The following is a 115,343-nucleotide window of genomic DNA, read 5'->3' as shown; positions in this document are numbered from 1 at the left end:
GCTTTTACATAGTGATTATGCCCAGCCGATGAACATCGGTAATCCTGATGAAATAACCATCAGGCAGTTTGGTGAGGAAATCATCAAGCTAACAGGCACCGATCAAAAACTTATTAGCCTGCCATTACCAACAGATGATCCAAAACAGCGCCGTCCGGATATTACCAAGGCAAAGGCTATATTGGGCTGGGAACCAAAGGTTTCCAGGAGCGAGGGCTTAAAGATCACATTGGATTACTTTAAATCATTACCTGCAACAGAAATAAACCACAAGGATTTTACGTACTATAATAAATAGCAACCTTATTCCTGTTAAAGGAATAGCTTTAATACATGCACCATAAATGAAGATATTAGTAACAGGCGGCCTGGGTTTTATAGGCTCCCACACCGTTGTTGAATTAGTAAATGCAGGTTATGAACCTGTTATTGTTGACGATCTTTCCAACTCTGACCCTAAGATTTTAGATCAGCTGGCCAAAATCATTGGCTACAAACCGGTTTTTCACAAACTCGATCTTTGTGATGAGGCCAGTGTAAAGGCTTTGACTATTGCCGAGCCTGATGTTGCAGGTATCATTCATTTCGCTGCTTTTAAAGCGGTAGGCGAATCGGTGCAAAAACCGCTCAAATACTATCGTAATAATTTTTATTCACTCATCAATTTATTGGAAGCATATTATGGCAAGCCATTAAATTTTGTGTTTTCATCAAGCTGTACCGTTTACGGGCAGCCAGAGCATTTGCCGGTAAATGAAGAAGCCCCTGTGCAACCGGCCCAATCGCCTTATGGCAACACAAAGCAAATTGCCGAGGAAATACTGAAAGACATGATTGCGTCTGGTACAAGCAGCTATAAAGTTGTATCACTAAGGTATTTTAACCCCGTGGGCGCTCATGAAACTGCGCTTATAGGCGAGTTGCCAATTGGCGTACCTCAAAACCTGGTACCATTTATCACGCAAACGGCCATTGGCAAACGCCAAAAACTAACTGTTTTTGGTAATGATTACGATACCCCCGATGGCAGCTGTGTACGCGACTATATCCACGTGGTTGACTTAGCTAAAGCTCACGTGGCGGCGCTAAGGTTGTTGGAGAAAAAAGAAGATCAAAGCTACGATGTATTTAATATAGGTACAGGCCAGGGCAATACCGTGTTGGGTGTTATAAAGGCTTTTGAGCGCGCTACCGGTGTAAAAGTAAATTACGAAGTTGGCCCCCGCCGTGCCGGCGATGTGGAGAAGGTTTGGGGTGATGTAACCAAATCTGCCAATAAATTAGGCTGGAAGACAGAGTTGGGGATTGAAACCATGATGTCATCTGCCTGGGAATGGGAAAAATACATATCTCAAAATCCGTTATAAATTAAAATTCAACTAATGCAAAAGATCATTATTACGGGTGGAGCCGGTTTTATAGGCTCGCATGTGGTGCGCCGGTTTGTTAAAACCTACCCAAACTATACCATTATTAATTTAGATAAATTAACATACGCGGGTAACCTCGAAAACTTAAGAGATATTGAGAATGAACCTAACTACAGATTTGTAAAGGGGGATATTGTTGATCTTGAATTTATAAATAATCTTTTCGAAACAGAAAAGCCAGATGCCGTGATTCACCTTGCGGCAGAATCGCATGTGGATAGATCGATTACCAATCCGCTGGAGTTTGTGATGACCAATGTAGTAGGAACCGTTAACCTGCTGAATGTTGCCCGCGAAAGCTGGAAAGGACGCTACGATCAAACCCGTTTTTACCATGTATCAACAGATGAGGTTTATGGCACATTGGGCGAAGATGGAATGTTTACAGAGGAAACAGCATATGATCCGCATTCGCCATACTCAGCATCAAAGGCCAGTTCTGATCATTTTGTGAGGGCTTACCAGGATACTTACGGGCTCAATACGGTGATATCAAATTGCTCAAATAACTACGGGTCTTTTCATTTTCCGGAGAAGCTGATTCCGCTGGCCATCAACAATATCAAACAAAGCAAGCCAGTTCCTGTTTATGGAAAGGGCGAGAACATTCGCGATTGGCTTTGGGTAGAGGACCATGCAAGGGCGATAGATGTAATTTTTCATCAGGCAAAAGCCGGAGAAACATATAACATAGGCGGCCACAATGAATGGAAAAATATCGACCTGATCAACTTACTGTGTACTATCCTGGATAATAAACTGGGCAGGGAAGCGGGTGATTCTGCAAAACTAATTACCTATGTAACAGACAGGGCCGGACATGATATGCGTTATGCCATTGATTCATCAAAATTGAAGAATGACCTGGGCTGGGTTCCAACAATAACTTTTGAAGAGGGATTGGAAAAAACCGTAGATTGGTACCTCGCCAATGAGGAGTGGCTGCAAAATGTTACATCAGGTAACTACCAGCAATATTATAAAGGGCAGTATACTAACCGGTAACTATGTTTGGGTTATTTAAAAAGAAAAAAGAGAGAAAAGAAGTAGATTTCAATTATGATTCTATCATGGTTGATATGCATTCACATGTTTTGCCCGGAATAGACGATGGCGCAAAAACACCACAGGATTCCGTTATACTTATCCGTAAGATGATGGATCTGGGTATAAAAAAGATTATTGCCACCCCCCACGTGATGATCGATTTTTACAGGAACACGCCGGAAACAATTGCAAGTTCCCTTGAAAGCTTGAAAGCGGAGTTGAAAAAGGAAAACATAGATATACCTATTGAAACAGCTGCAGAGCATTATTTTGATGAAACATTTGAACAGCGTGTCGCTGATGGTAAATTAATGACCATGGGCGATAATTATGTGCTGTTTGAGTTTTCTTTTATCAACCAGCCACCTAATGTTATACCTGTTCTGCAAAAAATGAATGATATGGGTTATAAACCCATCTTAGCCCATCCGGAAAGGTATCCATATATGGATCTTGAGCAATACAAAAACATACAGGGCTGGGGATGCAGCATGCAATTGAATACCATATCATTAACAGGCTACTATGGAAAAGAGGTAAAAAAACTGGCCGAAATGCTTATCGATAATAATATGATCGATTTCATATCAAGTGATATGCACCATGAAAAACACGCCTCCGCATTAAAAGATGCCCTGCGCTGCTCATACGCAGAAAAGCTTCTGTTTGATACTCCGTTGAAGAATAAACTTCTTTTTTAGGAGCAAGGACTTTTGGAGTAAGGAACAAGGATTTTTGAAAGACAGGATGTTCGGACAAACGATTTAAATGAAAAGGCACCCAACTGAGGTGCCTTTTTTATTTTTAATGCTTCATCCAAAAGATCCTTACTCCTTGTTCCTTTATTCCAAAGTCCGATAGTCTTTTGTCTGAACGTCCAAAAATCCTTGTTCCTTGCTCCAAATGTCCTTCATCCAAAAATCTTCCAAACACTTGCAATTGCAAAAGATAATATATACTATTGTGTTATATTGACACAATGTTGTTATTTGCTGTTAATAAACAAGTTATAGCCAATTATTACACACCAATTTTTTAACCTTTAATCATGAAGATAAGCTACAGATTTAATGTTGCTATTGTAATTATGTGGGCTACCGGAAGTTTAATCTCCACGGTGCAGGCTCAAAGTGAAAAACAGCCGCTGCAATTGCGCGCAAATAATGTTAAGCAGATAGTGGCTGCGATGACATTGGAAGAAAAATCAAAACTTGTTGTAGGCATGGGCTTTAAAATGCCGGGTATGCCACCGCCGGTTAAAGGGAAAAAGCCGGAAGCCATAGATATTGGAGGCTTCAAATTGCCTCCATCTGATCCTGATGCCTATAATATTCCTGAAAAAGTTCCGGGTGCTGCCGGTCGTACCCATGCCATCCCTCGTTTGGGCATCCCATCAATGACGGTATCTGATGGCCCTGCAGGCTTACGTATAGAGCCCATCCGCGATGGCGACAAATCAAAAACATACTATGCAACCGCCTTTCCTGTTGCAACTCTGCTAGCCAGCAGCTGGGACACCGAACTGGTAAATAAAGTGGGTGTAGCTTTCGGTAACGAGGTGCGCGAATACGGAGTGGATATTTTATTGGCTCCGGGTTTAAACATTCACCGTAACCCATTGGGTGGCCGTAATTTTGAATATTATTCAGAAGATCCACTGGTTGCCGGTAACATGACCGCGGCCATTGTGCGCGGAATACAATCAAACGGCGTAGGTACATCTATAAAACACTATGCCGCCAATAACCAGGAAACTAATCGCAACTCCATCAACACTATTGTAAGTGAAAGAGCCATGCGCGAGTTGTATTTGAAAGGCTTCGAGATCGCTGTAAAAAAATCACAACCGTGGACGGTAATGTCGTCATACAATAAACTTAACGGCACTTTTACTTCACAAAGGCATGATCTGCTTACAACCGTGTTAAAAAAGGAATGGGGCTTTAAAGGTTTTGTAATGACGGATTGGTTTGGTGGCGTTGATGCCGTAGCACAAATGAAGGCGGGAAATGACCTGATTATGCCGGGAAGTCCCAGCCAATCTGACGACATTGTGGCCGCGGTTAAGAAAGGTACTTTAAATATCGCGCAACTGAATGCCAACGTGGAGCGGATGCTGAATGTGATTGTTAAATCGCCGTCGTTTACAAAATATAAATACTCTGACGCGCCGGATTTGGCCGGACATGCCAAGGTAGCCCGCGAGGCTGCTGCCCAGGGTATGGTATTATTGAAAAATGACGACCATGCTTTACCTATCCTTTCCGCAAAAAGGGTAGCGGTATTTGGTAATACCTCCTATGATATTATTGCCGGCGGTACAGGTAGCGGCGATGTAAACAAGGCGTATACTATTTCTTTAATGCAGGGTTTAAGCAATGCCGGTTTTAAACTACAGGAAACCTTGTCAAAAAACTACGGCACTTACCTGGCTGATATGAAATTAAAACAGCCTAAGCCTAAAAACTTCTTTGATCACCCCGCTCCTATCCCCGAAATGGATGTGAAAGGAATAGTAGGAGATGAAGCAAATGGTGCTGATATAGCTTTGATAACCCTTGGCCGGAATGCCGGTGAAGGTGCCGACAGAAAACTGGAAGGCGATTACTATTTAAATGATGCTGAAAAGGGATTAATTAAAGAAGTTGCAGCAGCATTTCATGCAAAGGGTAAAAAAGTAGTTGTAGTATTAAATATTGGTGGTGTTATTGAAGTTGCCAGCTGGCGCGATGAGGTAGATGGCATATTGCTGGCATGGCAACCCGGGCTTGAAGCTGGTAATGCTATCGCTGATGTTTTGAGCGGTACGGTTAATCCATCTGGTAAATTGGCTACAACTTTCCCAATGGAGTACAAGGATGTTCCATCGGCCAATAATTTCCCAGGAACGCCTATGCCTAAGCCGGAGTCTGTTACTTATGAGGAAGGAATTTATGTAGGTTATCGTTATTACGATGCTGCTAAAATTAAACCGGCTTATGAATTTGGATATGGCTTATCATACACTAAATTTAAATTCAGCGACCTGAAATTAAGTTCAACCGATTTTGTGACGAGCGTTACCGCTACCATCACCGTTAAAAACACAGGTGATATTGCAGGTAAAGAAGTGGTACAGCTTTACATCGGCGCACCTAAAAAGGATCTGGATAAACCAGAGCAGGAGTTAAAGGCATTTGCCAAAACCCGTTTACTGGCTGCCGGCGAATCGCAAACCATGACCTTTATTATCAAGGCTGCTGATCTTGCTTCTTTTTATACCGACAGGGAGGCCTGGATTGCAGACAAGGGTAAATATGAGGTAAAACTTGGTTCATCATCAAGAGAGATTGAAGAAAAAGAATCTTTTAAACTGGCTAAGGATATCACCGTTGAAAAGGTTAACAAGGCGTTGACGCCGCAGGTTGCTATTAAAGAATTGAAGATGAAATAACACAGTGTTATTGCGAAATGATAAACTTCGTAAGTCTGGGATTCTGCAAATGAGGTTTTGAAAGGTTTGTCATCCTGAACGCAGTGAAGGATCTATTTGCAGACTTTACAGGGCGAAGAAGCATAGCGAATAATAGATCCTTCACTGCGTTCAGGATGACAAAAAGAAATTTTGCATATTCGGGATTGCTTCGTGCCTTGCAAACACAATATTTTTAACACACAATAACTATCTAAACTATGCCATTGCAACGAAGCGTTGCAATGGCTTTTATAGGTACAAGGCAATTATAAATACTAACCAACTAATATAATTTTCATGGCTAATCAACTAAAATTTATTGCGCTGCTATCGCTGCTGCCCGCAACTGCTGCTATGGCTCAAACCAAATGGACCGAAAAAAAATCGGGAGATGTTGTTTTTGTGACCAATTCAGGGGGGCAGCAATTGGGTTATGCAACCACATCTGGTGTTAAAATATTAACTGTTGATGGCCTGGCTTTTAAGGATCTGAACAAGAATGGTAAGCTGGATAAATATGAAGACTGGCGTTTACCGGTTGATGTAAGGGCAAAAGATCTGGCATCAAAAATGAGTGTTGATCAAATAGCGGGTTTAATGCTGTATAGCAAACATCAGCCTATTCCGGCCGCTCCGGCTGGGCCGTTTGCAGGGACCTATGGTGGAAAGAAATTTGCCGAAAGTGGTGCTAATCCATATGATCTTTCCGATCAGCAGAAAGAGTTTTTGGCAAAAGATAATGTAAGGCATGTTTTGATCACTTCGGTACAAAGCCCGGAGATTGCCGCGCAATGGAATAATAAAGCGCAGGCTTTTGTAGAAGGCCTGGGTTTGGGTATCCCAAACAATAACAGCTCCGACCCTCGTCATGGCACGGTTGCTACTGCGGAGTATAATGCTGGCGCTGGCGGCGCTATCTCTATGTGGCCTGGTTCATTAGGTTTCGCGGCAACATTTGACCCCAAAATTGTAGAGAACTTTGGCCATGTAGCCGCATTGGAATACCGGGCCCTTGGTATTGCAACGGCCCTATCACCACAGGTTGATATAGCCACCGAGCCACGCTGGGCGCGGGTAAGCGGTACTTTTGGCGAAGACCCGCAATTGTCTGCAGATATGGCACGCGGCTATATTGACGGTTTCCAGACCTCCACGGGCGACAAAGAAATTAATGGCGGCTGGGGTTATGGCAGTGTAAATGCCATGGTGAAACACTGGCCTGGCGGTGGCGCAGGCGAAGGCGGCAGGGATGCCCATTATGGTTATGGCAAGTATGCAGTATATCCAGGTAATAACTTTAAGCAACATTTAATCCCTTTTACCGAAGGTGCTTTTAAGTTGAATGGAAAAACGGGAATGGCTGCTTCGGTTATGCCTTATTATACCATATCATTTAACCAGGATACCAAAAACAAGGAGAATGTTGCCAACAATTACAACTCCTATATCATCAATGATCTGCTGCGCAAAAAATACAAGTTTGATGGTGTAGTTTGTACCGACTGGCTGGTTACCGGAGATGAAACCGCTGTTGATGTTTTCCTATCCGGAAAGTCATGGGGTGTTGAGGGGCTTTCTGTGGCACAACGGCACTATAAAATTTTGATGGCAGGTGTTGATCAGTTCGGTGGAAATAACGTGGTAGCGCCGGTTATAGCGGCTTACCAGATGGGCGTAAAAGAACATGGTGAGGCTTTTATGCGCGCCAGGTTTGAGCTATCGGCCGTGCGTTTGCTGCGTAATATATTGAGGACCGGCTTGTTTGAAAACCCCTACCTGGATACCGAAGCTTCTAAAAACGTTGTAGGTAATCCGGAATTTATGAATGCGGGATACGAGGCTCAGCTTAAATCAATCGTAATGCTGAAGAACAAGGGCAATATATTACCCTTACAAAAGGGAAAAACGGTTTATGTACCTAAAAAATTCACACCAGCCGGACGTAATTTTTTAGGAATGGAAACACCAGAAAAACTGGAATACCCCGTGAACATGGAAACCGTAAAAAAATACTTTACCGTTACCGAAAACCCAGATGAGGCCGATTATGCGTTAGTATTCATCAACAGCCCTAACAGCGGCGGCGGCTACAATAGCCAGGATGCCAAAAGTGGCGGAACGGGTTATGTGCCTATTAGTTTGCAATATGGTGAGTATACTGCTAATGACGCGCGTGCCACAAGCATTGCCGGGGGCGATCCGTTGGAGAAATTTACCAACCGTACTTATAAAGGCAAATCATCTACAGCCATAAATATTACCGATCTTGGAATGGTTAATGACACCTATTCAAAAATGAAAGGCAAGCCGGTTATTGTTTCGGTAAACATGGCCAACCCGATGGTGTTTTCGGAATTTGAGAAAAACGCGAATGCTATTGTAGTTGATTTTGGTGTACAGGGGCAGGCAACTTTAGATATCCTTACCGGTAAAAATGAGCCATCGGCATTATTACCAATGCAAATGCCTGCCGATATGAAAACTGTAGAGCAACAATTTGAAGATGTGCCACATGATATGAAATGTTATAGCGATGACCAGGGCCATGTTTATGATTTTGGCTATGGATTAAACTGGAAAGGTATCATAAATGATGCCCGCACTGTTAAGTATAAAACAAATATAAAGCCGTAATTTTAAAATGTTATAGCACTGTATAAATATTATCTATATGAAAATTTACTCTCTATTGATTTTGTCGATATTTATTTCTTGTTCATCATTGTATGCACAAGGGAATAGTCTGGATGTTGTAAAAACCAATGCCGGGCTAATATCGGGCAGTGTAAATGCGGATGGCAACGTTCATATATTTAAAGGAATCCCTTTTGCCGCGCCGCCTGTTGGTGATTTACGATGGAAAGAGCCACAGCCGGTGAAGCCCTGGGAAGGAATAAAAAAATGTAATGCATTTTCGGCCAGCCCGATGCAGGGAAAACCCAATGAGTTTGGTGTTTATACCCGCGAATTTTTAATTCCTTACGAACCCATTAGCGAAGATTGCCTGTACCTGAATGTTTGGACTAACGCCACGTCATCTGCAGAGAAAAAAGCGGTACTGGTTTATATATATGGTGGAGGTTTTGGATCAGGAGGAGCGGCAGTACCCATTTATGATGGCGAGGCAACAGCCAAAAAAGGGGTTGTTTTTGTTGTGATCAACTACCGGGTTGGCATCTTCGGTTTTTACTCGCATCCGGAATTGACGAAAGAATCGGGCCATAACGCGTCAGGTAATTATGGCTTGATGGATCAGCTGGCAGCTCTGAAATGGGTAAAGCAAAATATAAAAAACTTTGGCGGCGACCCCGATAATGTTACTATAGCGGGGCAATCTGCAGGATCAATGAGTGTGAACTGTTTGGTGGCATCGCCTTTGGGTAAAGGCTTGTTCCAAAAGGCTATTGCCGAAAGTGGAGCGAGTTTTATAGCAGGACCGTTTGGTGGCACAACATTGCAAAAAGCAGAAGATGACGGTGTTAAGGTAGCCAAATCATTAGGGGCTAATTCCATCGCCGAAATGCGAAGCAAACCTGCGGCCGAATTGGTTAATAAATCGCAGAGCAGGCCAATTATTGATGGCTATGTTTTGCCGGCTGCAATAGCTCAGATTTTTGCAGATAATAAAGAGAACCATGTTCCCCTGTTAACAGGGTGGAACGAGGACGACGCCTTTGTTGGTAAACTTAAAAACGCCGAAGATTATAAAAAAGAGGTAGCCGGTCAATATGGTGATAAAGCGCCTGTATTTTTGAAACACTTTCCCGCCGGTACAGATGCGGAAGCAGAAAGATCACAGATAAATATTAACCGCGATCAGATTTTTGGCATACAGAATTATACTTGGGCCAACGTACAAAGCACTAAGGGCAAAGCGAAAGTTTATCTTTACCGATTTACCCGTCGCCTGCCCGCTACAGCCGATTTTGTAAAATACGGCGCGTTCCATACCGGCGAAGTTGCTTATGCGTATAATAACCTTAAGTTTCTGAATCGCCCCTGGGAACCGGTCGACCAGGAGCTGGCCACTACGATATCAACTTACTGGGCAAACTTTGCAAAAACAGGCAATCCCAATGGAAAGGGATTGCCTGTTTGGCCTGCTTATAATACAAGCGATAACCAGGTGATGATATTGGGCGAAAAGCCGGCGGCTCAATCATTGCCCGATAAAGCAGCTTTGGATTTTATGGTTAATCAAATGAGCGGCAAATAATTATTTACCCCAATAGTAATTGATGCCAAAATCAAAACCTTTTATCCTGATCTCAGGAACCTGGCTGATATTTGGCAGGTTGGCCGGTAAAAAGTAGTTAATATTGATATCCCATTTGCGGCCAATATTGATACCTGCTTTTGGTGCAAGCTGGAACCATAAGTTAGTGGCCGATTGGTATTTATCTTCGGCGGTATAGCTTAATGTAGGTACATCATTCTTCACTGTAGTTTTGTTACTGGTTTCCGGGTAATGCGAATAATTGATATTTATACCAGCGCCCAGGTAAAACTTAAAGTTATCGGCATTATAAAAATTGTAAATGAGTTGTGGCCTTAATGAAACAGTTTGTTGATCGAGCTTTAAAACTTTGGTGCTAACAGCCGTTGGAGATGGGTCAACAACGGTGATCTCGCCTTTTGCCGCCGTAAAACTAAGCTCCGTTCTGAAAAGCAGGCTGCCAACATTTGGGTTAAATGGCGCATCAATACCAATGCTTATTTTAGGTAAATAAGATGTTTTAGTGCTTCGGGTAGTTCCGATGCCCGGCGTCGTAACATAATTGAAGTTGCTTATGTTGATGCCAACGCCGGCAAAAGGACGAACAGCTGGCTGAGTGCTTAATGCGGCGGTGCTTTTAGCCGGATCCTGGTTATTTAGTTCGGCAATAATTTTATCAAGCGCCTTCTGGGTATATTTTGCATGAACAATATTGTCGGTTACATCAAAGTTTTCGGGCCTGTATTTTTTTGCCAGTTCAATAAGCTGCATGCTATAGCCGTTTTTTGATTTCATTGTCGCCGTTTTAGGATCGTAGTAGGGCTGGTACGAGAGTTCCTGGGCTGGTTCCGTGCTTTTATTATCGATGATATAGTAACGTGTTTTTACTTCATCGGCCAGTGAGAACAGGGATACGTTATCGCCTTTGCGCAGTTGCTTTAAAAAAACATCCTCAATTACGGTAGTACTATCAATTTCGCTCTTCATGGTTTGCAGCTCTGTTCTTCCCATGCTTACAGATACATGGGCCGACTGGTATGCTTCAAATCCAGAAACCTCAAAAAAACGCAGGTTCGTGGGCTTAAAATTCTGAACCTTGTCATTAAGTGTGGGTTTAAAACCCACGCTCGACGGATTATAGATCCAGTCTTTATAGTTAATATATCCATTGATGGTTTCGCCTTTGGCAGTAATTATAAAACCAGCTTTGTAATTTGTTTGCGCAATGGCGGCGGTATAAAAAAAGAAGAAGGATAAGAAAAGGTAAAAATATTTCATTTGATAAGGGATAAGTTGTTTTACTATGCCAGTGAAAATACATTATTGTTGATTTTTTTTATAAAATATTTAATAATAGTTATTTATAGTTTCTGCCTGATTGTTTTTATCGCATTGCCGCGCGCCAACAAATGGTGTGCTATCCATTGGCTTTCAAGTTGTGCAATTTGTTTTTCTGCTTGCATTGCCATCAACTTTGCTTCCATCCTTTCCATACAGAGTTTTTTGTTTTGCAACTGCGACCGGCTATCCATTGCCAGTACCTGGATGCCGGTTGGGATATGTGTGCCCCGTACCGCGGTTTCTACTTTATTTACATTTTGCCCTCCCGGGCCAGATGCGCGCATGGTTTCAAATCTTACATCATTGGGATTAAAGGCAACCTTTTCGGCAACAGTAAATACACCGACGCCAACAAACCAGTTTTTACGCTTATGAAATTTACGGTAAGGGCTTTGCGCTATCCATTGTATGGTGCCGTTCCATTCTTTGATAAAAGCATCCAGATCATCGCCCTGCAATAACAAAGTTGATGATAGCAGGGTGCCATCCAGCTCGGCTTTTTTATTATCGATAAGGTTTAGGGTGATACCTGCAGGGAATGCCTGTTTCAGCATTAGCTCCTGTACTTTGGCAACTACCCGGCAACATTCCAGTGGGCCTTTGCCTGCTGTTATTTGTATAATTAGTTTTTTCATTTTTCTTTTATTCTTTATTCATGCGTACAATACGAGGCAAAAATTTGCCATGTATTTCAACCAGTTCTGCCTGGGCTTTCATTACCGTTTCAATATCCTTATAGGCAGAAGGATTTTCCTCAATGCTGCCATCTAGAAGGGTCACGCCGGCATCAGCCAGCATTTTTTTCATGGCTGATTTGGTGGTGCTTGCCTTTGCGTCCTGCCTGCTCATAGCCCGCCCTGCGCCATGCGACGCGGAGTTTAATGCATCTGTACTGCCTTTGCCCATTACCAAATAAGCGGGTGTTGCCATACTTCCTGGAATAATGCCTAATTCGCCAACATGCGCGGGTGTGGCTCCTTTGCGGTGGATGATTGCTTCGGTATCATCTGCAAGCTTGTCTTTCCATGCAAAATTGTGGTGGTTCTTTATCCTTACCAATGCTTTTAATCCCAATGCCTTTAGTAGGTTGATATGGATGCGATCATGACAGGCTTTGGCATAATCGCCGGCGAGGGTCATGCTAAGCCAGTACTCCTGCCCTGCTTCGGTATCCAGATCGAGCCAGGCCAAAGGCTGTGCTTCGCGGGGGAGCTTACAGGTATTCATCGCTACCTGGGTATAATAGCGTGCGATATTAGCGCCCAGGCCACGACTGCCCGAGTGCGACAATAAAGCCAGGTAAGTTTTAGCCGGTAAGCCCTTTGCGTTATGTTCCATCAGTTCTATCGTTCCAAATTCCACAAAATGGTTGCCCCCTCCCGATGTACCTAATTGCTGCACTGCTTTTCCGTGCAGTTTTTTAAGCAGATGAGTTTCGCCAAACAAGGGACTATCCAGCACCTCATGATCTTGCGGCACAGTTAGCTCCCCCTCCATGCCAAAATGTGTCCATTTGCCTAACGACTGTTTTATTTGATGTTCATATCGTTTGATGAATTTTTCATCTGCATCAATAATGGTTAAAGCCATGCTGCAGCCAATATCCATTCCTACGCCGTAAGGTATTACCGCATTGCGGGTAGCCAGTACACCACCAATAGGCAGACCATAGCCGCTATGCGCATCGGGCATTAAAGCACCCTGGATGCTTATGGGTAATGATAAGGCAAGTTGTATTTGTTTTTTGGCCGCTGCCTCAATTTCATCCACACCATAAATTTTTAGCGGTGTGGGTTCTCCCATTAGCTTAAATGTATTTCCATCCGGCGCGGGAACAGCCTTTATAAATGCCCCAGCTATTTTCTGCAGGTTAGTGTTGCTTATATATGTTGCCGGATTATTCCGCACATCCGTTAATAATGTGATGACATCAGCTTTATCGCTATGCTTATAGTATTTAGCTACAGTGTTGATGGCGAGGCTTTTCAGCCTGTCATCGGTGTAGCCTATTTTATCTAATTCTTTTGTTGTTAAAATGCCCATTTGGATGTCCATCGGACTTTACGTTTTAATCTTTTCTTTGATCTGTTGTGGTTTTCAATTCATCCGCGGTGCGGATATACCCTTTGTGGGATAGTTCAAAGCAGGCCAGGAAAAACTCAGGAACGAACAAGGTTGTGATCCGATCAAACGATCGATTCAAACAGTTTCAAAAAAACAATAGAAAACTTGTCCGCCTTAAAAAGGCAGTTGAACTAAAGGGATGTGTTGGAGATACTCTGTGTCATGATTCCTAATAATTAAAGGGTTAACAATTAAGGAATTGGTACAAAGATGGGAAATTTTTTAAAAGAAACAAGATTTGATTTAGAAACAGGCAGGGAATCGTTTTAAAATTGAAAACAGCGTCGTGCCGAATTTATTTCGGCATCCCACACGCAGGTAACCACAGGATAGGTTGGCAGTATACAAGTCGCAGACTTGGCAGGCATGAATATCCTGTGGGATGCCGAAATAAATTCGGCACGACGTCCGCTTTTTAAGATTAATGAAATGCCAGCGTGAATTTTAAAAGCGATGTCCCTGATTTAGAAACCGCCTATTTCTGCTGTTTTATTAAGTTTTCAAGGGCTTTTAAATGAAGCTTGAAAGCAGCGCGGCCGTTCTCAGAAGCAAGATATTTGGTATTTGGTTTGCGGCCAATAAAGCTTTTTTGCACCTGGATATATTCTTCTTTCTCCAATGCTTTTAAATGGGATGCCAGGTTGCCATCTGTAACATCAAGCAGATCTTTAAGCGAATTAAAATCATAGCTTTCATTGGCAACCAATACGCTCATGATTTGCAGGCGAATGCGGTTTTCAAAGGCTTTATCAAATTGTTCTAACGAGATCTTCACTTATTGAATTTAAAATGCATTATGGTACCATATATAATGTGGAGCAAACCAAAACCAACAGTCCAGAATATTAAACCATAGCCCGGCATTAATGCACACAGCAAACCTAATAAAATCTCCAATATCCCCAATCCCTTTACACCCGAATAAGTGTAATGGCTGCCAGCAACCAGCGCAAGTCCATAAAAAATAAGGGTCGCCGGGGCAACGATACCATAATACCCGCGGTAAATCAATATAAAAGTGAACAGGCCGCCGCTAATGAGCGGGATAGCCATATTGATGAGTAAGCGCTTGCTGCCCGTATTCCAAAATGGCTGCCCGTTCTTTTTGGCGTTCCTGGCAGATAACCAGATGCAGGTACCTATGGACAGTACTAATACAGCAAAGGCTACAATAACTAATTGTGAGACTACATCGATATCTTTAAGTAAAATGCCGTTGCTTTCATTGGTAAGTATTTCATAGCCGATGCCTGCCCCTATAAAGGCGTAAATGCCGGCCATTACTCCCGAAAGGCCACTAAGTGAAATAAATTTGGCTGAGCGTTCCATCAGGTTGCGGATGGAACTTAATTCGGCATGAATGTCTTGATCTTTCATTAAAAGCACTTTGTTTTTCAAAGTTACGTATATCTTTTATAATTGCAAAGGACTGGGAAAGTTTTTAATCACAACAGAGTGTAATTATATTTTCAGTATTTATTGAAAGTTTAAAATAAACTGTATATTTGTCTTGTAGTAACACAACAACAAACTCATATACAATGAAAACGCTTAAAAATCATGTGGTACTTTTTGATGCGGAATGCCCCATGTGCAGTATGTATACTAATGCCTTTGTTAAAACCGGCATGCTGGATAATAACGGTCGCGAAGCTTACCAAACCATACCCCAAAATATCTGCCCTGTTTATGATCGCCAGCGCGCTGTTAATGAAATAGCGTTGCTGGATATGAAAAGCGGTGAAGTTACCTACGGCATCAAAAGCCTTTTTAAAATCCTGGGTAATGCCTGGCCGCTGTTTACTCCCCTATTCGCTTTCAAACCTTTTGTTTGGTTCATGAGCAAGGTTTACGCTTTCATCTCTTACAACAGGCGGGTGATCATTCCGCCAACAAAGGAAGATGCCGCTTTTGCTTATCAGCCCACTTTTAAGGTGCACTATCGCATAGCATTCCTATTGTTTACCTGGTTTTGCACCGGGTTTATATTAACCAGGTATGCCCAATTATTAGTAGGAATGGTTCCTTTGGGTAATGCCTACCGGGAATACATCATCTGCGGCGGGCAAATAATTTTCCAGGCTTTGGTGATTAGCACCTATGCCAGGGAAAAAATCTGGACCTATCTTGGTAATATGATGACCATCTCTTTTGCAGGTAGTTTATTGCTGCTCATTCCCTTGGCCATAAGTCATTGGTTTACATTAGTCCCGTTTGTTTATACCTTGTGCTTTATGGGCATTGCCGGGCTGATGTTCCTGGAGCATATCCGCAGAACAAAACTGCTTGGCCTGGGTTGGGTAATGACCATTACCTGGGTAAGCTACCGCATTGTTTTATTAGTGTTGATCTTAAACTGAAATCATGAAATTATATAAAAAATTGTACTCGCCGGGGGGAACGGTTACCTGGGTACCGTGCTGGCGAAGTACTATAAAGACCTCGCCGATGAGGTGATCATTCTTGCCCGCAAACAAGTCCCCGCTATTGACAACATCCGCACAGTGGTTTGGGACGGCAAAACCGCAAACGGATGGACAGTACAGCTCACCCATGCCGATATGCTGATTAACTTATGTGGCAAAAACGTAAACTGCCGCTATACTAAAAAGAACAAAGCCGCTATCATTGCATCAAGGGTGGTGCCTACCAAATTATTGGGCGATGTGATCCATAAAATGACCGACCCGCCAAAGCTTTGGATCAACGTTACATCTGCCACCATTTACCGCCATGCCGAAGACCATCCGCAGGATGAGGCAACCGGCGAAATAGGCTATGGTTTCAGTATTGATGTTTGTAACCAATGGGAAAACGCATTTTATAAAAGCGAAACCCCGCACACCCGCAAAATTGCGCTGCGCATGGGCATAGTGCTCGGTCGCAGCGATAGCGTTTTCCCGCGCCTGCTTAACCTGGTAAAAATGGGTATGGGCGGTAAACAGGGCGATGGCAGGCAATACCTGGCATGGATACATGAGCATGACGTAGCCCGCAGTACCCAATACTTGTTAGATCATCCCGATATGGAGGGCATCTATAATTGTACCGCTCCGGAGGGAGAAAAGAATGCAGATTTTATGCGCATTATCCGCAAAGCTTACGGCATGCCCTTTGGTTTGCCTGCATCACAATGGCTACTTGAGATTGGCGCCCTGGTTATTGGTACCGAGCCGGAGCTGATATTGAAAAGCCGCTGGGTAAAACCTCAACGCTTACTGGATGCCGGTTTTGCTTTTGAGTACCCAAAGGCGGAGTATGCGATACATGATATTTTGAGTATAAAGGGGTGAAAGGCTTTTTTGTTGTCATCCTGAGTAATAGCGAAGGATATGTTCACGTACTGGTTAAAAAAACTTTTGTCATCCTGAACGATAGTGAAGGATCTGTTATTCGCCATGCTTTTTCGCCCTGTACAGTCTGCGAATAGATCCTTCGTGCCTCAGGATGACAAACCTTTAAAAATCTTTTAATCCATTCATTTATCTACCCCCGTTTTCTTACCCACTTCTTTCGTCATTTTTAAAGTGAGGAGCAGCAACAAGCCCAATGATACTACAATGGCTATCCATATAAACAGCGTATAATCCTTGCCTGCTTTGGCTTTTTCGGCCGGGGGCAAATTATTTTTAATAACCGCCTCATGGGCTACGGTTGGGATATTATCCTTAATACTATCAGCAAAAAATTTTAGATCGTACTCGGGGGCCTGGGCGGTTGAATCGCCGCCGAGCAGGTGGTAATTCTGCTTATTATCCAGGTAGCTGATAATGTACTCATCAGCCTGGTAGGCGTTAATGCCGCTGATGGTTAAAGGCTGGTTGTCGCCATTGCCAATCTGCAATAATAATTCTTTGGCCTTTGCAGAAAATAGCAGGTCGTTGTTTTTGGCGGAGTTTAGTTCAGCTTCAATTACGGCTTCTTTATAATTGCCGGTTACCTGGTAAATGGTAATATTGCGTTTAAAGTATTTGGGCGATGTGATGTTTAAATGCAGCTTATTTACCTGGTAATTATCATTTAACTTAATGGCGATAAAAGTAGTTTTGTTACTATCGGCACGGGTAAACTGAAGGCCGGGTATGGGGGAGTAAGCCAGTGTTTTGGCATATTCTGTATAGATGCCTGCCTGTAAAAACTTAATGGGTGCTTTCCTTTTATCATCAACCAAAATTTTCAAATAACGGTAGCTGCTGGCCGGGAAGGACAGCGATTGCATATAGGTACCCTCGCTGTTCTGCACCGCTTCCTGCAGGAGGATCTCCTCCTGTATGGCAAACCACTGTTTAAGGTCATCGCTGCCCATAAGGTTTACTTTGCGCTGTACAGCTGTATTCTGTAGCCTTATCCAAAGGCGGTCGAGCGGCAGGCCGGTTTTGTTTTCAACGGTATAGGTGGTCCCGGTATCTGTTGGGAGGCGGGCATCTATCGTACTAAAAACAACAAAACTTTTCTGATCTTTTTGCGGCAAACTACCGGCTTCTATAAAAGGTATAAAATTGCCTTTGGCATCGGCAATCCTGATGTCGGCCTTATCCGGCATGGCTTTCGCCACAAAAGCGGGTTGCAGGCTAATGCGGTAAAAGCCGGTAGTATCCACCTTTTGCAAGCTTGCTCTATATTTAAAATTCTTTTGTGCCGATGCCGATAGCATCAACCCGCAAAAAAGAGCGGTTAATGCTACGTTACGCTTCCTTGTTCTTAGCTTCATCATCAACAATAATTTTTTTAACCTTTTGGTACATGAACGATATAATAAGCAGCAAAACACCCAGGCAAAAGAAAGCCGCTATTTTACCCGCCTGCGGGATATCAACAATATCAAACAAAAATAATTTTAATAAGGTAAGCGAGAACAGGCTTAAGGATACAATACGCATGGTGCGCATTTTATAGTGCATCCCCAGCCACATCAGCGCGAAGGATAGTAACCCCCACAAAATAGGCAAGCCGGTTTTGATATAAACGGTTTCTATCTGCTCAATAGAATGCAATTTGCCGTAAAACAAAATGTTGCTGAGCAGGCATACCTCTAAACTTAAAAAGGTGACAACGCCCGCGCTCAATATCCAGGTGAACAGGGCTTTCATCCCATCATCAAGCGAGGTTTGGAATAGCCGGATGGTGCGGTAAAACAACAATGCTATGAAGGCGGCGCTTAGCCAATGGGCCGCAAAATGATTGGATGGTGGCTTGTTGGTGCTGAGCATACCCGTTAGCAGTTCAAAAAAATCGGGCATGAAGGTAAGGTAAACTGTGATACAGGTGAGTAGTATACCCATGCGGATGTAGTGATTGAACTTTAGGGCCGGTGCTTTTATTGATACCAGGTAATAGCCATACACAAATGCCGGGATATACAGCATCATGTATAAAATATTTAAAGTAGTATCCGGATAGCGGTTTAAAAACTGGTGATTGATCTCAAATAATCCGCTTAAAAATAGCAGCGCCAAACCGGCTATACTAAACAGCTGCTTATTGGTGCCCAGGCCATAAACTTCTTTTGATTCATCCCGCCCTACCAATACCGAAAGCAAGGATGAGCTTATAGCCGCGACAAAAGTGGTAATAAAGCCCTTGTTGGCAATAATGGTTAGAGTAATAGTATGATTGGCATACAACTGATACCAATCCATAAATAAACTCAGCAGCATGGCCACCCATAATATAAGCGAGGTAAGCTTCATGAGCTTAATGGACGAACGCAGGTACAGCCAGTAGAGCAACACAGTTTCAGTAGCCCAGAAAAGCGTAATGCTATTTCCGTGCAGCTGGATAGGTGCGGCCAGCGAAATAAAGGTTAAAGTGATACCTATAAGCAGGTACAAAATATTGGTATCCACCTTGCGGTTGCGGAACAGGATATATGATAATACGAGGTTCACCACTGCCAGACTCACACAAAATAAACCGCGGAACGCTTCGGCATGCATCATGGTAAGCAGGTATAAGCCCGCGGCAAAATACAGGGAGGTATTAATAAGCAATATGCTAAAATCAGAGCTGATGAACTTTTTGTTCTCTTTTACATTATTGGCCACATTAATGGCAAAGTAAAGCACATAAAATATGCTGGCGTAAATAAAGCCATAATGATAGGTTGGCGCAGTGAGCGTATACAGTACCCCAGCAAATACAATTACGGTAAACCCGAAGGATACAATATTAAGCACGCGCCACGCTTTGTAATAGGCAATTATTAAAAGGCCGGTGTTCAGTATCAGCAGGTAAATAAATAAAGCATCATAATTAGCCTTGCCTGTACTTACCATAAACGGACTCGCAAAACCGCCCACCAAAGCAATAACCGCAAGCTCCTGCCTGTCATACAACAAAGAAAGCAGCACCGCGAAAATGGTAATTACAATAAGGATAATAAACGATGTGGTTTGGCTAAACAGGTTAAACTGGTGAAAGGCCAGCGTTATGGTGAAATAAAATACCGCTAAACCACCGCCTGCTAATACCGAGCTGAAAGCTTTATAGCTGTTACGCAGCCAGTGAGCAATACCTATTAATATAGCACCGCAGGCAATACCAATGCCAACACGACCGGCAGGGCCAACCCAGCCGCTATCAATGGCGAATTTTACAAAATAACCTATGGCAAGCACCAGTATAGCGATGCCGATTTTATTGATGAGGTTTTCGCCGATGAATTTCTCCAAGTCCGGGTGACTTTCAAAAAATGACGGCGACGGCTCTTTTGCTTTTGGGGGATAAAGATCTGTGGTTTTAACCGGGCGGCGAATGGTTGATAAACTATCGCCAATAACTTCGGGCTGTTTTTCAACTTCGATTGGCTTAACGGTTTCCGGATGTGGTTTTATCTCTAACGGGGCCGGTGGTCGCGGCGGGGCAACGGGCTCTGCCGGCGGTTTTACCTGCGGAATTTCTTTTATAACAGGCTTGGGTGCTTCCTCGCGTTTAGGTGCTTCGTCTGCTGGTCGCGATACCCTTAAATGTTCTATCATGCGCTTTAACTCCAGTATTTGGAGCTCCAGTGCTTCAATATGACGGTTAACGCTGCCTTTGTTGTTTATCACTAATACAACAATCAGCAAACACAGAAATACGGTAAAAACATCCATAACATTATGTTTAGCAAAAACTAAAGATAGCGGATTTATGAAATAATAAGCATTTATTAATAATTATGGGGGCAAGCCACATCATTTTAACTTTAATTGTAATTTAGCGGATAAGCCGTTTTAACCAATAATAAACCCATCTTTTTAATGAAAGCAATTTTAAAGCTCATGCTGTTGATCGTATTTATATCAGCGGCATTTATTAGCTATGGCCAATCTCCCAATCCAAAACTTTTAAAGGGGCCATGGAAGGCGTTTTGGGTTACAGTACCCACAGAGTCGACAAAAGATTATGGTGTTTATTATTTCAGAAAGAATATCGATTTAAAAGACAAGCCCAATTCGTTCATCATTCATGTATCTGCCGATAACCGGTATAAACTATATGTTAACCAAACGCTGGTATCATTAGGGCCCGCCCGCGGCGATACCTATTACTGGAATTACGAAACTGTTGACCTTGCCCCCTACCTTAAAGCAGGCAACAACAATATATCCGCCGTGGTTTGGAACGATGGTGACTACCGCCCCGAAGCACAGATCTCCATCCAAACAGGCTTTATTATGCAGGGCGATACGGAAGCCGAAGCTTTGATCAATACGGATAAAAGCTGGAGGTGTATCCGTAACACAGCCTACAAGCCCATTGTGGGTGTGGGTTACGGTACTTACTATGTAGCCGGACCGGGTGAGCGGTTAGATATGAATTTGAGCATCGATAACTGGAACGCTGTTAAATTTGATGATAGCAGCTGGAAAAACGCTGTTAAGATTGATAATGGCAATCCTAAGGGAACGGTAAACGCTTTCGGCTGGATGTTGGTGCCATCATCCATACCGCCAATGGAATTAAAAACCCAGCGCATTGCGGTACTGCGTAAGGCTGAGGGTATAAAAGTTCCGCAAGCTTTCCCGGCAGCAAAAACGGCGCTAACCATCCCGGCTAATACAACCGCTACCCTATTGCTTGATCAAACTTTTTTAACCAATGCTTTTATATCACTTAACTTTAGCAAGGGCAAAAACGCAGGGATCGGTTTAAGTTATGCCGAAGCGCTGTTCACCAATTTGAAAGGCCCGCAAGGGCTTGTAAAAAGTAACCGGGATGATGTGGAGGGGAAAATATTCTCGGGCCGCAGGGATAGCATCGTTTCAAACGGCTCAGCCAATCAATCATTCAATAGCCTTACCTGGCGTACCTACCGCTACATACAGCTAAAAATTAAAACCGGGGATGAGCCTTTGGTTATTGACGATATTTATGGCACATTCACCGGCTACCCCTTTGAGTTAAATGCCAAACTGCAGGCCACGCCCGAAATGCAAAAGATGCTGGAAATTGGCTGGCGAACCGCCCGCCTCTGCGCCGGTGAAACTTATACAGATTGCCCCTATTATGAACAATTGCAATATGTGGGCGATAGCAGGATACAAGCCCTTGTATCGTTTTACAACAGTGGCGACGACCGCCTGGTACGCAATGCCATTAACCAGATGGATCACTCGCGTGTGGCCGAGGGTATAACCCTGAGCCGGCATCCGTCGTTCTCGCCTCAAATTATTTCAACATTTTCTTTATGGTATATAGGTATGTTGCATGATTACTGGATGTACCGGCCCGATAGCGCTTTTGTTAAAGATAAATTACAGGGTGTGCAGGATGTGCTGGCATTTTTTGGCAAATACCAACAGGCAGATGGCTCACTAAAGGACACCCCCTATTGGACATTTGCCGATTGGGTGAACAGTAAAGGATGGGATTTTGGCATGGCCCCCAAAAGCTTCAACGGAAGCTCGGCCCTGTTAGATCTGCAGTTGATGTGGGCATACCAGCAGGCGGCAGCAATGGAAGCCAAAATGGGTGTGCCTTTTTTTGCCGATATGTATGCCAATAAAGCGGCCCAGCTAAAAGCTACCATCCAAAAAAAGTATTGGATAGCCGATAAGCAGCTATATTCAGATACTGAGGATCAACAGTTGTTTTCACAGCACACCAATTCGCTGGCGGTGTTAACCGGAATGGTATCCGGGGATGATGAGATAGCGTTGAGTAAAAAACTCATGGCCGATAGTTCGCTTACCCAGTGCACCATCTACTTTAAATATTACCTGCACCAGGCTTTAATAAAAGGTGGCTTTGGCAATGATTATTTAAAATGGTTGGATATATGGCGCAAGAACATTAAAATGGGCCTCACTACCTGGGCCGAGATCTCTGACCTGGAACATAACCGATCAGACTGCCATGCCTGGGGAGCCAGCCCCAATATTGAATTTTACCGTACCATTTTAGGGATAGACAGCTACGCGCCCGGTTTCAGCAAAATAAAAATAGAGCCGCATTTGGGCGAGCTTAAAAATATCAGCGGAGAAATACCGCATCCAAATGGAAAAGTAATGGTAGAATATAAGCTTGAAAAGGGTAAATGGAATATAGAGATTACCCTGCCCCAAGGCACATCTGGAGTTTTTATATGGAAAGGCCAAAATTATGCGATTAATTCAGGTAAAAACAAGGTAATTGTATAAAAACCACTTAAAAAGCATGGTGTAAATCATATTTTATCGGGAAAGTCCTAACAAAAAGCGCATTTTGTATCATTTTTGCCATTTTTGAGTAAAAAAACTTTGGTTTTCTGTTTGAAAAGTAAAAAGCAACACTAACTTTACCCCTGTAATGTTGATTGCTTATTGTATTAGTTACACTTGCGCTAATTGAATATTTAACAATCTGATATTATTAAAAATGTGATATTTACGCGCTACAATTATTAAACCACCCTGCTCAGCCGCAGGTTTGCCAGCTCGCTAAAATCAATATTTATGAAAAAAACTACATCACAGGTAAAAATTCTTTCAATCGATATCGGTGGCTCACACATTAAAGCCACTATCTTAAATAAAAAGGGTGAGCTGAAAATGGATTATGATAAGGTCCCGACCCCAGCCCCGGCAAGTCCTGATAATTTGATCAAGGCCATCAAAACATTGGTGAAGAACTTCCCGGCCTACGATAAAATTTCGGTTGGTTTCCCCGGCTATGTAAAAAATGGGGTTATAAAAACAGCCCCAAATCTCAATACCAAACTATGGGCCGATGTTGACCTTACCAAAAAAATAAGTGATGCATTAGGTAAGCCAACCCAGGTAGTAAATGATGCAGATATGCAGGGCCTGGGTGTAGTAAACGGCAAGGGCCTGGAGATGGTAGTAACACTGGGCACCGGTTTTGGTACTGCCTTATTAATGAATGGTCACTTACTTCCTCACTTTGAGCTGGCCCACCTGCCCGTTAAAACCGATAAAACCTATGATCAATATATAGGTGAAAAGGCATTGGAAAAATATGGCAAAGAAAGATGGAACAAGCGGATGCAGAAAGTTTTTGAAATATTAAAAACAGTATTTAATTACGATACTTTATACATTGGAGGCGGCAACTCTGATCTGCTTACTTTTAAGCTTGATAAAAACATGAAGATAGTAACCAACGCTGATGGCATCAAGGGCGGTGCAAGGTTATGGATCGACGATGTAGAAAGCAAAACCAAACGCGAAATATCAACACCAACAGAGTAATATACAATACCCACAATACAATGGAAAACACACAGGACATAGAAAAATTAGCAATAGATACCGTAAGGATCTTATCGGCAGATGCAGTTCAAAAGGCAAACTCGGGTCACCCTGGTACAGCGATGGCGCTTGCTCCTATGGGCCACGTTTTATGGTCGAAGTTTTTAAATTACAATCCTAAAAACCCTGATTGGGCAAACCGCGACAGGTTCATCCTTTCGGCCGGGCACGCTTGTATCCTGCAATACAGCTTTTTGTATTTAACAGGCTATGATTTGAGTTTAGATGATATGAAGCAATTCCGCCAGTTGCACAGCAAAACCGCCGGTCACCCCGAGTATGGTTTGGCTCCTGGTATTGATGTTACTACTGGTCCTCTGGGTCAGGGTTTTGCAAATGGTGTAGGGTTTGCCATTGCGCAGAAACATTTAGCAGCACGTTACAACAAGCCGGGCTTCGAGCTTTTCAATTATAATATTTACGCAATTACCAGCGATGGTGATATGATGGAAGGCGTTACGTCTGAAGCGGCTTCATTAGCTGGTCATTTACAATTGGGTAACTTAATTTACCTGTATGATGATAACCATATCTCTATTGAAGGTAGTACAGATATTGCATTTAACGAAGATGTAAGCGCCCGTTTCCGCTCATACGGCTGGCAGGTACAGGAAGTAGCCGACGTGAACGATACGCACGCTTTGGAACTTGCTTTAATTAATGCCAAATCTGAAACACAAAAACCATCATTAATCCGCGTACGGTCGTTGATCGCTTATGGTAGTCCAAATAAATCGGGTACAGCAGGATCTCACGGTTCGCCGCTTGGTCCGGATGAAATTAAGCTGGTTAAAAAATTCTTCGGCTTTGATCCAGATAAATCATTCAACGTACCAGATGAGGTATTGGAATATTATCATGCAAAAGGCGCAAAAGGTGCCGGCAGCGAAGAAAAATGGAATAAACTATTTGCCGATTATAAAGTTAAATTCCCTGAATTAGCTGCAGAATACGAATTAGCCAGCAGTGGCGAATTGCCAGCCGGCTGGAAAGATAAATTGCCTGTATTTAAAGGCTCTGATCCTAAAATGGCTACCCGCCAGGCATCTGGTAAGGTATTGAACGCTGTTGCGGCAAGCCTGCCAAACCTGATAGGTGGCGCGGCAGATCTTTCGCCATCAACAGAAACTAATTTGAAGGAATTTGATTCTTTCACCTCCGAGAATAGGGCAGGCCGTAACTTCCACTTCGGTATCCGTGAGCATGCCATGGGTTCTGCAATGAATGGTATGGCGTTAACAAAGGGGGTTATTCCTTTTGGTGCCACCTTTTTAATGTTCTCTGAATACATGCGCCCTCCTATCCGTTTGGCGGCCATTATGAAGATAAGCCCGATATTTGTTTACACCCATGATAGTATTGGTTTAGGCGAGGATGGTACAACCCACCAGCCTATTGAACAATTGGCGTCATTACGCTCAATCCCTAATATTACGGTTATCCGCCCGGCTGATGCCAACGAAACCGCGCATGCATGGCGCGTTGCACTTGAGCACAAAGGTGGCCCGGTTGTATTGGTGTTTACCCGCCAGGGCTTACCTATCCTTGATCAGGATAAATACGGTAAAGCATCTGATTTGGAAAAAGGCGCTTACATACTATCAGAAGCAAGCAAGAACCCTGATTTGATATTAATGGCAACAGGATCTGAAGTTGCATTGATCATGGATGCCCAGGCTAAATTAGAGGCTGATGGAATTTCAACCCGCGTGGTAAGTATGCCATCATGGGAGTTGTTTGAGAAACAGGATGCCGATTACAAAGAAAAAGTATTCCCTAAAGCAAACAGAAAACGTTTGGCTGTTGAAATGGCATCCCCAATGGGCTGGCATAAATACACTACAGACGAAGGCGATATGTTAGGCATGACCACCTTTGGTGAATCTGCCCCGGCAGAAGACCTGTATAAGTTTTTTGGCTTTACAGTGGAGAATGTAGTTAACAAAGCAAAAGCGCTATTATAGGTTAGTATCAAGTAGCGAGTATCAGGTAGCAAGACATCGTTTGCATATTTGATACTCGCTCTTATCCAAGCGTATCAAATCTTGATACTTGATACTAACTACTTGATACTGAAAAAATGATTTGGGAAAGTAGTTTAATAAAAAACCTTAGTTGGTCATCAGAGATCATTAATGCCAGTGGCAAGCAAAAGGTAGCGCAGCAAATTGCCGGTATGGTAAAAGATGGCGATGTACTTGGCGTGGGTTCCGGCTCAACGGTTTACATGGCTTTACTGGCCATTGCCGAAAGGATCAGGACTGAAAAGCTGAATGTGCTGGCAATCCCTACTTCGCTGGAGATCTCTATGTTTTGCAGCAAGCTGGGCATCCCGCTCACCAGTTTATTTGAAAACAAACCCGACTGGTTGTTTGACGGCGCCGATGAGGTTGACCCCAATAACAGCCTGATTAAAGGCCGCGGCGGCGCCATGTTTAAAGAAAAGCTATTGATCAGCTCCAGTCCCGTTAATTACATTATTGTAGATGACTCAAAAATAGTGGATAAGATAGGTACTAACTTTCCTATCCCTATTGAAGTGTTTCCGCAGGCTTTATTGCATGTTGAGGCAGAGTTAAAAAAGCTGGGAGCCAATAGTATAGTGATACGGCCAGCCAAGGGTAAAGACGGGCCCATTATTTCGGAGAACAACAACCTGGTTTTGGATTGCCGTTTTGATGAAGTGCTCAATAGCCTGGAAAGGGACATTAAAGCTATTACCGGAGTAATAGAAAGCGGACTTTTTATAGGATACGATTTGAAAATACTGGTAGCATCAAACAGCTAAATTGTTTTATGCCGCTATCGCAGAACGATGATATTATACTTACAAAACATAGAATATTAATTAAGAACTTTACATAGTCATTCAAACGAATACCTTTACACAAATTATTCCACTTAGCATACGGACTTTGTAGGCTGCTGAGTTTAACTACTGAACAAATATTAAAAATTGAAATTTTAAAACGACCAATATGGCAACTAATAATGTAAAACAGATACATGATTTCGGACAGAGTATCTGGCTTGATTTTATCGACCGCGAAATTATCGCATCCGGAAAGCTGAAAAAATTAATAGAAGAAGATGGTGTTAGAGGAGTGACCTCAAACCCTGCAATTTTTGAGAAAGCCATAACCAGCAGCGCTGATTACGATAAAGACATTAAGGAACTTGCAAAAACAGCAGCAAACAACGAAGAGTTATTCTTTGGTTTAGCTATAAGCGATATTCAACAGGCTACTGCCCTGTTTAAAGGTGTTTACGATGAGTCTAACGCCGAAGATGGTTACGTTAGCCTTGAGGTATCTCCATTTTTAGCATTAGATACCGAAGGTACTGCCAAACAAGCAGAAGAGCTTTGGAAAAAAGTTGACCGCGAAAACGTAATGATTAAAATCCCTGGTACAAAACCGGGTTTGGCGGCTATTCAGCAATCAATTGCAAAAGGTATCAATATCAATGTAACCTTGCTTTTTGGCCTGGATCGCTACGAAGAAGTAACCGAAGCTTATATTTCTGGCTTAGAGGAGCATTTAGCTGCAGGCCATAAAGTTGGCCATATAGCATCGGTAGCAAGCTTCTTTTTAAGCCGTATTGATGTTATTGTTGATCCGCTATTGGAAGCAAAAGGCGAAACTGCTTTAGTTGGCGAGGTTGCTATTGCATCTGCTAAAAAAGCTTACGAAATTTATAAAAGAGTTTTCAGCACCGAAAGATGGCAAAAACTGGCTGCACAAGGCGCAAAACCACAGCGTTTGCTATGGGCAAGCACAGGCAGCAAGAACCCTGCGTTTAAAGATACCAAATATGTTGAGGCCCTGATTGGTCCGGATACTGTTGATACCGTTCCTTTAGAAACTGTTGACGCTTTCCGCGATCATGGTATTGCTGCAAACACTTTAGAGGGTGGTTTAGAAGAAGCAACCGCTACTTTGGCAAAACTGAAAGATTTAGGTATTGATTTAGATGCTATTACCCAACAACTGGAAGATGAAGGCATCGAAAAATTCAACAAACCATTCGAGAAGCTTTTGAACGCTATTGAAGATCAGAAAAACAAATAAAACTTAACCTATGGAAGTTGCAGATCTGAAGATACTCTTTTTCGATATAGGTGGCATTTTGCTATCGAACGGTTGGGGGCATGAAGCCCGTGAAGAAGCGGCCAAAAGGTTTAACCTTGATTGTGATGAAGTAAACTCCTTGCACAATTTTATATTTAACGTATATGAAATTGGCAGCATCTCGCTTGATGAATACCTGGATACGGTGGTGTTTAATCACCCGAGGGATTTTGTTCGTGAGGATTTTAAGGATTTTATTTACTCTACCTCGGTTGAGCTGCCCAATATGCTGCAATGGCTAAAGGAGTGGAAAAAGGACTGTGGCTTCCGTATTATTTCTGTAAATAACGAAGGTAAGGAGCTTAACGATTACCGGGTGCGCAAATTTAAACTGCATGAGTGTTTTGATGCCTTTGTATCATCATGCGAAGTAAAAATGCGCAAGCCTGATCCGGGCATCTGGCAGCTGGCTATGGGTATTGCCCAGGTATCGGCGCAGCAATGCGTGTATTTTGATGATAGAATGATGTTTGTTACCACAGCGCAAAAACTGGGTATCCGCTCATTTCAGCATACCAGCTTTGAAAATACCAAAAAAATATTAGAAGGTCTAAAAAAAGAAAACCTCAAAACAACATGAGCGCAACAACAGATAAATATGCTTTTGGCATGATAGGCTTAGGCGTTATGGGCCGTAGCTTACTACTCAATATGGCCGATCACGGTTTTGCCGTAGCCGGGCATGATAAAGATGCCGCTAAGGTATCATCATTAAATGATGAGGCCGGCGATAGAGCCGCTAAAGGCTTTGGCGATGTAAAGGAATTTATTCAAAGCTTAACCACGCCACGCGCCATCATGATGCTGGTACCTGCAGGTAAAATTGTGGATGCTGTAATTGAGGAGCTTACTCCTTTATTGGAGAAAGGCGATATTTTAATTGATGGCGGTAACTCTCACTTTACTGATACCAATCGCCGTGTTGAAGAGCTGGAAGCTATTGGCCTGCATTTCTTCGGTATGGGTGTTTCTGGTGGTGAGGAAGGCGCTCGTCGTGGTCCAAGCATGATGCCGGGTGGCGATAAACAAGCCTACAACGTAATGAAGCCAATATTTGAGGCCATTGCTGCTAAGGTTGATGGAGCGCCTTGTGTAACTTACATTGGGCCTGGTGCATCTGGTCACTTTGTTAAAATGGTACACAACGGTATCGAGTACGGTATTATGCAGGTAATTGCAGAAACGTATGAGATACTTAGAAAAGGCTTGAAGCTGGATAACGACGCCATCCAAAAGATATTTGCGCAATGGAACGCTGGTCGTTTACAGTCGTTCCTGTTGGATATTACTAAAGATATTTTTGCCTATAAAGCACCTGGAACAGATCACCTGTTGCTGGATGATATTAAGGATGAGGCAAAAGCCAAAGGTACCGGTAAATGGACATCACAAGTGGCTATGGACCTGGTTACCCCTATCCCAACCATCGATACTTCTGTATCCATGCGCGATCTGTCAAAATACAAACAACTACGCGAAAAAGCTTCCACTTTATACGGAGGCGATATTGAATTAGCCGGTGATAAAGAAGAATTGTTGGTTGCTCTTGAACAGGCATTCTACTTTACTTCTATCATTACTTATGCGCAGGGCATGCACTTGCTGTCAAAAGCATCTGAAGAATACAAATACGATCTGCATTTGGGCGAGATTGCCAAGATATGGAGAGGTGGCTGTATCATCAGGTCGGAGTTTTTGAATGATATTTATAACGCATACAATAAGGATGCTCAATTGCCGCACTTATTGCTGGATAGCGACGTGCAGAAACTGGTAAGTGAAACATTGCCGGGTATCAGAAAAATACTATCGGGTACTATTGCCGCGGGTGTTGCAGCTCCGGGATACGCATCTGCTTTAAGCTACTTTGATGCCTTCCGCAGCGAAAAAATGCCATCGAACCTTACACAGGCCCAGCGCGATTATTTTGGCGCACATACTTACGAGTTGATAGGCAAAGAAGGGACTTTCCATACACAGTGGACCAAAGCCGAAGACTAACTATAAACTATTAAAGCTGATAACAATGAGCTCAAGCACAAAATCAGACCCTACTATATTCATTATTTTTGGCGGCACCGGAGATTTAAACTCCCGTAAAATTGCCCCTGCACTCTATAATCTTTTCTTAGATGGATGGATGCCTAAGCAATTTTCTATAATTGGTACCGGTCGTACAAAATTAACCGATGAGCAGTTCAGGGAAAACCTGCATAACGATATCAACCAGTTTTCGCGCACCGGTAAAGCCGATGATAAAAAGTGGGCCGAGTTTGTAAATAATATCTACTACCAGGTATCAGATGCTAACGATTTTGAAACCTATAAGGAATTTGGCAAACGTATTGAAAAACACAATGCCGAGTGGAAAACTAAAGCCAACGTATTGTTTTACCTGGCGGTAGCACCAAACTTTTTCCCTATCATCGCATCTAACATATCAAAAGCTAAACTGGCCGAAGATAAAAAACGCGTAAGGATCATCATCGAAAAACCATTTGGTCATGACCTGGAAACTGCAAAAGAACTTAATCAGTTATTGAAGAGTATTTTTGACGAGTGCCAGATTTACCGTATCGACCATTACCTGGGTAAAGAAACCGTTCAGAATATAATGGCATTCCGCTTTGCCAACTCCATTATGGAGCCGCTGTGGAACCGTAATTATATTGAGCACGTACAAATCTCGGTTACCGAGCAATTGGGTGTTGAAGAACGCGGTGATTATTACGATGGATCAGGCGCGATGAGGGACATGATTCAGAACCACTTGTTGCAATTGCTTTGCCACATTGCTATGGAGCCACCGGTTAGCTTTAGCGCCGATGAAGTACGCGACCGCAAGGTTGATGTATTAAAAGCCATGCGGAAATTTACACCAGAAGATGTACGTAATTCGGCCGTTAGGGGTCAGTACGGCAGCGGATGGATGAGGGGTAAAGAAGTTTCCGGTTACCGTGAGGAGCCAAAAGTTAATCCTGAATCAAACACCGAAACTTTTGCCGCTATAAAATTCTTTATTGATAACTGGCGCTGGCAAGGTGTTCCTTTCTATTTACGTACAGGTAAAAGAATGCACCAGTCTTCATCAGTTATTACCATTCAGTTTAAAGATGTTCCGCATTTAATATTCCCTACAGAGGCCGCCGAAAGCTGGCAGCAAAACAGGCTCATTATCAGCATTCAGCCAGAAATGAGCATCCGTTTGCAGGTACAGGCCAAGCGCCCGGGAATTGATATGGTATTAAATGCTGTTGACATGGTATTTGACTATAAAGGCACCTATACCAATCAGGCACCCGAAGCTTATGAAACCCTGATATTGGATACCATGATGGGCGATCAAACGCTGTTTATGCGTGGCGACCAGGTAGAAGTTGCTTGGGAGCTGGTTATGCCTATTTTAAGTACCTGGCAAAATAAAAAGAGCCTGAATTTCCCTAACTATTCTGCCGATTCATGGGGCCCAGAAGCCGCTGAAGCATTGATTGCACGCGACGGCTTTAATTGGTTTACGTTACCCGTAGCCGGTAAAAAGCAATAAATTATGAATCTAAATATCTTTAACACTGCCGATGAGGTGCTTACAGCATTGGCAGATTATTTTGTTAAAATAGCCGATGCGTCAATTGCAGCCAGAGGCAAGTTTACGGTAGCATTATCAGGAGGAAGTTCTCCTAAAAAGCTGTATGAACTGCTGGCTTCAACAAGCTACGCCGACCAGATTGATTGGGAAAAGGTTTATTTCTTTTTTGGGGATGAGCGCAATGTACCGCAGAACCATAAGGATAGTAATTACCTGATGGCAAAAACGGCCATGTTTGATCCTTTGATGATAAGCCCGGCCAATGTATTCGCTGTTGATACTACATTTGAGCCCGCAGAGGCTGCCGCAAGATACTGGGAAATGATCTCCACCTTTTTTGATGAGGATGAGCTGAGTTTTGATCTTGTATTGTTAGGCTTAGGTGATAACTCACACACTGCATCGTTGTTTCCGCATACGCCGGTTTTACATGATACAACACCAGGTGTAAAGGAAGTTTGGCTGGAAGATCAGCAAGTGTGGCGGATTACGCTTAACGCGCCATTAATCAATGATGCCCGCTACATAGCGTTCCTGGTTTATGGCGAAGGAAAAGCTATTGCCGTACACCATGTGCTGGAAGATGAAGAAAACATTGAGGAATATCCTGCCCAGCTGATAGATTCTATTGTTGGCGAAACGGAGTGGTTTTTAGATGAACCCGCCGCCGCGAACCTGGAAGGAGAATAAATGAAAACCATTTAATGGTTTAAGACTCTCAAGTAATAAAAAATCCCTTCGTTGTAATAACGAAGGGATTTTTTGTTGTGAAATATTGTGATAAAGTTTAGGTTTCGGCTATTGCGCCGGCGGCATATCTGCCGAGCCCCAGCTGGTATTGGCCTTTGGACCCATTTCTAAAACAAGCTTACCGCCCTTTAATAGCTCGGAAGCCGGGAACCAGAAGGAATTTAACTCCCTGCCGTTTAATGTAGCCCGTTGAACGTATTTATTGTTGCGGGATGAATTTACAGCCTCAATGATAAAGCTTTGGCCACGGCCGTACTGCCCGTCCAGATGGATGGTCACTTTAGGGAATATAGGGCTGCCTATTTCATATATAGGATGCGAGCCTGTACCGCCATCTATCTGGAATAAGCCCAGGGCGTTCATGATAAACCATGAGCTCATCTGCCCCTGGTCTTCATCACCTAAGTAGGCGTTTGATACCCCAAAACCGTAAAAACGATCAACAATGGAGCGGCTCCAGCGCTGGGTTAACCAAGACTTTTTAACCCAGTTGAACAGGAAGGCAAAATGCATACTTTGCTGATTTCCTTGTATCACAGGGTAATCCCAGTATTGATCACCAGGGGCATTAAAGCGAAGCTTGTAGCTTTCTGCAAAACCCCATGATAAACGGTCAATAAATTTATCGGTGCCTATAGCGCTGGCCAGTCCCGGTACGTCCTGAGGTACAAAATAGGTGAGCTGCCATGAATTACCTTCTACATAATGTTCATTAGCCCCGGATTTAAAGGGATCAAAATTAGGGAACCACGCCCCATCTGATTTTTTTAGTCGCGCATAGCCGGTTTCCTTATCTATAATGTTTTTCCAATAGCCAGACCGGTCTTTAAACTCATCATACTCCTTTTGTTTCCCCAGTGATTTAGCAAATTGCGATACCGTATAATCGTCATAAGCATATTCAAGCGTATTGGAGAAACGGCCGATATCATAAGGCACATATTTATATTTAAGGTACGCCTGCAGATCTTCGTTGCCAGCAAACCCCGCTGCGCCTACTTTTTGTGCCGGTGTGGTTTGCATTTTATATACGGCTTCAAAAGCTTTTTGTGCATCAAAATCGCGGATACCCATTTGGTATGCGCCAACTATGAGTGGTATTTCATGCTCGGCAACCATTACGGGCACGTAGTTCATGCCGGCAGGGCCTTTGGCCAGCCAGCCATTGGCATCATACATGGCCAGTTGCGAATGCACCCATTTTGACGACCACTCTGGTGTAACCAAATTCCAAAATTGGTTAAGGTTCCAAAAGGTGTTCCAAAAGGCATCGCAGCCCATAGCTAGTGAATTGGGGTCTTTAAATTGCTGTTTGCGTTTGCTTGCATCTATCCACTCGCCATTTACATCGCTCCAGGTGTTACGGCTGGCCAGCGCGCGGTACATATTGGTATAAAAGCGCATTTTTTCGCGGGAATCATTGCTGCCTATCTCCAAACGGTTAAACAGCTTGTTCCAGGTATCCCGCTGCGCGTTGCGTACTTTACTAAAGCTCCAGCCAAAAGGGGTGCTAATTTCTGTGGCCAGGTTTTGCGCAGCATTTTCAACACTTACCAATGATATGCCCGTGCGTACCTGTATCACCTGGTTGCTGTTGGTATCAAACTCAACAAAAGCACCCGCTTTGCCAGGGTCAATACTGCTTAAAATATCTTTATCGCCTACAGTATTATTTACCCAGGTGCCAAACTTTTTGAACGGACGATCAAACTCGATTACAAAATGGATGGTATAATCCTGGTTCACACCGCCAGACCATACATTTTTGCTGAATTGTTTGCTTGAACCTTCTATTCTGGTATCACTTATCTTTTTTAATGTTACATCCTTCAAATTATAGCCATACTCAGCCGGAATTTTCAGATCTATCATTACTCGGGCATTGGTGGCCCTAGGGTAAGTATAGCGCATAAAACTACAGCGTGTAGTTGCAGTAAGCTCTGCCTTAATGTTATAATCGGTAAGCTGAACTTTGTAGTAGCCTATCGGGGCCTCCTCGCTGGCTTTATCTATTTTTGATCTATATCCATCGCCGGGTTTGGTTTCATCACCAACAAAGGTTTTTAATGGGCCGCTTGTTGGGAACATGCCCAGGCCAGCCATTGTCCACTCATGGATATGGCTAAATGTGCCAATGCTTTCGTAGATAGGATCATAACCGGCAGACCATCCCCCGTTTTGATTATCGGGACTTAACTTTACCATACTAAATGGCATCCATGGTCCGGGCGCTATCATCCAGCGGGAATGCGCGGTACCAATCCGGGTATCGCCATAGTCAGCCGGGGTAATAACCGCCCGTGGCATGCGTTGTACAGTGCCGGTTGCAATAGCTTCACCATCGCTGTAAATTTGGTAGCGGCTTTTTGTTGATACAGCAACAGCAGGCATGGGCACCTCTAACTGGTAACGTGCCGAATCCAGCTTTTGTGTAAACACGGGCTCTCCATCAAGTTTAACCGTTATTGTGGGGTTGCCTTTCAGGTGCTGAACATCAACCAGCAATGGCTGGTAGCGTTTGCCATCGGTTTTCAACTCATAAGAGGCTGCTTTTACCTCGCGTAAAAAAACATCTTTAGGGTTGATGAGCTTTAATGTTTGCGGGCCATCTAACCTTACCTGGTCAAAAACCAGCCATGAGCCATCAAGCGTGGTTAATTGTACCTCGTTGCCGCCTTCATGTAACAAGCCTGGCTTTACGGCAATACTTATTTTATAGGGATTGGCATTAGTAAAATCTCCGTTAATGGTATTGTCGGTATTTGAAGATGCGGGCAGCTGATATTTGAAAGGTTTGCCATTAATAAGCACCTTAAACAATGGTGGTAATTGGTTTTGATAGCCGGCAATATTAATCACCAGGCGGCAGTCGGCGTTTTTAGGTAAGCTGGCAATGCCAAAGAGAATATTGAGAACATTTGTACGTGTGCCCGATGTTGACCCCGTACCACCCCAGCCATCTTTGGGGCCAGGCAAAGTATATGGCCAGTCTTTTTCGGTTTTGGAGAAGCCGACCAAAAAATATTGGTCTTCCCAGCCAAAATCGTCATTCAAAAAATTAGCGTATTTAGCGGGGGCCAGTGCCATACCCTGGCTGTTACCATCAGCTTTCCCTATTTCCCATATGGTTTTTTGCTGGGCCGATAAAGGGATTAGTTTTGCGCACAAGAGAATACTTAGTATTACTTTTTTCATGATCATGCTTCTATTAGCTACATGTTATAACGTACTATAACATATGCCTGTAATGTAAAATATTGCGCAAGATAATTAGCGAAAACTACAATTCCAATTAATGTATATACAATAAACTTATTTGTATGGACATTTAACTGTTTTCAGGCCTGAAAGATGTTGATTTATATTTCTTGCTTATTATGAACAAGCTTAACCCGAACGAAAAACAGCAATGTGTACAGATTAAAAAAGCATGTGTTTTGGGTATTTTTGGTAGCGTAAATAGTAAAATTGAGGACTTTTTTTTAAAAACAACCCGGTTTTCATGAAAAAGCACACTTTTTTGATAAAAAAGTGCTTTTTTTTATCAAAAAATTAGTCTACCAATTCTATAGTGCATATATTTGTATTAATTGTTATTATCGATCTAACCAATTAGTTCTTTATGGTAAATAATGAGGTCAGTCAACTAAAAAAAAGAGGCAGCCATTGGCTTTCTCTTTTTTCTTTTAATGGCATTATTTTTTTGGGATAAAACACATCGTTTAGCATTTAATATTGTTAAAATATGCGCCACATCATGAAACAAGCCCCCTCGGGGATAAAAACTAAAGGGGTAATTAAGGCAATTGTTATCTGTGTTTTCTGTTTTTAAGTCGTTTTATATAAATACCACCCATTCCCTATTTCTCTGATCATTATAAAATGAGAGGGATTCATTTTAGGAACATCTTTTTTATTCTTTATATACAAGTAACCTACTGAGTTGTCAGTTATACCGCCAACAAGGAAATTCAAATTGTTTTTTGAACTTTCCCAATCGGGGAAGGCATTATCAATAAATAACAACGCTAAACGGTTTTTGTAAGTTTCGGCACCCTTCATTTCTTTTAGTCCCTGTGATTTGGTCATTACACCATGTTTAACAAGCGAGTTTTTCAGATCTTCAAATGCCCGTTTATTCTTGTTAAAATGAGAAATTAATTCACTATCGAGGGATAATACTAAGCTTGTATTTCCTAATAAATACCGGTATTCCTCTTTTGATTTAAATAACCTATGGTCCTTGGCCTTGGTGTATGGCGAAGCTATAACACTATCAATTTGTTTTGCGGTAAGGGCAGATAGATCATCATTTACTTTTGCAATAATTCCCGTCATTGCTAATGCTCTAAAAGCACATAGTTTCCATATAGTGTCCTTTTTGAAATGCAGATAAGTGTCAAGCCCTTTACCTAAAGAATCTGTTATAGTCATGGCAACTACAGCGGTTAAGGTATTTTGGTCCAACAAAACAAACTTTGTTTTTATCTTATTAGATAGGTCCCGGCCGTTGGGATGGCCTTCGTATTCGTCAATTGAATAGCGTTTGATCTCTGGAAAAGTATCCCTGGAAAATATTTTTTTGCTTAGATCCAGTGGCTCATAGCTTTGAGCATTACAAATAAAAGCAAAACATGTAAATGATATAAAAAGGAACAATTGTTTCATTGCAGATAAGGATTATGTCTAAAGGTAATTATTCCGTGCACAATTGTCGTTTAATAACTCTTAAGATAGCACCTCCTCCAGCACATCTCCCGAACGGATATTACCAAAGCCTTCAATATGCATGGCATAATATTCCATCAATTTATGGATCAGGTATCGCCTTTCATCATTATTGAGCTTTAATTGCTCTATGTTCTCAAAGCTGCATTGCAGCACCAGGCTAAAGTTTTGGGTATGCGGCGGCGATAGGTACTGCAGGCTATCGGGCTTATACTTACTAAATGTTCCATTTTTCAGATCGAAGTAATCGGCATGGCCAATTAAAGATCTATCGGGATAAAAACCCAGGTAACGGGTAAGCTGGGTTAAAAACAGCAGGTGAAAGTTGGATACGTTTCCGGTTTGATGATCGAGCCATTCAATAGCGTTAAAAACAAAATCAAAAATGTCTTCTTCTGCCGATTGCTGCTTTATCGCTCTATACAGCACTTCGTTCAAAAACATGACGATGCAACTTTTTATTACATCGTAAGGGATAGTTTGCAGTACGGGCGCGTTTTTAAGCTCGGTAATGCGCTGTACACTGCCGGTATTTTTATGATAAACCACCAGGTCAAGCAGGTGCAGGGGTTGCAGCATGTTGCGGCCTATTTTGGCCCGGGGCTTTTTGGCGCCGTTGATGATGTAGGACTGCAAGCCAAATTTCTCGGTAAAGATTTGTACAATCACGCTGCTTTCACCGTAGTCTGTTGCTTTAAATACAATACCCCTGGTTTTATGCAGCATGCGTAATCAATAAAATTAGTTTTGGTAAAAAAATAACTATGCCGGTGATGAGCGCAAATAGGGCGGCTATCACCACCGATGCGGCGCACACATCTTTCACGTGACCAGCCTTTTCATGGTATCCAGGTGATACAAGATCGGTAAGGGTTTCTATGCCAGTATTTATAAGTTCGGTTACCAGCACAATAGCTATGCTCAGCATAATCCATTGCCACTCGGCAAAAGAAATCTGTAGCAAAGCCCCCAAAACAACGGCAATAAAGGCCAATGCCAGGTGAATTCTGAAATTGGGTTGGGTTAACGTAGCATATCTTAGGCCTTTAAACGCAAAGCCAAAACTGCGTAACAGTCTTTTCATGCATCAAAAATACGTGTAATTGGCTTATTTATTTTATGCTGATTTACGTGGTTAAGGCCGTGAAATTGCTTATTATCACAAAGTCAATAAGTTCAATCGGCAGATAGATCAATTTTCGTAGTTTTGCGGCGCTCTTAACTACTACAATAATGTTCTGGAAAAATACGGCTTCATTCATTCTTAAAAATAGGCTCTTTGTATTAATAGGCGTTGTGGCGCTGAGTATTTTTATGGGATATCAGGCATCCAAAGTAAAAATAACCTTTAATGGTGGCAAAGTACTACCCATTACCGATTCGGCCTATATCCGTTATAACCAATTTAAAAAGATGTTTGGCCAGGATGCCTCGTCTATGGTTATTGGCATAAAATCTGATAAGATATTTGATAAGGATGTATTTAATGACTGGTACCAGATAGGCGACAGTCTTAAGCATGTAAAGGGAGTTAAAGCAGTAATATCCGTTGCCAATGTTTACAACCTCCAAAAAGATACTGCTCAACATCGTTTTGTTATAAAGCCGCTGGTTACAGCGCCATTGGCAACAACACAGGCGGTTGATAGTGTAAAACAACAGATAGCAAATCTTCCGTTTTACAAGGGCCTGGTTTTAAGTAACGATGGTAAATCAACTTTAATGGCCATTACGTTTGATGATAAAATCATCAATACGGCATTCCGGGTGCCTATCATCAATAAAATAAAAAAACTGGGCGCGGCTTTTGAGCAGAAGCATGGCATAGTGGTACATTACTCGGGTTTACCACTTATCCGCACCGTGGTTGGCGATTTGGTAGCGCATGAGTTTACCATGTTCCTTAGCCTCTCGATATTAATCACGGCCTTGATATTATTGCTCTTTTTCCGCTCCTTCTTCCCGGTTATTTTTCCGGTGATCATTGTTGTGTTGGGGGTAGTATGGAGCTTGGGTACGCTGGTGCTCATGCACTATGAAATGACCATACTTACCGGTATCATCCCTCCTCTTGTGGTAGTTATCGGCATTCCCAATACTATATTTATCCTTAATAAGTATTATCATGAATTTGCGTTGTGCGGTAATAAGATGCGCGCGCTAAATGTAGCTATCGAAAAAGCAGGTATAACAACCTTTATAGCCAATGTAACCACCGCAATTGGCTTTGGTGTATTGTGTTTTACCAACAGCGAACTGCTAACCCAGTTTGGTTTGGTGGCCTCTATAAGTATTATGGCAACCTTTGCATTGAGCCTTATCCTGGTGCCCATTATTTTTAGCTATTTGCCATCGCCAAAATCGGAAACAGCGGGTATTAAGGATAGTAAAGCAATGAATAAACTGCTTATTGGTTTAGATCACCTGGTACACAACAAAAGACGAACGGTTTACATAACTACCCTGGTGCTTATTGTAATATCGGCCATCGGTATCTTCAAAATAAACATTAACGGCTATGTGGTTGATGATTTGCCGAGGCACAATAATACATTGGAAGATTTGCGGTTTTTTGAATCGAATTTTAACGGTGTGCTGCCTTTGGAGGTAAGTATTGATACCAAACGTAAAAATGGCGTAATGAACCAGGCTGTTATTCGTAAGGTTGAAAGGCTGGAAAAATTGATATCATCATACCCGGAGTTTAGTCGCTCTATCTCTCTTATACAGGTTTTGAAGTTTAGCACCCAGGCTTTTTATGGAGGCAACCCCGAATATTATCGCCTGCCCGATGGGCTGGAGCAAAATTTTATCCTTAACTACGCAGGCAACTCGGGCAAGAGCTCCAATGCGCTTAATACCTATTTGGATAGCACCCGGCAGGTAACCCGCGTAACGTTTGAAATGGTTGATGCCGGATCAAAAAAAATGAATGTAGTGCTCGCTAAGCTGCAGCCGCGTATCGATTCTATATTTAACCCGAAGAAATTTCATGTGGAGCTTACCGGCAGCAGCATTATATTTATAAAAGGCACAAATTACCTGCTCACCAACTTGTATGAGAGCCTTGCCTGGGCAATTTTGTTAATTGCCGTAGTGATGTGGATTTTGTTCCGTGGGATAAAAATGATAGCTATATCCTTATTGCCCAACCTGGTGCCATTAATAATTACAGCAGGCATCATGGGCTTTTTTGGCATTCCGCTTAAGCCATCAACCATCCTGATATTCAGCATAGCCATGGGCATCTCCAGCGATCAAACGATATACTTTATCACCCGCTATCGCCACGAGTTGCGCAACAGCAACAAAAGTATATCAGAAATTGTATCTGATACCATCCGCGAAACCGGGATAAGTATGATATTTATAGCAACGGTTCTGTTTTTTGGTTTTGGTGTTTTTGTGGTATCTAAGTTTGGTGGTACGCAGGCTTTGGGCATCCTGTTATCAATTACCTTGTTGGTAGCGATGATTAGTAACCTTACCCTATTGCCGGCATTTTTGTTAAGCCTTGAAAAAGGTACAAATCGCAATAAATTAAAGGGACCGGATATAGAGGAATAGCCTCACCCCAGCCCTCTTCTAGATATCGGGAGTTAGTAAAAGGTATTGAAGCATAAAAAATAAAGCAACAAATTTGTTAATCAAACCCTCTCCCGCCGGAGAGGATTTAAGGGAGGCGCTCTTTATGGATTTTAAACTCAACAACAAAGTAGCCGTAGTGCTTGCAGCAAGTAAGGGACTAGGCAAGGCAATTGCCACCACGCTATCTGCGGAAGGTGCGAAAGTGATCATTGGCTCGCGCGATGAGGCAGAGCTAACCAAAACGGCCAATGAGATAAAACAGCTTACCGGTAACGATGTGGTTGCCATACCTGTTGATGTTTCCAGGGCTGATGAGATTGATGCATTCATCACCAAAGCTGCTGCAACATTTGGGCAGATAGATATTTTGCTTAATAATGCCGGCGGGCCCCCGTTTGATAAATTTGAAAACTTTGACGACGAGCAGTGGCAAAAAGCTTTTGAGCTTAACCTGCTCAGTTTTGCGCGTTTAAGCAAACTGGTGCTGCCTCACCTGCAGAAAACCGGCAGCGGACGCATTATCAACATCATCAGTGGTTCGGTTAAAGCGGTGTTGGGTAGTTCGGTGCTATCAACCAGTATGCGGATGGGCGTTGTTGGGATGGCGAAATTAATGGCCGATGAGTTTGGTCCTTACAACATCACGGTAAACAATGTAGCCCCGGGATTAATCCTTACAGACCGGATCAAACATACCATGCCCAAAGATGTGGACCCTGAGCAGGCCATAAAAGACAAAGCCAAAAGCATTCCTCTTGGCAGGATAGGTAAACCCGAAGAGCTGGCAGCATTGGTTGCTTTCCTGGCATCAGAGCAGGCGGCCTATATCAGCGGAACTACTATCCAGGTAGATGGCGGGGCTAACAGGAGTATTTTTTAATTTCTGAACCGGGATTAAACGGATTTATCCGATTTTTTGGATTTGACGTGCATGTTTTTTACATCGCATCCTGAAATATTTTTTTAATCGTGGCAATCCCTTAATCTGATGAATCCCGGTTCAGACAAAAAGCCTACTCTTTGCTTTCTTTCATATAATCTATCAACAGGGTAATAATACTCACTATGCCTGCCATGGTTAAGCCGGTAGCGCCACCCTGCATAAACACCTTCCACTTTGAACCCTGCAACACGGGGATAGCCATTGATGCCGAAAACAGGATCACAGCTACCAGTAACATTAATATGGTACGCTTTACTTTATTATTTTTCACCCCTCTAAATTAAAAAAATCATTTATAAATTCTGTATTTTTGCAACCTCTTAAAAAAGAGGTGATAAACGGTAGAATATATACATGTACAAAGAATATAAGCAGTTAAACTTATCGCAGACAGGCAAAGAGATACTTGAGTTTTGGAAACAGAACAACATCTTTGAGAAAAGTATCAGCAGTCGCCCGGCAAATAACCCTTACACTTTTTACGAAGGGCCGCCGAGCGCAAATGGTATGCCCGGTATTCACCACGTAATGGCGCGCTCCATCAAGGATATTTTTTGCCGTTATAAAACACTTAAAGGTTACCAGGTTAAACGCAAAGGTGGCTGGGATACGCACGGCTTGCCTATTGAGCTGGCTGTTGAAAAAGCTTTGGGTATAACCAAGGATGATATTGGTAAAAAAATAACTGTTAAAGAATACAACGATGCCTGCCGCAAGGAGGTAATGCGCTATACTGATGTATGGAACGACCTGACCGAAAAAATGGGTTACTGGGTTGATTTGAATGATCCATACATCACCTACAAAAACGAATACATTGAAAGCCTTTGGTGGATACTGAAACAGCTTTATGATAAAGACCTTTTGTACAAGGGGTATACTGTACAACCATATTCGCCAAAATCGGGTACCGGCTTAAGCTCGCATGAGCTAAACCAGCCCGGCACTTATAAAATGGTGAAGGATACTACCATTGTGGCCCAGTTCAAGGTAAAACGCGATCAGGATTCTGCCTTTTTATTTGAAGGTGTAACTGCCGATTTATTTATACTGGCCTGGACAACCACCCCATGGACTTTACCATCAAACTGCGCCTTAGCCGTTGGGGAAAATATCACTTACGTTAAAGTAAACACTTTTAACCCTTATACTTTTGAGCCAATCTGCGTTGTTTTAGCAAAGGACCTGGTTAAAAAGTACTTTAAGGCCGAAGGCGAGAGCGCATCTTTTGAAGATTACAAAGGCGGCGATAAAGTTATTCCGTGGACATTACTGGCGGAGTTTAAAGGCAGCCAGTTGCTGGGGATTCACTATGAGCAGTTAATGCCTTACGTAACCAATGCCGATCTTGAAAAAAACGCCTTTCGTGTAATTCCTGCTGATTTTGTTACTACCGAAGATGGTACAGGTATAGTACACACCGCATCTGTTTTTGGTGCGGATGACTTTAGGGCCTGTAAAGAGAACGACGTACCATCAGTAATGGTGAAAGACGAAAATGGCAAGGAAGTTCCATTGGTGAACAAGCAAGGCCGTTTTGTTGACGAGGTTACTGATTTTGCAGGATACTACGTTAAAGAAGAATATTACTCTGATGCTGAACGCGCGGAGAAAGATTTTAAACCTACCGACGTACTGATCTCTATCAAGCTAAAAACAGAGAACAAAGCATTCGACGTTAAAAAATACGAACACAGCTACCCTCACTCCTGGCGTTCAGATGAGCCTATTTTATACTATCCCTTAGATAGCTGGTTTATCCGTACTACTGCGGTTAAAGATAAAATGGTAGCACTTAACAAAACCATCAACTGGAAACCAGAATCGACCGGAACCGGCCGTTTTGGTAACTGGCTGGAAAATTTGGTTGACTGGAACCTGTCGCGTTCACGCTACTGGGGTACTCCGCTGCCTATCTGGCGTTGTGATTATTTTAGCAAGGGCTTCCAAAGAGAAATTTGTGTTGGAAGTATAGAAGAACTTAAGGAGAAAGGGGTTTATTTTTATTTTGATGAGGCAAAAGCTTTTTTCCAGAAGGAATCTGTCGAAGATATAATTGCCTTTTTAGAAATCGATAACCCTGATCAAACAGATTACTTAGATATAGAAGAATATAAAATGCTAATTGATAAAGGCATTTTAGAGTTAAAACATTTTATCCAAAATTGCCCTAAGAGAGATGTACTCGTAAAAAAATATTCTTGTACAATAGAAGAATACTTCAAAAACGAGAAAATGGGTATGGATCTTCATCGTCCTTACGTTGATAATATAATATTATCAAAAGAATATGATGGAGTGCTCCAATATTATGTTCGTGAGCCAGATCTAATCGACGTTTGGTTTGACAGCGGCGCAATGCCTTATGCACAATGGCATTTCCCGTTTGAAAATAAAGAAGAATTTAAAAATGCCTACCCGGCAGATTTTATTGCCGAAGGTGTTGACCAAACCCGTGGCTGGTTTTTCACCCTGCATGCTATAGCCGTAATGCTAAGCGAGTGCAGCGATGAAGTAAAAGCGGTGAACGAAGAAGTTGGTAATGGCGGCGTCGCCTTTAAAAACGTAATCTCGAACGGTTTAGTGCTGGATAAAAACGGCAATAAAATGTCTAAACGCCTGGGCAATGGCGTTGATCCGTTTGAAACTATTGAACAATTTGGCGCCGATGCCCCGCGCTGGTACATGATCAGCAATGCATCGCCATGGGATAACCTGAAGTTTAATACCGAAGGGATAGATGAAGTGAGGCGTAAGTTTTTTGGCACGCTTTACAATACCTATTCGTTTTTTGTGCTTTACGCCAATATTGATAAATTTAGCTACAGCGAAGCAGAAATTGAAATAAGCAAACGCCCGGAGATTGACCGCTGGATAATATCGTTACTAAACACCCTTACCCTGGAGGTTGATGGTTTTTATGCCGATTTTGAACCAACCAAAGCTGCCCGCGCCATACAGGAATTTGTGGATGCGCATTTCAGCAATTGGTTTATCCGCTTAAGTCGCCGCCGTTTCTGGAGGTCTGACAACTCGGATGATAAGTTATCGGCTTATCAAACGTTATATACATGTTTAATTACCATTAGCAAATTAATGTCGCCTATAGCGCCCTTCTTTGCCGATCGATTATATAATGACCTTAACGGCGTTACCGGTAAAGAAGAATTTGAATCAGTTCACCTGGCTTATTTCCCAACCTACCATAAGGAGCTTGTTGATACCGATCTGGAAGAACGTATGAAACTGGCTCAGGATGTATCATCACTGGTGTTATCATTACGTAAAAAAATAGGTATCAATGTACGCCAGCCATTAAGTAAAATACTTTTACCTATATTGGATAAAGATTTTAAGGTGCATGTAGAGCAGGTAAAAGAACTGATATTATCTGAAACAAACATCAAAGATATTGAGTACATTACCGACACGGCAGGCTTCATTAAAAAGAAGATAAAACCTAATTTTAAGGCCCTGGGACAAAAAGTAGGTAAGGACATGAAAGCCGTTGCAGAAGCCATCAGCAACTTTACGCAGGAGGATATTGCTGAGTTAGATGCAAATGGAAGCATTGGAGTACTTGATAATAAATATTTAATCGTTGATACTGATGTAGATATCATTGCGGAGGATGTACCAGGATGGCAAGTTGCAAATATGGGCAAACTAACCGTGGCTTTAGATGTTACCATAACCAACGAATTAAAACAGGAGGGTATAGCACGAGAGTTAATTAACCGGATTCAAAACTTACGTAAAGAAAAAGGATTAGAAGTAACCGATAAGATAAATGTAAGCATTAGCGATCACCCTTATATTGGCGAAGCGGTGAAAAACAATTTATCCTATATTTGCGCCGAAGTTTTGGCGGCGGGCATAGTGCTTGATAGTGAGTTAAATGAAGGTGATTTAGTCACCATTGATGAAAATGAAATTTTGATTGTTATTAGTAAAATATAAATGAAAGTAGAAAACGAAAAAACCAGATATTCTGAGTCAGACCTGCAGGAATTTAAAGCACTGATCCTGGATAAACTGCGTATTGCTAAAGAAGAATTGAACTCTCTTGCAACTTCATTAAGCTCGCCTAACGCGAACGGAACTGATGACACAGCAGGAACTTACAAAACACTGGAAGATGGCTCGGCCACACTGGAAAAAGAACAAATTAACCAGTTAGCTGCCCGCCAGAAAAAATTCATTGATCAGCTGGAAGCTGCTTTGGTGCGTATTGAAAACAAAACTTACGGTATTTGCCGCGAAACCGGCAAGCTGATTCCGAAAGAACGTTTACGTGCCGTTCCGCATACCACCATGACTATGGAAGCAAAATTGAAGCAATAAATGAAGGCAGCTTACACTAAACCTTTTTTAACTGCTGCATTTATTATTCTTGCCGACCAGATCATTAAGACCTGGGTAAGAGGGCACATGTACATGGGTGAAGAGATTCGCTTTTTGGGTAACCGAGGCATGCTGCACTATACCGAAAACAATGGCATGGCCTTCGGAATGGAATGGGGTGGCGATGCAGGTAAGCTGGCTTTAACGTTGTTTCGTATTTTTGCAGTTTGCGGTATTGTTTACAGTCTTGTATATCTTATAAAACATAAATACCACCGTGGGCTCATCATGAACGTATCGCTCATTTTAGCCGGAGCGGTAGGTAATATTATCGATTCAACGTTTTACGGTATTATGTACAAGTACGCTCCCTTATTTCACGGGCGCGTGGTTGATATGTTTTACTTTCCATTGTTAAAAGGCACTTATCCATCCTGGTTCCCGTTATGGGCAAATGAGCCCTTTGAGTTTTTCAGGCCGGTATTTAACCTTGCCGATTCGGCTATTTGTGTGGGAGTAATCATGATATTGCTATATCAGAAACGTTACTTTAAACACGAAGTGCCGGAAGTAAGCAGCCCGAATAGTGAAATGGTTGAAGAGTAAAAAAACGATATAATAACTGAAAGAAGCCGCGTTAAGCGGCTTTTTTGGTTATATGGGTGTTCCGGTGAAGTTGCAGCCTGTGGGGACACAGGTTGGGGATATAATCGCTCTTTCCTTCTTCATTCACGATCTGTGTCCTCACAGATCGTCGCACAAGAGAAGGCCTCGTTATATCATCGAGGTTAGCTCTTTTTTTACCGATAGCTTGAAAGCTAAAACATCTAATTGTTTAAGAAGGCTATCTAATTGTACATGAAAGTCAAATAAGGGCACCTCCCCCTGTTCATAGTCTGCTATAAATTGTTTTAGGTTTTGCTCTATTTCATGTTTTATAGATACTATTTCTATCGGGCTAAATAGACGACCTGTATTTGTATTATAATAATCCATAGAAACAAAAATGTCTTCAAGTTCAGATTCTATTTGCCGTATTTTCAATAAAGCATGTCTGTATGAATATAAATAATCAAGCTCTGTTGACTCTGCTTTGATTGGGTAGTTTTTCTTTCTTTTTCCGATTAAAAAAAATGATAGGATCGACGAGGCAATTAAAATGACGACGAAATTCATATTAGTTTTATTTTTTTATATTTCTTGTTTTGAGAAGAGAGATTTGGGGGAGGGCATGAACTGAAAATATTCCGTTCACCGCAAATTTACTGGCTAAATAAATTTCTTCTATAATTCATAGCTTAATCGTTAGTTGTAATCTTTTAGGAAATCTTATTACGGATGGATTTAATTTTGGTTGCTTAAAAAGCATTATTTATTATTGATTTAGTTTATATGTAATCGTTGTTGAAATAACCTGTTATTCTTAAACAAAAAAACCCGGCCAATCGCCGGGTTTTTTTGTATTTATCTAAAATCTGTACGTGTGGCAGCTTACTGCACCTGGAACATATTGTTAAAGTTTGTACCATCAGGATAGTAGCCGGATATAACCAGGTTACCATTACGCAGGTTGGTGATTACTTTATCAATATCGGCTACGCTGTTGATAGGCGATTTATTGATGCTGGTAATAATGGAACCAACAGGGATTTCAAAGCTATCAAACACTCTGCCTTCGCGAACCTGGGTTACCTGAACTCCGGAGTTTACATGGAATTTAGCTTTCTGCGCCGGAGTTAAGGGTTGGAAACTCGCACCCAGTTTGTTAAACAATTCCTCTGCCGACTTGGAAACAGCCGCCGTACGAATAGTTGGACTTGCATCTGCCTTAAGCGTTACCGCAAAGTTCTTTTCTTTTCCATCGCGAAGCACAGTAAGGTTTATTTTATCTCCGGGTTGCATGCGGCCAACATGTTCCTGTAGGTCTGATGATTCATAAACAGGTGTACCTTCTACTTTTTCAATGATGTCACCTTTTTGAATGCCCGCTTGCTGCGCGCCGCCGCCATCAACCAGTTCATTAACATATAAGCCGGTTGTGTTGTTGATGTTTAGTTTTTGCGCTACATCCGCATTAAGCTCGGTAAAGCTTACGCCAACAAATCCACGTTTTACCGAACCAAACTTTTTAATATCGTTCAATACTTTTTTGGCAAGATTAACCGGGATAGCAAAGCCATAGCCTTCATATGAGCCGGTGTGCGAAGCGATAGCGGCATTGATGCCTATCAGCTCGCCTTTTGTATTTACAAGGGCACCACCGCTGTTGCCGGGGTTAATGGCGGCATCAGTTTGGATGAATGATTCAATAGCCTTGTTAAGCTTTGGTGCGGCTGACTGATTGCGGTTACGGCCAAACGGGCCGCTTTCGTCCTGGTTGTCCTCGCTGCCAATGATACCAATATTGCGGCCCTTGGCGCTTATAATGCCCGCTGTAACGGTTGATGTAAGGTTAAAAGGGTTACCAACTGCCAAAACCCACTCCCCTACGCGGGAATCGTCGGAGTTGCCTAATTTAACAATAGGCAAATTTGTAGCGCTGATTTTGATTAGGGCCAGGTCGGTACTCGGATCGGTGCCTATCACTTTAGCCTGGAAGGTGCGGTGATCATTTGTTGCTACCGTAATTTTATCTGCTTTATCAACAACGTGATTGTTGGTTACAATGTAGCCATCTGTTGAGATGATAACACCGGAACCCGAGGCCATTTGCGGCCCTTGCGGACGCATACGCTGACCAAACATATCACCAAACATCTGCTCCAGCTGGTCCTTCTTGCTGTCACCTTCTGCCTGGCTGCTGTACGTTGTACGAATGTAAACAACCGCCGGGGTTACCGCCGCGGCTGCTTCCGTAAAATCAAGAGAACCGGTTGATGATACTACCGGGGCCGATGGATTACTGGTAAAGTAAACTTTTTGTTTGTCCTCAAAGCTTAGGTTATCCGCATATTTACTTTCGATAACTTTGTATGCACCTAAAGCCAGGGCTCCTCCTACAAAAGCGGTTAATAATGTTAAACCAATCTTTTTCATCTTTATATTTGCCTTTCTTTGTTTATGTGAATTAAATTTAACAGATCAAAATTAATACCATATAGACTACATAATCAATGATTAGTTATCAGGTTTTTTGTTAAAATTTGTTAAATTGTTTTTACTTAGCGGTATTGCTTGTCACAAAGGTTAGGATTAAGCTAAGTAGCTGATATTAAATGATGTTATTGTGAAGATACGATTTTTTAAATACCAGGGCGCAGGTAATGATTTTATATTGGTAGATAACCGCGAAAATGCGGTTGACCACAGCAATCCAAGGTTGATTGTGCGCCTTTGCGACAGGCGTTTTGGCGTTGGCGGGGATGGCATGATGTTCCTTCAAAATAAAGAGGGTTTTGATTTTGAAATGGTGTATTACAATGCCGATGGCCAGCCCAGCAGTATGTGCGGCAACGGCGGAAGGTGCATTGTAGCCTTTGCCAAATTTTTAGGCATCATTAAAAACGAAACGGAATTTTTGGCGGTAGATGGTCCGCATAATGCCAAAATTACAGACGAGGGCGACTGGGTGAGCCTGCAAATGATTGATGTAAAGGAGCTAAAGACTGACTTGGATGCCTATGTACTTGATACGGGATCTCCCCACTATGTAAAACTGGTTGAAGACCTGGAGCACCGGGATGTTTTTCACGAAGGCAAGGCTATCCGTAATAATGCTACCTACCGCAAAAAAGGAATCAACGTAAACTTTGTTGAACCGATTGACGACGGATACTTTGTGCGCACTTTTGAACGCGGTGTAGAAGACGAAACCTTTGCCTGCGGTACCGGGGTAACTGCGGTAGCTTTGGCCATGGCCAGCCATAACCAGCTTATCGGTCATATTGATACGCCGATAAAAGTATTAGGCGGCAACCTCAATATCCGTTTTAATTACGATGGCAAAGTATTTACCGATATATTTTTAGAAGGGCCGGCAGTGCAGGTGTTTGATGGGGTGGTGGAGATATAAGTGCAATTAAAAACACATCAATTTTTAATAATTATAAAAGGCCGTGCATTTGTCTGCACGGCCTTAATAGTAAATATTAACTGATATTATATAAAGAACGATACAAATCAATTAGGGTTTTTAATTGGCGCACTCCCCGCAGCGGGCGGATTGATAACATATTCATCTGCGGGTACATCCCAGTAATCAAGAAAGTTGTAATTAATTGTTGCATGGGTGCTCAAAACACCATCCGATCCAAGGACAACAGCATTAGTACGTCCGCCGCCTTTGGTTACATCATCTATAATCCCCCATCGCCTTGCGTCATAAAAAGCAAGACCCCTAAATACTAATGCGACCCTTCGCTCTCTTCGCAATTCTTCTTTTGCATCAGTTAAGCTTAATGCCCCGCTTAAGGCAGCCAACCCGGCTCCCTGGTAAGTTCTAACATTATTTATACTCAATAAACCTGCAGGTATGCTACCTGTGTTTATTAAAGCTTCGGCTTTCATAAGCTCATTCTCTTCGTAGCTCCCAGCTATATATAACTCATAGTTACCTGGGGTTTTATCGCTGAGAACTGCTACGTCGCCTTTATTCACGCCATTGGCATCCAATAATTGCCACCTGGTACTAAAGGTAAATCCACCTACCTGGTTTGTGTACTGATTAACGGCGAAATTGGTTGCCAGCCTCTTATCTCCTGTTTTATATTCCTGAATTAATCGTTCACTTATTTTAAAAGAAGTTGATTTAGGTAAGCCGGTTGACATGGCTGCAACAGAGCCTCCGCTGGCCGAGAAAAATCCATTTGTGGCTGTTGTGCGGCCTGTGAAAACAAAATCATCTGACTTAATTCCTGCATTTACCAATGTTAAAACGGCGTTCCAATCGGTACTTGTCATTTGGCTTAATCTTTTGTTTGCGAGTAAATTACGCGCTTTCATGGTATTAATATTCCGAATCCACATAGCCGTAGTAAGCACACCGCCTTTACCTGTTTGCACAAAGCTTGGCAATAATTTACCTAAAACGGTACTATAGTCTGATATACTGGTAATTGCACTTAATAAAGTGCTTGCCTGATCAAAGTTTTTATTTGCCTCTGCTATCATGGCTGCACTTGTAACATACGTTGATACCAGGGAAGATGTATTGCCAACACCAACAGTGTTATTAATGATGCCTGCATAATAAATTGATCCTATTTTTGAATATGCGAACCCTTTCCACCAATAAGCCCAGGCTTTTATGGTATTTTTTTTTGTTTCAGCATCACCGGTAAATTTTATCGCATCAACTAAAGCTAATACCTGGTTACAGGCATTATTTAACGAATACATATAGGCCCACTCATAATAAAACATATTGGCGGGCTTTTTATCACGCGCGTTACTTATCCTTATTACACTTTTTGAAGGAGATGTATTCGTAATCTTACTCCCGTTATCAAGTATTACATAATCTGGCAGGTTAACCACATTGATGTTTTGATTGGATGCTTCGGCCGATATATTATCACCTAATAGTTCATGGAAGCCAATGCCTAATGAAAAGTAACTATCGCCTAACCAATTTTGGTTAGCAATGATGGAAGGGTTATTTCCATTAAAACCGTTTATGTAAACAGCCGCGGTTGATAGTGAAATAATTCCCGGTTCATCCTTTGCCTGCTCTATTGTTGGTGAATTGGGGTTTTTTACGTCAAGCTCCTTTTTGCAGGATGATACGCTTAGTAGGGTAACCGCTGCAAAATAAATTGATAAATATTTATATTTTTTCATGTTTTTAATTTAATAAGTCAATTAAAACCCAAGGCTTAATCCTAATTGATATGATTTATTATTAGGAGTTGAGTCATGGTCTACTCCCCTATCAAATGATGAATTTGAAGTACCCGAACTTATTTCAGGATCAAATCCGGTGTATTTGGTAAATGTTAAAATATTGCGAGCTGCAAACGTTAATACCACTCGTCTGAAGACTTTATTAGCTATTAACGAGGTAAAATCATACCCTACAGAAAGATTCCTTAATCTGACAAAAGAGGCGTCTTCATAAAAATAGTCTTTAGTTCCATTTCGGGCCGGGCCGTTTCTTGCTCCAAAATAATCGGCATATATGCTTCGGTAATATGCTGTATAGGCTGCTGTTTGGCCATTAATGGTTACCGGTTTATCATAATCACTGCTTATACCATCACGATACATCCATTCTTTGGTTTGGTTATACAAATGACTTCCATGAACCCAGTCGAATTGAAAATTGAATGAAAGATTTTTATAATTAAAGCTATTGATAAATGACATATTGAACTTAGGGTTTGGATCGCCTAATGCGTAAACCTCGTTTGTAAATTGAATACCTTTGGTTGTTTTGTTTACTACTCTGCCATCTACTATTTCATATTGGTTATAATCTGCAGGCTGGATATAAGCAATACCCTCCTGGTTTTTCTGGTCAAGGCTTGTTAGTGCTTTATAGCCGTATATCTGGCCAATTTTTGCCCCGGCAATCAAAACCTCCTGGGTACTGCCAGCTGCGGATGTCAGGATAATTGGCGGGCCGTTTATTTTATCAATTTTTGATGTTTGGTGACTGAAATTGGTAGTTACATTCCAGTTAAAGTCTTTTGCTTTCAACACATTGATATTTATGGATGCCTGGATCCCATTTGATGACATATCAATGGCGTTGGTCTTTAATGTAAGAGGGCCTGTTGATGGTGCAACACTAACATCGTAAATTATATTGGTGCCTTTACGATTCCAATAAGTTACGCTTAAATTAATATCGCTTAGCCAATTCCCGTCAAAGCCTTTAATTCCAATATCGGTACCGGCTTCAAACTCCCGTGATACCTCAACATTCAAATTGGGGTTTTTTTGAGCATTTAGCAGAGCAAATGTTAACGCGTTGCCAACGTTTTTGGGATCTAATGTAGGATATCTGTCAAATGCGCCTGGCTGTATACCTGCTTTGCCATATGCCGCCCTTAATTTAAACTCCGGAATGCGATTGCCCAGGCTACTGTTTCTCCAGAAATCAAATGACGATGGTCTAAAATAGGCATTTGCATTTGGAAAGGTAAAGGGCTTTGAGCCCTGGCCAAATGCAGACGAATAATCACTCCTGAAACCTCCACCGATGCCACCATATTCTCCAATATCAATTTTTTGGTTAACAACGTAGCCATAAGTTACAAAAGGCTCTGTGTAATCCTGGAGTACCTGCTGTGTTTGGGTTTGCTGGAAGTTGTATATCGGGTAACTTGGCAAACTATATCCGTAAGCAAGAAACTGATTAAGATGGTTTTTCCTATAGTCATACTGTAATAAAGTGCTGGTTGTTATAGGAATGTTTAAGTGGAAATCCTTCTCAAAGTCAGTTCTGATAGTGGCCGATCCGTTAAAGTTCTGAAAGGTTGTGTTATTACTTTGCTTATCAACCTCGCCGGTATTATCAGCATTATTGTTTAATGAAACCCAGCTTTCTGTATCATTAGAGTTAGCGTTTCCTGATTGGTTTTGATAAATATAATTTATATCCTGGTGTGTGTTGTTTATGCCATATTTTGCACTCAGTTCAATAAACTTATTGATCTTGTAATCGGCCTGTATGTTTTCAATAATATCTATTCTGTTATCCTTTTTGCTTGCGTATTGTAAATTATAAAAAGGATTGCTTCCGTTAACGCTCACTGTGCCTGAATTTAATGAAAAAGGGTAATTTCCATCAGGTAATTTTTGATTGAAATCATAAAAAGGCGAGGAATTAAGAGCATTAAATATTGCGTTTCCACCAGAGCCAAATGAGGGGTTAAGTGTGTTTTTTGTATATATTAATTGTGTAATTGATCTGATTGTAAATCCTTTAAATTCGGTACCAATATTTGATGTTAAATTGGTCCTGTCATTATATCCATTCCTGACAATATTACTTTCCTGGTGATTGTTGGATAGGGTTAGCGCGTAATCACTTTTTTCCGATCCGCCGGATACTGCTACACTATTGTTCCGTGTGTAGGCCGTGCGGAATAATTGTTGAAGGTGATCATAATATTTAAGATTGGTGCCATATTGCTGATGTGCAGTATTTAATGGATTTGACATTGCTGTTGGATTTCCGTTGCCCGATGGATAAGCCCATGTTATGCCGGGGTAAGTGCCATCTTCATCCAGTTTAATTATATTTCCGCTACCATCTATAAAATTCCCGTTAGCATCAGTTTTAAAACTGCTTAGCTTAGCCTGGTGTATATTGCCGTTATTGATGTAACTACCTGCAGCAACACTGCTCGATAAATCAATCTTAACTTTTCCTAAAGCCCCCTTTTTGGTAAAGATCTGGATTACGCCATTTGCACCCTGGGCACCATATATGGTTGATGCTGCTGCACCCTGTACAACTTCGATATGATCAACAGTTGATTGATCAAGTAAGCTGATATCGGTAGATCTGGATTCAATACCGTCTATCAAAATCATTGGTGAAGTACCGCCTTGTATAGTATTGATACCGCGAAGAACAATATTAGTACGGGCTCCTGGTGTACCATCTACAGACGAGATCTGCGCACCGGCAATTTTCCCCACGAGGGCTTGCTCAATGGAAGCTTGCGGGGAGGGGGGTAAGTTTTTTCCGGAGATGGCTTCAACAGCAATTCCCAGCCTGGCCTTGCTTGTTGCTACTCCCGATCCTGTCACTACCACTTCATTTAATTGTTTGTAGTCATTGGCCAGGGCAATATTAACAACATTGCCGCTGCCAATAGGCACCTCTGTTTTTGCAAATCCAATAAAGGTGAAAACCAGTGTACTGCCTGTTGGGGGTACAGTTAAGGAAAACTTACCAACTCCGGATGTTTGTGTGCCTGTCCGTGTGCCTTTCACGGTAACACTTACCCCGGGTATGGGCAAGCCATCATCTTTACTTGTTACGGTACCTGTGATTGTTCGATTTTGGGCGTAGGCATATTGGCAAAATAATGCCAATAGGATTCCCATTAAGTTTTTGAGAAAACTTTTTTTCATACTTAAATCAGTTATTAGTTAATAATTTGTGCAATTACAAGATATATCGTAACACTCAAAATATTAACTAATAGCTGATTTTTAGTATTATAGCAAAAAGCCGCTTATATTGAAATTGATTTTGTAATTATTGTAATAATATGCCCGATATAATTTGAGAAATTTAATTATGTAATCGATTTAGCTAAAAAAAAGCTTAACTATTGAGACAATATTTAAAAAAAAATTACCAAAAAGAGATTTTTTAAACTTTTGGACGGTTTTTGTTAATGAAAATTTAATATTTATATAATTAATATAAAATTATTGCTATTTATTGTTTTTTTAATCGCAGGAAATTGGTTTTATTTAAAATTATACATTTTTTATCTCTGTTTTTTTTGACGTAAAATGTAGTTCAAGCAAGTTTTTTATATAGAATTGAATGAAATTGATAGGGATAATTTGCCTTTAAGTGTTTTTATCAACAATAAAGCTGCACCTGAGTTGGTTTGAGTAATAGTTATCTGCTAAACTCATTTCGGCATTTTGCCTAACGGTTCATTGATGTAACTATAGTGGTGGGCATTAATACAAACAAAGCCCCTTAGAAATTATCTAAGAGGCTTTTGGTATTTGGAGTTGCGGCCGGTATTTTAGCAACCTGCTCCTTTAAATTAATAGGGGTATTTTGTGGCAAAGGGTTAATAACCCGGATTTTGGTACATTTTTAATGGGTCAAGCTTAACTTCATCAAACGGTATAGGATAGTAGCGATCCTTGGTACTAAAGTTTGATAACAAAGCCGAGCCAAAGTTAGCCTGGGCTTTGCTTTTGAAATAGGTTACCAGCTCATCGGTGGTAAAAGCTCTCAGCAAATCAAACCAGCGGTGGTGCTCAAATGCCAGCTCAACACGGCGTTCATGCAAAATAGCCAGTTTAAGTGTTGGGAAGCTGGTGCTGTAGGCGCTATTGGTCATGGCTACAGCATAAGCAGGTACTCCTGCCCTTGCACGTACCATATCTAAAAACTGGATAGCTGTTGCATTGTCGCCAAGGTCATTATTAACTTCGGCCAGCATTAGTATAACATCTGCATATCTCATCAATACCCAATCGTTACCGCCGTAACCTAATTTGCCAGCTGCATCACTTGCATCCCTGAATTTAGTTACAAACCAGTCTTTAACTATAGGATCATTTGCATATTTAACCGAAAAGTCTTTCCGCGGATCGCCGGTTTCGTACTCGTTGATTAAATCATGTGTAACATTATATCCTGCTCCCGATGAGGCTTTTTGCGAATTGATAGTTTCGCCTTTGGCCTGGTTGTTAGCCGCTATTGATGAACTATAGCTGATATCGCCCTGTTTGTTTACAATCTGGAAGATCAGCTCCGGGCAGGTTGATTTTTTAGTTACATCAAAAACATCGGTATAAGGAATGCTCTTTAGTTCGCCAAATGTGCGCATGTTGTAGGCGTTCATCAGGTATGTTTTGGCATTGGTAAGGTTAGTTTGGCGGTTAGCCTGATCTAACGTAGTAGCCATTGTTAAGTACACCTGGCCCAGCAATACATTGGCTGCTGCTTTTGATACCCTGCCAATATTGGCACCGCTTTGCAGGTTAGGCAACGGACTGTTGTTTATTACATCGGTTAAATCTTTTACAATCTGTGCATATACGGTAGCCTGTTTTTCGCGGAAAGTTGCTGCTGCAACTTCTGTAGATGCCAATTGTTTGGTCACCAATGGCACATCGCCCCAAAGGCGAACCAGGTGAAAATACATCATCGCGCGTAAAAATTTAGCTTCGGCGGTATACTGTAATTTCAAATTAGGATCTGTAAAAGATACGGCATCAATATGCGATAATACCACGTTGGCACGGGTAACAGTTGCATATAAAGATACCCAGTGGCTTTTTAAATAAGTGTTACTTGCAATCAGCGAGAAATTATTGAACTGGAACGGCTCGCCGGCGTTTGACTGGTTATCGTTTGTTCCGGTATCGTCAGAGCGCTGATCTGTCCACAGGTCGCTGCTTTCGCCAATATTATTACCACTGCGTAATGATTGGTAAATACCATTTACTGCTAATAATATATCATTGGGCGATTTAAAATTGTCATCGACGGTAACGGCATTTGGATTGTTTTGATCCAAAAAATCTTTTTTACATGCCGGGCTTATGGCTACAAATGCTGCAAGGCAAATGATGGCTATTAATTTTTTCTTCATCTCTATATTCTTGTTAAAAAAAACCATTAGAAAGTAACATTTACACCTAAATTATATGACCTAACCAATGGATAAGTACCATAATCAATTCCAGGTGCAAGGTTGGCTGGTTGTGTATTATTTGATGCCGCGCCAGAGTAGTTGTAATCAACCTCTGGGTTATAACCTTTGTATTTGGTAATAGTAAAGGCATTTACTACACTGGCAAATAAACGTGCTTTGCTAATACCCAGGGTATTTTGTAAAAAACCAGGAAGGGAGTAGCCAACGGTTAAATTGGTACAACGCAGGAACGAACCACTTTGCAGGTAAAATGTAGATAAACGGGTGCTGTTACTTTGAGTACCACCACGTGATGCACGGTAAACTTTTCCGGCGCCAGGGTTTTCGGCATTTCTGTAACGATCGGCAACATCGGCATATTGGTTACCGGAACCTTCCATGTTGTACAGGTAATAATCCTGGCCATCCAGTATTTTATTGCCTTGAGAGCCATTAAAGGATGCACTGATATCAAACTTTTTGTAAGTACTGTTTAAGGCAAAACCATAAGTGAAATTGGCATAAGGAGAACCGATAACTGTTTTATCAGCATCAGTTATTTTGCCATCGCCATTGGTATCAACAAAATACAGGTCGCCTGGTTTAACCGGATTGGTTGATGAAGCGGATGGGGCAACTTTGCTGATATTTTCAGGAGTTACTATGCCGCCCACTTTAAAGCCATAAAACATACCCACTGGCTGGCCCTGTGTGGTGATGTTGGTTAAGTAAGAGCGCTCTGCACCGTTAATGATGATGGTATTGTTACCCGGTAGTTTCACTACTTTATTACGGTTAAGCGAAATGTTACCGCTTACATTAAAGGTGAAATCCTTTGACTTCACTATTCTGCCATCAAGCTGAAGATCAAATCCTGTATTGCGGATCTTTGAATCGTGCAGATTGGTAAGGATGGTGGTGTTACCTGAAATAGCCGAGATTGGCTGATTATATAACAGGTTATAAGAGTAGCTTAAATAATAGTTGGCGATGATAGACAGGCGGCCATTAAACAAGCCGATATCGGTACCAAAGTTATATTGTGAAGTTGACTCCCAGCTTAATTTCTGATCGCCTATAGGGCCTGCGTAAGTAGCCGTATTAACGGTGTTGTTGCCGAAAACCACACCTGTAGGGCTGGCAAGTGTTTGTTGATAACCATAGTTTGGAATGTTGTAATTACCGCTTAATCCCCAGCTTGCGCGGATTTTAACGGTTGACTGATCGCCAAGGAAGTTGTGATAAAACGGCTCTTCAGATACGTTCCATCCGGCAGCAACCGATGGGAAATAGCCATATTTGTTTAACGGGCCAAAACGTGATGAACCATCGGCACGGAAAGAGCCTGTTAAAAAGTATTTACCGGCGTAATTGTAGTTAACACGGCCAAGGTATGATAGTAAGGTATTAACAGATTTACCAGTATTTGAGTTTAATGTAAACAGACTGGCATCGGCACCTTTTGATGTAATTTCCTGAATATTATCATTCTGGAACCCTTTTGCAGAAACACTGATCAAATCGCTGGTTGTTTTTTGCGCGGTATAACCAGCCAAGGCGTCAATGTGATGTTTACCAAACTGCTTGTTGTAATTTAAAGTAAACTCGGCCAGGCGATCTAACTGTGTAATAGTTTGGGCTGTTGCCGTTGCAGCAGCTATTGATTGTGTTGATCCCGGAGGGAAAGCACCGCTGCTTAGGTTGGTTGGCAGGTAGTAATCATATTTTTCATTGTAGGTTTGCGTACCTAAATTGGCTTTAGCATTAAAGCCGGGCAATATGTTGTAAACTATGTTTGCATTATAAGTACTGCGATAGCCTTTGCGGGTAATTTTCGTACGCTCGGCCAGGGCAACCGGGTTTTCGATGGACTGGTAGCCGTATGCTGCCGACTGTGAAGCTTCTGCATTGGTAGCCAATGAGCCATCGGGATTATAAGCCGGTAAATATGGCATATATATAAGGGCGCCAAGAACCGGTCCGTGGTCAAAACGACCTTCCTGAACTTCTTTATTGGTGTTTTGAGTGTAGGCAACATTGGCTCCAACGTGTAATCTTTTACTTATGTCACCTTCAATATTGGTGCGAAAGTTAACGCGCTGCTGCCCTGTGGTATGTATAATACCATCCTGGTTTTGATATGCTCCGCTTACATAGTAATTGAAGCCGTTTGAAGCGCCAGAAAATGCCAGGTTATGTTTTTGAAAAAAAGCGTTGTGGTACAATTCATCCTGCCAATCGGTATTCACGGTTTGGTGAATTAATGATTGGTCGGCAAAATTATATAACCCGTCAGGAATACTTACACTGCCGGCATTGCTTACATTGGCAATACGGGTAGCATTGTTGTCAGAATACATGGCATCATTCCAAATGTGGCCTGTATTAACCCACAGGTCATGATAAGTGTTATTGCGGCCATCAATTACCAGTTGGGCAGCCTGGTCTGAGTTTAAAAGCTTTACCTTTTTTGCCAGCTGGTCCATACCCGTTTGTACGCTGTATTCAAATTTACCTTTACCTTCTTTGCCATGTTTGGTAGTTATTAAGACAACACCGCCAGATGCGCGTGAACCATAAATGGCAGCCGAAGCAGCATCTTTCAAAATGTCGATACTTTCAACATCATCCGGATTGATGAAAATGTCATTACCTGCAGGGTAACCATCTATAACATATAAGGGATCAGAACTGGCACTGAATGAACCAACTCCCCTAACCCTTATTTTGGGGCTTGTGTATGGTGCGCCACTTGTTTGCGATACCTGAACACCAGAAACCTTGCCTACTAATGCCTGCCCAAGTGATGGAGCAGATAAGTTAAGATCGCTTGATTTAACGCTGGATATGGAACCGGTAACATCGCTTTTGCGAATGGTTTGGTATCCAATGGCAACAACTTCGTTAAGCATGTTTGCTTTAGGCATCAACTTAACGTTAATCGTTTCTGAGCTTCCAACGGTAACTTCCTGCTGCGTATAGCCAATAAAGTTAAATACCAGTACTGTGCCTTCATTTGCAGCTATGCTGTATTTACCTTTGGCATCGGTTGCCGTACCTTTATCACTGTTTTTTATCCTTACAGATACGCCCGGTAAAGGCTGGTTGGTTTCGTCGGTTACGGTACCAGATATTTGAATTGCCTGGTTAATCGCAATTTTAATGGGGGTTGCAGCGTTTGAGTTAAACGCGGGTGCCATGATCATGAGGCAGATAAAAGGTTTTAGCAAAAACCTTTCAAAAAGACCACGGGTAATCTTTTTATTCATATTTTTAAAAGTTGATTGTTAGAAAACGATAATAAAGCTTTCGACCGCTTTTTAGTTATTTGACAATTATTTCCGGGACCGTTTGAATGTTAGCGCATTCAGCGGTTCTTAAATTTATCGCCGGTTCGATGTTAAGTTTAAATTAATGTTACATAGGCGTTTAAATTAAATATGCTGCAGTTTTAATATTATCATAATCGTTATTACTTTATGATAAAATAATATTAATTAGATGTTATTAATATTGTGATGTTGGCAACAAAATTAAGCCAACTATCTTAAGCCGGAGATACTTAAAAGTTAAGTTTACGTTAACAAAAAATGCCGGGCGTTACGTCCGGCATTTCAGTTTTTTAAGCGTTTTGGGCGGCTGTTACCAGGTAGTTTTGGTAAAGTTTACGTTGTTTTTGCGCGATGATGTTACCGCAATGCCGTTTTCATTATCGCCAATAAAAGAGAAGCCTTCCAGCTCATCGCCCCTGTCAATATGGTCAATTTGGTTGACCATTACTTGTTTACCGGTTTCAACAGATTTTTTAAGATCGATATAAGTAAAGCGCCATTGCCGCCCTTCAATTTTATTTTGGATAAGTACCAGCATGCCATTTTTGGCTATCCAATGCAGGTTTTGCACCCATGGGGTGCATGTAAACTTTTTGTAAAGTACCCCTTCAGCTTTTGAATTTGAAGTTTTGGCTAGTTTTTCGGGGTCATATAATCTTACCTCATTACCGTGGTCGCCATAATCAGCGGTAGCTATATACCATTTATTATTATACTTAACATATTCGGGGCGGGTGCCTTGTATACAGGCATCATCATCAATAGTATTTAATAAGTTGCCATCAAGCGTGCCCGTTTTTAACAGCCCTTTCCAATCTACACAATATATTACGGCCTTCCATTTTGTACCCTCTGCATTAAGGCGGATGGAGTTACCAATAAAAGTTGGTCCGGTTCCATTATAGGCAATTCCTGTGGGGTGATTAATTACATCGTTACCGTTCATGGTCAGCTTAATTTCTTTGTGCTGATAAACCAGGCTATCGTTTTCCATTTTAAATTCGCGGATCATACCCACTTCGCGATCGCCATATAAAAAAATACGCCCTTTTTGATATGATATGCCCTGGCAGGCCCCTAAAGAATCAACAGTGATTGTACGGCTAAGCTGCTGATCAACGGTGGAGGTTACTAAAGAGCCAATACCTAAGGCTGCGGCTAATATGGTTAGTGTTAATTTTTGCATGTTTATGAATTTTAACGGGGATCAAGCGGTTCGTCGGCATCTATTTGTTTCGCTTCTTCCACCGGATAATACTCTACTTCGGTTTCTGAGTTGCGTTTATCTAATTTATAAGGCACATATTTTAGCTCCTTCTCGCATCTCTCGGCCATGTGCATTATAAAATCAGTTTGTGATTTATCGGTAACAACAATGCCGGGTTTATTGGCCGGGATACCATATTTGTATATCAGCCTTGCACTGTTGCGCATATTGGTGGTGGTGTGCCTTGCGTGTGGTTCAATAATAATGGCGCTTTCGGGCACATGCAGTACTTTCATGAGGTATACTTTCATTTCGGCCGCCTCGTTGAATTTTGTTTTATATGGATGCACATTACCTCCCGAAACAATGATCAATGGCGCTTTGCCCAACCTGTACTCCTGCTCGGCAAGCCTGCAGCGCAGCATTCCCTCTACGCTTAATGGAGATGTTAGGTTATCCGGGCCTGCTCCTGGCACAAGGATGTTTGAGTACGGGAAACCGGCCCATTTAATGGTCTTTATTTTATCAACCGCTGCTTTGTTAACGGTTAATTCCATTGGCTCGTAATGAGCGGGGTCCTGCCGTTCATTAATTTGCAGATAAAGCAATGCGGCCTGTAGTGAGGGCTCAAAAAACAATTTAGTGTTTTTAACATCGCCTATTAAAGCGGCATTAAAATCATACATTAAAATATAGTATTGTTTTGCATGTACGTTGTAGCTTATAGAATCTATTGCAGGGTAATTGGGCTTATCACCTTCGGCATAAACGCCTATGGTATAGTTTATAGCTGTCGCATCCTGCTCCCAGGCTTTAACCAATAGTTGCGCTGGTGTCAGGGTTTTATAAAGGCTGTAAGCACCAGATGGTATTAACCGGGTTTTAACCAACCTATCCAAAGAGTTACCGGGCTTATAGAGTAAAGTAAGCTGACTGCCAACTGCTGCTATATCTTCGGCAGATAGTTTTACCTGGGCTATAAGGCATGCCGCATCCTTGCAATCGGTAAGTGAAGTGTTTAGGGTCTTGAGTTTGTTTTGGGTGATTTTTGTGAGTTCTGCATCATTTTTAAGCAGGGCGCTTACCTCTTTGTCCTCCTCAAATAAAGTAAGCAGGTAATAATTCTTGGTTTTTATGTAATCTGTGGGAGTACTTAAATTTTTGTTTGCGCCAGCTACCTGTGCATAACTACTGAACCCTGAAAGGCACGTCAGCACTATAAAAAAAAGTTTGTTCATATAAAATTTGTGTGTGTTGCAAATAACGCACTCCTAAATAAACTGCAGGTTAATAAATGGTTTCCTGTAATAGAATATTGGTAGTGTTTGTGAGTTTTTGCATAGTGCGTCATCGCTTTTAGGTTTTTCTGGGCGGTTTGTGAGGTGTTGCGCTATGAATTAACTATTAATTCGTTATAATTTATTTCCTTATAGTTAAAAATGGCTGTGTTTATAACTATTGGTTACTGCAAGGAATATAAAAATTTAAAAATTTGGTTATCAGTTTTCATAGTGCTAATTTTAAATGAAAAAGGTGTAGTGTGTAACTAAGTGCTTTAAAATAAGGTAATTAATTAAACAACTAATCATGGATATAATCGAAGAAAACACACCGGATGGATTCATCGGCGGTGGAGACACTGGAGATAATTCTCCAGACGAGAATGTAACTAATGATGCTCTTGATACAGGAACACCAATTGGTATTTCAGAAGAGCAGGATGTAAACGAAATTGCGCCAAGTTTGGCCATGGAAAGTAGCTTGAGGGATAAAAACACCCCTATTGGCCGAAGTTGATCCTATTGGTTGCATAATTTTACAGGCTTATCCGGAACCCGAAATTGAATTGGAATATGGGTATCCGCTAACTTATATCTTACAGAACAGGGAATTCTGGTTCTGATAAGAGATGGGAGAAGGCATTTTTGACCTGTTTTTATCTTGTTAACTGTGCTTTATGCAAATGCAATCCTATAGAAAAACCGCTTTTATTTGCCTACTGCTAAGTAGTGCAATCATTGCTTATGCGCAAGATAAAGGAAAGGCATTATTAAAATCACTGGTTGAAAATCCGGGCGATGATACCGCGCAAATTGCTGTACTTGTTAAAAAAAGCATGGAAGTGCAGTCCTTTAACCCAGATAGCGCCTTAATTTATGCAGAGCAAGCCCTTACCATTGCCCGTAATACAAAACATAAGGCCGGCGAGGCCAACAGCTTAAACCGGCTGGGTGTTGTGTTGTGGAAAAATGGCAAATATGATCGTGCCCTAAAATTTTTACTTAGTGCTTTAAAGATAAGAGAAGAAAGTAACGACCGCCCCGGTGAGTTAGCCTGCCTCAATAATATCGGTATTATTTATTCAGATCAAAACGATAATACCAAGGCGTTATATTACCACTTTAAGGCGAAGGCCATTGCAGAATCACTTCACAATAAAAAATTCCTGAGCATTGTACTATCCAATATAGGTAACTGTTACATTAAACTCAATAAAGTAAATTTAGCCCTGGGTTATGAAATGCGCGCCTATGAGTTACAGCAAAGTATAGGTGCCCCCGAAATGCTGCCCAATACCCTATCCATTTTAGGCGATATTAATTATAAAATGAAACATCAGGCACTCGCGCTTGATTACTACAGATTAAGCATTGTTTATGCTAATAAGAATAACGACCAAAGCAGTCTTGCTGATACTTATAACAGTATTGCTGTGCTCTATAAAAACATTAATAAAATAGACTCCAGCGTGTATTACGCTAAAAATGCACTGGAGGCAGCAAAGAAAGCCAAGTATCCAATAGCTATTTATAGCGCAAGTAATTTGCTTACTCAAATATATCAGCAATCCAATGAGCATCTGGAGTTGTTATATCTAAAAACGGCAATGGCGGCAAAGGATAGCATGTTTAATGTGGAGAAAGTTAAGCAAATACAAACCCTTAGTTTTAATGAGGCAGCCCGGCAACAGGAAATAGCAGAAGAAAAGAAACGGGAGGCAGACGAAAGATTGGTGGATTTGCAGCTTATAGGTATTGCTATATTTATTCCCTTTTTCTTTTTGATATTGCTGGTACTTAGTAAAGGCCGAACTCACCGCAAGGTAATCGAGTATATGGGGATCCTTTCGTTGTTACTTGTTTTTGAATTTATTACGCTTTTTATCCATCCGTTTGTACAGCGTATCAGTAACCATTTGCCCATATTGGAGTTGTTTATCCTGGTTATCCTCGCTTCTATCCTTGCACCGCTACACCATAGGCTTGGAGGTTGGATGCGTAAAAAATTGGTTCATATTGAAGTGCCCCATAAACCATCAGCGGCCGAAAACAAGCCTGTTGATACCAAAGCAGGCAGTGATTTGAAGAAATGAAATTGTGAGGCATTTAAGTGGATCTGTCTGATGGAATTTAATCCCATTTATTGTTGCTGTATCGCGGGCTATGGAGGTAAAATCCACAATACAACCCAAATAACTCATTTAATGATATCTCTTGGCAAGAGACGCGCATTTGTAATTAATTTGTAAGCATCGAAAATTAATTCGCTTACTTACATAGAAGTAAGTAACATTGCGTCGTTAAAAAAATATATAATAGTAAATGGACTCCGCATTACATACCCGCGATAAGATTGTTGAATTAGGAAGGAATTATATTTTGACGATAGGCTATCATGCATTTAATTACAAGCAGATAGCTACAGCGTTAAATATTAAAAATGCAGCCATTCATCATTATTATCCTTTAAAAGAAGATTTGGGTTTGGCTGTTATTGAAAAGGACAGGCAGGAGTTTGTAAATATGATAAGGCTTACAGCCAACGGCGATCCATTGCTGGGGCTTGAGGCCTTACTTGATTGTTATGACAGGTATTTTAAAGATGGGCATAAACTATGCCTGGTAGGTACTTTTTGCTCAGCCTATCATGATGTGTCTGAAAAATTACAAATTGCCTCGGCCCAGTATTTAAACGTTATATGCACCTGGCTTACAGAAGTAATGCAGGCCGGATTAGAATCCGGGAGGTTTAATTTTGAAATTACAGCTCAGGAAATGGCCAACAATTGGGCTGCAATACTGCCGGGATCATTACAGATAGGGCGTGTACAGGGCGAAGAATACTTTTACCAGGTGATGGATAGCCTGCGAAAGTCGTTAAAAACGAAATAAAAAAAATTTAATTGCAATACTTGCTTATATGTAAGTAAGTAATAATATCAATCACTAAACATAAAAAAACAACAATATGAAAAAGATCATCCTAACAGGAAGCAGTAGCGGTTTCGGACTTCAGGCAGTAAAAACACTGGCCGCCAAAGGGCACACAGTATATGCTACCATGCGTAATATAGCGGGTTCAAACTCGGTGCCAGCCGGCGAATTAAAACAATGGGCTAAAGAAAATGGCGCAACAGTTGAGGTTATTGAGCTTGATGTAACCAATAATGACTCTGTTAAAAGAGCCATTGCCGAGATCAGTGAAAAATCGGGCGGAGTTATTGACGTATTAATCAATAACGCGGGCCTTTCCTACTTAGGGCTTGGAGAAGCGCTGTCAATTGAACAAACCGAACAGTTGTTCCAGGTTAACACCATTGGTCCCGAACGGATGATGAAAGCGGTATTGCCGTTTATGCACAAACAGAAGGATGGTTTAATAATCAACATCACCAGCGTTCAGTCAAGGCATTATATTCCTATTTTAACTACTTATAACGGCACTAAGGCAGCGTTGGATGCACTTTCTGTAGGTTATCATTATGAACTGAAATCCTCAGGTATTGATGTGGCTACTATTCAGCCGGGAGCTTATCAAACAACTGACATTACAACCAAATCATTACAGCCTAATAATATTGCTGTTGAGGCATCATATGGAGAAGATATCCTCAACTATAAAAAAGGAGTAATTCAATACTTTGATCCAACACCGGAAAGCCGTGACCCACAGGAAGTGGCCGATGCTATGTTGGCATTAGTTGAATTGCCCCAGGGACAAAGGCCATTGTTTACCGTTGTTGGCGGCGGCCCGCAAACCGCAAATTTTGAAAAAGTAAATAACCTGATTCAGGAAATAGTAGAAATAAGCATGGGTATCCGTAAAAATGGATAATCACCAATTTAGTGTAAAGCAGTATACTCAAATGCTGCTTTACACTAAATTTATAAGGCGCGAAAATGCGCTGTTGTCGGGGGAATTTTCTGCACGATAATTCATGCCTTGGGCGGTACTTACAGAAGCTGTGATTTTATAATATCTTTATTCCCCAAATGAAATTATCAGTATCTAACCAGAGCACGGGCGGCGATCTGTTGCTGCTCAATAACGAAATAGATTTTGACCGCCTGTTTTACACACGCGATCAAGACAATAAATATTTCACTATAGCCTGGAACCGCGGCGAAAAGCAAAGCGTAAGCATTGATGGTTCGGCGTATGATTTTAAGCCGCAAACTATATTGCCGCTGATGTTCAATCAGTCATTTTATTTTGAACGCCCTGCCGATATTGTGGCCTGGCAGTTTAATCGCGAATTTTATTGTATTGTTGATCATGACTCGGAGGTGAGCTGCGTAGGCTTTTTATTTGGCATGAATGATAATGTGTTCATTGATTTGGATGAGGATACCCAACGCAAACTGCAGTTATTGCTGGATGTTTTTGTTGAAGAGTTGAATACGAATGATGGTATTCAAAACGATATGTTGCTGATGCTGTTAAAACGACTCATCATCATGGTCACCAGGCTTGCCAGGGCAGGCAGTTTCCCGGATGTAAAACTGAATGATGACCGCTTCCATATTTTGCGGAAATTTAATTTGCTGGTTGAAATGAACTTTCGCACACAGCATAGTGTAAGCTATTATGCCGAACAGTTAAACAGATCACCAAAAACCTTATCAAACCTTTTTGCACTATATAATCACAAAACCCCCATCCAGATAATCCAGGAGAGAATCCTGATAGAAGCTAAAAGATTGCTGTTTTACACCGATAAATCGGCCAAGCAAATTACGTATGAACTGGGGTTTGACGACGCGGCCTATTTTAGCAACTATTTTAAAAAACATACTTCTTTTTCGCCATCGGAGTTCAGGAGCAATAAAAAAATGGCATCCATAGGGAAATAATTACAAGTCATCGGGAAGTATGCCCATTCCGCCGCTGCAGGAGTTAGCGCACCTTTGTATCGTTGATTCGAACATTAAAAATCAACAGACAAAAACATGAAAACTCAATCACTGAAAAACAAATTAAAAAGCGGACTATTTGCCTCAGCTATTATTTTATCAACCATTATTGGCTCAGCTACAACAGCAGCAGCACAAACCGTAAAAAACGTTGTGCTGGTACATGGCGCCTTTGCCGATGGCTCTGGCTTTAAAGGATTATATAATATACTTACAAAAAAAGGGTACAATGTTACCGTTGTTCAAAACCCCTTAACATCGCTTAAAGATGATGTTGACGCCACCAACCGGGCAATTGACAAACAAGACGGACCGGTAATATTGGTAGGTCACTCCTGGGGAGGCACTGTAATTACAGAGGCCGGCATAAACCCCAAAGTAGTTGGCCTGGTTTATATAGCTGCCTTTGCGCCTGATAAAGGTGAAACAACCCTACAATGGGCTCAGTTATTACCAACATCGGTAAACGGCATATTGCCTCCTGATGATAAAGGCGTAATTTACTTTGCAAAAGATCAATTTCACGCTGGTTTTGCTGCCGATTTAAGCAAGGAGGAAGCCGACTTTATGTATGCTTCACAAGGCCCTATCTTTGTACAGGCTTTTGTAGCGCCGGTTACTGAAGCAGCCTGGAAAACAAAACCGAGCTTTGCCGTAGTAGCTACTGAAGATAAAGCCATCAACCCAGATACAGAACGCAAGATGTACAAACGTGCCGGCGCCAAAGTAACAGAAATAAAAGGCAGTCACGTGGTATTTATTTCGCAGCCAGATGCCGTTGCTAAAGTTATCATTGAAGCAGCCACTAAAGCAGGTGCAGTAAAATAAACTGTAGGATATATTTATTCGAAAGCCCCCTATACCGTTCAAGGTATAAGGGGCTTTTGAATTTTCGGAAATTTAATAGCCGGGGTTCTGAACAAGTTTATTATTTATTGCATTTCTCCGGAATGGAATTGCACAAATCAGCCTGTTCTGCTTTATCTTGCGGCAAATACTTAACAAAATTTCAGTTTTGTTTTCTCATTACATCTTTTATAAAAAGCGCAATTTCATGATCCGGCGAGTTTTAATATCCCTTTTGGTTCTTCTGCTATTTTTTCACGGGGCAGGCTTTTCTTATCCCAATAGAAACGATGCCATAAAGCACGATTTTAAGGCTAAAACGATTACGATCACCGTTCCGGATAAAAATCTGTCTATCCTGATTGATTACTCATCGGGTTGTGTAATTAAACAACTAAATATAAAAGGCATTAACACATTATCTCCCATGGGGATATATACCGGCATCGAAACGAAAAACAGCTCTTTTTCTTCGGATAATCACTTGAGCGATGTAAAAGTAACTGAGATAGGGAATAAAATTAGTTTAACGGGGATAAGCTATGGCGATGACAATATTGCTGTAAAAGAAGAGTGGGATTTTGAATTACACGGTGATAAAATCCGTTGGGACATTACCCGGGAGTACGATAAGGCCGCGGGTTTAGAAGATATGGCTTTCCCCAAATGGAACTTTGCCAATCTTTCTGTTTGGAAGGGGGGCATCATAGATAACGGAGGGATGGTTTGGTGTAAATACCTTCGCAAAAAAGATGATACCTACGGCGTTCATACAGGCGGGGTAACTTTCTGGAACGCGAAATCGGGGGATGCATTGTGTATAAACGCCATACCCGGGAAAGGAAACGTAATCGCTTCCAAGTACTCGCACGGGGCGAAAGATGAATTTTCTCTTACGCAATTAGTAACGGGTGAACCCTTACAACAGCGGTACAACTTAAGCAGGTTTGTGGCGCAGCGGTACAATGTATTTGCTCCTTTTAAAATAGAAAAAGGAAAAGTAGCCGTACATTATGAACTGCAATATGTTGACTATTTTAAAAAATACTCTCGTGGCAAGCTTCCGGGTGTTGATGCTGCAGCGGTACGGGAGCTGCTGAACACCACCGCGCGGTATGGTGTTGTAGATAATAATATTGTGGGAGGAAACGGTTGGCTCAGTAACTGGAAATGCTTACATGAGCCTTTTTTTGCGCAGATAGGCATGGCGGTTGACGATAAAAATTACACCGCCAATATATCGGCAACGCTTGATCAGGAACGTGACCAGGCCATACTTGCCGATGGACGGGTATTATCCCGCTGGCACAATGAGCCGGGCGATGAAATACCCGGCACATACAATGCCCAAACGGGCTATTATGAAGCGATGTGGGGTTATACGGTTGACTCACAAACTGGTTATGTGATCAACACAAGTGAACAATTTGATATTAACGGCAACGTAACCTGGCTCAAAACCCACCAGGCAAGTTGTGAAAAAGCGCTGGACTGGCTAATTAAACGTGACTCGGATAAAAACGGCATCTTTGAAATGGTAAACAATAACATAGCCGAACAAAAGGCCAGCGACTGGCTGGATATTGTTTATGCAGGTTATGAAAACGCCTTTGTAAATGCACAGCTGTATGAGGCATTAAATTTATGGGCCAATTGCGAAAAAGTAATGGGTAATCAACAAAAATCCGGTTACTACTCGGCTGTAGCGCAACGCCTCAAAACGGCCTTTAATAAGCCGGTTGAAGAAGGCGGCTTTTGGTTGCCTGCCAAAAAGCAATATGTGTACTGGCGGGATAAAGATGGTTCTGTACACGGCGATAACCTGGTTACCCCGGTAAATTTCGCAGCAATTGCGTTTGGTTTATGCGATGATCCGGAGCGAATATCTCTTATCCTTGATCAAATAGAGCAACGGACCCAGGCCGAAAATTTGTTTCACTGGCCCTTGTGTTTCGATTCATTTAAAAGGGCTGAAGTACAGCAGGGAAACTGGCCGTTCCCTAAATATGAAAACGGGGATATATTCCCTACGTGGGGTTATCTCGGCATCAGGGCCTATGCCAAATACAACAAAACCATCGCTCTTAAATATATCACCAACATTCTGGAACAGTACAAAAAGGACGGTCTTTCGTCTCAGCGATATAGCAGGGTAACCCAGTTGGGCCAGGGAGATGATATTTTAGCAGGCATTTGCACCTCTATCACGGCACTGTACCGGGATATTTACGGCATCAGGCCCATGTGGAACAGGATGGGCCTGGAGCCCCATATGATTAAAATGCTGGATGGAACACAGTTTTCTTATACTGTCCGCGATACTGCGTATCAAATTAAACTCAGCGTTAATGATTATGAAATGCGCGGCAAAGCATTTTCAGTTCGCAGCAATGAAAGCTTTGGCGCATCGATGACTGGAGGCAAACTAACGTATTTTCATCACAACAGCGACAGCTTGCTTTTGCAGGTAGCGGGCAAGTCTGCTCGTATTGATATGAAAATTAATTCCTGGGAAATGAAGAAAACCGCCTGGACCGTGACATCAAAAGGCAAATACATATTTACTATTACGGGATTTATACCAGGACAGGGCTACCATGTAAGGATAAACAATTCCAATCAACGCGTGGAAGCTAAAAATGATGGCAGCCTTTCCATTAGTAAAATTTGTAATTCAAATACTCAATTTATTGTTAGCACTGAGGAGTAGTGGTTCTTGAGAGGGAATGGTTTAAAAAACGCGACGTCGAGTCGCAGATCTGGCAGGCTGGCATAATGGGTAATGTCACGAGAAGCCTTTACGCTTTTGCCCAAGTCGTCATTCTCGCGCCAAAGGGGGGCAACGTTACGATTAAAAAAAATAGCAAATAAACGCCCGCTACAAGGGGAACCACCTAAGCGCCTATATATACGATAACCACCACCAATTGTGTGTTTGCTTATACCGCCCATACCAGCGGCAGGGGTAATACATCAGCGCAATAACGGCTATCCAGCACAGGTACACGGCCCACAGCGGAATACTGAAACCCGGCGCGGCCCATACGGGGGATGGTTTCTGAAAATCCAGGGGAATACCCGTCAGTACAACCCCGGCTACATTGATGACGCGCAGCAGCGCCAAATGCGTGATGAAATAAAAATAGGGCACATTGCCGTATACGATGCAAAACCTGGTGATGCGATTGCTGATACCCTCGATAAACGACAGCAACAATAATATAGGCCCAAGCGTCATCGACATAAACAGCAGAGAGGGCGTTTGTTTACGCGCGTTCAGGAAGGACAGTAGGGTATGCGCCGCGTTCCGCTGAACGGCCCATGGTGCAGGGTCGCCGTAATTATTGATGAGCCGCAGGGTAATAAACAGAACTATTAACGAGCAGCCTGATAGCATTAATATTTTTCGCCGTTTTGCAGCATCATAGCCCTTTTTGTAAAGCTGGCCGAAAACATAGCCCAGCAATAAAGCCCCGGTCCACGGAATGGCCGCATAAATAGCAAAGATAAACCGGTTAGCACCGATAGGGATCAACGCCCCTACTCCGTTCAATAATACGGTGATTAGATTGCCCGTAGTGCCGTTTTTAGGCAGATCAACGTTATCCAATAAATTATGGCCGGCAATGACCAGGATAGCAACAGCAACTATAAGCTGTTTAGGTGCGCGGATCAATAAGGCTAAAACAATCATACCAAAGCCCGTGGCCCATAAAACCTCCAGTACCGGGAAATGGTACTGCACATCGAAGCTGAAGATGAGGCTAATAATTGCCAGGTCGGAAAATATGAGCCAGGCGCCCCTTTTTAGTAAGAAGGAGGTCATCTCGCTGGTTGTTCTACGCTGCTCGGCCAGGCATGCCGATACGCCGCTCAAAAAAACAAAGGTTGGCGCGCAAAAATGCGTTATCCAGCGCGTAAAAAACAGGATCACCGTGGTGCGCTGCACATCAAGTGGCGGCGGCCCTGCCAGGTGCAAAAAATCGCGGGTGTGGTCCAGCGTCATGATGATCATGATCAGTCCGCGAACCATGTCTATCGACTGTATACGTTCTTTCATCGAATTAAAGATAGAATAAAACGTTAACTATCTCAATAGCTGTGATTTCTGGCGGCGCTAAAAGCCTTTTTGTTTTGCCTAAGTCTTCATTCTCGCGCCAGGGAGGGGCTGCATCCTCGCGCTTGTTGGGGTGATAAATATCTGTCGGCAAAGACAGCACATGCAAGCAACCGCATTCAACTTATTGAAATAATTGTTTTTATTCCTATTTTTATCAGTTCACAATTATAACTAATTACAATGAAACCTATCCTTGCGTTAATAATCGCTATTTTATTTTGTTCGTCTGCTTTTGCTCAAAACATAGACGAAAAACTTTGGTCAATTGCAAAAAGTCAATACCCTAACGATGCCAGCATGCAGCAGTATGTATATGACCAGCAGAAAAAAGGATATAATTACATGGCCCGCGTAACTGATGCAGAGCTTAAACTTTTTGCCGAAAATCAATATCCTGATGATTACAGTATGCAGAATTATGTGTATGATAAGCAAAAAATAGATAAAGCCTATATGAAAATTGTGGTTGATATGGAGCTAAAGCGTTTTGCAATTAAACAATATTCCGACGATTATTCGATGCAAAAATATGTGTATGACCAGCAATCTATTGCTAAAGATTATATGCAACGTGCCACAAATATTTCTGCCAAACAAAAAGCGCGTAAGGAATATCCTGATGATTATAATATGCAAAAATATATTTATGACAATGCTGTCAATTAATTAACTCTTGATCTGGGCGAGCAACCGCAAACAGATTTCGTTTCCGGCAGCTTTTAATTGGCGCGAGTATGCAGCGAAGGCCTAAAAGGAGGCGTACTCGTGACCAAACGCTTGCCTATTGAAGCATCAGCTCAACCTGTAAGGTGTTAATTAAACAGGCTCCGCAATTCACGAGGGCCTCATCGTAAAGCCTGATCCGGCATACTCGCGCCAATTAGGGGTTGCTTTTATCTCCGCGGCCTGTGTATTTACAGGCCGCTTGCTCCGTATGGTTTCATGGGCAAATCGTTCCGGGTTGGTATTAAAAGGCATGAGGTACTCCGGCATTATTGCCACGGCTGCATACTCGCACCAGTTGGGGGGCCGAGTGCGCCAGCAGTGGAGGATAACATTATCTACAAGGGTGACTCTTACAGTAACGGAAGACCAATTGGCGTAATCGAATTTGATTTTTTATGCAACTTTTATTACTTTGTAAAACAAACCGTACAACTATTTAACCTTAAACTCATTCACTCTATGGATATCACCTTGCTGGCCCAAACAGCAGTTACATTAGCTACTCCATTTTTAAGTAAAATTGGTGAAGGCACCTCTCGAAAAATTGGGGAAGATATTTGGGGAATGATTAAAGACTGCTTTACTTCCAAAGGAAAGGAAATAGATGAAAACAACCCTGCTCAACTTCAATCAAATCTAGAAGAAATTTTGGCTGAAGACGAATCGTTTAAATTGAAGCTTGAAGATTACGTAGCAAAGAATCAGCCATCATCAGTTCAACAAAACGTTCAAAACAACGCAGCTATTTCCAAACAAGTAAATATTACTTCAAATTCCGGAGATCTTCACTTTTAATGGCGCAAAGCGAGCAAGATGTTGTAAATAATGCCCCATTAGAAAACCAGTTCAACTTTGGAAAAGTTGACGGCAATGTAAACCTCTCTAAAAAAACCAGGTGGCAAAAGCGTTTCGAAAAACTTCAGCATGAGGTCCGAAATGATATTAGATATTCGACCTTTATCGATGAATTTAATACCTATAATACCATATTAGATGGTATTGGTTTAGAACAAAAATTGATTGACGGAGGATTTTCCGAAAAAGAAATCATTAAAGCTTTAAACTTCAAAGACAAATACGCTAGACGTGTTGTTTTAGGTGAAATGTATCATGCCCAACAAGAAATTGATGTCGAGATTTTTTCAATTATAGATTCAAATTTTTCAACTTACATTCTCCCCAAAATAACCGAATGTATTGATAAAACATTGATTCTAGAATGTTTGTTGGAAAAAGTCATTCAACCAATTTTAGATTTATTAAACACAGAGGGAGAGGCGGACGAATACTTAAATTATAATGCCAATGATATTTATGGCATGGTTTATTTTTTGACGGGGAAATGTCATTTAAATTGGAAGGATTATGATACTCTACAATAACGCATTTGATTTATATCATACGATTTTCAGGCTACTTCATTTGCTTAAAAAGTCGCCTCCTTCCAAAAGGATTGAAGTGGATCGACTGAGAATATGGGATTTTTATCTGCTATTTCCTTCACAGATATTTTCTATAAAACCCAAAAGACATGAAAAAGAGTTTAAGGAATTGATTAAAGAGCTTAATGTTAAAAAAGAAAACCCGTACCAAAAAGTCTACGATCAACGAAAGACCTTAGAAAAAATAAGACCTTATCAAATGGCAGCGCTAAATTGTCTCGCTTCTTATAAAATAATTGATAAAGCATTACTCGTTGACGGAGTCGTTTCTATTATTTCCGAGGATATTTTAAAAGACTATGTTGGTTCAATTGGCGATTTATCTTCCAGAGAGATAAACATTATTTCGATTGTCACTTCTGTTTTCTATGATATATCATTAACCGGGGAAAATGGTTTAAAAATGAGAACTAATTTAATTGAGAGCAAATACGATGCAAAATAATCTCGCATTAAAGAGACTTGTAATTTACACTAACACGGGAAAAGTCGCTTATGATGAGCATTTTCATAAAGGGATAAATATAATTTGCGGAGATAATAGTAGTGGAAAATCAACCATCACTCACTTTATCTTTTTTGTTTTGGGCGGAGAATTTAACGACTTCGTGCCTCAAGCACGTGAATGCCAAGTTGTCTACGCTGAGATCGAGGCAAATGGTGTTATAGTGACGTTGAAAAGATATATTGAGATTGGTGAGAAATCGAACAAAATTAACGCTAGAGCTGGGTTGCATATATTTTGGGGCAATTTCGAAGAAGCTTCTAATCCGCCAATTTCAAAGTATTGGCAAAAATATGAGTATAACCAAACTGAAAAAAAGACAAGTTTCTCAGGAGTTTTATTTGAGCTTTTAGAGTTGCCCGAAGTTAAGGAGGAGAACAATATTTCAATTCATCAAATCTTAAGGTTACTATATATAGATCAAGAATCTCCTACAAGTTCACTTTATTTCTATGATGAATTTGATAAACAAACAACACGTGAGGCTGTAGCTGATTTATTGCTCGGGATATATAATCAAGATTTATATGATTTTAAACTTCAGTTATACAATTCCGAGAAGGAGTTGGAAGAAATTAAAAGTGAGATAAGAATAACTAAACGCTTTTTCCCTGACGCTTTTTCCTTGCAGGCTGAGCATATAAAAACGCAAATAGAGAATAATGAAAAGGACATTCTCGCAATCAATGAAAGCATAAGAGCTATTCGTTTAGAAAATGCAGAAGTGGAATAAACAGCGGATTCGAAATTGAAGTTTCAACAATTGCAAGATGATGCAGTCAAACAACGAATTAAGACGATCGAAATCAGTTCTGCGATAGATGTGCTAAATCGGGAGGTTGATGATTCGGAGTATTTTATTGAGGCTTTAGAATCTAAGTATCGCTCATTAGAAAATTCTTTAAACACAAGAGAATTTCTAAAAGCTTTACCGCTTGACTATTGTCCTGAATGCCTAAATCAGTTACTTGAACATCATGATGAAAAATCTTGTAGGTTATGTAAGCAGGAAACATCTGATAAATTAGGGATAACCCAAGCAAAAAGGATGCAATTGGAAATTAAATTTCAAATTGATGAATCTTCAAAGCTTTTAAAGCTTAAAAAAGAAAAACTGGAAAGATTAAGACTGGAATTTACTTCTAATACTGCTGTACTTAACGATTTACAGAAAAAAGTAAATGATGCGGTAAAGAATGTACAATCTTTCAAAGAAGAAGCTCTAGACAGATTGCATTACGAACAGGGGCTGGCTGAAGGTGAAATACTTCAGTATAGGACAATGTTAGAACAGGCGGAGATATACTCAAGGCTTTTACAAACGAAAGCGAATCTAGACGCTGACATTTCGAAACTTAATTCATTCATAAACACCATTAAAAATCAGCAAGCACGAACGAAGGAAGAAGTAATTCAAAAAATACAACAAGAAGGTGTATACTTACTTAATCACGATTTAGAGAGGCAAAAAGAATTTGCTAATGCAGATGCTAAAGATTTGATATTAGACTTTTCAAATAATTTAGTTTACCTAAAAAGTTCCGATGCTGCGAAGTTCAAACAGTATCAAAAATTTTCGGCCAGTTCGAACTTTTATCTCAAAGTTTCCGCGCGATTCGCAATTTTTCTCGCATCATTAACAGTCGATAAAATGAGGTATCCAAGATTTATTTTTGCCGATAATATGGAGGATAAAGGTATTGAAGAAAAGCGTGCACAAAATTTGCAGAAAATACTCATAAACCGATTAAATGAGCTAAAAGTCAACGATTATCAACTTATTTACACGACTTCCTATGCTACCGATGAATTATTAAATAGTCAATATATAATTGGAGAATATTACACAAAAGATAATCACAGCTTGAAAAATATTGATTAATCCAGTAACTGAATTTCAGCTAAAGGTCGGTGTTGTCACCGACCTTTAACCTAATCCTCCGGCTTCTCCCTCGCATCCGCCATTCTAACAATCCTCGGCTCAAACTTAGCCAATACTTCCACCAGGTTTTCCTGCGCGGTCATTACGGCGTGGATATCTTTATAGGCCATTGGCGCTTCGTCCATATCGCTACCCATTAGGGTAATGCGTTTATCAACCAAGTTGGCCGCAATTGCTGCTTTATCCAATGTTTTAAAAGCGGCGCTACGGCTCATTAACCGGCCAGCGCCGTGGCTGGCAGAGTTGATGGAAGATTCATCGCCCCTACCGCGCACCACAAAGCCGGGTGTACTCATGCTGCCGGGAATGATACCTAATACACCCTTGCCGGCCGGGGTTGCTCCTTTACGGTGAACCATCACTTCGGTGCCGTTGGCCAGTTGTTCTTTCCAGGCAAAGTTGTGGTGGTTTTCGATCATCATCAAAGGCTTGTGATTAAGCGCACGCGCAATTTTGTTATGGATCTCGTGGTGGTTGGCGCTGGCATATTCGCCGGCCAGGTTCATGGCAATCCAGTACTCCTGTCCTTCGTCCTTATCCAGATCTAACCAGGCCAAATGTTTGGCTTCGGCAGGAAGCTTGGTTTTGGTCATGGCTATTTTTGAGTAATGATCGGCCACGCTACCCCCAAAACCACGTGAGCCCGAGTGGGATAATAGGGCCAGGTACCGGCCGGCAGGTATACCGTCTAAAACATGGTCCGCAATGGTTAATTCTCCCCATTCCACAAAGTGATTGCCTGTACCGCTGGTACCCAATTGCGCATAAGCTTTATCTTTCAAAGTGCGGATCACCTTGGTCTCGTTCCATGTTTTGCTATCAAATAATGAACTGTCAAAATGCGATTTGGTGGTGCACCCCATACCAAAATAGGTATGGTTTTCCAGCATATTTTTCAGCTTGTCGGTTTCCGTATCTATAGTTTCTGCAGGCAGATCGAAAATGCTTAAACACATGCGGCAGGCAATATCCACGCCCACAGCAAAGGGGATAATGGTATTGGCTGTAGTAGCCAGCACGCCGCCAATTGGCAGACCATAGCCCTGGTGTGCATCGGGCATCAGGGCGCCTGCCACGGTAATAGGTAATTGTATCGCCGTCCGCATTTGTGCCAGTGCACCTACTTCAATATGTTCCAGTCCCCATACCGGGAAATCGGCAATCTCTTCTTTCAGTTTAAAGTTGCTGCGTTCCTGTTTAACAAACTTGCCATCTTTACGCAGGGCAATCACGTCTTCGGCCAGGTTTTTAAACTTACCGCCTTTCTTTAAGGCGTAGGGCATCGGGTCGTCAATCAGCGCTTCCATATTAGCCAGTATTTCGGGTTTGCTCATTACGTTATGCTTCAGCAAACCATTAGCCACGCGACTAAAGTTTACCAATATTTCCACATCGTTAATACCCAAAGCTTTTAATTCGTTATTGCTGACCTTTTCTTTTTGCCCCGCGGCCCCCTGAGGGGCGAGGTTATCAGCATTTAATTCCCTTTTCATGATACAAAGAAATAGCGCATGTGCGCAGTGTATTTGCGCAGTGAAAAATAATTTGAAAATATATACTATTGTAACATGGAGTTTCTTTATTCTTCAAAATAAATATTAACTAATAAAATGCTGTTAAGTTATAATGGATGCAGAATTATTATAGAAGATACCTTGATTAAATGCAGCTATCCTGGACCATTTTGATACAGAGCGTTGGCAAATAACTTTGGGTGATACGCATATTTGTTATAAAGCTGAAGGAAAAAAGGAACTTTGCTTTAAGGTTGACGAGATCCTGGAGCTTCAATTTGAAATGGGAAATGGTGGAGGGAGACATCAGGATATTCCCGCAGCCATTGCATATGTAATTTTAAAAGCTGATCCCGATCCTCAAAATTTATTTTATTTTTCAATCAGTGAAGAATATGTACTGCTAAACCAAACCAAAGCCCACGATTTTTGCAGTAAGGTATTAAATCATATTGGCGAACGATATCGCATTCCTGTGACCTATAAATTATCGATAGATACTAAAAAGAAGCAAAATGCAATAGCTATGGTTCCGCTGTTGTTAGTTATTATTTTCTTTATAATATGGCTACGGCTCAAGTTTTTAAATTAGAATTCGTCACAAATGCGCTTTGTGTTTTTTGCCAAACTACTGCACCATACCCCCAAACTATTGAGCGAAGATTAAACGGGTAAGATCTCCAGTATCCGGGTGATCTTCAATTTTGAACGGGAACGCGAACTGCTGGGATTCGGCCCCAAGCTAAAAGTATTAGCCCCAAGAATCTTGGTAAAGCAAATTAATGGTCAGTTGCAGAAAACATTGGATAGATATGAGGTTGTGAAACCTAATGAAGAGGAGTTATAACTGCTAGATGCATCAAATAATTAAAATCGGGTATATCGATTTGCCTTGATTTTAAGCTTTAAATTGCACAAAGAGCCCTTAATGATACCCCTTCAAGGGGCCAGATAAAATTTAATAACCTAAAAAACAGCTGTTTAATATAAAGTTTAAAATATTTTTTGAAGAATAGATCAAAGCTTCTATATTTGCAGACCCAAAACAAGGAACGTTATTGTTGAAAGACAAATAACAAACAAAAGGGAGTTTAGCTCAGCTGGTTCAGAGCATCTGCCTTACAAGCAGAGGGTCACTGGTTCGAACCCAGTAACTCCCACTTAAAGCCTGATAGAAATATCAGGCTTTTTCTATTTAAAGTCTTTTTATGCATTTTGTGTATATTCTTTAAACCACAAACGCTGTTTTTAAAACTTCGGTAGGCGGAGTTTCATTGAAGAAAACGGTGGGACTGCTGTCGGTAAATTCTCTAAATTCTTTGTTAAAATGTACCTGGTCATAATAGCCGGATTGAAAAGCAATTTCGCCCCATTGCTTTTGTGGATTACGCTGTTTAAGATTCATGGCTTTGTTAAATCGTATCAAGCGGCAAAATAGTTTAGGAGGCACCCCGATTTGTGCCAGGAACTGACGTTCGAGGTTGCGAAGGCCCATACCCGCTTGAGATGCTAATTTTTCGATTGTTTTTATCTCCGGGCATTTATATAAAATATCGGCGACGCGGGTTAATCCGTTTATTTGCAGATTTTTTTTGGTAAGGTACTTCATCAAAAAGTTATCTGTAGCCCCGGCCATATTTTTAAAAGTGGCTACATTTTGTAAATGATTGATTAGGGCTGCGGTACCGTGGGCAAACAAATCATCTGCAGAGATAATCTGGTTAATAAAATATTCTGGAGGATGGCCAAACAATCGATGGAAGCCATTCGGTTGAAATTGGATCATAAAGCACGAATAGTCACCTTTAAATGTCATCAACCCATTGAACCGGGTCGAATTGCCAACCACCCCTATTTGATGAGAACCGGCTACATAATATCCTGTTTTGTTATTCCTTAAGGTTAACGATTTATCTTTTAAAAAAAACACGAGGCAGAATTGACACGAAGCGCGCCATGGATGGGTTAAAATTTCGCGCCCTGTATTAAACTCCGCTAACAGATACTCATTGACAAAGGGAAAGAGAGCCGGATGGGGTTTAAGACTGGTGAGTTTAACCATATATCTTAATTTTTATTAAAACTACCGAGCATTTTACTTGCAAAAAATGGCTATTACTAACCATTTTTTGCTTTAGAGGCAAACTTGTCGTTTTCGTACTAACAGAAGAGAGAGTCTCTTTATAAATTTATGCTGCTTATTGTTACTGATGATCTGATATTCACTTTTGACCGTTTGAGTTGATGTAAAGTCATTTGGTAACAAGCATCTCATTTAAACCATTTTTTAAAAAATTAAGCTTATGGTACCAGTTCAAGGCGATGCAAACACTTTAACTAATGAGGGGGTATTAGGAACAAATGCAGTTCCCAGTGGAACGGGTGCGGGTGTTCACGGCGTGAGTAAAAATGCCGGCCCGGGAGTTTTGGGCGAATCCACCCTGGGTAGAGGCGTTCAGGGAATGAGCGTAGAAAATTATGGTGTTCGGGCTCACAGTGATAAAATTGCCGGTATCAGGGCATCATCTGCATTGGCGCCAGCCGTTGAAGGCTGGGGAGCCAAAGGTGACGGAGTGCTTGGCTTAAGCGATGAAGGTGCAGGCGTGCATGGGCTAAGCAAACCTACCAGCAAGCAGCCAGGCGTTTTAGGCGAGTCGACTCTTGGAAGAGGGGTTGAAGGCAGGAGCGTAGAGAATTATGGTGTTCGGGCTCACAGCGATAAAATTGCCGGTATCAGGGCATCATCTGCATTAGCGCCGGCTGTTGAAGGCTGGGGAGTGAAAGGTGACGGAGTGATTGGTTTAAGTGATGAAGGTGCAGGCGTACATGGAATAAGCAAACCTACCAGCAAACAGCCAGGCGTTTTAGGCGAGTCGACCCTTGGAAGAGGGGTTGAGGGCAAGAGCGTTGAAAACTATGGTGTTCGGGCGCATAGCGATAAAATCGCGGGTATTAGGGCATCATCTGGACTGGCATCTGCTGTAGAAGGCTGGGGCATTAAAGGTGACGGCGTACTTGGCTTAAGCGATGAAGGTGCAGGTGTGCATGGTGTAAGCAAACTTGGAATTGGCGTATTTGGCAAAGGTGGCCGACTTGCCGGGCGATTTGAAGGAAACGTAGAGGTGACCGGAGATATAACACTGGTGAATGCAGATTTTGCTGAAGATTTTGATGTGATTGAAGAAACCCAACCGGGCGAAGTGATGGTTCTGACAGAGTCGGGCGCTTTAATACGGAGTTCGAAAGCCTATGATAAAAAAGTAGTCGGCGTTATTTCAGGAGCAGGGAGTTACAAGCCTGCTGTCATTCTTGATAAAAAAAGCGATAATGAAAATAGGAAACCCGTTGCCATGATGGGAAAGGTGTATTGTAAAGTTGATGCAGATATTTCCCCAATTGAAACGGGTGATATGCTTACCTCTTCAAACATTCCCGGTTATGCCATGAAGGCGATTGATCCCTTCCAGGCGTTTGGCGCGGTAATAGGAAAAGCGCTTGCGTCATTAAAAGAAGGTAAGGGGTTGATCCCGATTTTAGTTGTGTTACAATAGGCAGATTTATTGACGTTTAAATAAGCAAGATGCTAAGTTTACGGGATACAGGAAGATTTAACGGGGCTAACATCAGCGTGATAGATGTTGCCGCTAAGTGCGGTTTGAATGTTCCATTTTCTATTTCAAGCTTTATCCGCAGTAATTGTTCGGAAGATGAAAAGAAATTAAGGTTATGCGTTGTACTTTTTAGCTGGGGGCCGCTTAACACTGCAGAACCTCCTTTTACTAAGAAAAGTAAAAGCTTTTATGAGAACTTCTTTTTGAACTGGGAAAACCCGAATGGAATAGCTCGTTTTTGGTATAAGGAAAGTTTTGGCAGACTTAAAATAGAAGGAAAAGTTCTTGACTGGACCTTCGTACCAAAAGACCCTGCAACCGTGCTTGATAAAGATAAAAATGGCAATCTCGTCAATACCATTAATCGTAATACGGCAATAGGTATCGCGAAAGATACTGCAAGCAGTCAAGGCGAATCAACGGATAACTATGATGGTTTTATTGCTATTATGGGAGTAGATACATCCAAATATGTTGTGAATGGAGATAATAGCGGCTCGGATTCTACTTTCGCTATTGGGACTAACCACAACCACACCTGTCATGAAGTAGGGCATATTATAGGAAATATCAACAAGCTTTTTACTCATTCTTTCGGGTTAGAAACAACGGGGTATCCAGGCGGCGTATACGGATATCCTTATTGTATAATGAGCGCGGAAACCTATGGAGGTGCCTATGCCTATTTTACGCCCAAAACGGCATCTACCCCGGAGGAGGGCAACAGAGGCCCCGGTTTTTGCGGCGGAACAAGGGCGATTCTTGGATGGGCAAACAGTATTGAGTTCGATCTTGAAAATGAAAACGAGGCCGAATTTGAAATTCAAAGTTTGGGGTCAAACCAACGTAATCTCCAAGTGGTATTTATTAAAAAAGGAGACCGGAAATTTTTTGTGGAATACCGATCTTCTAAAGATGAAAATGACGCGGCAATAGCGCTGTTGGGCTTTGATGCCATAGTTGTGGTAGGGATAGTATCCGGCGGTATAGCCGCAGGCGAAAAAGATGGCCGCCATACTACAAACGGCACATTTATAGGGCAAATATCAGTAAAATTTTCTTCACCGGCTAATAACACAATTGTCAATTTTGAACCCAACATGGGAATTAAGATTCTTGAAGTAAAAGGTGATTCAAAGATTGTTATTAAAATAGTTAAGAATTTTGCATTTAGCCTAAAAACCTACCGGCGTACGCATGATATCGCCCTTTCTGACGGCAGCAGTTCCTTCCAGATTGATGGATCGCCCGACTATAGTGTTAAATGTGCACTGTATAACAAATTAAGGGAATGGCGAATAAGCGAGCAACCGGTAAAAAGCATTCGGGATCTTGTAAATACATGATTAAGGGTTGCAAAATATAGTAAATTAGTTTGTTACAGCTTTTTTCGCAGACATCAAATCCAACCAAAGTTTCTCCATGTTTAGGGTACCAATGTGAGTGCCAGATTTTAGTTTGTGCTTTTATGTGACTAAAACCCGGTATAAAAACACACATCGCATAGGTCTGTTTACAGTTTTTGTGTCATTATAATTGGGGTTTAATTGTTGAAAGTTAGATGTATATTTACAATCAACAATTTAATTCTTATCACACCATAAATCTCCACAGCCTCACTTATCTGTTTTAAACAGATATTTAAAATTACGTCACCCCAAACCTTAGTCTTTTCACAATTTTATGTATAAACTATTTTTACCTGCGTTTATTGTCAGTCTGTTTTTTTCTGCAAAACTTAGCGCTCAGAAACCCAATATCGCATATCCAAACATTCCATCAACTTATCTTGGCAAAAGCATAACCCCCATCAAGGTAAGTAATACAGGCGGTGCTGTTCCAAACGCTATTTTTCCTAAAGTGAGTAGTTTTGTCAAATCGTCTGCTGCGGTTACGAGTTTTGTAATATTACCATCGAAAGATATATACGGAATATTATATGGTTCTGTAGTGCATGTGAAACCAGATGGGTCATTTTCAACATTTGCCGGGAGTAGTACTTATGGTTATGCCGATGGAATGGGGGGCGCTGCAGCTTTTGGAGAAATTGGTGGCATCACCTATGATGCAGTCGGTAATATATACGTAACTGATAATAATTACCGTGATGGGCAAAATTCCAGGGTCAGAAAAATTACGCCCGATGGTTTGGTTACCACTTATGCACAGGGCCTGCAGGGACCACGTGGAATTGCAATTGATGCAAATGGTATACTTTACGTAGCAGAGAGCGCCGGAAGGATCATGAAAGTGGCCAAAGATGGCACCACATCGTTATTGGCCGGAGCGATTGGCAATGGCGCAAAAGACGGGTTGGGCGCAAGTGCCTCTTTTAATAATCCTGCCGGAATTACTATCGATAAAGCCGGCAATTTATACGTGGCCGATTATGCTAATAACATGATCAGGAAAGTAACACCGGCTGGACTGGTAACAACATTTGCTGGCTCAATAAAAAATGGCAGTGATGACGGGATTGGTGTCGCTGCCACATTTAACTATCCGGAATCAATAAAAATTGATTCCAAAGGCTATATTATTGTTGGAGACCTTGATGGCTTGTTGCGCAAGATTAGCCCTGCGGGCGAGGTAAATTCAATCCCCGGGCCTTATTATGATGATAACAACCAGGTTCTTTATCAAACATTTTTTAATAAAGTTGGTATTGATGAAAACGATGATATTATCATTTACTCGGGGAACGGTTTTTATGGTGATGGTTTTTACAGGGTAAGTACAACGGGTTATAATGTTTCGCCAACTTTACCCGCTGGTTTGGTTTTAGGTGGTGACGGCACTATAAGCGGAACTCCAACCGCTCTTTCTGCCGCCGGCAAATATAAAATTACAGCATCTAACTTATCCGGAATGTCATCAGCCGTTATAAGCCTGGCGGTGGTATTATCCTCAGATCCGCCGGTCATCAACGCGTTTACCCCTGCCGCAGGTTATCCGGGTACCGTTATGAATATTACAGGTAATTTTTTTAACGGCACAACCGGGGTTACAATTGGTGGTAAACCGGCCGGCTTTTACGAAGCTTCGCCAACCAGTATAACTGCATATGTAGCAACCGGTGCCACCTCGGGCGATGTTAGTGTTACTACCCCAAGAGGAATGACCAGCGTTGCTGGTTTTACACTTATTCCGCCACCTGTAATAACATCTGTTTCGCCTGTATCCGGTTGGAAAGGTAATACCATAACAATTACAGGAACAAATTTTTCCAATATTAATCAGGTTACATTTGGCGGATACTACTCATCATTCAAGGTTATTTCGCCCACGCAGATAGAAGCAGTGTTAACCGACGGGTCATCAGGCGATGTTGATGTATCTGCCCCCAGCGGTGATGCCAGATTTCCGGGGTTTACTTATATTAATGCTCCGGCTATAACTTCTGTATCGCCTTCAAGCGGCAGCGCTGGTGCAACTATAACTATAAACGGGCGCGATTTTAACAACGCAACTTTGGTAAAGTTTGGCAATGTTGCTGCATCTTCTTATACAGTTGTTTCGCCAACAAAAATTACTGCTGCCGTGGCTGCCGGTTCTTCAAACGGCATTACTGTAAGCACACCTGCCGGTTCAGCAAATTATAATGACTTTAGCTTTATTTCGCCACCAGTCATAACCCAGGCATACCCAATGAAGGGAGGCTATAATTCTCCTATTTCAATTTCCGGTTCCAACCTCAGCGGGGCCCAGGTAAGCATTGGTGGTGCGCCGGCTTCCGTGCTTTATAATTACAGCAATCAAATATATGCCACTGTTGGCTTTGGAGCTTCATCTGGTGATATTACAGTTGTAACTGCCGGAGGTACAGTAACATTTCCGGGCTTTATATTAGTGCCCGCTCCGCATATTACCTCATTTACACCACAAACCGCTGCCGCTGGTGATAAGGTAACTATTGTAGGTACTGATTTGACCGAGGTTGATAATGTATCAGTTGGTGGTATAAGCTCAGTATTCACTGTTTTATCACCAACTACTATAGAAGCAACTGTGGGATATGGGGCAAGTGGTGCCATCGCAGTGTTTTCTGAAGGCGGTTCTGCAAGTATCCCGGGATTTGTGCATAAAGGGCCTGTAATCACATCCTTTTTACCGGTTCATGCCGGTATAGGTGAAACAGTAACCGTTAAGGGGAGTAATTTCACAGGTGCTACAGAAGTTGATTTTGGTGGTGTGCCTGCAACTTCTTTTACGGTTAATTCTTCTTCAGAAATCAGCGCAGTTGTGGGCGCCGGAAAATCCGGAAGTGTAACTGTAATAACTCCATTGGGCAAAGCTTCACTTGCTGGCTTTGATCATCCAGGCCCTTTTATAACCTTTTTTAGTCCTGGTTATGCCGGGGCTTTCTCAACGGGTCTGATAACTATCTCAGGCAATAATTTTACAGGAGCCACTGCTGTTAGCTTTGGTGGAGTGCCGGCGGCTTCCTTTACTGTTGTTTCTGCAACAACCATCACTGCAATGCCGGGCACAAGTATATCAGGTGATGTAGTGGTAACAACTCCTCAGGGTACTGATAAAAAACCAGGTTTTACATGGGTGCAAACTCCTGTTATTACTTCGTTTTCGCCCTCCTCACAAAAGAACGGTGGGGCTGTTACTATTACCGGGACAAATCTTATTGGTGTTACTGGTGTGAAATTCGGAGGGGTACCAGCTTTATATTATTATACATCTTCGCCAACTTCTATATATGCGACAGTAGGTAGCGGTGCAAGCGGTGATGTTGTTGTTTCTACAGCTGGTGGTACCGCCACAATAAGCGGTTTTAGCTATACTTCTCCCACTATTGCATCTATCAGTCCGGTACTGGCGGCAACTGGTCAAACTGTTAGGATAAGTGGGACAAACCTGGATGCTGTACAATCTGTAAAATTTGGAGATACCAATGCGGCATCTTTTTCAATTGTTTCTTCCAAAGAAATTGATGCAGTAGTGGCAACAGGTACGAGTGGTTACGTAAGCGTCACCAGTCCGGCAGGAACTGCTTCAGTCCCAGGTTTTACCTATTTGGGTCCCCCTTTTATTTACTCGTTTACGCCGACTTCCGGTGGGGCAGGTACAACAATGACGATCAATGGTGCAAATCTGACCAACACCCCCGAGATAAAAGTTGGCGGTGTACCGGCAACCATTATCAGTGTTGGAAATAATTTTGTCACAGTAAAAGTGGGTGCAGGTGCTACAGGCAAAATTTCGGTCAAAACCATAGCTGGTATTTCAGAATCTGACGGTTTTACCTGGTACCCGTCCCCAACTATAACTTCTGCCGCACCAATGAAAGCCAATGCTCAAACAACGGTTACCATTAATGGCACAAACTTTACAGGTGTAGAGCAGGTATATTTTGGCTCTTCGTTTGCCATTTTTACTATAGTCTCGCCAACGCAAATTACAGCGCAGCCAGCTAACGGAGAATCGGGTGATATTACTATTATAAGCCCGGGAGGAACAGCTGTATTACCCGGGTTTACTTTTATACCGGCACCGGTAATTGATTCTTTTACAAAAAGCGGCGACGCAGCTAACGCGGTTGTAACTATTACCGGCAGTAATTTTACCGATGTTACCGAAGTAAAATTCGGTGGAGTTTCTGCGGCATCATACACTGTACTGTCATCGACCAGTATTTCGGCTAAGCCGGGTTCCGGAGCCACTGGGGCAATTACGGTAAAAGCATCCGGCGGAACGGGTGCCAAGCTTGGCTATTTATATGATAGTCCGCCTTTAATATCATCTTTTGCGCCGGCTTTTGGCCCTATCGGCACAACATTGGTTATCAAAGGAGATAATTTCAATACTACGGTCGAAAAGAATGTTGTATATTTTGGTCCGGTTAAAGGTAAGGTTACAAGTGCTACCAAAACACAACTGGAGGTTACCGTGCCTGCAGGTGCAAGTGGTTTGATAACGATCGCTAATACGGCTAAAAAGTTATCGGTAAGTTCAAATTTACCTTTTATTGTTTCAAGCAACGGCGGAGTTGCTGCTTATTCAAATAAAATAAACATACAAGGGGGCGTAGGATTGTCTGCTATCAGAGATTTTGACGAAGATGGCAATCTCGACTTATTGATAAGAACTAATGATTCATTGTATATTCTTAAACATGGCCAGGATAAATCAATATCAAAATCATCTTTTTTACAAAAAGTTGTGCTGGAAACCGCAAGACAGGCGGAGAGTTTGGTTGTTGGCGATGTTGATGGCGATGGAAAATTGGATATTTTGTACAGTTCCAACCCAAGCATTGTTTTATTACGCAACACCTCATCTAACGGAAATATCTCGTTTGAAACTAAAGTATTTGAAAACTTAAACGGCTCATCAGACGGAATGTGGCTTAGGGATATGAATATGGATGGACAACCCGATCTGATACTATACGGGCCATTCGCCAGTTATTTTTATCCAAATACAACAACCGGATCAACCGTGTCGTTTGGGCCGCTGATGTTCCTTCAAAATGTTTATTCAAGCGGAACTCTTTCTTTAACCATTACAGATGTTGACGGCGACAATAAGCCCGATCCGATTGGCCCAAGCTCATATGGTGGTATAACTATATTTAAAAATAATTCCGTTCCCGGCGATCTTTCGTCTTCAGATTTCCCAACTACCTATACTGGCGGAACCCAGGTAGACGGCATCATCACCGCCGATTTTGATGGTGATGGTAAAATCGATCTTATCGAAAAAAAACTTTCAACCAACCAATTATTGGCCTCCAGGAACACCGCTAAAAAAGGAGTAGTTGATGCATCCTCTTTTGAAACGGCTAAAGTTATTGCCGACGCTGCAAGTTATTATGATCTGAATGTTGCAGATATGGACGGAGATGGTAAAATTGACCTGGTGGAGAGTGCTGGCGGGGCTGTCAATTATTCCCGGAATCAATCGGCCGCCGGGAGCATAGCGCTGGCAGGTATTGTGCCACTCCTTACGCAGTCACAATACACCAATACAAATGCTTTTTGGGTAAATGACATGGATGGTGATGGGAAAATGGATTTGCTGATTCCCAATCTGAGTACCGGCGTGCTCTCCATTTTTTATACAGGCCCTGTTGTTGTGCCGCAAATAACAGCTGTTACGCCTTTAATAGCAAAAGCCGGTGCCTCAGTAACCGTTACCGGAAAGCATTTTGACGGAACAACCGTAGTGAAATTTGGCAGCAAGGCGGCAAAATCGTTCACCGTCGATTCATCTCAAAGTATAGTAGCAACCGTAGGCGAAGGTGAAACGGGCGCTATTTCAATTCAAACCCCCAACGGGCCTGCTTCGTTCCCCGGATTTGTATTTGTGGCGGCACCCACAATAACCTCGGCTATACCGGCTGCTGATGGTAGCGGAACACTCGTGATTAATGGGAGTTATTTTACAAAGGCTACAAGTGTAACTATTGCTGGTGTTCCTGCTTTGTCGTTCACTGTAAACTCCGATACTAAAATTACCGCCACCTTTTCAGGCATTAGCGGAGACTTGTCTGTAACTACAGCGGGGGGCATTGCAACACTGGCTGCTGTAACTATTAAAGTCAACCTGGTTGTCAATTTTCCGGCGTTTGTGGATCATACTTATGGCGATGCTGACTTTACGTTGCCCGCTACCAGTAATAATCCCGATATTCCTATAACTTACAGTGTTGATAAAGCTGATGTGGCAATTATAAAAGATGGCAAGCTGCATATTATAAAAGCCGGCACAGCTACTGTTACGGCCTCACAAGCCGGTAATGCCTTGAGTAATGCGGCAACCAATGTTAAGCAGAGGCTAACAATCAATAAAAAAGCACTGGAGGTAAAAGCAAATGACCAAAGCCGTGCATACGGAAAAGCTAACCCGAATTTAACAATTGAATATAACGGTTTTGTAAATGGTGATGATGAAAGTAAGCTCTCCGTATTACCGGTGGTCATTACTGTAGCTACCACACAATCGCCGGCCGGTACTTATGATATTACAGTTAAGGAGGGATTTTCTGATAATTATAATTTCAATTATATTAATGGCAAGCTAACTATTACTCCTGCAGTAACTAATTTAAAATTAGCCGCCAACAGTGTAACCTGTAAAGGGCAAAATAACGGATCAATCAGTATCACAGCTACACAATCTGCTAATTATACCGCTATAATTACAGGTAATGGTTTAAACAAGAGCTATAGCTTTAGCACCAACACAAGCATCGATAATTTATCGCCGGGTACCTATAATGTGTGTATTACAGACGCGGCTTTAACAAATAATAAACAATGTTTTGATCTTGTTATTACTGAACCTAAAGATCTTTCAGTATATGCCGCGGTAAACAAAATTACCAATACGGTAAATATAACTTTGGGTGGAGGTTTAACTTATGATATAAAACTTAACGGAGTCAGTTATAAAACAACGGATAATTCAATTACATTACCACTAAACAAGGGTAGTAACAACTTATCGGTAAGCACTGATAAGCTGTGCCAGGGAATAGTAGAACAGACCATTAATATCCCTGGCAATACAATTCCATACCCTAATCCTTTCCAAAATACATTATACATTAACATAGGAGAGAGCATAGCTAAAAAGGTGAACGTTAAGATTTACAGCCTAAATAGTGGGGTGCTTAAAATGGCAAAAGATTATAATAATCAATCAGGGGTGATCAGCCTGGATGTTTCCAATTTAGACAGGGGCGTTTATTCGCTTAATTTAATGATCGACACAAAACAATCAGTTTATAAAATTATAAAATAATGAGACAGGTAATATTCATTTTATTGAGCATGGTTATTTTAACAGGGTGTGGTGGGCACAAAGGTGATACACCTGTGCCTCCGCCTGGCAAACCCATCCTGCTGGCTCCTGCTCAGAATGAGGTTTGTACGCAGGGAACCGTTGTTTCGGCTACCCAAAGCACTATTAGCTTAAAATGGACCGCTCCTACCAGCGCAGGCAATTACGAAGTAAATATTAAAAACCTGGAAGACGGTACAATTATCACCCAAACAACTGTTAACACTCAACTTGATGTTGCCCTGAAAAGGAATACCCCTTATTCATGGTCAATTACATCAAAATCAACCGATAATAATACTGCAACCAAAAGTGATATTTGGAAGTTTTATAATTCCGGGCCGGCCATTGTGAATTATGCTCCTTTCCCGGCCGAAATTGTGGCTCCGGCAATGAATCAGGCGGTAGCAGTTTTAAATGGGAAAATTACATTATCCTGGAACGGCAGTGATGTGGACAACGATATTGTTAACTATGATGTTTATCTAAGTGATTTACCGTCGCCGGCTTTATTACAGAGTAAAGTTCTGGAAAATACGTTGAAGGATGTTGCCGTTTCTGCCGGGAAAACCTATTACTGGAAAATAATAACCAGGGATTCGAAAGGAAATACATCGGATTCTGGTATTTATCAATTTAGCACGAAGTAGGTATTCATAAAAGGTTTTGAAAAACAGATGTAAGAATTACGGGAAATTAAATGTTACAGGTAGTAGCAATACCTTACTTGCAAGCCGATTATTACATGGCTATATCTTTACCCATGCGAGGGTCTTCGGGGAGGATTTCCATTTCGGGATCATCTATATAATCGGCATACCATTGTATGGCCTCTACCAGGTCAAGAGCATCATCGGCCGCAATATTTATAGTTTCAAAGGCATATAGTTTGCTATTGGCATACCCATATAGCTGGATCTCGTTAGCATTCGGGCTATACCTTTCTTCATCAAGGCAAAATACCCTAACCTTTAAAGGCGTATCTCTCGAATGAATGATATCCCGGCAAGCGTTTTTAGGGTCGGTTGCCAATAAATAAACATTGTGATCCATATAATCAGTAACAATATTTGTAGTGTATGGTTTCTGGAATGTTTATTTATGTTAACAAAACTTTAAACCGCGATTTATATATGTTTTAATTGCGAATATGGGGCTATAAACCAGTCTATTGTGTATTTTATCCCCATTGGCCGGGGAAGAGTTTCCACAAATAAATTGGGGAAAATATTGGAAAAGGCCTTTTGGCGCGTTTTAACTTATATTTAATAATTGGCATTGCGTTTGAATATGTATCAATACCCTTCTCAAAGGGTTGTTTTTCATAGGTAGATGTAGGGTCGGAATACTGCGAGAGTCTTCCGACCTTTTTTTATTTATTAAATTTCCGGTCGCTTTTTTTTGCTGTGCCTCCCTCCTTCCGGGCTTTTGAAATCTTTATTTTCCTGTTAAATGATTGCAAAATTTAACCAAATAGAAAATTACTCTATTTCAGAGTAAACTAATTGTCAACATTTTACAAACCGATGAGTTTTTATAAGCGTATGTCCATTTATAAACGAAACTAATCGAATCATTAAAACACTACTTCTATGAAAACAGAATCACAAGAAAGCATATCTGGTGCAAATATGGCCCGCAGGTCGTTTTTGCGCTATGCAGGTGTGGGGGTTGCATCGGCCGGTCTTTTGGCTACCGCGGCATGCCACAAAGATCACAAAATAATTACCTCCAAAGGTATTGATATCGGTGCAACCGGCGATCTGGCCATTCTTAATTATGCTTACGCATTAGAGCAACTGGAGGCCGCCTTTTATACCCAGGTGATATTAACACCTTACTCCGGAATTTCATCAAACGAAAAAGAGTTGTTAACCAGCATCCGCGATCACGAAATTTTGCACCGCGAGTTTTTTAAAGCGGCATTAGGCGGTAACGCTATTCCTGGTTTAACTGTTGATTTTAGCAGCATTGATTTTACTAACCGTGCTAAAGTTCTTGGTGCAGCCAAAGCATTTGAAGATACGGGCGTTACAGCTTACGACGGCGCTGGGTATCTTATTAAAGATGCGGCTTACCTCACGTTGGCCGGTAAAATTGTATCTGTTGAGGCAAGGCATGCCGCTTTAATAAGCAACCTGATAACCAGGGGCTCATTTGCAGCTACCGATCAGGTGGATGGTAATGGCTTAAACAAATCAGCAACCATTGCCCAGGTATTGGCCATTGCCAATACATACCTTAAAACAAAAGTGAGTGCATCAAATTACAGTTACGTAGCAGCTTAACCCCAACGCCATGAATTTATTTAACATAATAGAGGAAATAGAAAAAATTGATCCGGAATTCAACGATAGGTTGAACCCACGCAGGGCCGCGATCAAAAACATAACCAGCTTTGGTTCAAAAGTGGCCCTGGCTGCCATGCCCTTTGCTTTAGGTACTATGATAAAAAGAGCGTATGCTGATACTATGGCACCATCGGTGGTTGAGGTATTGAATTACGCGCTTACCCTGGAATACCTTGAATCATCGTTTTATAACGCCGGCGTGGCAGCGTCAGGCTTAATCCCTGCTTCTGACACAGCTTATATAGCAGATATACAGGATGATGAAAACAAGCATGTCACATTTTTAAGCTCGGCTATTACTGCTTCGGGCGGTACACCTGTGGCCAAGCCAACATTTGACTTTACAGCAGGAGGCGGTACCGGTAATGGTCCGTTTAAAGGAGTTTTTACCGCCGGTAACTACACCAGTATTTTCCTGAAAGTAGCGCTTGCATTTGAAGATACCGGGGTGCGTGCATACAAAGGCCAGGCGCCTAATTTGCTGGGGAATAAAGATATTTTAACAGCAGCTTTATCAATTCATGCTGTTGAGGCGCGCCACGCGTCAGCAATTCGGTCCTTATTGGGCGTTACGCCATGGATCACCAGCACAGCATCAAAAGGAAATGATACCGGTGTATCATTGGTTGATGGTAATTATGATGGTGAACAAAATGTGAGCCAGGGCGGTGTAGATGTAACTACTTTAAAAAACGCCAGCGGAGGATCAACATCCGTTGCTGTTGCCACGGCTGCATTTGATGAGCCATTAAGTATGACACAGGTTTTGGCCTTATTATCGGGTACCTTTATCGTGAAGTAACGAACTTTCAATTTTTAATTTTTTTTAAACCGGGCGGCATAGCTTCCCGGTTTTTTTGTGCCGTTTTTATTTGTTTAGGGCCTTAACCCCAAATTTTATCAGATCATCCGGCCTGATAAAGCCAACGGTTCCGTAAACGGCTTTTCCCTTTGAATTAAAAATAATCATGGTAGGATAAGCCTGCAGGCCCCACTGGGCTGCCAGCTGCGGACCATCGCCTTTTTCCATATCAATAGCCACATTTACAAAATTGTTGTTGTAAAACTCGGCTACTTTATTGTTTTTAAAGGTGGTTGCCTTCAACATTTTACACGGACCGCACCAGGTGGCGTAAGCGTCAACAAAAATATATTTGTTTTTAGCAGCAGCCTGTTTTAAAGCTTCGCCCCAGGAGTTTTCAATAAAATTGATCTGGCCTGATGTTTTTACAGCCTGGGCTTTACCCTTTAATGGATAAAGAAACATAGTTAAAAGTATACAAAGTGTAAGGCCGCGCGCAGGGTTCAAGTATCTCATAATTATTAAGCGGGTATAAAGCAACAATAAAAATAGCACATATAAACCAATAAATCCGGGTTTATATGTGCTATTGATTATAATTTAAAACTGAGCCTTAATTGGCTGGTCTGCGCTCACGTTGCTGTTGCTCCTGTTGTTGTTTTTGCTGAGCCTGTTGTTGCCTCTGGGCTTGTTGTTGTTGAGCGGCCTGTTGTTGGCGTTGAGCCTGCTGCTGTTGAGCCTGCTGTTGTTGGCGTTGCTGAGCTTGCTGCTGCTGCCTTTGAGCATCCTGCTGTTGTTGGCGTTGTTGATTAGCCTGCTGCTGCTGGGCTTGTTGTTGCTGCCTTTGTTGAGCTTGCTGCTGTTGTCTTTGCGCATCCTGCTGTTGTCTTTGCGCATCCTGCTGTTGCTGGCGTTGTTGATTAGCCTGCTGTTGCTGTCTTTGTTGAGCTTGCTGCTGTTGTCTTTGCGCATCCTGCTGTTGCTGTCTTTGCTGATTAGCCTGTTGCTGCTGCGCCTGCTGTTGCTGCCTTTGTTGGGCTTGCTGTTGCTGTCTTTGAGCATCAAGCTGTTGTTGGCGTTGCTGATTAACCTGTTGCCTTTGGGCATCCTGTTGTTGTTTAGCTTGTTGCTGACGTTGAACAGCCTGGTTTTGCTGCTGATCTTGCTGTTGCTTAATCTGTTGCTGCCTTTGTGCATCCTGCTGTTGCTTAGCCTGTTGCTGACGTTCCTGAACGGCCTGGGTTTGTTGCTGATCCCGCTGTTGCTTAACCTGCTGCTGCCTTTGGGCATCCTGCTGCTGTTTTACCTGTTGCTGACGTTGAACGGCCTGGTTTTGTTGCTGATTCTGCTGTTGCTTAATCTGCTCCTGGCGTTGGGCATCCTGCTGTTGTTTGGCCTGTTGCTGACGTTGAACAGGCTGGTTTTGCTGCTGATCCTGCTGTTGCTTAACCTGTTGCTGACGCTGTTGAACGGCTTGGTTTTGCTGCTGATCACGCTGTTGCCTGGCTTGATTTTGTTGCTGATCACGCTGTTGTTTAGCTTGCTCAGTCGTTGGTTGGTTATCTGGCCTGGCATTTGGTTGTCCGGGTTGGCCCCCAGCTCTTGCGTTTGGTTGTCCCTGACGATTTTGCTGTTGTGACGGCGTTTGTACTGGCCTGTTATTATTAACCTTTACAAATTTAGCATCGTTGCTTTTAGCTACCTCTGCTAATCGAGCGGCGTTATTCCGGTTTACAGTTGCTTGTCCGCCTGCACGGTTAGCTATACCCTGGTTGGGGTTAGCATTCCGGTATTCGGCCGCGTTTATAACCCTCGCAGGCCTTGCATCCTGCGATTTTCTAATCTCCGGGCGATAAATATTTACAGTATTATTTACAATTCTGCCGCCACCGTTGGGCCTGCTATCGTTGCCAATTCTATAAACCGGCACATTATTATTGTGCGTAACATTCCTGATTTCGGCAACCCGCGGACCGGTTACATAGGTGCGGTTGTTATAAATATAAGTATTGTTGATAACTGTTGTTTGGTTTATAATATTCACTACCCTGGTATGCGGTGCATAGTAGTTATAAACATTAGGACTGTTAATATAAGCCTGTGGCGCGCATACCCAATAAGAATCGGGCACCCTATAGCTGTTACCAAATGATAGGCTGATGCTTATACCCGGTGTTAATGGTGCCCATCCATAGTAGCCACCACCCCTGCGCCAGCTAACCCAGGCTGGTGCCCATTCATGTCCCGGTATCCATTCCCATCCGTAATAATCATCATAGCGCCAGCGGCCATAGTGAAAAGTAGCCCATCCCCAGGGATAATCTGACACCCAGGTATTGCCATAATCGGTAACTACCCAGTGCCCGCGCGATGCATAGGGCCTAAAGCCATCTTCAACATCTGGTACCCAAACATTACCATACTGAGGGTCATCAACCCAGGTACCATAAGGTGCGAGGTTATCATAAAACTCCTGGTCAGATACATAGCCCCCATCCTGGGCCTTACTTTTATTGGGCGCGGCAAGCATTATTAAAAATGCTATTAAACCTAAGCCGCATATTTTATTTATATATTTCATTTTTCTTTAGGATTATATAGTCGATACTAAGTGTATGACGAGACAAAGTATAAAACGTTTAACTCAAAAATTGTTTTAAAGGGCCAATATTGTTTATGCTTGGTTTACAGGGGCTAAACAATTTTTTATTTATACTTTGTGCCTGCTATCTTAAAATTTAAATAATTTTACTTTTTATTATAAAGCTACAGTTATGAGCACAGTAAATATTCCACGTCTTGATCTTGATAATTACATAAACGGCAGTACTGCCGATCGTAAGCAGTTTTCTGACGATATTGGTAGAGCCTTTAATGAAACCGGTTTCGTTACCATAACCAATCATGGCTTAAGCAAACAATTGATAGATGAGCTTTATGAGGAGGTTAAAACCCTGTTTGCTTTGCCAGATGCTGTAAAGCAAAAATATGAGATCCCCGGTTTGGCCGGTCAGCGTGGTTATACAGGTAAAGGGAAAGAAACCGCGAAAGGCTTTAAAACACCCGATTTGAAGGAGTTTTGGCAAATAGGCCAAACCGTTACCGATGGTGACCCGATTAAAGATATTTACCCCGATAACGTGGCGGTTGATGAATTGCCATCATTTAACACTACCACGCTGGAGGTTTATAAAAAGCTGGAAACCGCGGGCAAACACCTGTTACAGGCCATCTCGATTTATTTAAACCTGCCCGAAAATTATTTTGACGATAAGGTACACAACGGAAACTCTATCCTGCGTACGCTGCATTACTTCCCGATAACCGATCCAGATTCGGTACCTGATGACGCGGTACGTGCCGGTGCGCATGAGGATATCAACCTCATTACCCTGCTTATTGGCGCCAGTGCCGATGGTTTGGAACTGCTTACCCGTGAGGGAGCATGGTTCCCTGTAAAAGCACATGGTGAAGATTTGGTAGTAAACGTTGGCGATATGCTGCAACGCTTAACCAATAACAAATTGAAATCGACCACGCACCGTGTGGTGAACCCACCGCGCGAGCTGATGAAATATTCCCGTTTTTCGGTACCGTTTTTCCTGCACCCAAAATCGGGAATGGATTTAACAAGCCTGGATTCATGTATCGATGAGCAACACCCTAAGCTATATACCGATATTACCGCCGGCGAATATTTGGATGAGCGATTGAGGGAGATTGGTTTGAAAATGTAAAATAATAAAAGCCCTTTCCTTTGGAGAGGGCTTTTTGATAAACCAATTTATTTCATGAATCAATCCAACCCTGCAATTGAGGTTCCTCTTAGTAAAACCAAAACGTTACTTGTTATATTAGGAGGTTTTGTGTTTGTATTATTATCTATATGGATGTGGGATACAGCAGATACACAAACAAGGTGGCCTCCAATTTGTCTTAGAGTACTTTCAGTAATTGGCGGTGCGTTTTTTGGCTCGGCACTTATAGTTGGCCCTAAAAAACTATTTGATAAGCGTCCGGGGTTAATTATCAGTGATGAGGGTATTCAGGACAATTGCTCCATTTCCAGAGGTCGGTTCATTGCCTGGAAAAACATTCAGGGCTTTAAAATAGTAAAGATCAGATCAACTAAACTGATTTTGGTATTTATAAATAACGCAAAAGAGGTAATTCAAGAGGAAAATAAATTTACACAAGCCCTAATGCGTGTTACCGAAAAAACGTACGGAACACCCATATCAATAAGCAGCGGCACATTAAAAATTGATTCGGACGATTTATTGCAGCTCCTTTTGGATAGGCAATTAGCTGTTAAGGCCATTACTTAGCCAGCATAGCCTTGCCGCTAACCCTATCTTCGGCCCCCTGCTTCCTCTTATACAAAACAAAAACACCTGTAGCCAGCAACCCAATCACGCCCTCAATGAAAACCGCTTGCCTTGGGCCGCGCTCATTGGCCAGCCAGCCTACCAAAAGGCTGCCAACGGGTATCATTCCCTGGTAAGCCATTACGTAATAGCTTATAGCCCTCGCCCGCATAGCCGGTATTGCATGTGTTTGGATATAGGTATTGATAGCCGATGTTTGCGCCATCATCCCCACACCGGTAAAGCCCATAAAGATTAATGCAAAAGACAGTTTGCCTGCATAAGCCACCATCAATACACTCGATCCAAAAATGAGGCTTGCGGTAATGATGATCTTTACCAGGTTTTTACCTGTTTTTAAATTGGCCAGGTAAACTGCGCTGATCACAGATCCTACGCCTGCCGCGCTTTCAAACCAGCTAAAGGTTTTGGCATCGCCGTTAAAAATATCTTTTGCAAAAATGGGCATCAGCGTGTTAAAGGGAATAACAAATAGGCTGCTTATGGTAAGCATCAGGATCAGGCTGCTCAGGTCACGGTCGCCGGATACATATTTAAAGCCATCCTGCAGTTCGGCCCAGATACCTTTTTGCGGTTTGCCTATTACGGTGGTATTCAACTTCATCATAAACAAACAGGCCAGCACGGGTATGTAGCTTAAAAAGTTGCCGAAGAAACAAAAGTCCTCTCCGAAAGTGCTTAAAACAATACCGGCCACTGCGGGGCCTGCTATACGTGCAAAATTGGTCATGGTAGAGTTTAGCGCTATGGCATTGGGCAAATCGGCTTTATCTTCAACCATTTCTACCATGATAGATTGGCGACAGGTTACATCAAAGGCGTTGATGATCCCCTGAACCAGGCTTAGGCCAATAATGGCGGGGATGTTATAAAACTTAAATAATATTAAAAAGGCCAATGCCCCTGCCTGTAGCATAGATACTACCTGGGTAATAACCAATATGCGGTAGCGGTTATGCCTGTCAACAATGCTACCTGCATATGGTGCCAGGATTAATGAGGGGATCAAACTAACAAAACTAACTATACCCAGCAATACTGCCGAGCCGGTAAGCCTGTAAACCAGCCAGCTTACTGCTGTTTTCTGCATCCATGTACCGATGAGTGATATAGACTGACCGTAAAAAAACAATTTGAAATTACGGTATTTGAGAGAGCGGAAAATATTCATTTATTCATTCATAACACAAGCAAATTCAGGGGAGATCTTAATGTAAGACTATTGAAATTGTTTATGATGCAAATATCCGCAATGATGATATATTTGTAAAATAGATTGTTTTAATGAAAATGATCGGTAAAAACGATTGATTATGGAACTTAGACAATTACAATATTTTGTTAAGGCTGCCGAAACGATGAACTTCACAGAAGCTGCCGCTGCGGTATTTATTACCCAAAGCACCCTATCGCAACAAATAAAGCAACTGGAAGATGAGTTAGGGATGCTTTTGTTTGATAGAATAGGCCGGCATGTGCGCATTACGGAAGCCGGGCATATATTTTTAACCCACGCAACTAAAATACTTAACGACGTACAAAAAGGGAAGCAGGCCATTACAGAGTTAAACAATGCAGCTACCGGCGAATTAAATTTAGGGGTATCTTATGCCTTTACTTCGTTGCTGTTACCGGCTCTTGCGCCCTTCTCAAATAAATATCCCGGTATAAAGATCTTTATTACTTATGGCAGTCCTGAGGAATTGGAAAAAAAACTCAGGCTGGCCGAGCTGGATATGATCCTGGCATTTCACAACCAGTCTGACGATGAAGACCTGGAAATGCAGGTACTGTTCAGTTCCAGTATTGTTATGGTGGTTGCTAAAGATAACCCGCTGGCTAAGCTCGAAAAAATAAGTTTGGAAGAGTTGGCCCAACAAGAGCTGATATTACCCGGTAAAGGCTTTAGTTCCCGGGAGTTCATTAACGGCTTGTTTTACAAAGGCAAGATCGCTCCAAATATTAGGATCGAGCTGAATGATATGCACTCCTTATTATCACTGATTCAAAACGGCCATTGGGCAACGGTGCTTAATGAAAAAGCCTTAATAGGCTGGGATAAGGTTGTAGCTGTTCCTATAGCGGCCAAAGGCATCAAACGGCAATCCTATATCCTTTGGCAAAAAGGAGTTTACCGCAAAAAAGCAGCTATTTTATTTATTGAACAGTTGGTGGAGGTTATGGGGCATGAGTAGTGGTCCGGTTGGTACATGTTTTTCATCTGCTGGGGTGGTACTCCTCTGGAGCACAAAACAATAGCGTGTATTTTTCTACAAAGCTTTTGATCCTCTGGATCAGCTATAGTGTGAGCATATCTTTTTTATTCTCATACTGTATTTAGAAAACGATGTCATCGAACGAGGTACGAGGAGAAATCTTATGCAACTTTCATGCAAGCTGTGCACATCAGCTTAGCATCTGGTGTGATTTTTTCGATAGAAGTGTGATAGTTTACCCGAAGGATCAAAAGAATATGAACGGCCAAAATTTATGAGATTGGATTAGCGATTTGATTGATCCAGAGGATCAAAAGCTTTGTAGAAAATCATAAAAAAAATTTGGTACCCCAGAGGGGAACCACCATTCTTAAAAAAAATCAACCGCGTTATTATTGCTTATTTTTAGTATCATTGGTAAACAAGCCTTAATGATACAATTTATCCGTAAAAACCACCACGCCATCATAATTTATAGCCTGCTGTTAACGGTAGTATTGCTTTTATGCTTTATGGTTGGCTCAAAGGTGTTCAGTATGCTTACCGTTCAAAGTTTATCAATGGATACCCGGTTTGTGGTAAGCCGGTTGGCATTTTGGTTATGTTTTGCTGTTATTTACTGGTACGTTTTAAACAAAGAAAAACAACCTCTTTTATTATGGGGAGAGAAGCGTTATTCGATAGGCTTTTCTATCCTGTCTATTTTCGCAATTTTGCTGATCATACTGATAGGCGCCGTAATAATTGCCCTGCCAATTAAATTATGGGGTACGCTTAAAGTAAGCAATGCCATGTTATTGATGCTTAAATTAAGTTTTCCGGCTAAATTATTTGGTGTTTTTACTGCGGGGGTATTGGAAGAATTAATTTTCAGGGGATACATGATACCGCGGCTGCAGCTATTTTTTAAAAACCAGCATTTACCTATAATAATAAGCGCCGTGCTTTTCGGCTTATTACATGCAGGTTATGGTACTATAATAAATGTATTAATGCCTGTATGGATAGGCTTGGTTTTTGGCTACCATTACTATAAATACCGTAACTTAAAAATGCTGATCATTTGCCATATTTTAATGGACTATAACGCATTAATAGGGTTTTTCCACATTAAACATTAAAGAGGGTTTACTTTTTCATCTCGTCCGTAATTGCCCGTAAAAATTCATTTACATGCTGGGAACCTATAATATAAACCATGCCGTCTCTATCGGTTAAATGAATGGCATCATTACCGGCAGCATAAAAACGGATAGTACCTTTGGTATGCAGGTTATAAACCGGGTTATTAAACAGGTAGCGGCTATATAATCCTTTTTCGACTTTTACAATGCCATTAAGATCAATTTTTACAACGCGGGCAGTCCATAAGCCGCTCAGGCGAATGCTTTTATTTTCAACAGTAGTGCTATAATGCAGCAGGAAACCCATAATGATGGATATGATGATAATAGCGAAGCCAACCACCACCAACAAATCGCCGTTGCGCTCACGCTCGTCGGTAAAAAAGTAGGCTGCAAAACAAAACATGGCCAAAACCAGGCGTATGGTAATTGGGATAAATTCGCGGCCCAGGTATTGCTTTTCTACAAAAACAGTTTTTTCGCTCGTCATAATTTGTACAATTCGAATATAGTAACTTTTTTAGTGTTATTGTTTACTTTATACCTTTCATCGGGCCGGTACCCTGCCACCCAAATTATATCGCCGTTGCCATTTACCAGGATGGGTACTTCCTCCTTTTGATGTAAGGATAATTTCTGGTTGATAAAATAATCACTCAGTTTTTTTCGTCCTTTCATCCCCAGCGGGTAAAAATAATCGCCCTCCTGCCAGGCCCGTACCGTAAGCGGATATACCAGCAAAGCCGCGTCAACTGATGTGGCCAGTGGGTTATCTTTTATAATCAGCGGAGTATCGTCATGCAGTAAATTAAGCTTATATGTGCCATAATAAACCTCATGCTCCTGCTCAAATATGCTTACCGGTTCCAGTACCCCTGTTTTCTTTTGTTTGATGATCAGCCTTTCGCGATCAAGTACCAACAAAAATCCCGTTGATTCAAAGATCCGGCCCGAATGCTTGTCCAGTACCGATAGCACATCATCAACGGTGGTTTCATTAAAACCGTATTCCTGTAATAATTTAAACAGGAGCAAACGCGCGGGATTTAATTTTTTAACCTCATCAATAAGCAAAAATATTTCATCGGTGCCCCATTGCAACAGCGTCTTTTTTAAATCGGCAACCTGGTTATCTAACAGGAGTTCCAGATCCCTGAAATGTTTCAGATTGTTTTCGAACGTTTTTTCAAGCGATGGGTTAAGCTCCTTTAGCCTGGGGATAACCTCAAGCCTGATTTTATTGCGGGCATATTTTGCAGAAACGTTTGAGCTGTCTTCCACAAAATCTAATTTGTTACCGGTAATAAAGGTGGCTATTTCTTCGCGCTTTAAAAATAACAGCGGGCGCACCAGCATACCGTTTTTAGGTAATATGCCATGTAAGCCGGCAATGCCGGTTCCGCGGGTAAGGTTTAACAATATTGTTTCAATCGCATCGTTTTGGTGGTGTGCAAGAGCAATGGCCTGGTAGCCTGATTGCTGGCATACAGTATCAAACCATTGGTAACGCAAATCGCGGGCGGCCATCTGGATAGATATTTTATGTTCGGCGGCATATGCTATGGTATCAAAATTGATGGTATGAAAAGGTACCCGCAGTTTATTAGCCAGGTTATTGCAAAACTCCTGATCGCGCAGGGCTTCGTTGCTCCTTAACTGAAAATTACAATGGGCAATGCTGAAATTAATTCCCGCGGCTTTTAACAAGTGAGTCATTAAAACAGAATCCATACCACCGCTTACAGCAGCCAAAACCTTGCTGCCTGGGGCAAACAAGGCATTTTGTTCAATAAAATTAGCAAACTGGGTAACTGGTAGCATTCATCAAAATTATTAATTTAATAACCCCAACAAAAAACTAATTTTGCCACAGTGAGAAAATATGTTTTAAGCTTTTTGTTATTGATGATGGCGGCCACCGTTATGGGGCAAAAAAAATCAATTGTAAACCTGATACAATCAGCAAGCAGCACTGGCACAAAGATAAATGGCCGCGATGTTATCAAGGTTTATAAAGGGGTTTTTAAACAGGATTTTTCAATCCTGCGATCAGATAGCGCCTATTTTTATCCCCAGGATAATGCCTTTGATGCTTTTAGTAATGTAAACATTAACCAGGGCGATACGCTGAACATCTATTCGGACAAGTTAAACTATAACGGGAATACAAAAATTGCCATCTTAACTAATAATGTTAAAATGGTGGATAAGGATGCTACGCTTACTACCGATTACCTCACCTACAATACTGCAACCCGCATAGGAACTTATACCGGCGGTGGTAAGCTTATCAATAAGGACAATGTACTTACCAGTAAAAACGGCTACTACTTTGCCTTTTCGCGCGATTCATATTTTCGTTATGATGTGGTTTTAACAACGGTGGATGCCGTTATTAAAACCGACACCATGAAGTATAATACAGGTACCCGGATTGCCTATTTTTATGGGCCTACCAATATTTATGGCAAAAAAGACAAAGATACTTTGTATACCGAGAACGGCCTGTACAATACCGTAACGGAACAAGCTTTTTTTGGCAAAAAAAACCAGTATAAACAAGGCACAAAATCATTAAAAGGTGATAGTTTGTTTTACGATAAGCTGAAAGGATATGGCCGGGCAGTTAAAAACATCACCTTTATAGATAGGGAGCAAAAAATAACCATGAAAGGCGATTTGGCCACTTACTTTAAGGCCGATGAGCGCACCGTGGTTACTAAAAACGCCTACATGGTATTGGTTACCGAACAAAAAGATACCACCAAAACAGACTCGGTGCCTCCCCCGATGCCGCTTACCGCCAAAAACAAAGCACTAAAGGCGCCAGTCAATACCATGAAGATAACCAATATGGCAAACCTGGCTGGGCAGGTTAAACCTAATGGCATTGTGTCAAAAAAAGATTCGGCTAAAATTGATTCGTCGGTACGCAAGTTGGCAGTAAGCAATAAAACCATTACGCCGGGCCAAATAAAAAGCGCTATGGAGCTGGCAAATATGGCGGAGAAACTGAAGCCTAACCTCACCAAAAAAGATTCGACCAAAATTGATTCCGTAATACGAAAAGCAGCAGCCCAGGCTAAAAATATTAAACCGGCTGACGCCCAAAAGAAGATAGCCAGTTTAGCACAGGTAGCTGCAGCGGTTAAACCCGGCAGGGATACAAAAAACATAAAGGCCCCGGCCGATACCGCCAAGTCAGGAAAAATAAAACGAGATTCCGTTTACATGACGGCCGATACGCTGGAAACCCAGATAATGACTTATAAAAACCTGAAGCTTTACCAGGAAAAGCAACGCCAGGCCTATGCTTACGTTCGTGATACATCGGCGGCAGCAAGGAAACAGATAGTTGAGATTAAGAAATTATCAAAGGTATTGGTAGCGCGCAGGCTTTCTATACCTAAGGATACCACTTATAGGCACACTGATTATTTTGGGCATCCCAAGGTGATAGTAGATTCGGCGCAAATAAAAAAAGATAAGGTAACGGCTGTAAGAAAAGCAAAGCAGGATAGTATACGTACCGAGGAAATTAAACGCGACCCGGTATTTGCCCAACGCGAGATTAATTTGAAGGATACCGCCCGCGTAAGGATCCTGATAGCGCACCACAACGCTAAATTATTTAAATCGGATCTGCAGGGTAAGGCCGACTCAATTTTTTACAGTAACAGCGATTCAACCATCAGGTGCTATGTGAAACCAATGTTTTGGACCCAGGGCTCGCAACTATCTGGCGACACGATATATGTACAAATGCGGAACAAAAAGATGGATAATATGGAGCTGTTTCCATCGGCATTTATTGTAAACCTTGAAAAGAACGATTCACTGCATTTTAACCAGATGGGCGGTAAAAAAATGCGCGGCTTTTTTAAAGATGATAAGCTGGATAAGATGTACACCGTTGGCAATGCCGAAAGCATCTACTTTAAACGGGATAGTGTGAGCAACACGGTGGAGGGAATGCAGCGATCCCTCAGCAGCCGTATGGTGGTATCATTCAGGAAGAGTAAACTTACCAATATTCGCCTCCAAACCAAACCCGAGAATAGGTATCTGCCCATTAAAAAAGTAGTGGATGATGATAAAATTTTAAAAGGTTTTATCTGGAAACCTAAGGACAGGCCAATATCAAAGGAATCTATCATTTCGCCGCACAAAACAACTGATGTAAAACTGCCGGGAGGTAAGTCGCCGGCAAAAGGCAAACCGGGTGTGCCTGTAACCAAGCCAGTAAAAGGCACAGCTGCCGATAGTTTGAAAAAGCCATCATTAATGGGCAAGGATAGTTTGCTTAAAGCGGATACTACCAAACAGAAGCCTATTAAAACGGTGAAAGATACAGTGGCTAAAACGCCGCCCGCTAAATTGCCAGAGCCGGTTAAAGCGGTAAAGGATACAGTTAAAAGCCCGGCTAAAAAGCCTGGGCAGCAGAATTAACTCTTTTTATCTTTTGTCCCCTCAGGGTCTCTCGGTAGAGGACCCTGAGGCGTTATACAAATCGGATATGCATAGTTTTATACTTAGCAAGCCCCCTCAGGGTCCCTTTTCAAGGAGACCCTGAGGGGGCATCAACAGAATTAGCCCTTTTTATCTTTAGCCTTTAGTTTATATTTTGTGCTCTCAGGGTCCTCTATCGAGAGACCCTGAGGCGCTATGCAGATCGGATATGCATAGTTTTATACTTGGCAAGCGGCCCCAGGGGCCCTTTTCAAGGAGGCCCTGAGGGGGCATCAACAGAATTAGCCCTTTTTAGTTTTAGCCTTTAGTTTATATTTTGTGCCCTCAGGGTCTCTCGATAGAGGACCCTGAGGCGTTATGCAGATCGGATAGCATAGTTTTATACTTAGCAAGCGGCCTCAGGGTCCCTTTTCAAGGAGACCCTGAGGTAACATCAACAGAATTAGTCTCTTTTATCTTTAGCCTTTGGTTTATACTTCTCCAGCTTTTTTTGTACGTAACTCTGCCTTCGGTTACCGGCTTCTGATATCGTAACCGAATCGGAAAACTGACTGATGGTTTTAGGAACCCCTATTCGCTGAGATCCATAAATACCAGAGTGTCCGCTAAAAAAGTAAGCCGTGAAACAAGCCACCGCGAAGAATAGCGCGTATTGGCTGCCAAAAAGCTCAATCCCCATAAAAGTACAGGCCAATGGTGTATTGGTGGCACCTGCGAAAACGGCGATAAAACCCAATGCGGCGAAAAGGCTAACCGGCGCATCCATTATTACGGATAAGGTATTGCCCAGGGTGGCTCCAATATAAAATAAGGGCGTAACCTCGCCACCTTTAAAGCCGGTTGCAAGCGTAGTTGTAGTATAGATAGTTTTCCACAGCCAGCTCCAGGTATTGGCGCCACCGGGGTTAAATGCCGATGGAATGGTGACAGCGCCGGCATATTCAGGGTCGATGCCGAGGCTTAGGTAATCGGGTTTGCCCAACAGGGCGGTTAAGCCAATGATGATTAAACCACCAATTACCGGAATAAGCCAGGGTTTACGAACGCGTTTTACGAAAAACGCTTTAATTCCGTGAACCATGTAGGCAAATAAGTAACTGGCTAAACCGAAGGCAACAGATGCAATGATGATTTTTACCAGCAACAAAAAATCAAAGGAAGTATAAGCTGAATACCAATGGGCTGTGCCCGCGAAAGTATCAATATGATACGCTGTATGGTGAACACCCCATGTAGCAACAGTAATATCGCCAAAAATACCGGCTATTAAACAGGGTAACAGCGCGTTGTATTGTATGCGGCCGATAGTTAAAACTTCCATAGCGAATATGGCCCCGGTGAGTGGCGTGCCAAATACCGCCCCAAAGCCTGCGGCAATACCCGCAATTAATACAATGCGTGTATCGGCTTCATTCAGTTTAAACCAATGTGCAAAGGCCTGGGCTATGCTGCCACCAATTTGTACCGCCGTGCCCTCGCGCCCGGCTGAGCCACCAAACAGGTGGGTAATAATAGTGGTGATCAATACCACCGGCGCCATACGTTTTGGTACACCGCATCCGGGTTGATGTATTTCATCTATGATCAGGTTGTTCCCTTTTTCGGATGATCCGCCAAATAGTTTGTATATAAAGTAAATAGCAATACCCGCCACAGGTAAAAAATACAACAGGTAAGGATGTTGAAACCTGAAATGGATGGCCCAGTTAAGCAGCCATAAAAACAAGGCCACCATGCTGCCAATGGCAATTGCAATGGGAATGATGAGGAGTGTCCACCTCAACAGGTTTTTCACTATCGAAAAATGCTCTGACAGGAATGCTTTATCGTTCATTTTATGGCGATGCTAATTTAGTTTTAAAATTGATTGGTTGTTAGCGATGCAGAGAAACTTCAATACAGAAATATTGATGCCGCATACCTTAAATGATATTGAATGGGAGAAAGGAAAAACGCGCTGTATTAAACGGCGGGATGTCTTTAAAATGGATTTGATCAGCAATTTTTTCACCTACAAAAAATTAGCGCGGAATAAATTCCACGGGTTAATTATTGTAGGCGCCATCAGCTTTTTAGGGCGGTTAAATAGGAAGACACCATTTCCTTAAAACAAATATAGAAAAAACTATTGAATTGGTTTCTGTATAAATCTGCGCGGGCACCACAGAAAGTTTTATACAAGCTCGAAATAATCTTTAATTTCAGCCCATGATACAAACCGAACTGCAACTGCGCAAAAAAGTAAAAACCTGGGTTATTGTATTCATCATCGGTTTGGTATTAAGTGGCGTTACGGCTTTCCCAATTGAAAGCGAACTGGCGTTTTTTGCAGCACACGCCAATATATTTCCCTCCTTTATGCATGATTGGTTAATAAAGGTTTACCTGGCGGTAAAAACAACCAACGAAAACTATCCCTATTTGAGTTATGGTACCGATTGGCTGGCATTTGGTCACCTTGTTATTGCCACAGTGTTTATTGGTCCGTTAAAAGATCCGGTTAAAAATATCTGGATAATCCAGTTCGGGATGATAGCCTGTGTTATGGTGTTCCCGCTGGCATTCATTGCCGGACCAATCCGGGGAATCCCCATTTACTGGCGTTGTATCGATTGCTGTTTCGGCATCTTTGGTTTTATTCCGCTGTATATCTGTTATCGCGATATTAAAAAGATAGCGGCCTTAACTTCCTGAGCGGCGTATATTGGCCAGCGGTTTTGAACTGGCAATATTGGGTGCTCCTATTCCGGCTGGTGGCGAATGCAAATTGCCCTGATTTATTTTATTTAAAATATACTGCACTATAATTCTTCCCATTTTTTGCTTCCCGGCAGTTGAAAGATGGCTGTTGTTGCGATACAATATCTTATGTTTTTGATAGTTATCGCATACCAGGTTAAAGGGAACCACAATGGCAGAATCCTGCAGGTGGGTGTCTTTTAAAACTTCACTTACCTGCTTGCGGTAATCATCCAAATTTCCGGTGCTGCCGTTATCAATAATTAATGAGCTTACCTCATTACGCACTTTTTTTAATATTCCTAAACTATCGGTAACCTCCTTAAACCCAAAATCGGGCATGGTTACAAAAACAGGCTCAATATTGTTTTTTGCCAAATCGCCAATGATAAGCGAACTGTAATAGGCATAAAACTTTGCACCCATTTCACCCGCTGCATCACTTGTTCCGGCCAAAATTATACAGTAATCAAGGTTATGATGCAGTATCTCACTGCTTGAATAAGGTGTACCCGGTCCGGCGTATAAATTGTCATAAATATCTTTCGTTTTTGCCTCCGGCTCGCCAAAGGAAATGACCTCCGTTTTTATACCGCGCCTTAAAAACTCATCGCTTATGATGGTATCCAATGAAATGCCGGTTGCCCAGCTATCGCCGATGATCCCTATCCGTAAAATATTGTTCTTGTGCCGTTTTTCGGGTACCGGTGCATATCTTTTCTCTAAGGCATATCGCTTGTTAAAATAATACCCCAGCCCTACAGCAACAAAGGCTACAGCTAACAGCACTAACTTAACAGATCTTTTCATATAATAGATGTCGTTGCGCGTTTTACGCTTAAACAAACAGCATGGTTTGGGTTTCGTAAACAAACAGATAATCAGGTAGGGTTTTACGTATCGGGGCGCTAAATGTTGCTGATTGGAGGATATAAACTTACAGAAAACTCCTGGAGCTATATAGTATTGTTATTGGAGATTAGGAAAAGCATAAGCTACATAATGACCATGATGAGCCAATGAAACCGGGATATCTGCCCTATTATCTCCATTGAATAAAACCGGGCATCCGGAACTGTTTTTAATAATATGTAAATCATCCGTGTCAAAAACAGAAGCCAGCTTTTTTAAAAGGAATTGCCTTACCGCTCTTGATTGATTTTCAGGCTCGGTTTGGTCAATATGTTTAATGCCCCAGTATATATTTTCAAAATCCTTGCTGTTGTTTACAGTTGAAGCTATATAATTTGAATTGACTATCGATCTCGAATAAAAGTTATCTGTACCAAAGGCAATGATGGCGTTATAAGTAGTTAGCCCGGCAAAGCCTTTAGCTTCAATTTGGGCTTGGGTTATTGCCGGGATGGAAGCCTCCCGTTGCAATTCAATTTGTTCAATAGTAATTTTTGAGGGAGAAAAAACAAGGCCGGGATGGTGCCTTTGTATGAATTTGTAAACAGATTCTTTAACCGACCAAAGCATCCATACAAAATATTCGAACGGCATATCGGCCAGGTGGGGCTGGTTGTGTAATGCCGTTTCGGTACCGGTAATAAATTTTGTATAAAACCTTGGTTCTTTTGTACGCGTAGCGTTAATTGTACCAAGGTCTACAATATCATTACCGGCACTTATGATCATATTTGCTGGTTTGTCTTTTCTTCTATTACATCAATACAGCCGCCCACATTTACCATTTTATCGGCAGCGTCGTAATCTATTTCAATGTTGTATTTGGTTTCGGCGTCAATAATGATATCAACAAGATTGGCCGAGTTTATTTTCAAGTCTGTAATAAGGTTGGTGCCTTCATCAATGTTAGCCAGTGTTTCTTTATCAAGGGTATATGGCGATAAAACTTTTCTTAGTTCAATTAAAATTTCTTGTCGTGTCATCAGGGTTAAATTTAGAAAATATTAAGCAGGTATTTACGTCGCCAAAGCCAAAGTTGGCCTTAGCAACTATATTTATATCTTTATTGACTACAGAAGTAGGCAAACGGTTTAAGTTGATATGTTTACTTATTTCCGGATTAGGGTCATCAAGGTTAATGTTTGGATGTGCAAACCCATGTACAATTTGCAATATTGATGCCACAGATTCAATAGACCCAGCCGCGCTTAAGCAATGACCGATCATTGATTTGAGGGAATTCATCAACGGAAAATCATCTCCTGATCTGTTCAGGGCCTTACACCAGTTTTGAATTTCCTGCATATCGGCATTTGTGGCAGTAAGGTGGCCGCTGATGAGATCAACTTGCTGCCCCGTGATTTGGGAATTGGCCATGGCTTCCTCTATACATCTTATTACACCCAGCGGATTGGCTGCCGTCATTGATCCGCCTGTGCGCTGGCCGCCGCTGTTGGCTGATCCGCCTAAAACTTCGGCATAAATTGTTGCGCCGCGTGCAAGGGCAAATTCAAGGTCTTCTAAAACCAATGCGGCTGCGCCCGATCCGGGAACAAAGCCGCCGGCCGTTATGCTCATGGGACGTGATGCCTTTTCTGGCTCATGGTTAAACTTACGGGATAGTACCCGCATAGAATCAAACGAACCGAATACATAGGTATCCACATATTCGCTGCTGCCAACCAGCATCCGTTTGGCATAGCCATCTTTAATGGTTTCGTAGCCCATTAAAATGGCCTGTGTACCCGTTGCGCAGGCTGCCGAATTGGTGATCACCTTATTGCCCAGGCCCAGCCTGCCCGATATATAGGAGGTTACACCGCTGTTCATGGCTTGTTCAACCACGCGCGAGCCTAATTTTTTCACCTCTTTGTTATCAACCCGGGTAATTACATTTTTCATGGCCTCCGTATCAGAAACGCTGTTTCCAAAAATGCATCCGGTTTCCCAGCGGGGCTCATCGGTATCATAGGTTAAGCCGGCATCTGTCCAGGCATCAAGGGCGGCCATTAAGCCATAGCCGATGTTGGTGCCTTTTAAACCATGAAAAGTAACTTCGGATATGTAATTTTTATTTTTAAGATCTTCTAATACAAAGCTGGGTTTGCCCGCAACCTGGCAGCTAAACTTTAATTCTTCGTAAAGCGGCATAAATTTTATGCCCGATATGCCATTTTGTATGGCATTTAAAAAAGCGCTGATGCCTATTCCGTTTGGCGATACAACGCCCATTCCTGTAACTACAACACGCCTGCTCATTTTAAGTCAATATGTTTAATAATGCCGGCAAATGTTCCTCTTGCTACAATCTCCTTTGAGCTGTCCAGCATCTCCACAGTACACTTCAGTTTTCCAAAACGGAAATACTGTTTTTTGGAAATAACGGTAACTTTTTGACCGGGTAATACCATTTTATAAAAAGAAACATCGGTTGAGGTAAGTACAGGATATAAGGAAGAGTCGCTGGTAAAATCGTTCCCTGGCTCCTTCAATATTAAAAATATACCCAGTACCACCAATCCAATCTGGGCCATAATTTCTGTAATGATAACACCGGGTGTAACCGGGTTGCCCTCAAAATGGTCTTCGTAAAAAAAGGCATCCTGCTTCAACGTGAAATCGCCCGTAACACCATCCTCATTCAACGATGTAATGTTATCAATAAAGCGAAACGTTGATTTATAGGGTAAATGATTAAGTATATGGTTATTCATCATGTATCAAAAACTAATATTTACAAACAATGTTCACCCCCGTCTACATGAATTAATGAACCATTTATCCAAAATGCTTCATCGGTACAAAGCATGTAAATTACATTTGCCACATCTGTTGGCACAGTTATGCGCCCCATTGGGTTATTAGCCGCGGCCAGTGTTATCAATTTATCGCTGCCCGGAATCCTTTTTAAGGATGGCGTTTCGGTAACCCCCGCCTGTATCAGGTTTGTTTTTAATCCGTAACGGCTAAACTCAACTGCCATATACCTGGTAAGGCTCTCCAATGATGCCTTTGCAATGGATACCGCCGCGTAGCTTTCCCAGTATTTATGAACACCATCGCTGGTTAAACCAATCACCCGGGCATCAGGGTTAAAAAGTTCAGCCTCCAACAGCAGTCTTGTCCAGTCCAATAAACTGTTACTCATGGCGTAGGTTGTTGCCTGTATATCTTCAATTGAAAGAACGGGGTCGTTATTGGCTCCTGCTGCCAATGGTTTTAAATTACCACGGGCTATGGAATGCAGCAATAACTTAACACAATGTTTATGTACAGCAAGCTGGGCAAATTGTTTTAAAAATAAATCGCGACCGGTTTGTTCAAGAGCGTTTATATTAAAAGGTAAAATGGTTACGCTGTGTTCTGCTGCTATTTGAGTTAGTTGTTCTTTAAGCGGTTTTTCTGTAATAGCAGTTTCCCGGTATAAAAGGGCAATGTTCATGCCATGTGCGGCTAATTTTTGCAAAGCGGCAAAGCCAAAGCCACTTGATCCGCCTAAAATTACCGCCCATGAGCCAGCAAACTGTTGAGTTTTATCCATGTAAACCGCTTATTGCTAATGTCATACTTTATGCTTGGGAAGATACTGTTAAATATTTATGCTATTAAGTTCCTCAAAAAAATTCAAACCCCAAAGTAAGCGAAAGAAAACCGATTTTTAATGGTCCAAATGCTATTTATTAGGCTATAGGTTAAACCATTATCAATATAAAACATCTTATATCGTGTTGCTTTAATTTAGCCGGCGGTAAAAATTTAAAACTAATTGCCGGTTAAAAGGTTGGGCATACTACTATATCCGTAAAGCAACAGTTGGTTTGTGCTGCACGTATTATTTATTACATTTGGTTAGGTTTATGAAGAGTTATATAAAAAGGCCCATTACTTTTGTTTGTTTATTCCTGGCGGTTTTGCTTGCCGGAAGTACAAAGGGCTGGGCGCAAAAACTGGAGAAAGCCGCTTTTTATAAAGCAATGGCATCTGATAATGTGGATGAAATAAACCAGGAGCTATCCGTTTTTACCGATGCAGGTACCGACCTGAAAGAGGGGTACGAAGGTGCTTTATTAATGAAAAAAGCCAGCCTGGTTGGTAAGCCTAAAGATAAACTACGCTTTTTTAAAGCCGGACGCATAAAGCTGGAAACAGCCTTGCTTGCCGATCCGGATAATACCGATCTGCATTTCCTTAGATTGGTGATCCAGGAAAAGGCCCCCAAAATTGTTCATTACCGTGCAGATATTGAAAACGATAGAAATATGGTGGTAAAAAACTTTAACAGCCTATCGCCTGTTGTACAACGTGCGGTAGTTGACTATAGCAAAACCTCAAAGGTATTGCACACAGAAGACCTTAAACCGGCAGCGTAATGGATAAAAAAGTTTTAGTTATTTACTATAC

At 41.8% G+C, this 115,343-nt stretch carries 89 protein-coding genes, 1 tRNA gene and 1 riboswitch (2 of these 91 cut by a window edge); of the genes, 53 read left to right on the top strand and 37 right to left on the bottom strand.

The genetic code is table 11. The features are described 5' to 3' along the window. From Q0R88_RS22690 to Q0R88_RS22660, 7 genes are all read left to right on the top strand, one after another. Positions 1 to 298: the 3' end of a UDP-glucuronic acid decarboxylase family protein gene (locus Q0R88_RS22690; RefSeq protein WP_295720705.1), read on the top strand. 686 nt of this gene lie to the left of the window's left edge; only the last 298 of its 984 coding nucleotides appear in the window; its start codon lies beyond the left edge, outside the window; it ends in the stop codon at positions 296 to 298. A gap of 46 nt (positions 299 to 344) precedes the next feature. Then, positions 345 to 1,367 carry a UDP-glucose 4-epimerase GalE gene (galE, locus tag Q0R88_RS22685; protein WP_295720704.1) on the top strand — a complete coding sequence of 341 codons (1,023 nt, stop codon included), beginning with the start codon at positions 345 to 347 and terminating at the stop codon, positions 1,365 to 1,367. A gap of 15 nt (positions 1,368 to 1,382) precedes the next feature. After that, a complete protein-coding gene (gene rfbB / locus Q0R88_RS22680) occupies positions 1,383 to 2,435 on the top strand; it encodes a dTDP-glucose 4,6-dehydratase (RefSeq protein ID WP_295720703.1) in 1,053 nt (350 codons plus the stop codon). Positions 2,436 to 2,437: 2 nt separating this feature from the next. After that, a complete protein-coding gene (locus Q0R88_RS22675) occupies positions 2,438 to 3,178 on the top strand; it encodes a CpsB/CapC family capsule biosynthesis tyrosine phosphatase (RefSeq protein ID WP_295720702.1) in 741 nt (246 codons plus the stop codon). 347 nt (positions 3,179 to 3,525) lie between these two features. Next, on the top strand, positions 3,526 to 5,910 hold the full coding sequence (locus Q0R88_RS22670) for a glycoside hydrolase family 3 C-terminal domain-containing protein (RefSeq protein ID WP_295720701.1): 2,385 nt from the start codon (positions 3,526 to 3,528) through the stop codon (positions 5,908 to 5,910). A gap of 318 nt (positions 5,911 to 6,228) precedes the next feature. Beyond that, a complete protein-coding gene (locus tag Q0R88_RS22665; protein ID WP_295720700.1) occupies positions 6,229 to 8,565 on the top strand; it encodes a glycoside hydrolase family 3 N-terminal domain-containing protein in 2,337 nt (778 codons plus the stop codon). A 37-nt stretch (positions 8,566 to 8,602) separates the two neighbouring features. Continuing rightward, positions 8,603 to 10,147, top strand: a complete 1,545-nt coding sequence (locus tag Q0R88_RS22660; RefSeq protein WP_295720699.1) for a carboxylesterase family protein — start codon at positions 8,603 to 8,605, stop codon at positions 10,145 to 10,147. Here Q0R88_RS22660 and Q0R88_RS22655 read toward each other — a convergent pair whose 3' ends face one another. From Q0R88_RS22655 to Q0R88_RS22635, 5 genes are all read right to left on the bottom strand, one after another. Then, positions 10,148 to 11,425: an outer membrane beta-barrel protein gene (locus Q0R88_RS22655; protein ID WP_295720698.1), complete on the bottom strand. Its 1,278-nt coding sequence runs from the start codon at positions 11,423 to 11,425 to the stop codon at positions 10,148 to 10,150. A gap of 83 nt (positions 11,426 to 11,508) precedes the next feature. After that, positions 11,509 to 12,123, bottom strand: a complete 615-nt coding sequence (gene prfH / locus Q0R88_RS22650) for a peptide chain release factor H (protein WP_295720697.1) — start codon at positions 12,121 to 12,123, stop codon at positions 11,509 to 11,511. A 7-nt stretch (positions 12,124 to 12,130) separates the two neighbouring features. Further along, the gene (locus Q0R88_RS22645) at positions 12,131 to 13,543 is read right to left on the bottom strand and encodes an RtcB family protein (RefSeq protein ID WP_295720696.1); all 1,413 of its coding nucleotides are present in this window, start codon (positions 13,541 to 13,543) and stop codon (positions 12,131 to 12,133) included. 544 nt (positions 13,544 to 14,087) lie between these two features. Beyond that, the gene (locus Q0R88_RS22640) at positions 14,088 to 14,387 is read right to left on the bottom strand and encodes a transcriptional regulator (RefSeq protein ID WP_295720695.1); all 300 of its coding nucleotides are present in this window, start codon (positions 14,385 to 14,387) and stop codon (positions 14,088 to 14,090) included. Further along, the gene (locus tag Q0R88_RS22635) at positions 14,384 to 14,989 is read right to left on the bottom strand and encodes a hypothetical protein (RefSeq protein WP_295720694.1); all 606 of its coding nucleotides are present in this window, start codon (positions 14,987 to 14,989) and stop codon (positions 14,384 to 14,386) included. The genes Q0R88_RS22640 and Q0R88_RS22635 overlap by 4 nt, the downstream gene beginning before the upstream one ends. Before the next feature lie 164 nt (positions 14,990 to 15,153). On the opposite strand from Q0R88_RS22635, the gene Q0R88_RS22630 reads away from it, so the two are divergent. Together Q0R88_RS22630 and Q0R88_RS22625 are read left to right on the top strand one after the other, a co-directional pair. Beyond that, positions 15,154 to 15,972: a DUF393 domain-containing protein gene (locus Q0R88_RS22630; RefSeq protein WP_295720693.1), complete on the top strand. Its 819-nt coding sequence runs from the start codon at positions 15,154 to 15,156 to the stop codon at positions 15,970 to 15,972. 21 nt (positions 15,973 to 15,993) lie between these two features. Continuing rightward, complete coding sequence (locus Q0R88_RS22625; RefSeq protein ID WP_295720781.1) at positions 15,994 to 16,905, top strand: TIGR01777 family oxidoreductase; 912 nt, start codon at positions 15,994 to 15,996, stop codon at positions 16,903 to 16,905. Positions 16,906 to 17,090: 185 nt separating this feature from the next. Here the strand turns inward: Q0R88_RS22625 and Q0R88_RS22620 are convergent, their stop codons facing one another. Together Q0R88_RS22620 and Q0R88_RS22615 are read right to left on the bottom strand one after the other, a co-directional pair. Continuing rightward, a complete protein-coding gene (locus Q0R88_RS22620; RefSeq protein ID WP_295720692.1) occupies positions 17,091 to 18,326 on the bottom strand; it encodes a DUF3999 family protein in 1,236 nt (411 codons plus the stop codon). Beyond that, entirely contained in the window at positions 18,298 to 20,706 is a 2,409-nt protein-coding gene (locus Q0R88_RS22615; protein ID WP_295720691.1) for a DUF2339 domain-containing protein, read from the bottom strand. Before Q0R88_RS22615 ends, Q0R88_RS22620 begins: the two co-directional genes overlap by 29 nt. Before the next feature lie 147 nt (positions 20,707 to 20,853). Between Q0R88_RS22615 and Q0R88_RS22610 the strand changes: the two genes are divergently transcribed. From Q0R88_RS22610 to pgl, 9 genes are all read left to right on the top strand, one after another. Next, on the top strand, positions 20,854 to 23,235 hold the full coding sequence (locus tag Q0R88_RS22610) for an alpha-L-rhamnosidase C-terminal domain-containing protein (protein ID WP_295720690.1): 2,382 nt from the start codon (positions 20,854 to 20,856) through the stop codon (positions 23,233 to 23,235). A gap of 294 nt (positions 23,236 to 23,529) precedes the next feature. Then, positions 23,530 to 24,285: an ROK family protein gene (locus tag Q0R88_RS22605; protein ID WP_295720689.1), complete on the top strand. Its 756-nt coding sequence runs from the start codon at positions 23,530 to 23,532 to the stop codon at positions 24,283 to 24,285. 20 nt (positions 24,286 to 24,305) lie between these two features. Beyond that, complete coding sequence (gene tkt, locus Q0R88_RS22600) at positions 24,306 to 26,309, top strand: transketolase (RefSeq protein ID WP_295720688.1); 2,004 nt, start codon at positions 24,306 to 24,308, stop codon at positions 26,307 to 26,309. Between the two features lie 116 nt (positions 26,310 to 26,425). Then, positions 26,426 to 27,133: a ribose 5-phosphate isomerase A gene (gene rpiA, locus Q0R88_RS22595; RefSeq protein WP_295720687.1), complete on the top strand. Its 708-nt coding sequence runs from the start codon at positions 26,426 to 26,428 to the stop codon at positions 27,131 to 27,133. Positions 27,134 to 27,323: 190 nt separating this feature from the next. Next, complete coding sequence (gene tal, locus Q0R88_RS22590; RefSeq protein WP_295720686.1) at positions 27,324 to 28,415, top strand: transaldolase; 1,092 nt, start codon at positions 27,324 to 27,326, stop codon at positions 28,413 to 28,415. A gap of 10 nt (positions 28,416 to 28,425) precedes the next feature. Continuing rightward, on the top strand, positions 28,426 to 29,055 hold the full coding sequence (locus tag Q0R88_RS22585) for an HAD-IA family hydrolase (protein ID WP_295720685.1): 630 nt from the start codon (positions 28,426 to 28,428) through the stop codon (positions 29,053 to 29,055). Then, positions 29,052 to 30,476, top strand: coding sequence for an NADP-dependent phosphogluconate dehydrogenase (gene gndA / locus Q0R88_RS22580; RefSeq protein ID WP_295720684.1), 1,425 nt, complete (start codon positions 29,052 to 29,054; stop codon positions 30,474 to 30,476). Before Q0R88_RS22585 ends, gndA begins: the two co-directional genes overlap by 4 nt. Before the next feature lie 25 nt (positions 30,477 to 30,501). After that, entirely contained in the window at positions 30,502 to 32,019 is a 1,518-nt protein-coding gene (gene zwf, locus Q0R88_RS22575; protein WP_295720683.1) for a glucose-6-phosphate dehydrogenase, read from the top strand. Positions 32,020 to 32,022: 3 nt separating this feature from the next. Then, positions 32,023 to 32,751, top strand: coding sequence for a 6-phosphogluconolactonase (pgl, locus tag Q0R88_RS22570; protein WP_295720682.1), 729 nt, complete (start codon positions 32,023 to 32,025; stop codon positions 32,749 to 32,751). 108 nt (positions 32,752 to 32,859) lie between these two features. Here the strand turns inward: pgl and Q0R88_RS22565 are convergent, their stop codons facing one another. From Q0R88_RS22565 to Q0R88_RS22550, 4 genes are all read right to left on the bottom strand, one after another. Continuing rightward, on the bottom strand, positions 32,860 to 36,006 hold the full coding sequence (locus Q0R88_RS22565; protein ID WP_295720681.1) for a GH92 family glycosyl hydrolase: 3,147 nt from the start codon (positions 36,004 to 36,006) through the stop codon (positions 32,860 to 32,862). 633 nt (positions 36,007 to 36,639) lie between these two features. Further along, complete coding sequence (locus tag Q0R88_RS22560) at positions 36,640 to 37,479, bottom strand: hypothetical protein (protein WP_295720680.1); 840 nt, start codon at positions 37,477 to 37,479, stop codon at positions 36,640 to 36,642. A gap of 60 nt (positions 37,480 to 37,539) precedes the next feature. Beyond that, a complete protein-coding gene (gene recO / locus Q0R88_RS22555; RefSeq protein WP_295720679.1) occupies positions 37,540 to 38,265 on the bottom strand; it encodes a DNA repair protein RecO in 726 nt (241 codons plus the stop codon). Further along, entirely contained in the window at positions 38,255 to 38,623 is a 369-nt protein-coding gene (locus tag Q0R88_RS22550; RefSeq protein WP_295720678.1) for a diacylglycerol kinase family protein, read from the bottom strand. Before Q0R88_RS22550 ends, recO begins: the two co-directional genes overlap by 11 nt. A gap of 149 nt (positions 38,624 to 38,772) precedes the next feature. Here Q0R88_RS22550 and Q0R88_RS22545 point away from each other — a divergent pair, with 149 nt between their 5' ends. Further along, the gene (locus Q0R88_RS22545) at positions 38,773 to 41,106 is read left to right on the top strand and encodes an MMPL family transporter (protein WP_295720677.1); all 2,334 of its coding nucleotides are present in this window, start codon (positions 38,773 to 38,775) and stop codon (positions 41,104 to 41,106) included. A gap of 124 nt (positions 41,107 to 41,230) precedes the next feature. Further along, positions 41,231 to 42,007, top strand: coding sequence for an SDR family oxidoreductase (locus Q0R88_RS22540; protein WP_295720676.1), 777 nt, complete (start codon positions 41,231 to 41,233; stop codon positions 42,005 to 42,007). 133 nt (positions 42,008 to 42,140) lie between these two features. Here the strand turns inward: Q0R88_RS22540 and Q0R88_RS22535 are convergent, their stop codons facing one another. After that, positions 42,141 to 42,341: a hypothetical protein gene (locus Q0R88_RS22535; RefSeq protein WP_295720675.1), complete on the bottom strand. Its 201-nt coding sequence runs from the start codon at positions 42,339 to 42,341 to the stop codon at positions 42,141 to 42,143. Between the two features lie 83 nt (positions 42,342 to 42,424). On the opposite strand from Q0R88_RS22535, the gene ileS reads away from it, so the two are divergent. The 3 genes from ileS to Q0R88_RS22520 are packed head-to-tail and all read left to right on the top strand — an operon-like array spanning position 42,425 to position 47,020. Further along, positions 42,425 to 46,030, top strand: coding sequence for an isoleucine--tRNA ligase (gene ileS / locus Q0R88_RS22530; RefSeq protein ID WP_295720674.1), 3,606 nt, complete (start codon positions 42,425 to 42,427; stop codon positions 46,028 to 46,030). Next, positions 46,031 to 46,414, top strand: coding sequence for a TraR/DksA C4-type zinc finger protein (locus Q0R88_RS22525; RefSeq protein ID WP_184547488.1), 384 nt, complete (start codon positions 46,031 to 46,033; stop codon positions 46,412 to 46,414). Next, entirely contained in the window at positions 46,415 to 47,020 is a 606-nt protein-coding gene (locus Q0R88_RS22520; RefSeq protein ID WP_295720673.1) for a lipoprotein signal peptidase, read from the top strand. A gap of 168 nt (positions 47,021 to 47,188) precedes the next feature. On the opposite strand, the gene Q0R88_RS22515 is transcribed toward Q0R88_RS22520, so the two are convergent. Together Q0R88_RS22515 and Q0R88_RS22510 are read right to left on the bottom strand one after the other, a co-directional pair. After that, the gene (locus Q0R88_RS22515) at positions 47,189 to 47,590 is read right to left on the bottom strand and encodes a hypothetical protein (RefSeq protein ID WP_295720672.1); all 402 of its coding nucleotides are present in this window, start codon (positions 47,588 to 47,590) and stop codon (positions 47,189 to 47,191) included. A gap of 315 nt (positions 47,591 to 47,905) precedes the next feature. Then, positions 47,906 to 49,450, bottom strand: coding sequence for a Do family serine endopeptidase (locus Q0R88_RS22510; RefSeq protein ID WP_295720671.1), 1,545 nt, complete (start codon positions 49,448 to 49,450; stop codon positions 47,906 to 47,908). Between the two features lie 190 nt (positions 49,451 to 49,640). Here Q0R88_RS22510 and dapF point away from each other — a divergent pair, with 190 nt between their 5' ends. Beyond that, the gene (dapF, locus tag Q0R88_RS22505; RefSeq protein ID WP_295720670.1) at positions 49,641 to 50,426 is read left to right on the top strand and encodes a diaminopimelate epimerase; all 786 of its coding nucleotides are present in this window, start codon (positions 49,641 to 49,643) and stop codon (positions 50,424 to 50,426) included. Between the two features lie 107 nt (positions 50,427 to 50,533). Here the strand turns inward: dapF and Q0R88_RS22500 are convergent, their stop codons facing one another. The 6 genes from Q0R88_RS22500 to Q0R88_RS22475 form a co-directional block, all read right to left on the bottom strand. Continuing rightward, a complete protein-coding gene (locus tag Q0R88_RS22500; protein ID WP_295720669.1) occupies positions 50,534 to 52,192 on the bottom strand; it encodes a RagB/SusD family nutrient uptake outer membrane protein in 1,659 nt (552 codons plus the stop codon). A gap of 21 nt (positions 52,193 to 52,213) precedes the next feature. Then, a complete protein-coding gene (locus Q0R88_RS22495; RefSeq protein WP_295720668.1) occupies positions 52,214 to 55,441 on the bottom strand; it encodes a SusC/RagA family TonB-linked outer membrane protein in 3,228 nt (1,075 codons plus the stop codon). A gap of 683 nt (positions 55,442 to 56,124) precedes the next feature. Then, on the bottom strand, positions 56,125 to 57,660 hold the full coding sequence (locus Q0R88_RS22490; protein WP_295720667.1) for a RagB/SusD family nutrient uptake outer membrane protein: 1,536 nt from the start codon (positions 57,658 to 57,660) through the stop codon (positions 56,125 to 56,127). Between the two features lie 26 nt (positions 57,661 to 57,686). Next, positions 57,687 to 60,971, bottom strand: a complete 3,285-nt coding sequence (locus Q0R88_RS22485) for a TonB-dependent receptor (RefSeq protein WP_295720666.1) — start codon at positions 60,969 to 60,971, stop codon at positions 57,687 to 57,689. A 373-nt stretch (positions 60,972 to 61,344) separates the two neighbouring features. Then, positions 61,345 to 62,220 (bottom strand): hypothetical protein, encoded by an 876-nt coding sequence (locus Q0R88_RS22480; RefSeq protein ID WP_295720665.1) that lies wholly within the window; start codon positions 62,218 to 62,220, stop codon positions 61,345 to 61,347. Between the two features lie 11 nt (positions 62,221 to 62,231). Beyond that, on the bottom strand, positions 62,232 to 63,479 hold the full coding sequence (locus Q0R88_RS22475; RefSeq protein ID WP_295720664.1) for a YdcF family protein: 1,248 nt from the start codon (positions 63,477 to 63,479) through the stop codon (positions 62,232 to 62,234). Between the two features lie 349 nt (positions 63,480 to 63,828). Here Q0R88_RS22475 and Q0R88_RS22470 point away from each other — a divergent pair, with 349 nt between their 5' ends. The 7 genes from Q0R88_RS22470 (at position 63,829) to Q0R88_RS22440 (ending at position 71,991) form a co-directional block, all read left to right on the top strand. Then, a complete protein-coding gene (locus tag Q0R88_RS22470) occupies positions 63,829 to 64,038 on the top strand; it encodes a hypothetical protein (RefSeq protein ID WP_295720663.1) in 210 nt (69 codons plus the stop codon). Positions 64,039 to 64,204: 166 nt separating this feature from the next. Next, positions 64,205 to 65,614: a tetratricopeptide repeat protein gene (locus tag Q0R88_RS22465; protein ID WP_295720662.1), complete on the top strand. Its 1,410-nt coding sequence runs from the start codon at positions 64,205 to 64,207 to the stop codon at positions 65,612 to 65,614. A 229-nt stretch (positions 65,615 to 65,843) separates the two neighbouring features. Further along, positions 65,844 to 66,413, top strand: a complete 570-nt coding sequence (locus tag Q0R88_RS22460; protein ID WP_295720661.1) for a TetR/AcrR family transcriptional regulator — start codon at positions 65,844 to 65,846, stop codon at positions 66,411 to 66,413. A 76-nt stretch (positions 66,414 to 66,489) separates the two neighbouring features. Next, on the top strand, positions 66,490 to 67,356 hold the full coding sequence (locus tag Q0R88_RS22455) for an SDR family oxidoreductase (RefSeq protein ID WP_295720660.1): 867 nt from the start codon (positions 66,490 to 66,492) through the stop codon (positions 67,354 to 67,356). 158 nt (positions 67,357 to 67,514) lie between these two features. Continuing rightward, positions 67,515 to 68,375, top strand: a complete 861-nt coding sequence (locus Q0R88_RS22450; RefSeq protein ID WP_295720659.1) for a helix-turn-helix domain-containing protein — start codon at positions 67,515 to 67,517, stop codon at positions 68,373 to 68,375. A 96-nt stretch (positions 68,376 to 68,471) separates the two neighbouring features. Beyond that, entirely contained in the window at positions 68,472 to 69,263 is a 792-nt protein-coding gene (locus Q0R88_RS22445) for an alpha/beta hydrolase (protein WP_295720658.1), read from the top strand. Between the two features lie 253 nt (positions 69,264 to 69,516). After that, on the top strand, positions 69,517 to 71,991 hold the full coding sequence (locus Q0R88_RS22440) for a hypothetical protein (RefSeq protein WP_295720657.1): 2,475 nt from the start codon (positions 69,517 to 69,519) through the stop codon (positions 71,989 to 71,991). A 192-nt stretch (positions 71,992 to 72,183) separates the two neighbouring features. Here the strand turns inward: Q0R88_RS22440 and Q0R88_RS22435 are convergent, their stop codons facing one another. Next, complete coding sequence (locus tag Q0R88_RS22435) at positions 72,184 to 73,341, bottom strand: heparan-alpha-glucosaminide N-acetyltransferase domain-containing protein (protein ID WP_295720656.1); 1,158 nt, start codon at positions 73,339 to 73,341, stop codon at positions 72,184 to 72,186. A 240-nt stretch (positions 73,342 to 73,581) separates the two neighbouring features. On the opposite strand from Q0R88_RS22435, the gene Q0R88_RS22430 reads away from it, so the two are divergent. Next, on the top strand, positions 73,582 to 74,067 hold the full coding sequence (locus tag Q0R88_RS22430; protein ID WP_295720655.1) for a hypothetical protein: 486 nt from the start codon (positions 73,582 to 73,584) through the stop codon (positions 74,065 to 74,067). A gap of 168 nt (positions 74,068 to 74,235) precedes the next feature. Here Q0R88_RS22430 and Q0R88_RS22425 read toward each other — a convergent pair whose 3' ends face one another. After that, the gene (locus Q0R88_RS22425) at positions 74,236 to 74,394 is read right to left on the bottom strand and encodes a hypothetical protein (protein ID WP_295720654.1); all 159 of its coding nucleotides are present in this window, start codon (positions 74,392 to 74,394) and stop codon (positions 74,236 to 74,238) included. A 192-nt stretch (positions 74,395 to 74,586) separates the two neighbouring features. Between Q0R88_RS22425 and Q0R88_RS22420 the strand changes: the two genes are divergently transcribed. From Q0R88_RS22420 to Q0R88_RS22400, 5 genes are read left to right on the top strand one after another with little or no spacing between them, the layout of a single operon-like run. Continuing rightward, entirely contained in the window at positions 74,587 to 74,922 is a 336-nt protein-coding gene (locus Q0R88_RS22420; RefSeq protein ID WP_295720653.1) for a hypothetical protein, read from the top strand. Continuing rightward, positions 74,922 to 75,509, top strand: coding sequence for an ABC-three component system protein (locus Q0R88_RS22415; RefSeq protein WP_295720652.1), 588 nt, complete (start codon positions 74,922 to 74,924; stop codon positions 75,507 to 75,509). Before Q0R88_RS22420 ends, Q0R88_RS22415 begins: the two co-directional genes overlap by 1 nt. Then, positions 75,493 to 76,014, top strand: a complete 522-nt coding sequence (locus Q0R88_RS22410; protein WP_295720651.1) for an ABC-three component system middle component 5 — start codon at positions 75,493 to 75,495, stop codon at positions 76,012 to 76,014. The genes Q0R88_RS22415 and Q0R88_RS22410 overlap by 17 nt, the downstream gene beginning before the upstream one ends. After that, positions 76,004 to 76,807 carry an ATP-binding protein gene (locus Q0R88_RS22405; protein WP_295720649.1) on the top strand — a complete coding sequence of 268 codons (804 nt, stop codon included), beginning with the start codon at positions 76,004 to 76,006 and terminating at the stop codon, positions 76,805 to 76,807. Before Q0R88_RS22410 ends, Q0R88_RS22405 begins: the two co-directional genes overlap by 11 nt. Positions 76,808 to 76,822: 15 nt before the next feature. Beyond that, positions 76,823 to 77,956, top strand: a complete 1,134-nt coding sequence (locus Q0R88_RS22400) for a hypothetical protein (protein WP_295720647.1) — start codon at positions 76,823 to 76,825, stop codon at positions 77,954 to 77,956. 50 nt (positions 77,957 to 78,006) lie between these two features. Here the strand turns inward: Q0R88_RS22400 and Q0R88_RS22395 are convergent, their stop codons facing one another. Continuing rightward, complete coding sequence (locus Q0R88_RS22395; RefSeq protein ID WP_295720645.1) at positions 78,007 to 79,509, bottom strand: RtcB family protein; 1,503 nt, start codon at positions 79,507 to 79,509, stop codon at positions 78,007 to 78,009. A gap of 217 nt (positions 79,510 to 79,726) precedes the next feature. On the opposite strand from Q0R88_RS22395, the gene Q0R88_RS22390 reads away from it, so the two are divergent. Both Q0R88_RS22390 and Q0R88_RS22385 read left to right on the top strand, forming a co-directional pair. After that, positions 79,727 to 80,122 carry a hypothetical protein gene (locus tag Q0R88_RS22390; RefSeq protein ID WP_295720643.1) on the top strand — a complete coding sequence of 132 codons (396 nt, stop codon included), beginning with the start codon at positions 79,727 to 79,729 and terminating at the stop codon, positions 80,120 to 80,122. Positions 80,123 to 80,615: 493 nt separating this feature from the next. Next, positions 80,616 to 80,690: transfer RNA gene (locus Q0R88_RS22385), tRNA-Val, on the top strand. 68 nt (positions 80,691 to 80,758) lie between these two features. On the opposite strand, the gene Q0R88_RS22380 is transcribed toward Q0R88_RS22385, so the two are convergent. Then, entirely contained in the window at positions 80,759 to 81,592 is an 834-nt protein-coding gene (locus Q0R88_RS22380; protein ID WP_295720641.1) for a helix-turn-helix domain-containing protein, read from the bottom strand. 241 nt (positions 81,593 to 81,833) lie between these two features. On the opposite strand from Q0R88_RS22380, the gene Q0R88_RS22375 reads away from it, so the two are divergent. From Q0R88_RS22375 to Q0R88_RS22360, 4 genes are all read left to right on the top strand, one after another. Further along, on the top strand, positions 81,834 to 83,081 hold the full coding sequence (locus Q0R88_RS22375; protein ID WP_295720640.1) for a hypothetical protein: 1,248 nt from the start codon (positions 81,834 to 81,836) through the stop codon (positions 83,079 to 83,081). Positions 83,082 to 83,110: 29 nt separating this feature from the next. Then, the gene (locus Q0R88_RS22370) at positions 83,111 to 84,487 is read left to right on the top strand and encodes a hypothetical protein (protein WP_295720638.1); all 1,377 of its coding nucleotides are present in this window, start codon (positions 83,111 to 83,113) and stop codon (positions 84,485 to 84,487) included. Positions 84,488 to 84,824: 337 nt separating this feature from the next. Continuing rightward, on the top strand, positions 84,825 to 91,901 hold the full coding sequence (locus tag Q0R88_RS22365) for an IPT/TIG domain-containing protein (protein ID WP_295720635.1): 7,077 nt from the start codon (positions 84,825 to 84,827) through the stop codon (positions 91,899 to 91,901). Beyond that, positions 91,901 to 92,590, top strand: a complete 690-nt coding sequence (locus tag Q0R88_RS22360; protein WP_295720634.1) for a hypothetical protein — start codon at positions 91,901 to 91,903, stop codon at positions 92,588 to 92,590. The genes Q0R88_RS22365 and Q0R88_RS22360 overlap by 1 nt, the downstream gene beginning before the upstream one ends. A gap of 91 nt (positions 92,591 to 92,681) precedes the next feature. On the opposite strand, the gene Q0R88_RS22355 is transcribed toward Q0R88_RS22360, so the two are convergent. Then, positions 92,682 to 92,993, bottom strand: a complete 312-nt coding sequence (locus Q0R88_RS22355; protein ID WP_295720632.1) for a hypothetical protein — start codon at positions 92,991 to 92,993, stop codon at positions 92,682 to 92,684. Between the two features lie 539 nt (positions 92,994 to 93,532). On the opposite strand from Q0R88_RS22355, the gene Q0R88_RS22350 reads away from it, so the two are divergent. Continuing rightward, positions 93,533 to 94,228 carry a ferritin-like domain-containing protein gene (locus Q0R88_RS22350; protein WP_295720630.1) on the top strand — a complete coding sequence of 232 codons (696 nt, stop codon included), beginning with the start codon at positions 93,533 to 93,535 and terminating at the stop codon, positions 94,226 to 94,228. A gap of 10 nt (positions 94,229 to 94,238) precedes the next feature. Continuing rightward, positions 94,239 to 95,093 (top strand): ferritin-like domain-containing protein, encoded by an 855-nt coding sequence (locus tag Q0R88_RS22345; protein ID WP_295720628.1) that lies wholly within the window; start codon positions 94,239 to 94,241, stop codon positions 95,091 to 95,093. A 66-nt stretch (positions 95,094 to 95,159) separates the two neighbouring features. Here the strand turns inward: Q0R88_RS22345 and Q0R88_RS22340 are convergent, their stop codons facing one another. Further along, complete coding sequence (locus tag Q0R88_RS22340; RefSeq protein ID WP_295720626.1) at positions 95,160 to 95,558, bottom strand: thioredoxin family protein; 399 nt, start codon at positions 95,556 to 95,558, stop codon at positions 95,160 to 95,162. Positions 95,559 to 95,706: 148 nt separating this feature from the next. Continuing rightward, positions 95,707 to 97,674: a DUF6600 domain-containing protein gene (locus Q0R88_RS22335; RefSeq protein WP_295720624.1), complete on the bottom strand. Its 1,968-nt coding sequence runs from the start codon at positions 97,672 to 97,674 to the stop codon at positions 95,707 to 95,709. A 193-nt stretch (positions 97,675 to 97,867) separates the two neighbouring features. On the opposite strand from Q0R88_RS22335, the gene Q0R88_RS22330 reads away from it, so the two are divergent. Then, positions 97,868 to 98,830 (top strand): 2-oxoglutarate and iron-dependent oxygenase domain-containing protein, encoded by a 963-nt coding sequence (locus Q0R88_RS22330; protein ID WP_295720622.1) that lies wholly within the window; start codon positions 97,868 to 97,870, stop codon positions 98,828 to 98,830. A 54-nt stretch (positions 98,831 to 98,884) separates the two neighbouring features. Beyond that, positions 98,885 to 99,421 carry an STM3941 family protein gene (locus tag Q0R88_RS22325; protein WP_295720620.1) on the top strand — a complete coding sequence of 179 codons (537 nt, stop codon included), beginning with the start codon at positions 98,885 to 98,887 and terminating at the stop codon, positions 99,419 to 99,421. On the opposite strand, the gene Q0R88_RS22320 is transcribed toward Q0R88_RS22325, so the two are convergent. After that, entirely contained in the window at positions 99,414 to 100,652 is a 1,239-nt protein-coding gene (locus Q0R88_RS22320; RefSeq protein ID WP_295720618.1) for an MFS transporter, read from the bottom strand. The genes Q0R88_RS22325 and Q0R88_RS22320 overlap by 8 nt on opposite strands. Before the next feature lie 142 nt (positions 100,653 to 100,794). Between Q0R88_RS22320 and Q0R88_RS22315 the strand changes: the two genes are divergently transcribed. Further along, positions 100,795 to 101,676, top strand: a complete 882-nt coding sequence (locus tag Q0R88_RS22315; protein WP_295720617.1) for a LysR substrate-binding domain-containing protein — start codon at positions 100,795 to 100,797, stop codon at positions 101,674 to 101,676. A gap of 452 nt (positions 101,677 to 102,128) precedes the next feature. After that, on the top strand, positions 102,129 to 102,818 hold the full coding sequence (locus tag Q0R88_RS22310; RefSeq protein WP_295720616.1) for a CPBP family intramembrane glutamic endopeptidase: 690 nt from the start codon (positions 102,129 to 102,131) through the stop codon (positions 102,816 to 102,818). 7 nt (positions 102,819 to 102,825) lie between these two features. Here Q0R88_RS22310 and Q0R88_RS22305 read toward each other — a convergent pair whose 3' ends face one another. Together Q0R88_RS22305 and tilS are read right to left on the bottom strand one after the other, a co-directional pair. Next, positions 102,826 to 103,311 (bottom strand): hypothetical protein, encoded by a 486-nt coding sequence (locus tag Q0R88_RS22305; protein ID WP_295720614.1) that lies wholly within the window; start codon positions 103,309 to 103,311, stop codon positions 102,826 to 102,828. After that, positions 103,308 to 104,642 (bottom strand): tRNA lysidine(34) synthetase TilS, encoded by a 1,335-nt coding sequence (gene tilS, locus Q0R88_RS22300; protein WP_295720612.1) that lies wholly within the window; start codon positions 104,640 to 104,642, stop codon positions 103,308 to 103,310. Before tilS ends, Q0R88_RS22305 begins: the two co-directional genes overlap by 4 nt. A gap of 51 nt (positions 104,643 to 104,693) precedes the next feature. Between tilS and Q0R88_RS22295 the strand changes: the two genes are divergently transcribed. Then, on the top strand, positions 104,694 to 107,270 hold the full coding sequence (locus Q0R88_RS22295; RefSeq protein WP_295720610.1) for an OstA-like protein: 2,577 nt from the start codon (positions 104,694 to 104,696) through the stop codon (positions 107,268 to 107,270). Positions 107,271 to 107,733: 463 nt separating this feature from the next. Here Q0R88_RS22295 and Q0R88_RS22290 read toward each other — a convergent pair whose 3' ends face one another. After that, positions 107,734 to 109,125 carry a voltage-gated chloride channel family protein gene (locus tag Q0R88_RS22290; RefSeq protein ID WP_295720608.1) on the bottom strand — a complete coding sequence of 464 codons (1,392 nt, stop codon included), beginning with the start codon at positions 109,123 to 109,125 and terminating at the stop codon, positions 107,734 to 107,736. Between the two features lie 214 nt (positions 109,126 to 109,339). Beyond that, positions 109,340 to 109,404, bottom strand: a riboswitch (Fluoride riboswitch). Between the two features lie 95 nt (positions 109,405 to 109,499). Between Q0R88_RS22290 and Q0R88_RS22285 the strand changes: the two genes are divergently transcribed. Next, entirely contained in the window at positions 109,500 to 109,985 is a 486-nt protein-coding gene (locus Q0R88_RS22285) for a hypothetical protein (RefSeq protein ID WP_295720607.1), read from the top strand. Here the strand turns inward: Q0R88_RS22285 and Q0R88_RS22280 are convergent. From Q0R88_RS22280 to Q0R88_RS22255, 6 genes are all read right to left on the bottom strand, one after another. Then, complete coding sequence (locus tag Q0R88_RS22280) at positions 109,974 to 110,840, bottom strand: hypothetical protein (RefSeq protein ID WP_295720605.1); 867 nt, start codon at positions 110,838 to 110,840, stop codon at positions 109,974 to 109,976. The two genes, Q0R88_RS22285 and Q0R88_RS22280, sit on opposite strands and share 12 nt — an antisense overlap. A gap of 159 nt (positions 110,841 to 110,999) precedes the next feature. Further along, on the bottom strand, positions 111,000 to 111,671 hold the full coding sequence (locus tag Q0R88_RS22275) for a 4'-phosphopantetheinyl transferase superfamily protein (RefSeq protein ID WP_295720602.1): 672 nt from the start codon (positions 111,669 to 111,671) through the stop codon (positions 111,000 to 111,002). Continuing rightward, positions 111,668 to 111,925: an acyl carrier protein gene (locus tag Q0R88_RS22270; protein ID WP_295720600.1), complete on the bottom strand. Its 258-nt coding sequence runs from the start codon at positions 111,923 to 111,925 to the stop codon at positions 111,668 to 111,670. Before Q0R88_RS22270 ends, Q0R88_RS22275 begins: the two co-directional genes overlap by 4 nt. Next, complete coding sequence (locus tag Q0R88_RS22265; RefSeq protein ID WP_295720598.1) at positions 111,900 to 113,201, bottom strand: beta-ketoacyl-[acyl-carrier-protein] synthase family protein; 1,302 nt, start codon at positions 113,199 to 113,201, stop codon at positions 111,900 to 111,902. The genes Q0R88_RS22270 and Q0R88_RS22265 overlap by 26 nt, the downstream gene beginning before the upstream one ends. Further along, a complete protein-coding gene (locus tag Q0R88_RS22260) occupies positions 113,198 to 113,659 on the bottom strand; it encodes a hydroxymyristoyl-ACP dehydratase (protein ID WP_295720596.1) in 462 nt (153 codons plus the stop codon). The genes Q0R88_RS22265 and Q0R88_RS22260 overlap by 4 nt, the downstream gene beginning before the upstream one ends. A 17-nt stretch (positions 113,660 to 113,676) precedes the next feature. Continuing rightward, positions 113,677 to 114,483: an SDR family oxidoreductase gene (locus Q0R88_RS22255; protein ID WP_295720594.1), complete on the bottom strand. Its 807-nt coding sequence runs from the start codon at positions 114,481 to 114,483 to the stop codon at positions 113,677 to 113,679. A gap of 316 nt (positions 114,484 to 114,799) precedes the next feature. Here Q0R88_RS22255 and Q0R88_RS22250 point away from each other — a divergent pair, with 316 nt between their 5' ends. Both Q0R88_RS22250 and Q0R88_RS22245 read left to right on the top strand, forming a co-directional pair. Next, the gene (locus Q0R88_RS22250; RefSeq protein ID WP_295720592.1) at positions 114,800 to 115,312 is read left to right on the top strand and encodes a hypothetical protein; all 513 of its coding nucleotides are present in this window, start codon (positions 114,800 to 114,802) and stop codon (positions 115,310 to 115,312) included. Next, on the top strand, positions 115,312 to 115,343 hold the beginning of the coding sequence (locus tag Q0R88_RS22245) for a hypothetical protein (protein WP_295720591.1). Its footprint extends 868 nt past the window's final position; only the first 32 of its 900 coding nucleotides appear in the window; its start codon is at positions 115,312 to 115,314; its stop codon lies beyond the right edge, outside the window. The genes Q0R88_RS22250 and Q0R88_RS22245 overlap by 1 nt, the downstream gene beginning before the upstream one ends.

Source organism: Mucilaginibacter sp., from assembly GCF_025362475.1.
Classification (GTDB): Bacteria; Bacteroidota; Bacteroidia; order Sphingobacteriales; family Sphingobacteriaceae; genus Mucilaginibacter.
Note: the sequence above shows the minus strand (reverse complement) of the source record. Positions and strands in the feature narration are given on the sequence as shown.

What these genes read in the sequence shown, in the direction of transcription:
- galE (WP_295720704.1), top strand. Translation starts at nt 345, where the DNA reads ATGAAGATATTAGTAACAGGCGGCCTGGGTTTTATAGGCTCCCACACC.
- rfbB (WP_295720703.1), top strand. Translation starts at nt 1,383, where the DNA reads ATGCAAAAGATCATTATTACGGGTGGAGCCGGTTTTATAGGCTCGCAT.
- Q0R88_RS22675 (WP_295720702.1), top strand. Translation starts at nt 2,438, where the DNA reads ATGTTTGGGTTATTTAAAAAGAAAAAAGAGAGAAAAGAAGTAGATTTC.
- Q0R88_RS22670 (WP_295720701.1), top strand. Translation starts at nt 3,526, where the DNA reads ATGAAGATAAGCTACAGATTTAATGTTGCTATTGTAATTATGTGGGCT.
- Q0R88_RS22665 (WP_295720700.1), top strand. Translation starts at nt 6,229, where the DNA reads ATGGCTAATCAACTAAAATTTATTGCGCTGCTATCGCTGCTGCCCGCA.
- Q0R88_RS22660 (WP_295720699.1), top strand. Translation starts at nt 8,603, where the DNA reads ATGAAAATTTACTCTCTATTGATTTTGTCGATATTTATTTCTTGTTCA.
- Q0R88_RS22655 (WP_295720698.1), bottom strand. Translation starts at nt 11,425, where the DNA reads ATGAAATATTTTTACCTTTTCTTATCCTTCTTCTTTTTTTATACCGCC.
- prfH (WP_295720697.1), bottom strand. Translation starts at nt 12,123, where the DNA reads ATGAAAAAACTAATTATACAAATAACAGCAGGCAAAGGCCCACTGGAA.
- Q0R88_RS22645 (WP_295720696.1), bottom strand. Translation starts at nt 13,543, where the DNA reads ATGGACATCCAAATGGGCATTTTAACAACAAAAGAATTAGATAAAATA.
- Q0R88_RS22635 (WP_295720694.1), bottom strand. Translation starts at nt 14,989, where the DNA reads ATGAAAGATCAAGACATTCATGCCGAATTAAGTTCCATCCGCAACCTG.
- Q0R88_RS22630 (WP_295720693.1), top strand. Translation starts at nt 15,154, where the DNA reads ATGAAAACGCTTAAAAATCATGTGGTACTTTTTGATGCGGAATGCCCC.
- Q0R88_RS22620 (WP_295720692.1), bottom strand. Translation starts at nt 18,326, where the DNA reads ATGATGAAGCTAAGAACAAGGAAGCGTAACGTAGCATTAACCGCTCTT.
- Q0R88_RS22615 (WP_295720691.1), bottom strand. Translation starts at nt 20,706, where the DNA reads ATGGATGTTTTTACCGTATTTCTGTGTTTGCTGATTGTTGTATTAGTG.
- Q0R88_RS22610 (WP_295720690.1), top strand. Translation starts at nt 20,854, where the DNA reads ATGAAAGCAATTTTAAAGCTCATGCTGTTGATCGTATTTATATCAGCG.
- Q0R88_RS22605 (WP_295720689.1), top strand. Translation starts at nt 23,530, where the DNA reads ATGAAAAAAACTACATCACAGGTAAAAATTCTTTCAATCGATATCGGT.
- tkt (WP_295720688.1), top strand. Translation starts at nt 24,306, where the DNA reads ATGGAAAACACACAGGACATAGAAAAATTAGCAATAGATACCGTAAGG.
- rpiA (WP_295720687.1), top strand. Translation starts at nt 26,426, where the DNA reads ATGATTTGGGAAAGTAGTTTAATAAAAAACCTTAGTTGGTCATCAGAG.
- tal (WP_295720686.1), top strand. Translation starts at nt 27,324, where the DNA reads ATGGCAACTAATAATGTAAAACAGATACATGATTTCGGACAGAGTATC.
- Q0R88_RS22585 (WP_295720685.1), top strand. Translation starts at nt 28,426, where the DNA reads ATGGAAGTTGCAGATCTGAAGATACTCTTTTTCGATATAGGTGGCATT.
- gndA (WP_295720684.1), top strand. Translation starts at nt 29,052, where the DNA reads ATGAGCGCAACAACAGATAAATATGCTTTTGGCATGATAGGCTTAGGC.
- zwf (WP_295720683.1), top strand. Translation starts at nt 30,502, where the DNA reads ATGAGCTCAAGCACAAAATCAGACCCTACTATATTCATTATTTTTGGC.
- pgl (WP_295720682.1), top strand. Translation starts at nt 32,023, where the DNA reads ATGAATCTAAATATCTTTAACACTGCCGATGAGGTGCTTACAGCATTG.
- Q0R88_RS22565 (WP_295720681.1), bottom strand. Translation starts at nt 36,006, where the DNA reads ATGAAAAAAGTAATACTAAGTATTCTCTTGTGCGCAAAACTAATCCCT.
- Q0R88_RS22560 (WP_295720680.1), bottom strand. Translation starts at nt 37,479, where the DNA reads ATGAAACAATTGTTCCTTTTTATATCATTTACATGTTTTGCTTTTATT.
- recO (WP_295720679.1), bottom strand. Translation starts at nt 38,265, where the DNA reads ATGCTGCATAAAACCAGGGGTATTGTATTTAAAGCAACAGACTACGGT.
- Q0R88_RS22550 (WP_295720678.1), bottom strand. Translation starts at nt 38,623, where the DNA reads ATGAAAAGACTGTTACGCAGTTTTGGCTTTGCGTTTAAAGGCCTAAGA.
- Q0R88_RS22545 (WP_295720677.1), top strand. Translation starts at nt 38,773, where the DNA reads ATGTTCTGGAAAAATACGGCTTCATTCATTCTTAAAAATAGGCTCTTT.
- Q0R88_RS22540 (WP_295720676.1), top strand. Translation starts at nt 41,231, where the DNA reads ATGGATTTTAAACTCAACAACAAAGTAGCCGTAGTGCTTGCAGCAAGT.
- ileS (WP_295720674.1), top strand. Translation starts at nt 42,425, where the DNA reads ATGTACAAAGAATATAAGCAGTTAAACTTATCGCAGACAGGCAAAGAG.
- Q0R88_RS22525 (WP_184547488.1), top strand. Translation starts at nt 46,031, where the DNA reads ATGAAAGTAGAAAACGAAAAAACCAGATATTCTGAGTCAGACCTGCAG.
- Q0R88_RS22520 (WP_295720673.1), top strand. Translation starts at nt 46,415, where the DNA reads ATGAAGGCAGCTTACACTAAACCTTTTTTAACTGCTGCATTTATTATT.
- Q0R88_RS22515 (WP_295720672.1), bottom strand. Translation starts at nt 47,590, where the DNA reads ATGAATTTCGTCGTCATTTTAATTGCCTCGTCGATCCTATCATTTTTT.
- Q0R88_RS22510 (WP_295720671.1), bottom strand. Translation starts at nt 49,450, where the DNA reads ATGAAAAAGATTGGTTTAACATTATTAACCGCTTTTGTAGGAGGAGCC.
- Q0R88_RS22500 (WP_295720669.1), bottom strand. Translation starts at nt 52,192, where the DNA reads ATGAAAAAATATAAATATTTATCAATTTATTTTGCAGCGGTTACCCTA.
- Q0R88_RS22495 (WP_295720668.1), bottom strand. Translation starts at nt 55,441, where the DNA reads ATGAAAAAAAGTTTTCTCAAAAACTTAATGGGAATCCTATTGGCATTA.
- Q0R88_RS22490 (WP_295720667.1), bottom strand. Translation starts at nt 57,660, where the DNA reads ATGAAGAAAAAATTAATAGCCATCATTTGCCTTGCAGCATTTGTAGCC.
- Q0R88_RS22485 (WP_295720666.1), bottom strand. Translation starts at nt 60,971, where the DNA reads ATGAATAAAAAGATTACCCGTGGTCTTTTTGAAAGGTTTTTGCTAAAA.
- Q0R88_RS22480 (WP_295720665.1), bottom strand. Translation starts at nt 62,220, where the DNA reads ATGCAAAAATTAACACTAACCATATTAGCCGCAGCCTTAGGTATTGGC.
- Q0R88_RS22475 (WP_295720664.1), bottom strand. Translation starts at nt 63,479, where the DNA reads ATGAACAAACTTTTTTTTATAGTGCTGACGTGCCTTTCAGGGTTCAGT.
- Q0R88_RS22470 (WP_295720663.1), top strand. Translation starts at nt 63,829, where the DNA reads ATGGATATAATCGAAGAAAACACACCGGATGGATTCATCGGCGGTGGA.
- Q0R88_RS22465 (WP_295720662.1), top strand. Translation starts at nt 64,205, where the DNA reads ATGCAATCCTATAGAAAAACCGCTTTTATTTGCCTACTGCTAAGTAGT.
- Q0R88_RS22460 (WP_295720661.1), top strand. Translation starts at nt 65,844, where the DNA reads ATGGACTCCGCATTACATACCCGCGATAAGATTGTTGAATTAGGAAGG.
- Q0R88_RS22455 (WP_295720660.1), top strand. Translation starts at nt 66,490, where the DNA reads ATGAAAAAGATCATCCTAACAGGAAGCAGTAGCGGTTTCGGACTTCAG.
- Q0R88_RS22450 (WP_295720659.1), top strand. Translation starts at nt 67,515, where the DNA reads ATGAAATTATCAGTATCTAACCAGAGCACGGGCGGCGATCTGTTGCTG.
- Q0R88_RS22445 (WP_295720658.1), top strand. Translation starts at nt 68,472, where the DNA reads ATGAAAACTCAATCACTGAAAAACAAATTAAAAAGCGGACTATTTGCC.
- Q0R88_RS22435 (WP_295720656.1), bottom strand. Translation starts at nt 73,341, where the DNA reads ATGAAAGAACGTATACAGTCGATAGACATGGTTCGCGGACTGATCATG.
- Q0R88_RS22430 (WP_295720655.1), top strand. Translation starts at nt 73,582, where the DNA reads ATGAAACCTATCCTTGCGTTAATAATCGCTATTTTATTTTGTTCGTCT.
- Q0R88_RS22425 (WP_295720654.1), bottom strand. Translation starts at nt 74,394, where the DNA reads ATGCCGGAGTACCTCATGCCTTTTAATACCAACCCGGAACGATTTGCC.
- Q0R88_RS22420 (WP_295720653.1), top strand. Translation starts at nt 74,587, where the DNA reads ATGGATATCACCTTGCTGGCCCAAACAGCAGTTACATTAGCTACTCCA.
- Q0R88_RS22415 (WP_295720652.1), top strand. Translation starts at nt 74,922, where the DNA reads ATGGCGCAAAGCGAGCAAGATGTTGTAAATAATGCCCCATTAGAAAAC.
- Q0R88_RS22410 (WP_295720651.1), top strand. Translation starts at nt 75,493, where the DNA reads ATGATACTCTACAATAACGCATTTGATTTATATCATACGATTTTCAGG.
- Q0R88_RS22405 (WP_295720649.1), top strand. Translation starts at nt 76,004, where the DNA reads ATGCAAAATAATCTCGCATTAAAGAGACTTGTAATTTACACTAACACG.
- Q0R88_RS22395 (WP_295720645.1), bottom strand. Translation starts at nt 79,509, where the DNA reads ATGAAAAGGGAATTAAATGCTGATAACCTCGCCCCTCAGGGGGCCGCG.
- Q0R88_RS22380 (WP_295720641.1), bottom strand. Translation starts at nt 81,592, where the DNA reads ATGGTTAAACTCACCAGTCTTAAACCCCATCCGGCTCTCTTTCCCTTT.
- Q0R88_RS22375 (WP_295720640.1), top strand. Translation starts at nt 81,834, where the DNA reads ATGGTACCAGTTCAAGGCGATGCAAACACTTTAACTAATGAGGGGGTA.
- Q0R88_RS22370 (WP_295720638.1), top strand. Translation starts at nt 83,111, where the DNA reads ATGCTAAGTTTACGGGATACAGGAAGATTTAACGGGGCTAACATCAGC.
- Q0R88_RS22365 (WP_295720635.1), top strand. Translation starts at nt 84,825, where the DNA reads ATGTATAAACTATTTTTACCTGCGTTTATTGTCAGTCTGTTTTTTTCT.
- Q0R88_RS22360 (WP_295720634.1), top strand. Translation starts at nt 91,901, where the DNA reads ATGAGACAGGTAATATTCATTTTATTGAGCATGGTTATTTTAACAGGG.
- Q0R88_RS22355 (WP_295720632.1), bottom strand. Translation starts at nt 92,993, where the DNA reads ATGGATCACAATGTTTATTTATTGGCAACCGACCCTAAAAACGCTTGC.
- Q0R88_RS22350 (WP_295720630.1), top strand. Translation starts at nt 93,533, where the DNA reads ATGAAAACAGAATCACAAGAAAGCATATCTGGTGCAAATATGGCCCGC.
- Q0R88_RS22345 (WP_295720628.1), top strand. Translation starts at nt 94,239, where the DNA reads ATGAATTTATTTAACATAATAGAGGAAATAGAAAAAATTGATCCGGAA.
- Q0R88_RS22340 (WP_295720626.1), bottom strand. Translation starts at nt 95,558, where the DNA reads ATGTTTCTTTATCCATTAAAGGGTAAAGCCCAGGCTGTAAAAACATCA.
- Q0R88_RS22335 (WP_295720624.1), bottom strand. Translation starts at nt 97,674, where the DNA reads ATGAAATATATAAATAAAATATGCGGCTTAGGTTTAATAGCATTTTTA.
- Q0R88_RS22330 (WP_295720622.1), top strand. Translation starts at nt 97,868, where the DNA reads ATGAGCACAGTAAATATTCCACGTCTTGATCTTGATAATTACATAAAC.
- Q0R88_RS22325 (WP_295720620.1), top strand. Translation starts at nt 98,885, where the DNA reads ATGAATCAATCCAACCCTGCAATTGAGGTTCCTCTTAGTAAAACCAAA.
- Q0R88_RS22320 (WP_295720618.1), bottom strand. Translation starts at nt 100,652, where the DNA reads ATGAATATTTTCCGCTCTCTCAAATACCGTAATTTCAAATTGTTTTTT.
- Q0R88_RS22315 (WP_295720617.1), top strand. Translation starts at nt 100,795, where the DNA reads ATGGAACTTAGACAATTACAATATTTTGTTAAGGCTGCCGAAACGATG.
- Q0R88_RS22310 (WP_295720616.1), top strand. Translation starts at nt 102,129, where the DNA reads ATGATACAATTTATCCGTAAAAACCACCACGCCATCATAATTTATAGC.
- Q0R88_RS22305 (WP_295720614.1), bottom strand. Translation starts at nt 103,311, where the DNA reads ATGACGAGCGAAAAAACTGTTTTTGTAGAAAAGCAATACCTGGGCCGC.
- tilS (WP_295720612.1), bottom strand. Translation starts at nt 104,642, where the DNA reads ATGCTACCAGTTACCCAGTTTGCTAATTTTATTGAACAAAATGCCTTG.
- Q0R88_RS22290 (WP_295720608.1), bottom strand. Translation starts at nt 109,125, where the DNA reads ATGAACGATAAAGCATTCCTGTCAGAGCATTTTTCGATAGTGAAAAAC.
- Q0R88_RS22285 (WP_295720607.1), top strand. Translation starts at nt 109,500, where the DNA reads ATGATACAAACCGAACTGCAACTGCGCAAAAAAGTAAAAACCTGGGTT.
- Q0R88_RS22280 (WP_295720605.1), bottom strand. Translation starts at nt 110,840, where the DNA reads ATGAAAAGATCTGTTAAGTTAGTGCTGTTAGCTGTAGCCTTTGTTGCT.
- Q0R88_RS22275 (WP_295720602.1), bottom strand. Translation starts at nt 111,671, where the DNA reads ATGATCATAAGTGCCGGTAATGATATTGTAGACCTTGGTACAATTAAC.
- Q0R88_RS22270 (WP_295720600.1), bottom strand. Translation starts at nt 111,925, where the DNA reads ATGACACGACAAGAAATTTTAATTGAACTAAGAAAAGTTTTATCGCCA.
- Q0R88_RS22265 (WP_295720598.1), bottom strand. Translation starts at nt 113,201, where the DNA reads ATGAGCAGGCGTGTTGTAGTTACAGGAATGGGCGTTGTATCGCCAAAC.
- Q0R88_RS22260 (WP_295720596.1), bottom strand. Translation starts at nt 113,659, where the DNA reads ATGATGAATAACCATATACTTAATCATTTACCCTATAAATCAACGTTT.
- Q0R88_RS22255 (WP_295720594.1), bottom strand. Translation starts at nt 114,483, where the DNA reads ATGGATAAAACTCAACAGTTTGCTGGCTCATGGGCGGTAATTTTAGGC.
- Q0R88_RS22250 (WP_295720592.1), top strand. Translation starts at nt 114,800, where the DNA reads ATGAAGAGTTATATAAAAAGGCCCATTACTTTTGTTTGTTTATTCCTG.